Origin of the sequence: Paenibacillus sp. CFBP13512 (assembly GCF_005233705.1) — a bacterium.
In the GTDB taxonomy this organism is placed as follows: domain Bacteria; phylum Bacillota; class Bacilli; order Paenibacillales; family Paenibacillaceae; genus Saccharibacillus; species Saccharibacillus nuruki.
This window is the reverse complement of sequence record NZ_QGAD01000003.1, coordinates 115,343-230,685: the sequence shown is the minus strand read 5'-3', so window position 1 is coordinate 230,685 and position 115,343 is coordinate 115,343. Positions and strand designations below refer to the sequence as shown.

The 115,343-nt window shown below is 38.5% G+C and carries 105 protein-coding genes and 1 pseudogene (1 of these 106 cut by a window edge); 21 read left to right on the top strand and 85 right to left on the bottom strand.

Translation table 11 applies throughout. From position 1 onward, the window contains the following. The 8 genes from dhaK to PaeCFBP13512_RS05465 all read right to left on the bottom strand — a co-directional run. A protein-coding gene (gene dhaK, locus PaeCFBP13512_RS05500; RefSeq protein WP_137221721.1) for a dihydroxyacetone kinase subunit DhaK crosses the window boundary here: on the bottom strand, positions 1–73 show its beginning. It extends 1,691 nt beyond the left edge of the window; 73 of the gene's 1,764 nt are visible here — the first part of the coding sequence; its start codon is at positions 71–73; its stop codon lies beyond the left edge, outside the window. 408 nt (positions 74–481) lie between these two features. Further along, positions 482–1,009: an SMI1/KNR4 family protein gene (locus PaeCFBP13512_RS05495; RefSeq protein ID WP_137221719.1), complete on the bottom strand. Its 528-nt coding sequence runs from the start codon at positions 1,007–1,009 to the stop codon at positions 482–484. 27 nt (positions 1,010–1,036) lie between these two features. Then, on the bottom strand, positions 1,037–1,498 hold the full coding sequence (locus tag PaeCFBP13512_RS05490; protein ID WP_137221717.1) for a hypothetical protein: 462 nt from the start codon (positions 1,496–1,498) through the stop codon (positions 1,037–1,039). Positions 1,499–1,838: 340 nt separating this feature from the next. Next, a complete protein-coding gene (locus tag PaeCFBP13512_RS05485; RefSeq protein WP_137221715.1) occupies positions 1,839–3,830 on the bottom strand; it encodes a stalk domain-containing protein in 1,992 nt (663 codons plus the stop codon). 310 nt (positions 3,831–4,140) lie between these two features. Next, a complete protein-coding gene (locus tag PaeCFBP13512_RS05480; protein WP_137221713.1) occupies positions 4,141–4,779 on the bottom strand; it encodes an NAD(P)-dependent oxidoreductase in 639 nt (212 codons plus the stop codon). 270 nt (positions 4,780–5,049) lie between these two features. Next, positions 5,050–6,462, bottom strand: a complete 1,413-nt coding sequence (locus PaeCFBP13512_RS05475) for a radical SAM protein (RefSeq protein ID WP_069328084.1) — start codon at positions 6,460–6,462, stop codon at positions 5,050–5,052. 165 nt (positions 6,463–6,627) lie between these two features. Then, positions 6,628–7,440: a prolipoprotein diacylglyceryl transferase gene (locus PaeCFBP13512_RS05470; RefSeq protein WP_069328085.1), complete on the bottom strand. Its 813-nt coding sequence runs from the start codon at positions 7,438–7,440 to the stop codon at positions 6,628–6,630. Positions 7,441–7,452: 12 nt separating this feature from the next. After that, on the bottom strand, positions 7,453–7,716 hold the full coding sequence (locus PaeCFBP13512_RS05465) for a hypothetical protein (protein WP_069328086.1): 264 nt from the start codon (positions 7,714–7,716) through the stop codon (positions 7,453–7,455). Positions 7,717–7,938: 222 nt separating this feature from the next. On the opposite strand from PaeCFBP13512_RS05465, the gene PaeCFBP13512_RS05460 reads away from it, so the two are divergent. Beyond that, positions 7,939–8,757 carry an SDR family NAD(P)-dependent oxidoreductase gene (locus PaeCFBP13512_RS05460; RefSeq protein WP_137221710.1) on the top strand — a complete coding sequence of 273 codons (819 nt, stop codon included), beginning with the start codon at positions 7,939–7,941 and terminating at the stop codon, positions 8,755–8,757. Between the two features lie 160 nt (positions 8,758–8,917). Next, a complete protein-coding gene (locus PaeCFBP13512_RS05455; RefSeq protein WP_137221708.1) occupies positions 8,918–9,796 on the top strand; it encodes a hypothetical protein in 879 nt (292 codons plus the stop codon). Positions 9,797–9,889: 93 nt separating this feature from the next. Here the strand turns inward: PaeCFBP13512_RS05455 and PaeCFBP13512_RS05450 are convergent, their stop codons facing one another. The 3 genes from PaeCFBP13512_RS05450 to PaeCFBP13512_RS05440 all read right to left on the bottom strand — a co-directional run bounded on the left by PaeCFBP13512_RS05450 (position 9,890) and on the right by PaeCFBP13512_RS05440 (position 12,994). Continuing rightward, positions 9,890–10,117, bottom strand: a complete 228-nt coding sequence (locus tag PaeCFBP13512_RS05450) for a DUF896 domain-containing protein (RefSeq protein ID WP_069328089.1) — start codon at positions 10,115–10,117, stop codon at positions 9,890–9,892. Between the two features lie 224 nt (positions 10,118–10,341). Continuing rightward, on the bottom strand, positions 10,342–11,544 hold the full coding sequence (locus PaeCFBP13512_RS05445; RefSeq protein WP_241669289.1) for an ABC transporter permease: 1,203 nt from the start codon (positions 11,542–11,544) through the stop codon (positions 10,342–10,344). A gap of 1 nt (position 11,545) precedes the next feature. After that, a complete protein-coding gene (locus PaeCFBP13512_RS05440) occupies positions 11,546–12,994 on the bottom strand; it encodes an HlyD family efflux transporter periplasmic adaptor subunit (protein ID WP_137221704.1) in 1,449 nt (482 codons plus the stop codon). 270 nt (positions 12,995–13,264) lie between these two features. On the opposite strand from PaeCFBP13512_RS05440, the gene PaeCFBP13512_RS05435 reads away from it, so the two are divergent. Next, on the top strand, positions 13,265–14,152 hold the full coding sequence (locus PaeCFBP13512_RS05435; RefSeq protein WP_137221702.1) for a LysR family transcriptional regulator: 888 nt from the start codon (positions 13,265–13,267) through the stop codon (positions 14,150–14,152). A gap of 142 nt (positions 14,153–14,294) precedes the next feature. Here the strand turns inward: PaeCFBP13512_RS05435 and PaeCFBP13512_RS05430 are convergent, their stop codons facing one another. Continuing rightward, on the bottom strand, positions 14,295–15,215 hold the full coding sequence (locus tag PaeCFBP13512_RS05430; protein WP_137221700.1) for a class I SAM-dependent methyltransferase: 921 nt from the start codon (positions 15,213–15,215) through the stop codon (positions 14,295–14,297). A 163-nt stretch (positions 15,216–15,378) separates the two neighbouring features. After that, a complete protein-coding gene (locus tag PaeCFBP13512_RS05425; RefSeq protein ID WP_137221698.1) occupies positions 15,379–15,936 on the bottom strand; it encodes a CGNR zinc finger domain-containing protein in 558 nt (185 codons plus the stop codon). A 157-nt stretch (positions 15,937–16,093) separates the two neighbouring features. Here PaeCFBP13512_RS05425 and PaeCFBP13512_RS05420 point away from each other — a divergent pair, with 157 nt between their 5' ends. Further along, positions 16,094–16,585 carry a DinB family protein gene (locus PaeCFBP13512_RS05420; RefSeq protein WP_137221696.1) on the top strand — a complete coding sequence of 164 codons (492 nt, stop codon included), beginning with the start codon at positions 16,094–16,096 and terminating at the stop codon, positions 16,583–16,585. A 116-nt stretch (positions 16,586–16,701) separates the two neighbouring features. Here PaeCFBP13512_RS05420 and PaeCFBP13512_RS05415 read toward each other — a convergent pair whose 3' ends face one another. From PaeCFBP13512_RS05415 to PaeCFBP13512_RS05405, 3 genes are all read right to left on the bottom strand, one after another. Then, positions 16,702–17,172, bottom strand: a complete 471-nt coding sequence (locus tag PaeCFBP13512_RS05415; protein WP_137221694.1) for a C40 family peptidase — start codon at positions 17,170–17,172, stop codon at positions 16,702–16,704. A gap of 313 nt (positions 17,173–17,485) precedes the next feature. Continuing rightward, positions 17,486–19,720, bottom strand: a complete 2,235-nt coding sequence (locus PaeCFBP13512_RS05410) for a heavy metal translocating P-type ATPase (RefSeq protein ID WP_137221692.1) — start codon at positions 19,718–19,720, stop codon at positions 17,486–17,488. Beyond that, positions 19,710–20,087, bottom strand: a complete 378-nt coding sequence (locus tag PaeCFBP13512_RS05405; protein WP_069328098.1) for an ArsR/SmtB family transcription factor — start codon at positions 20,085–20,087, stop codon at positions 19,710–19,712. The genes PaeCFBP13512_RS05410 and PaeCFBP13512_RS05405 overlap by 11 nt, the downstream gene beginning before the upstream one ends. A 326-nt stretch (positions 20,088–20,413) precedes the next feature. On the opposite strand from PaeCFBP13512_RS05405, the gene PaeCFBP13512_RS05400 reads away from it, so the two are divergent. Further along, on the top strand, positions 20,414–20,725 hold the full coding sequence (locus PaeCFBP13512_RS05400; RefSeq protein ID WP_069328165.1) for an ArsR/SmtB family transcription factor: 312 nt from the start codon (positions 20,414–20,416) through the stop codon (positions 20,723–20,725). Between the two features lie 100 nt (positions 20,726–20,825). Here PaeCFBP13512_RS05400 and PaeCFBP13512_RS05395 read toward each other — a convergent pair whose 3' ends face one another. Beyond that, on the bottom strand, positions 20,826–21,836 hold the full coding sequence (locus PaeCFBP13512_RS05395) for a cation diffusion facilitator family transporter (protein WP_137221690.1): 1,011 nt from the start codon (positions 21,834–21,836) through the stop codon (positions 20,826–20,828). A 140-nt stretch (positions 21,837–21,976) separates the two neighbouring features. Beyond that, positions 21,977–22,846: a LysR family transcriptional regulator gene (locus PaeCFBP13512_RS05390; RefSeq protein WP_161594219.1), complete on the bottom strand. Its 870-nt coding sequence runs from the start codon at positions 22,844–22,846 to the stop codon at positions 21,977–21,979. A gap of 169 nt (positions 22,847–23,015) precedes the next feature. On the opposite strand from PaeCFBP13512_RS05390, the gene PaeCFBP13512_RS05385 reads away from it, so the two are divergent. Beyond that, a complete protein-coding gene (locus PaeCFBP13512_RS05385; protein ID WP_137221685.1) occupies positions 23,016–23,756 on the top strand; it encodes an SDR family NAD(P)-dependent oxidoreductase in 741 nt (246 codons plus the stop codon). 25 nt (positions 23,757–23,781) lie between these two features. Here PaeCFBP13512_RS05385 and PaeCFBP13512_RS05380 read toward each other — a convergent pair whose 3' ends face one another. From PaeCFBP13512_RS05380 to PaeCFBP13512_RS05360, 5 genes and pseudogenes are all read right to left on the bottom strand, one after another. After that, on the bottom strand, positions 23,782–24,648 hold the full coding sequence (locus PaeCFBP13512_RS05380; RefSeq protein ID WP_137221683.1) for an alpha/beta fold hydrolase: 867 nt from the start codon (positions 24,646–24,648) through the stop codon (positions 23,782–23,784). A 203-nt stretch (positions 24,649–24,851) separates the two neighbouring features. Then, positions 24,852–25,541, bottom strand: a complete 690-nt coding sequence (locus PaeCFBP13512_RS05375; RefSeq protein WP_137221681.1) for an LrgB family protein — start codon at positions 25,539–25,541, stop codon at positions 24,852–24,854. An 86-nt stretch (positions 25,542–25,627) separates the two neighbouring features. After that, a pseudogene (locus PaeCFBP13512_RS05370) lies at positions 25,628–25,972 on the bottom strand (CidA/LrgA family protein); the annotation flags it as partial. Positions 25,973–26,092: 120 nt separating this feature from the next. Beyond that, a complete protein-coding gene (gene yidC, locus PaeCFBP13512_RS05365) occupies positions 26,093–27,025 on the bottom strand; it encodes a membrane protein insertase YidC (protein ID WP_137221677.1) in 933 nt (310 codons plus the stop codon). After that, entirely contained in the window at positions 26,968–27,312 is a 345-nt protein-coding gene (locus PaeCFBP13512_RS05360; RefSeq protein ID WP_241669288.1) for a hypothetical protein, read from the bottom strand. The genes yidC and PaeCFBP13512_RS05360 overlap by 58 nt, the downstream gene beginning before the upstream one ends. Positions 27,313–27,664: 352 nt before the next feature. On the opposite strand from PaeCFBP13512_RS05360, the gene licT reads away from it, so the two are divergent. From licT to PaeCFBP13512_RS05345, 3 genes are all read left to right on the top strand, one after another. Beyond that, positions 27,665–28,522, top strand: a complete 858-nt coding sequence (licT, locus tag PaeCFBP13512_RS05355; protein WP_069328105.1) for a BglG family transcription antiterminator LicT — start codon at positions 27,665–27,667, stop codon at positions 28,520–28,522. 259 nt (positions 28,523–28,781) lie between these two features. Further along, positions 28,782–30,662 (top strand): beta-glucoside-specific PTS transporter subunit IIABC, encoded by a 1,881-nt coding sequence (locus PaeCFBP13512_RS05350; protein ID WP_137221675.1) that lies wholly within the window; start codon positions 28,782–28,784, stop codon positions 30,660–30,662. Between the two features lie 253 nt (positions 30,663–30,915). Further along, complete coding sequence (locus PaeCFBP13512_RS05345) at positions 30,916–32,376, top strand: glycoside hydrolase family 1 protein (protein ID WP_069328107.1); 1,461 nt, start codon at positions 30,916–30,918, stop codon at positions 32,374–32,376. A 161-nt stretch (positions 32,377–32,537) separates the two neighbouring features. Here the strand turns inward: PaeCFBP13512_RS05345 and PaeCFBP13512_RS05340 are convergent, their stop codons facing one another. The 22 genes from PaeCFBP13512_RS05340 to PaeCFBP13512_RS05235 all read right to left on the bottom strand — a co-directional run bounded on the left by PaeCFBP13512_RS05340 (position 32,538) and on the right by PaeCFBP13512_RS05235 (position 55,337). After that, the gene (locus tag PaeCFBP13512_RS05340; protein ID WP_241669287.1) at positions 32,538–32,960 is read right to left on the bottom strand and encodes a MerR family transcriptional regulator; all 423 of its coding nucleotides are present in this window, start codon (positions 32,958–32,960) and stop codon (positions 32,538–32,540) included. A 54-nt stretch (positions 32,961–33,014) separates the two neighbouring features. Beyond that, entirely contained in the window at positions 33,015–33,743 is a 729-nt protein-coding gene (locus PaeCFBP13512_RS05335) for an SDR family oxidoreductase (RefSeq protein WP_137221672.1), read from the bottom strand. A gap of 157 nt (positions 33,744–33,900) precedes the next feature. Then, positions 33,901–35,013, bottom strand: a complete 1,113-nt coding sequence (locus PaeCFBP13512_RS05330) for a hypothetical protein (RefSeq protein ID WP_137221670.1) — start codon at positions 35,011–35,013, stop codon at positions 33,901–33,903. Positions 35,014–35,099: 86 nt separating this feature from the next. Further along, positions 35,100–37,526: a molybdopterin-dependent oxidoreductase gene (locus PaeCFBP13512_RS05325; RefSeq protein WP_137221668.1), complete on the bottom strand. Its 2,427-nt coding sequence runs from the start codon at positions 37,524–37,526 to the stop codon at positions 35,100–35,102. After that, positions 37,523–37,954 (bottom strand): hypothetical protein, encoded by a 432-nt coding sequence (locus tag PaeCFBP13512_RS05320; RefSeq protein WP_069328112.1) that lies wholly within the window; start codon positions 37,952–37,954, stop codon positions 37,523–37,525. Before PaeCFBP13512_RS05320 ends, PaeCFBP13512_RS05325 begins: the two co-directional genes overlap by 4 nt. Positions 37,955–38,154: 200 nt before the next feature. Further along, positions 38,155–39,294: a hypothetical protein gene (locus tag PaeCFBP13512_RS05315; RefSeq protein WP_137221666.1), complete on the bottom strand. Its 1,140-nt coding sequence runs from the start codon at positions 39,292–39,294 to the stop codon at positions 38,155–38,157. A gap of 263 nt (positions 39,295–39,557) precedes the next feature. Continuing rightward, complete coding sequence (gene rbsB / locus PaeCFBP13512_RS05310) at positions 39,558–40,484, bottom strand: ribose ABC transporter substrate-binding protein RbsB (protein WP_137221664.1); 927 nt, start codon at positions 40,482–40,484, stop codon at positions 39,558–39,560. 34 nt (positions 40,485–40,518) lie between these two features. Further along, the gene (gene rbsC / locus PaeCFBP13512_RS05305) at positions 40,519–41,487 is read right to left on the bottom strand and encodes a ribose ABC transporter permease RbsC (protein ID WP_069328115.1); all 969 of its coding nucleotides are present in this window, start codon (positions 41,485–41,487) and stop codon (positions 40,519–40,521) included. 1 nt (position 41,488) lies between these two features. Further along, positions 41,489–42,970, bottom strand: a complete 1,482-nt coding sequence (locus PaeCFBP13512_RS05300) for a sugar ABC transporter ATP-binding protein (protein WP_137221662.1) — start codon at positions 42,968–42,970, stop codon at positions 41,489–41,491. 58 nt (positions 42,971–43,028) lie between these two features. After that, on the bottom strand, positions 43,029–43,439 hold the full coding sequence (gene rbsD, locus PaeCFBP13512_RS05295) for a D-ribose pyranase (protein WP_137221660.1): 411 nt from the start codon (positions 43,437–43,439) through the stop codon (positions 43,029–43,031). Continuing rightward, positions 43,439–44,344 carry a ribokinase gene (gene rbsK / locus PaeCFBP13512_RS05290; protein WP_137221658.1) on the bottom strand — a complete coding sequence of 302 codons (906 nt, stop codon included), beginning with the start codon at positions 44,342–44,344 and terminating at the stop codon, positions 43,439–43,441. Before rbsK ends, rbsD begins: the two co-directional genes overlap by 1 nt. Before the next feature lie 36 nt (positions 44,345–44,380). Then, positions 44,381–45,358 carry a LacI family DNA-binding transcriptional regulator gene (locus PaeCFBP13512_RS05285; RefSeq protein WP_137221656.1) on the bottom strand — a complete coding sequence of 326 codons (978 nt, stop codon included), beginning with the start codon at positions 45,356–45,358 and terminating at the stop codon, positions 44,381–44,383. 515 nt (positions 45,359–45,873) lie between these two features. Continuing rightward, positions 45,874–46,770 (bottom strand): aldo/keto reductase, encoded by an 897-nt coding sequence (locus tag PaeCFBP13512_RS05280; protein WP_137221654.1) that lies wholly within the window; start codon positions 46,768–46,770, stop codon positions 45,874–45,876. Positions 46,771–46,860: 90 nt separating this feature from the next. Next, positions 46,861–47,505 (bottom strand): hypothetical protein, encoded by a 645-nt coding sequence (locus PaeCFBP13512_RS05275; protein WP_137221652.1) that lies wholly within the window; start codon positions 47,503–47,505, stop codon positions 46,861–46,863. 29 nt (positions 47,506–47,534) lie between these two features. Next, positions 47,535–48,047: a YdcF family protein gene (locus PaeCFBP13512_RS05270; protein WP_161594218.1), complete on the bottom strand. Its 513-nt coding sequence runs from the start codon at positions 48,045–48,047 to the stop codon at positions 47,535–47,537. Between the two features lie 166 nt (positions 48,048–48,213). Next, positions 48,214–48,450 carry a DUF3953 domain-containing protein gene (locus tag PaeCFBP13512_RS05265; RefSeq protein WP_069328123.1) on the bottom strand — a complete coding sequence of 79 codons (237 nt, stop codon included), beginning with the start codon at positions 48,448–48,450 and terminating at the stop codon, positions 48,214–48,216. 186 nt (positions 48,451–48,636) lie between these two features. Beyond that, positions 48,637–51,297: a transglutaminase-like domain-containing protein gene (locus tag PaeCFBP13512_RS05260; RefSeq protein ID WP_137221648.1), complete on the bottom strand. Its 2,661-nt coding sequence runs from the start codon at positions 51,295–51,297 to the stop codon at positions 48,637–48,639. 87 nt (positions 51,298–51,384) lie between these two features. Next, a complete protein-coding gene (locus PaeCFBP13512_RS05255) occupies positions 51,385–52,446 on the bottom strand; it encodes a carbohydrate-binding family 9-like protein (protein WP_137221646.1) in 1,062 nt (353 codons plus the stop codon). A 239-nt stretch (positions 52,447–52,685) separates the two neighbouring features. Continuing rightward, positions 52,686–53,357 carry a DUF2625 family protein gene (locus tag PaeCFBP13512_RS05250; RefSeq protein WP_137221644.1) on the bottom strand — a complete coding sequence of 224 codons (672 nt, stop codon included), beginning with the start codon at positions 53,355–53,357 and terminating at the stop codon, positions 52,686–52,688. A 158-nt stretch (positions 53,358–53,515) separates the two neighbouring features. Further along, complete coding sequence (locus PaeCFBP13512_RS05245; RefSeq protein WP_161594217.1) at positions 53,516–53,938, bottom strand: YxiJ family protein; 423 nt, start codon at positions 53,936–53,938, stop codon at positions 53,516–53,518. Between the two features lie 85 nt (positions 53,939–54,023). Next, a complete protein-coding gene (locus PaeCFBP13512_RS05240; RefSeq protein WP_137221640.1) occupies positions 54,024–54,797 on the bottom strand; it encodes an SDR family NAD(P)-dependent oxidoreductase in 774 nt (257 codons plus the stop codon). A 42-nt stretch (positions 54,798–54,839) separates the two neighbouring features. Continuing rightward, positions 54,840–55,337 (bottom strand): GNAT family N-acetyltransferase, encoded by a 498-nt coding sequence (locus PaeCFBP13512_RS05235; RefSeq protein ID WP_137221639.1) that lies wholly within the window; start codon positions 55,335–55,337, stop codon positions 54,840–54,842. Between the two features lie 164 nt (positions 55,338–55,501). On the opposite strand from PaeCFBP13512_RS05235, the gene xerS reads away from it, so the two are divergent. Beyond that, positions 55,502–56,584 carry a tyrosine recombinase XerS gene (gene xerS, locus PaeCFBP13512_RS05230; protein ID WP_137221637.1) on the top strand — a complete coding sequence of 361 codons (1,083 nt, stop codon included), beginning with the start codon at positions 55,502–55,504 and terminating at the stop codon, positions 56,582–56,584. Between the two features lie 312 nt (positions 56,585–56,896). Further along, complete coding sequence (locus tag PaeCFBP13512_RS05225) at positions 56,897–57,133, top strand: hypothetical protein (protein WP_137221635.1); 237 nt, start codon at positions 56,897–56,899, stop codon at positions 57,131–57,133. A gap of 181 nt (positions 57,134–57,314) precedes the next feature. Here the strand turns inward: PaeCFBP13512_RS05225 and hemG are convergent, their stop codons facing one another. The 12 genes from hemG to PaeCFBP13512_RS05165 form a co-directional block, all read right to left on the bottom strand. Beyond that, positions 57,315–58,781: a protoporphyrinogen oxidase gene (gene hemG, locus PaeCFBP13512_RS05220; protein ID WP_137221633.1), complete on the bottom strand. Its 1,467-nt coding sequence runs from the start codon at positions 58,779–58,781 to the stop codon at positions 57,315–57,317. Positions 58,782–58,798: 17 nt separating this feature from the next. After that, positions 58,799–59,896, bottom strand: coding sequence for a TIGR04053 family radical SAM/SPASM domain-containing protein (locus tag PaeCFBP13512_RS05215; RefSeq protein ID WP_137221631.1), 1,098 nt, complete (start codon positions 59,894–59,896; stop codon positions 58,799–58,801). Between the two features lie 14 nt (positions 59,897–59,910). Beyond that, positions 59,911–60,624, bottom strand: a complete 714-nt coding sequence (locus PaeCFBP13512_RS05210) for a YwiC-like family protein (protein ID WP_137221629.1) — start codon at positions 60,622–60,624, stop codon at positions 59,911–59,913. Between the two features lie 21 nt (positions 60,625–60,645). Then, positions 60,646–61,662, bottom strand: coding sequence for a GTP 3',8-cyclase MoaA (gene moaA, locus PaeCFBP13512_RS05205; RefSeq protein WP_137221627.1), 1,017 nt, complete (start codon positions 61,660–61,662; stop codon positions 60,646–60,648). A 45-nt stretch (positions 61,663–61,707) separates the two neighbouring features. Next, complete coding sequence (locus PaeCFBP13512_RS05200) at positions 61,708–63,225, bottom strand: nitrate/nitrite transporter (RefSeq protein WP_137221625.1); 1,518 nt, start codon at positions 63,223–63,225, stop codon at positions 61,708–61,710. Between the two features lie 166 nt (positions 63,226–63,391). Then, positions 63,392–64,039 (bottom strand): response regulator transcription factor, encoded by a 648-nt coding sequence (locus PaeCFBP13512_RS05195; RefSeq protein WP_069328136.1) that lies wholly within the window; start codon positions 64,037–64,039, stop codon positions 63,392–63,394. 16 nt (positions 64,040–64,055) lie between these two features. Beyond that, complete coding sequence (locus tag PaeCFBP13512_RS05190) at positions 64,056–65,072, bottom strand: sensor histidine kinase (protein WP_175425183.1); 1,017 nt, start codon at positions 65,070–65,072, stop codon at positions 64,056–64,058. 35 nt (positions 65,073–65,107) lie between these two features. Further along, positions 65,108–65,566: a GAF domain-containing protein gene (locus tag PaeCFBP13512_RS05185; protein WP_069328168.1), complete on the bottom strand. Its 459-nt coding sequence runs from the start codon at positions 65,564–65,566 to the stop codon at positions 65,108–65,110. Positions 65,567–65,619: 53 nt separating this feature from the next. Continuing rightward, entirely contained in the window at positions 65,620–66,306 is a 687-nt protein-coding gene (narI, locus tag PaeCFBP13512_RS05180; RefSeq protein WP_069328138.1) for a respiratory nitrate reductase subunit gamma, read from the bottom strand. Then, a complete protein-coding gene (gene narJ, locus PaeCFBP13512_RS05175) occupies positions 66,306–66,869 on the bottom strand; it encodes a nitrate reductase molybdenum cofactor assembly chaperone (RefSeq protein WP_137221623.1) in 564 nt (187 codons plus the stop codon). Before narJ ends, narI begins: the two co-directional genes overlap by 1 nt. Then, positions 66,862–68,445: a nitrate reductase subunit beta gene (narH, locus tag PaeCFBP13512_RS05170; protein WP_137221621.1), complete on the bottom strand. Its 1,584-nt coding sequence runs from the start codon at positions 68,443–68,445 to the stop codon at positions 66,862–66,864. Before narH ends, narJ begins: the two co-directional genes overlap by 8 nt. Continuing rightward, positions 68,435–72,109 carry a nitrate reductase subunit alpha gene (locus PaeCFBP13512_RS05165; protein ID WP_069328141.1) on the bottom strand — a complete coding sequence of 1,225 codons (3,675 nt, stop codon included), beginning with the start codon at positions 72,107–72,109 and terminating at the stop codon, positions 68,435–68,437. The genes narH and PaeCFBP13512_RS05165 overlap by 11 nt, the downstream gene beginning before the upstream one ends. Positions 72,110–72,453: 344 nt before the next feature. Between PaeCFBP13512_RS05165 and PaeCFBP13512_RS05160 the strand changes: the two genes are divergently transcribed. Beyond that, a complete protein-coding gene (locus tag PaeCFBP13512_RS05160; protein WP_137221619.1) occupies positions 72,454–72,873 on the top strand; it encodes a hypothetical protein in 420 nt (139 codons plus the stop codon). Between the two features lie 235 nt (positions 72,874–73,108). On the opposite strand, the gene PaeCFBP13512_RS05155 is transcribed toward PaeCFBP13512_RS05160, so the two are convergent. From PaeCFBP13512_RS05155 to PaeCFBP13512_RS05105, 11 genes are all read right to left on the bottom strand, one after another. Next, positions 73,109–73,651, bottom strand: coding sequence for an NADPH-dependent FMN reductase (locus PaeCFBP13512_RS05155; RefSeq protein WP_137221617.1), 543 nt, complete (start codon positions 73,649–73,651; stop codon positions 73,109–73,111). A 2-nt stretch (positions 73,652–73,653) separates the two neighbouring features. Further along, the gene (gene mobB, locus PaeCFBP13512_RS05150) at positions 73,654–74,196 is read right to left on the bottom strand and encodes a molybdopterin-guanine dinucleotide biosynthesis protein B (protein WP_161594216.1); all 543 of its coding nucleotides are present in this window, start codon (positions 74,194–74,196) and stop codon (positions 73,654–73,656) included. An 18-nt stretch (positions 74,197–74,214) separates the two neighbouring features. Next, on the bottom strand, positions 74,215–75,519 hold the full coding sequence (locus PaeCFBP13512_RS05145; RefSeq protein ID WP_137221613.1) for a molybdopterin molybdotransferase MoeA: 1,305 nt from the start codon (positions 75,517–75,519) through the stop codon (positions 74,215–74,217). 527 nt (positions 75,520–76,046) lie between these two features. Further along, the gene (locus PaeCFBP13512_RS05140) at positions 76,047–76,811 is read right to left on the bottom strand and encodes a DUF4247 domain-containing protein (protein WP_069328145.1); all 765 of its coding nucleotides are present in this window, start codon (positions 76,809–76,811) and stop codon (positions 76,047–76,049) included. A gap of 12 nt (positions 76,812–76,823) precedes the next feature. Then, positions 76,824–77,330 (bottom strand): DUF4178 domain-containing protein, encoded by a 507-nt coding sequence (locus PaeCFBP13512_RS05135; RefSeq protein ID WP_137221611.1) that lies wholly within the window; start codon positions 77,328–77,330, stop codon positions 76,824–76,826. Positions 77,331–77,353: 23 nt separating this feature from the next. Further along, positions 77,354–77,758 (bottom strand): DUF350 domain-containing protein, encoded by a 405-nt coding sequence (locus tag PaeCFBP13512_RS05130; RefSeq protein WP_137221610.1) that lies wholly within the window; start codon positions 77,756–77,758, stop codon positions 77,354–77,356. 205 nt (positions 77,759–77,963) lie between these two features. Continuing rightward, positions 77,964–78,635, bottom strand: a complete 672-nt coding sequence (locus tag PaeCFBP13512_RS05125) for a PspA/IM30 family protein (RefSeq protein WP_137221608.1) — start codon at positions 78,633–78,635, stop codon at positions 77,964–77,966. A gap of 369 nt (positions 78,636–79,004) precedes the next feature. Next, entirely contained in the window at positions 79,005–80,681 is a 1,677-nt protein-coding gene (locus PaeCFBP13512_RS05120; RefSeq protein WP_137221606.1) for a copper amine oxidase N-terminal domain-containing protein, read from the bottom strand. Between the two features lie 348 nt (positions 80,682–81,029). Further along, the gene (locus PaeCFBP13512_RS05115; protein WP_069328150.1) at positions 81,030–82,058 is read right to left on the bottom strand and encodes an NADH:flavin oxidoreductase/NADH oxidase; all 1,029 of its coding nucleotides are present in this window, start codon (positions 82,056–82,058) and stop codon (positions 81,030–81,032) included. 289 nt (positions 82,059–82,347) lie between these two features. Next, on the bottom strand, positions 82,348–83,070 hold the full coding sequence (locus tag PaeCFBP13512_RS05110) for an amino acid ABC transporter ATP-binding protein (protein WP_137221604.1): 723 nt from the start codon (positions 83,068–83,070) through the stop codon (positions 82,348–82,350). Then, a complete protein-coding gene (locus PaeCFBP13512_RS05105) occupies positions 83,057–84,544 on the bottom strand; it encodes an ABC transporter substrate-binding protein/permease (protein WP_441343317.1) in 1,488 nt (495 codons plus the stop codon). The genes PaeCFBP13512_RS05110 and PaeCFBP13512_RS05105 overlap by 14 nt, the downstream gene beginning before the upstream one ends. A gap of 238 nt (positions 84,545–84,782) precedes the next feature. On the opposite strand from PaeCFBP13512_RS05105, the gene PaeCFBP13512_RS05100 reads away from it, so the two are divergent. From PaeCFBP13512_RS05100 to PaeCFBP13512_RS05090, 3 genes are all read left to right on the top strand, one after another. Next, complete coding sequence (locus PaeCFBP13512_RS05100) at positions 84,783–85,952, top strand: M20 family metallopeptidase (RefSeq protein WP_137222015.1); 1,170 nt, start codon at positions 84,783–84,785, stop codon at positions 85,950–85,952. Between the two features lie 61 nt (positions 85,953–86,013). After that, entirely contained in the window at positions 86,014–87,096 is a 1,083-nt protein-coding gene (locus PaeCFBP13512_RS05095; RefSeq protein WP_137221602.1) for a hypothetical protein, read from the top strand. Between the two features lie 122 nt (positions 87,097–87,218). Further along, the gene (locus PaeCFBP13512_RS05090) at positions 87,219–88,454 is read left to right on the top strand and encodes an MFS transporter (protein ID WP_069328154.1); all 1,236 of its coding nucleotides are present in this window, start codon (positions 87,219–87,221) and stop codon (positions 88,452–88,454) included. Between the two features lie 139 nt (positions 88,455–88,593). On the opposite strand, the gene PaeCFBP13512_RS05085 is transcribed toward PaeCFBP13512_RS05090, so the two are convergent. The 3 genes from PaeCFBP13512_RS05085 to PaeCFBP13512_RS05075 all read right to left on the bottom strand — a co-directional run bounded on the left by PaeCFBP13512_RS05085 (position 88,594) and on the right by PaeCFBP13512_RS05075 (position 93,491). After that, positions 88,594–89,883 (bottom strand): ABC transporter substrate-binding protein, encoded by a 1,290-nt coding sequence (locus PaeCFBP13512_RS05085; RefSeq protein WP_137222014.1) that lies wholly within the window; start codon positions 89,881–89,883, stop codon positions 88,594–88,596. A gap of 154 nt (positions 89,884–90,037) precedes the next feature. Next, positions 90,038–91,690: a response regulator transcription factor gene (locus tag PaeCFBP13512_RS05080; protein ID WP_137221600.1), complete on the bottom strand. Its 1,653-nt coding sequence runs from the start codon at positions 91,688–91,690 to the stop codon at positions 90,038–90,040. Next, complete coding sequence (locus PaeCFBP13512_RS05075) at positions 91,683–93,491, bottom strand: sensor histidine kinase (protein WP_137221598.1); 1,809 nt, start codon at positions 93,489–93,491, stop codon at positions 91,683–91,685. Before PaeCFBP13512_RS05075 ends, PaeCFBP13512_RS05080 begins: the two co-directional genes overlap by 8 nt. Before the next feature lie 258 nt (positions 93,492–93,749). Between PaeCFBP13512_RS05075 and PaeCFBP13512_RS05070 the strand changes: the two genes are divergently transcribed. Further along, positions 93,750–94,634 carry a carbohydrate ABC transporter permease gene (locus tag PaeCFBP13512_RS05070; RefSeq protein WP_206665599.1) on the top strand — a complete coding sequence of 295 codons (885 nt, stop codon included), beginning with the start codon at positions 93,750–93,752 and terminating at the stop codon, positions 94,632–94,634. Next, positions 94,634–95,464, top strand: a complete 831-nt coding sequence (locus PaeCFBP13512_RS05065) for a carbohydrate ABC transporter permease (protein WP_137221596.1) — start codon at positions 94,634–94,636, stop codon at positions 95,462–95,464. The genes PaeCFBP13512_RS05070 and PaeCFBP13512_RS05065 overlap by 1 nt, the downstream gene beginning before the upstream one ends. 235 nt (positions 95,465–95,699) lie before the next feature. Here PaeCFBP13512_RS05065 and PaeCFBP13512_RS05060 read toward each other — a convergent pair whose 3' ends face one another. Further along, positions 95,700–96,662: an ABC transporter substrate-binding protein gene (locus PaeCFBP13512_RS05060; RefSeq protein WP_137221594.1), complete on the bottom strand. Its 963-nt coding sequence runs from the start codon at positions 96,660–96,662 to the stop codon at positions 95,700–95,702. A gap of 296 nt (positions 96,663–96,958) precedes the next feature. Continuing rightward, positions 96,959–97,963 carry a hypothetical protein gene (locus PaeCFBP13512_RS05055; RefSeq protein ID WP_137221592.1) on the bottom strand — a complete coding sequence of 335 codons (1,005 nt, stop codon included), beginning with the start codon at positions 97,961–97,963 and terminating at the stop codon, positions 96,959–96,961. A 251-nt stretch (positions 97,964–98,214) separates the two neighbouring features. On the opposite strand from PaeCFBP13512_RS05055, the gene PaeCFBP13512_RS05050 reads away from it, so the two are divergent. Next, positions 98,215–98,394: a hypothetical protein gene (locus tag PaeCFBP13512_RS05050; RefSeq protein WP_137221590.1), complete on the top strand. Its 180-nt coding sequence runs from the start codon at positions 98,215–98,217 to the stop codon at positions 98,392–98,394. Between the two features lie 83 nt (positions 98,395–98,477). Further along, positions 98,478–98,678: a hypothetical protein gene (locus PaeCFBP13512_RS05045; protein ID WP_137221588.1), complete on the top strand. Its 201-nt coding sequence runs from the start codon at positions 98,478–98,480 to the stop codon at positions 98,676–98,678. Between the two features lie 23 nt (positions 98,679–98,701). Here PaeCFBP13512_RS05045 and PaeCFBP13512_RS05040 read toward each other — a convergent pair whose 3' ends face one another. The 3 genes from PaeCFBP13512_RS05040 to PaeCFBP13512_RS05030 form a co-directional block, all read right to left on the bottom strand. Beyond that, on the bottom strand, positions 98,702–98,983 hold the full coding sequence (locus PaeCFBP13512_RS05040; protein WP_137221586.1) for a hypothetical protein: 282 nt from the start codon (positions 98,981–98,983) through the stop codon (positions 98,702–98,704). A gap of 190 nt (positions 98,984–99,173) precedes the next feature. After that, complete coding sequence (locus PaeCFBP13512_RS05035; protein WP_241669285.1) at positions 99,174–99,662, bottom strand: ester cyclase; 489 nt, start codon at positions 99,660–99,662, stop codon at positions 99,174–99,176. Positions 99,663–99,695: 33 nt separating this feature from the next. Continuing rightward, the gene (locus PaeCFBP13512_RS05030; RefSeq protein ID WP_137221584.1) at positions 99,696–100,151 is read right to left on the bottom strand and encodes a YybH family protein; all 456 of its coding nucleotides are present in this window, start codon (positions 100,149–100,151) and stop codon (positions 99,696–99,698) included. 154 nt (positions 100,152–100,305) lie between these two features. Between PaeCFBP13512_RS05030 and PaeCFBP13512_RS05025 the strand changes: the two genes are divergently transcribed. Beyond that, positions 100,306–101,199, top strand: a complete 894-nt coding sequence (locus PaeCFBP13512_RS05025) for a helix-turn-helix domain-containing protein (RefSeq protein WP_137221582.1) — start codon at positions 100,306–100,308, stop codon at positions 101,197–101,199. Between the two features lie 47 nt (positions 101,200–101,246). Here the strand turns inward: PaeCFBP13512_RS05025 and PaeCFBP13512_RS05020 are convergent, their stop codons facing one another. From PaeCFBP13512_RS05020 to glgB, 4 genes are all read right to left on the bottom strand, one after another. Further along, a complete protein-coding gene (locus tag PaeCFBP13512_RS05020) occupies positions 101,247–103,997 on the bottom strand; it encodes a PAS domain-containing hybrid sensor histidine kinase/response regulator (RefSeq protein WP_137221580.1) in 2,751 nt (916 codons plus the stop codon). A 56-nt stretch (positions 103,998–104,053) separates the two neighbouring features. Further along, positions 104,054–104,893, bottom strand: coding sequence for a hypothetical protein (locus PaeCFBP13512_RS05015; protein WP_137221578.1), 840 nt, complete (start codon positions 104,891–104,893; stop codon positions 104,054–104,056). A gap of 228 nt (positions 104,894–105,121) precedes the next feature. After that, on the bottom strand, positions 105,122–106,555 hold the full coding sequence (gene glgA, locus PaeCFBP13512_RS05010; protein ID WP_069325950.1) for a glycogen synthase GlgA: 1,434 nt from the start codon (positions 106,553–106,555) through the stop codon (positions 105,122–105,124). A 16-nt stretch (positions 106,556–106,571) separates the two neighbouring features. Further along, on the bottom strand, positions 106,572–108,494 hold the full coding sequence (glgB, locus tag PaeCFBP13512_RS05005) for a 1,4-alpha-glucan branching protein GlgB (RefSeq protein ID WP_069325951.1): 1,923 nt from the start codon (positions 108,492–108,494) through the stop codon (positions 106,572–106,574). A gap of 296 nt (positions 108,495–108,790) precedes the next feature. Here glgB and PaeCFBP13512_RS05000 point away from each other — a divergent pair, with 296 nt between their 5' ends. Continuing rightward, on the top strand, positions 108,791–109,993 hold the full coding sequence (locus PaeCFBP13512_RS05000) for a glucose-1-phosphate adenylyltransferase (RefSeq protein WP_137221576.1): 1,203 nt from the start codon (positions 108,791–108,793) through the stop codon (positions 109,991–109,993). Between the two features lie 111 nt (positions 109,994–110,104). Here PaeCFBP13512_RS05000 and PaeCFBP13512_RS23170 read toward each other — a convergent pair whose 3' ends face one another. The 5 genes from PaeCFBP13512_RS23170 to PaeCFBP13512_RS04975 are packed head-to-tail and all read right to left on the bottom strand — an operon-like array spanning position 110,105 to position 115,333. Next, on the bottom strand, positions 110,105–111,169 hold the full coding sequence (locus tag PaeCFBP13512_RS23170) for a GNAT family N-acetyltransferase (protein ID WP_161594215.1): 1,065 nt from the start codon (positions 111,167–111,169) through the stop codon (positions 110,105–110,107). A 27-nt stretch (positions 111,170–111,196) separates the two neighbouring features. After that, a complete protein-coding gene (locus PaeCFBP13512_RS04990) occupies positions 111,197–112,600 on the bottom strand; it encodes a sensor histidine kinase (protein ID WP_069325953.1) in 1,404 nt (467 codons plus the stop codon). Continuing rightward, positions 112,600–113,298: a response regulator transcription factor gene (locus PaeCFBP13512_RS04985; RefSeq protein ID WP_069325954.1), complete on the bottom strand. Its 699-nt coding sequence runs from the start codon at positions 113,296–113,298 to the stop codon at positions 112,600–112,602. Before PaeCFBP13512_RS04985 ends, PaeCFBP13512_RS04990 begins: the two co-directional genes overlap by 1 nt. A gap of 13 nt (positions 113,299–113,311) precedes the next feature. Next, entirely contained in the window at positions 113,312–114,595 is a 1,284-nt protein-coding gene (locus tag PaeCFBP13512_RS04980) for a hypothetical protein (RefSeq protein ID WP_137221574.1), read from the bottom strand. A 12-nt stretch (positions 114,596–114,607) separates the two neighbouring features. After that, positions 114,608–115,333 (bottom strand): phosphonate ABC transporter ATP-binding protein, encoded by a 726-nt coding sequence (locus tag PaeCFBP13512_RS04975; RefSeq protein ID WP_137222010.1) that lies wholly within the window; start codon positions 115,331–115,333, stop codon positions 114,608–114,610. Positions 115,334–115,343 lie beyond the last annotated feature (10 nt).

Here is a 115,343-nt window from a genome sequence, read left to right as displayed (position 1 = left end):
CAGGATGAGCAAGCACCATACCTTTAGCCATTTCCAACACCATATCTTCTGCTTTATTCATTACTTTTTTCATTGTATTGACCTCCTGCTCTTTCGATTTGTTCTTTTTTCTCCATCTTACGTTATTACCCGAAACGGATGAATTCAAAAAAAGCCATACAGATTGTAAGTTCTGTATGGCTTTTGATTACTTGAATAATCGCTGAAATAATGATCTCTTAGCTACTATGGCTCCATCCAACATACTGTCTGGATGATCTACAAATTTATTCAGTAGACTATACATATTTGATTTTCCGCTAAAATGAGGATTCATCCCGATACATTCATTTTTCTTATTTACTTGTACCCAGAAACGTTAAATCCAATCGATGTCATATGATTAACCATCATTTTCTCTCCCTACTTTTTCAAAAATCTATTTTTAGAATAATATATCTAACCATAGAGCAACACGATAAATGTATTACAAACTTCTAGCCTAATCGGTTTCTTCCTCTTGCAAAGCCATCTCTATAAATTCAAAAAGACTTGTAGCTTCGACAGAACGATACTCCCAATCATGCCAAAAATATAACACTTGTCCGACTGTACCTTCTTCCGCAGGATCGGTATCGATACATAAGTAATCTCCTCCACCATTAGAGGCGATCGGAATCCATTTGGCATTCCATGCGAAAGGTTTGACTCCTGGTTGAGCATCTACTTCTATATCTTCAGGATCGAACTCTTCTTGTAAAAACGTCCAATTTTCTATAATTTCTGTAATTGAAGATAAGGTTAAGTTACGCAAAAAACAGGTGTTTGCTTTATTTTCTTGTTGCCCATTATGTATCCGATAAAATGATTGAAGCTGTGCAGGAACTTGAACGCCAAGTGTACGCTCCAATGTAGCAAAATCTTCTCCTGTAGCCCCTTCATACAAATAAAGTTTCTCTTCAAATAATGGATTACGTTCTAATCCTTTGGCTATAATACGATTCCATAATTGTTGTGCTTGAGTATCCATTATCATTCTCCTCGTCTATAAAATCAGTTATGATGACACAGGTAAGTAAATACGATCTAATTCCTTATAATATAAGTGCTTATCAAATATGAGTGGTGGTATATGTTCGAACCATTCCACAGTATGACCGATGTTGTGATAACTTCGTTTAATATCACTTTGATCTACACCGATTCGGTTCCACCATATTTCATTTTGCTTTTGAATTACTTCTGCAACGATAACTGTACACCAAAGATCACAGTCATCCGGACACATCAATATAGGTAAGACAACTACGTCTTGTCTATCTGTATAACGTTTAATAACTAATTGTTGTTCAGCTTCAGCATCCATCCAATCTGTAATACAAGGAATAAGTCCAAGATAATTATGATTAGCATACAACTGATCTAACCAACTATCTAACTCTACTCCATCAATAAAGATACAGGGATGATCTACATCAGTATGTATACTTTGCTTTACTTCAACTTTTAATTGGTTCATCTATCATTGCCCCTTCCATTTACAACATAATACATTTTATAATAAGCTAAATAATCTCAATCATACATTTACAGAATTAGTCACCGACCGAATCCCTAATATAGTCGTCCGCGATATCGTCTTATTTTGTATAGTAATCATTATATCCGTATTTACGATTTCGAGCGCAAAGATAAATATAATGGGCAAATATATAAAATAAAGTCTCCTTACTCTATACAAATCATTGATTATCTATATGCACATCAATAAGATACGATTTATAAAAAAAGCCAACACAGTTTTAATTTAGTGTGTTGGCTTTTTATTTTGTTATCTAGAAAAGATAGCTTTTTGTTATTTAAATACTAAATACCTCGTACACAACGCCATCTCCGATTCCCAGCATATTCAGATAATTTTCACCGATATATGACCAGATTTCTATCGTGTGTCCGTTTTCTTTGGTAATCGTCTTTTTATCAGGTTTGCCCCATGATAGTAATGCTTGTTGTGTATTCATTCCTTCCACAACTTCTGCATTGATGATTCGGTTCCATGTTGCTTGTGACCAATTGTATTTGCTCCGAATATCATAATTGAAGAATTGTTCTTTATCTGATAATAAGTCAGTAATTTCTAAAGCTGTTAATCGATCCGACAAATACTCTGTACCTTTCTTATCACGAAATTGAACGACAAATCTCGTTCTGTTATAAGGATCTTTTTCTGCATAAATGTCTTTGATATTTACTTTGCTGAATCGCTCGCCAGCTTTATGATAGTAATTCACCCAATAGGATTTACCAAGTAATCTTGTTAAATGTCCAATTTCTTCTTGCTTCATCAATTTTAATGTTTTGTCAGATTGAATGGTGATGTTGGAACCATTAACTTGTACAATTGCCTGTTGATATTTAGAATCCCAAGTGACTTTGGCATCTTTCGAAATGCTAGATAATAAGGTAGCTGGAAATACAGTCTGACTTCCAGAAGTTCGTACTTTACCTTTCATCGTAACCGGTTGATTATTCATTTGAGCTACTGCACTATTTTTATTTAATTGAATAGTTTGAGTTCCCCAATTGATTTGAAATTGATTACCATTTACAAGAATAGTTCCACCCATAGCTTTAAATACAGTCTGTATTGGCAAATACACAGAACCTTCTATTAGAACCGCACCTGTCAAAGCTTCTTCTGTTGTTCCATTCAATGGAGATTGGGTCGTTAATGTATCTCTAGTCAAAGTAATCGTTGCATTACCGATAGCTTTAACTTTAATCGTACCATCACTTAGTATTTCTGCAATTTGAGAAAGATCAACTTTCAATTCATTGGCACTAGCCGGGCGTGTATGGATAGAACCATTAGAGTATATCTCCTGAATTTTTGCATTGATTTTATCGCCAACTACAGCATTTGTTTTAGATAAGATTAATTTCAAACTTGTTATTGAAGGTACTTGAAGCGGACTCACTATTTTGTCGGTATCTTGTACCCAAGAACCATCTTTATGTTGAGCATATATACCTGTAGGTGAATATACCACTTGTACAATATCTGTGAGTTCACTTAATACTTGAGGAGCGAATCCAGTAGAACGGCTATGTGACCATACAGATCCGTCCTTTTTGACGACTAGCAAAGTTCGTTTAGATCCTTGCCATGCTATCGCTACAGCATCATTAGCAATGACTTGAGGAATATCACCGGATAATAAGTCAAGTAAAGTTACAGTACCGTCGCTACGAAGAACAGCTATCGCAACTCCATCTTGCTTGATTGATATAGCATCTGGATAAGAACCGATTTTGCGTCCTAGACCATTTTGATAATCTTTATAGTATAAAATATCTCCTGACTGCTTCAATATTGCATAAGAATCTTCGAATCCATCGATTAATTTCACACTGTTAGGTAATGTATCTGGCTTACCCGAGCCGATAACATCTACTTTGCCATCTGTATGTAGAACAATACCATCACCTGAAATATGAGCAACATTATTCATTCCCGGAATAACATGAATCTCTTCGGTTATATTGTCCCAACTCATTGCCTGTCCAGTGGTGGTCCAGCCATAATATTGATTGTTGGAACCTGCTGTTATACCTGCAAATTGATATTCTGAATGCCATGCTCCTTTCATCGATTTTGCCCACATAGAACCATCGGATAATAAATAGTTGTCTTGATCAATTACACTTACGATTTGAAGTCCAGAAGTATTCGCTTCTGCTGATACTGTCAACATAGATGCAAATGGCGAAACTGTACTTCCTAGAAAAATTCCTGTTGCTAATACTGATGATATTACCAATGGATTAAACCAAGCTTTTTTCTCGAACATGTAATAACCCCTTTAGATATGTATAGTCACTCATTGATCAGCTTATATACATATAAGCCCTTCTTTATATCGGTATATTGACCTATAAATTGTAATCATATACGTAGAAATTTCTATTTGACAAAAGGGTTTAGATTTTTATAATTTTGTTTTACAGATTTTAGTTTTATTATTGTGAATTTTTCATATGTTGAAATTTTAATTTTAATAATTATAGCGTTGTAAAAAGGGAACGATTTGAGAAGTGTTTCCCCTCCTATTTTTAACGCAAAAAAAGGATCATACATTGATCCTTTTTCGTGTTTTACAGCTATTCTGTTACAAAAACAGCGCTTTGGTGATACGTATCTTGCTGAAGTTGTTGGATCATAAAATCAGCCAAGTTGGCACGAGATAGCTTTTTTTTACTGGATATGCCTTTATTGATGTGTTGTTCATGTATATAGTTCCCCGTTTTTGCACCTGAAGTTAGAATCGGCGGTTGGACAGCGATCCAATTCAGTCCACTATTTGCGAGTACAGCCTCTTTTTCTCGATGATCGGCGATAAGATTCTTCATGACTACAGGTGCAATATATTTATACAACATGCCAAGTTTATTGGATTCTTTGCGAACTCCTATGAAGGACACATGGATAAACTTATCAATATGATTTTCAGCTGCGGCTTGAATGATATTTTTTGTAGCTTTAGTCAGAATAGGGTCTCGTTGAAAAGGTGTTTTGGCTCCTAATGCTGAGAAAACAGCATCATATGGTTGTGCTTTTACTATCGTAGTCACATCGGTGTAATTCGTTAAGTCCCCCTGCTCTATTGTTAAATGAGGATGGGTTATTGTCATCTTCGTTGGATTACGCACAACCGCAGTCACTTTGTAGCCTTTCTCTAGCGACTGTGTAACTAATTCACGCCCTGTCTTGCCTGTTGCTCCAAAGATTATAATATTCATATTCTTCACTCCTTTATAGTTGTCATATTCTAATACTTATTTTTCATTTACTTTTGTGAATTTTTCATGTATTGAAATATTTTTAAAATTCTCATATCTGGCTGTAATGATTGGCTCTATCTTTTATATAGCATACTCCTTTTATCCTGTTTTCACATCTTCACGCCTTCTCTTCTAAACTTACAAATCTCGAACCAAATAAAAAACCTAGACTAACTACCAGTGCATTAGACACCAATAATCACTCTAGGTTTTCCCATCATCAACCTATTAATCCCAAGCTGTAGCAATTTCTTGTTTTCGTTCTTCTAATAGTTTTTCTTTATCATCCCGGTAAAAGAGGTTGTACGTATCAAATGGAATAATGCGTCCATCTGGATGTACGATGTGCACACAAGATTTTTTTACAGAACGAACATCAAAGTTATAGGCATCTAAAAATTGCATAATAATCACGCGGAATACATTATCGTAGTTGATTTCTTTCGGTACAGCTGCAAGTGGTAGACAACAAAGTAAGCTTTTTAGCGATAATGCAGATGAAATCGGTGAATGACCGGTCGATAAAAGTTCAAATAATTTGCCACGAATGACAGGGTCTTGTTCAAATACAATTGTATTGCTATCTCCTTCTAACAAGATCGAAGGCTCAATCATACGAGTTAAAGGTAGAACTTCACGTCCTAATTTCAAAGCATATCCCATCGCTAAGCAATCGGGATGACAAGGAACTGGTAAAATATCATCTTCTTGAAAGACTTCGGATTGATCAATAATCATTTGTCTCACTTCACTTACTGTTAAGCGATCTGTCGCTGGATCGTACCCTTCCAATCGCCCTGCGGCTTGAATCGGTTGAATCGTTACCCCACGAACCGCTTTTTGCTTGAGTCCATATTGAATAATTTTACCGATTTCTGTATCATTCAAGCCTTTTTTCAAAGTGACTACAAGCGTAGTCGATAAATTATATTTATTGAGATGTCGAATCGCATCTTCACGGATACGTCTTAGATCAGCACCCCGTAACTCTTTCAATACATCGGCTTCAAAACTATCGAATTGTAAATAAATTTCAAAGCCTGGCATATAGGAAGCTAATCGTTTGGTAAATTCACGATCTTGCGCAATCCGAATGCCATTGGTATTTAGCATGATATGTTGAATCGGACGGCTTTTACACATGTCTAAAATTTCAAAAAATTGCGGATGAGTTGTTGGTTCTCCTCCGCTAATCTGCACAATGTCCGGCTCTCCTTCATTTTCTACAATCCGATCTAACATAAAAGCAATCTGTTCTAACGAACGATAAGAAGTGCGATGTGGAGAGGATTCTGCAAAACAAATCGGACACTGTAGATTACAATGATCGGTAATTTCCAAAAGTGTGAGACAGCTATGTTGCTCATGATCTGGACATAATCCACAATCGTAAGGACAACCGTACTTTATCGGTGTATTCCAGACTAACGGCATTTCTGAAGGCTTAATAAATTCGCGTGTACGATGATAATAATCGACATCTGTAGAGATCAATACTTTCTCAGGGCCATGTACAAGACAGCGCTTGACCATATAAATACGTCCATCTTCTTCGATAATCTTGGCTTCGACTTTGCGATAACATGTTGTACAGATACTGTTAGTCAATTCATGATATAGATACGGTCGATTTTTCGGCATAATATAACTCCTTTTATAGTGAATATCTCAACTGCATATTCACTTATTGGGTATAGATGCTGTTGCTTGGTCGATGGTATAGCCCTATGTAGCCTAATATCCAAAACAAACTTCTCGAAGTGTGTAACCAGACACTATTGCATCTAGCGATTCAGATAGTAAATCCTATCCTATGGCTTTGATAGAAGATGAAGCCTTTCTGCCTCTGCCCCACATGATCCAACTGTAATAGACCAAGCCTGCCAGACAAGCTAACTGAATATTATTGTGACCCCAATAAGGATGTAATGTAGGCTTAATATATTCAATTAGAAAGCGAAATAAAAGATAACTCGCCATAAACCATTGGAACATTCGACCGGATACATACGAAGTGTACGGTGCCTTAGACTGAACTTCAGTAGATAAGACAGACATCAATCGACTTTGACGATATAACGGAATCAAGCAGATCGCGAGTATCATAAGAAAAGCAATCTCGTAGAGCTGAGTCGGATGACGCATAATCCCATCCCCAAAATCAATGCCGGTAATCCATGTGGTTGCTGTTCCATACGTATGATCATCTAGTCCAGTCAGAAAGCATCCAATACGTCCCAAGCCTAGTCCTAACATCAAAGGATAGACGAAATCGTCTCCTGTCGAGCTTTTCCAACCGATCCAGCGTTTGGTGAGTTCGACTCCTATCAGTCCACCTAATAGTCCGCCTACAATCGTTTTTCCACCCCATAGAAAATGAAACTGACGCAATTGCTCCCAAGTTGCTAGCGGATTCTCGAACCAGAATAATAACTTTGCTCCTAATGCTGCACCTAGAATAGTACCTGCTAATATTTGCAGACTCATCAGCTTGGTCATCTCACTAGGACGACGTGTCCATAAATAGAGTCGGAACCCTAGAAAATATCCCAGCGATTCAAATAATACATGCGGATGAATACGCCATGATCCTAAATAAAGATACACAGGAAACTCCATTCAAGCACTCCTTTAATAAGAATAAATCATCGCTCCACATATAGCGGCTAATAATAATGCCAATGCGCCTACAATAGCTAACAGAGCCACAATCACTTGCCAGAATGTGTTTTTAGGTCGAGGATCAAGTGTTGGTTTTGTAGAAAGAGTATTACAATACTGACGACAAGTCTGTGTTTCAGGATTGTAGCATTCGTCACATAAAGGCTTACCGCAACGAGTACATTGATGAACAGCTTGGCGATCTGGATGGTTTATACAATGAAACTCTTCCATTTCAGCACCTCTCTTGTCATTTATTTCTATTGTAAGCGTTGATACTTAATTGATCTACCAAAAACCTTATAGACTCACCACATTTCTAATTTCTAATGATTTGGTGTAGTATTAATATATATTTGAAAATGGATGTAAACGATTCATTTCTAACAAAATGATTGTCTATACAGCTGATAGGGTAAAATGGTAATGAGACTATTTCAAGGAGGAACCATCGTTATGTCTATTTCACTAAAAAAATTAAAAGATCAAGTTATCGTAATTACAGGTGCTTCAAGCAAAGTGGGTATCGCTACAGCTAAAATGGCAGCAGCTAAAGGCGCAAAAGTTCTACTAACTTCTAAAAATGAAGATGCGCTCCTCCAATTAGCGACAGAACTTCGTTCAAAAGGATATCCAGCTACATGGGTTCCCGCAGATATTGGAAGAGAAGAAGATGTTCATAAGATTGCTGAAGCGGCTATTCGTACATTTGGACGTTTTGATACATGGGTAAATAGTTCGGATGTATCGTTGCTTGGTGAATCGACAGAAGCGACTCAAGACGATATTAAGCGTATGTTCAATATGAATTATCGTGGAATTATCTATAGTTCTCAAATCGCTATTAAGCATTTCAAAGAAAGAGGCGTTCCTGGCGCACTAATCAATATGAGTGCTGTCTGGAGTGATCGTGGTACTGTGATTCCTGTGCCTTCGTCTGCTTCTAATTTCTCTGTCAAAGAATGGACAGATAATCTAAGAGCTGATATTGCTAAAGACAAATTACCTGTATCGATTACTCTTTTACATCCGGGTAAAGCTGTGACTCCATATAACGAAACCATGAAAAAACATAAAGTGATGGTATATCCAGCAGGTTCTGTAGCTGAAAATATTATCTATGCAGCTCAACATCCGAAAGAAGATATCCATGTTTATGTGAAAGAAAGCAAACACCCTATTTTATCTTCTCTTGCTGTTGCAGGTCTTGGTGTTATTGTTTATGCTTCTATCAAACAAAAAGATCAACCATATCAATCCAAAGATCAAGTGTAATTGATCTATACTTACTTTATTCTATTACGTTCATACGTACTTATTTTATCCCAAAAGACGATCTTCGATATTGAGGATCGTCTTTTGGTTTGAAATCTTAGTACCAACTAGTTATAGTAGATATAAGATACATACCACTTTGTGTAGAAAGGAAAATACGATGACTACGAATAATCTCAAATTGTATAAAAAAAAACTCAAAATTCTACAAAAATTATATCATTATCAAAATTATCATTATGATGCTACCCGTCATGTGAGTATCTATCAAGAAGATGTATTAACAACGGAAGAACGTCAACAATTAGAACAAGATCAATGGAAAATTAATGACATCCTAGCTGTCGATCATAATTCTCTTATACAATCGATTAGAGTCTGGGGACAACATGAGGCATTATCGTTAGAACGTGCAATCGCTGAATTTGTAGCTGCTGTTGGTGGCAGTTATCCTCGTGGAATGACTACCTTACATAGCACACTTTTTGCACATCATGTACCTGATCATACCTATGAATCGGCTCGTCGACTGCTTGCATGTGGAATTTGCGGATTTGCAGATGATGAGAATTGGGAAAATATCGCTTCAATCCGTTATTCGTTATATCAAGGACGGCTGTATAACAACGTTATTGGAGTTTACACTGATTTGGAAGAACGTATCCATTTACCAGCGATATCACCTACCGAAGAAGATATCACTATTTTTCGCAATCTATTACAACACTTAGATCAAGCCGATGAAGATATGACTCCTGGTTCTTATGAGAAAAGTCTGACAGGAAGCAAATTAATTAAAGGCAATGCGGGTATTCGGCGTGATATTCTACAATCGTTGTCACTTGTAGGTATTCTACCTAATTCACAAATTCAATTGGATCACACTGCATGGACTGCATTTGAAGATATTATCGATCCTGAAGTGAATTTGAATAATACAAAAGGTCGCTCCGATATGGAAATGCCGTGGGCTGGATGGGAAGGAAAATTAGGCGTAGATTGGGAAAAAGCGCATCAATTATTCGGGGTTTATTTGTAAAGGATGATATTAAAAAACGAACCTGCCACTATAGAAGTGTGCAGGTTCGTTGCTGATCAAGATGATCCTTATAATCCATAAAAAAGTGATATCTTATTGGTGTTTATCGTGTTCTTTTTCCATACGAATTTTATCGGGTGTAACATCATTTCCTAATTCATCCACAACAGTCAAACCTGAGAAAGTACTCAGTACCTGTCCACGGATTTCGCTTAAATATTCTTTACGCAAGACTTGCTGTTCAGCTTTCTCTTCAGCAGTCAGACCTTCTTCACGCTGTTTTTTAGCTAATTCATTGATACGACTCAAACTTACAATCATCTGTACTCTCTCCTTTCACTTCCTCATTCCTATTATACACAAACACATACTATATGCGAAGTTGTATAGATTAGGAATATCTGTTTCTCTTTATATATCTTAATATTAAGATAATTAAAATATACTATATATCCCTGATAAATACAAGTCTTTGTTCTATTCTACTAAAAAAAGCATACGCTATCTGTGAAAGATAACGCATGCTTTGTATCTACTCTATTCTTTTATTCTACAACGGTTCGATCCACTTCTATCGCTTGTTCCTCTTCTTGTTCACGCTTTTTGAATGCCAGAGGATAGGCAATTAGGGCGATCAATAAGCTGATTAGCCCAATAAGACAAAGTGATAATAGATCAGGTACAATCGCTACCATGCCCTGTCCTTTTAACGTAATCGCTCGTACTGCATCTAAATAATAAGTTAAAGGTAATGCTTTGGCGACCATTTGTAAAAAAGTAGGCATCGCTTCTAGTGGCCACGTATAACCGGATAGCATGAATGAAGGCACAGCAATCAACATTAATGTTTGCGTAGCATCCACTTTGGTACGTGAGAATAAGCTAAACAGAAATCCAAGTCCACACAAAGCTAGATTAAATGCTATCGCTAGCAGAATAAAGGGTAACAATTGCCCTTTAAACGGAATATGAAAAGCAAAGGCTGCGATACTAAATACAGTCAATACATTAACCATCCCTGCCAAAAAGTAAGGGGTTAGCTTCGCGATCGCCAGTCTCCACGGTGTATGCCGCCATTGGTAAAATCGACTCCATGTGCCCTGCTCTTTGTCTCTTGTGCAAGACAACGCAATACCTAATAAGAGACACTGCTGAAGCGCTGTTGAAATTACACCAATCGGCATAAATAATTTGTAATTATACACTGGATTGTATAATACACGTGAGCGAAAAGGAATAGTACTGAATACAGAATTAGCTTGATCGCTATTCATACCTTTTTGTTCTAATGCTTTCATAGATGCTCCTGCGCTAACACTACTAATGACCTGGTTCGCAATTCGGCTTGCACTATTGGAGTACATAAGATTGCTACCATCAATCACTGTCAAAATCGGTACATTTTCTCCATGCTTAAGTGATGCTGAAAAATCGTTCGGAATAATTAGCCCTACTTTAAATTGTCCTTCTTCCACTTGCTGAACAATATCATCTTGATTCCAGCTTTGTTTGGTTACAGCAAACGTATCTGTAGCATCGAACGCCTGAATAATTTGCCGGCTTAATTGCGAATTATCACCATCATACACAACGACTGGAATTTCTGTAATCCGTTCATGGGAGTATAGAAAGCCAAACAATACAGAATACAGGATAGGTGTAATCAGCAAAATAATAATTAACTTCTTATCTCTGAGCATCAAGCCAAGTTCTTCGCGGAATACCTTTCCTATAGTAAGCCGCTGCATATTACTGAACTCCTTTGCCATGGAAAATCACAGTGGAACCTGTAGGAATGGTATTCGGTAAATCTAGCAACTCCACTTTAACTCCAAATGAACGAATATCGGTATCGCCAGAAGTCTGACTTGGTTTTTGAATGGCAAAATCAGCAGCGGCATCGATCACACTCACTTTTCCTTTAACCGTAGTATTCCCGGATAATAAAGTGACTTGAACAGGATCGCCTACTTTTAATCCATTGAGTTCGGTTTCTGTAACATAAAATTTAGCCCAGCGCTGACTGGTCGTCTCTAAAGCATAGACCGGGAAGCCTGCACTTGCCATTTCACCGATATTCAGTGATTTGGACTGGATCACTCCATCCACAGAAGCTCGTAATACGGTATAACTGAAATAAGTTTGTGCTTCTTGCAAAGTCGCTTTGGCTTGACTGACTTGAGAACGTGCTGCTTTGACTTTGGATTTGGCTTGTGTCAGTGTCGCTGTCGCTTGCTCAATCGCTCCGTCTGCTTGAGCCACAGCACCCTGCGCCTGTGCTACTGCACCTTGTGCTTGATCGATCCCTGCGGAAGCGGCTTTGACTCCTTCTTGTTGCAAAGCAACTTGCCCTTGTCCGGCTTGCGCTTCTTTGACACTTGCTAATGCTTGTTGGTACAAGGCTTCAGCCGCATCTATTTCTTGTTGACGACTTCCTTTTTGTACCAATTGTAACTGTTGCACTGCGGCATCGTATTTCGCTTGAGCTTGCTTTTGTTCAATCGTTGCCTGATCAAGTGCCGCTTCGGTCGCCAGACCGTTCGTATGTAATAGCTGCACACGTTTCAGGCTTTTATTTACAGTAGCCAATGCTTCTTTGGTAATCTGCATATTCACTTTGGCTTGTTGAATTTCTTCCGGTCTTGCTCCACTTTTCAGTGCTTCCCATTTTGCTTTAGCTGCTTTGGCGGCGGCTTGTGCTTCTTCTATTTTGCTAGAAGCGGTATTGGCTGTAACATCGACTGTCATTTCGCCCTGACTTTTTTTGACTTGTGCTGCATTAACAGCCGCTTGCGCTTCAGTCACACTTGCACTGGCTTGTACTTTGCCTGCTTGTGCTTGAGTCACACCAGCTTGCGCCTGAGCCACACCTGCTTCAGCTTGAGCGACATTCGCATTAGCTGTTTCGACAGCGGCTTTAGCTTGAGCGACTTTATTTTGTAATTCTTTACTTTCCAGACGCGCAATCATCTGCCCTTTTTTCACTTGTTGTCCTTCTTGAACTACCATTTGATCCACTCTACCGGCTACTTTAAAGCTAGCATTAATCACATCAGATTCTACATAAGCTGTCGGTGTAGAGCTTGATGCTTTGGCGTTTAGTAAATGCCCTTGTCTCCCCCATGTAAATACCGCATAAAAGCAAAGTACGATTGCTACTACAATCACACTATATATTGCGTATTTTTTGACTTTCATAATAACACTCCTCCTGTAGATCATAGTCGTCATATACAGTAACCCATAAATAAACCAACCTGTTTACGCATAGGTTGGTTGTAATTATTCGCTTAGCTGGTAATAAGATCTAAGTGAATAATGAAAGAATAGCTATGTAGTTTCAATATAACATATACTTGTAGTACACTATATCTACCATAAGTAGACTTGTGTAACCTTTTAGTCAACTATAGATTTTGCAGATATAAATGATCTAGTTATTAGAAAAAGAAGGTAGGAAAAACACCTATGAATATAGAGCAATTGGAATATATTATTGAAGTCGCCAAATGCGGATCGTTAACCAAAGCGGCTGAGAATTGCCATATTACTGTAACAGGAGTCAGTCGAGCGATCTCTTTATTTGAACAAGAAATTGGAATGCGGATATTTATTCGCTCTCGCTCTGGTACAACGGTTACGCCTGAAGGACAAAGTATTATTACCAAAGCCAGTCGTATTCTCAAACAGATCGAAGAACTAAAGTCTGAAGCACAGAGCTATGGAGAAATGAATAATGCCAAACTGCGTATTTCGACCATTCCAGGTCCAATCTCCTTACTGATCGATGTAATTACTGAACTGAAAAAAGAATTTCCAAATAGCCGTATTGAAATCAAAGAAAATAGCACCGATGCTGTCATTGATGATGTAATGAACGAACGAAGTGATATCGGCTTCTTTCTATTAAGAGATATTCATTTACCATCTACACCTAAGCTTAAATTTGAACCGTTAATGAAAGATAATATGGTGTTAGGGGTTAGCGTGCATTCTCCTCTGGCAACTAAAACATCTGTCACTTTACAAGATTTGAAAGACTATCCATTTGTGTTATACAACGATCCTTATATTGTGGCATTTGTGAATACGTTAGATAAACCGGATATTTTATTCCAAAGTAACAATGTGGAAGCTATTCTCAAAGCGGTGAAAGAAGATATCGCGGTGACGATTGGTACCGATTATTCTTTTCGTGGATATACCATGTATCAGAATCGGGGAATCGTAACCATTCCTTTTGAAATTGTATCGGAAGAACCTTCGTATCTCTGGTCTGTAACGTCGAGTAACAATACAGTTTCAGAAGCAGAACAACTTTTCGTCAAACGAGTCAAAAATCTATTATTGATTTAACCTTTCTGAGCCAAAAAAGTAGAACAGCTGTTAAAAGACACTGTTCTACTTTTTATATCATATGAGTATAAGGCTTATATGATGCGAATATAGGATGCTTATTCATCATCTATGGGTGTGATTCAGACGATGTGCTTGTAGATCATTCTTTTGTATACATGCGTTGATCTTGTAGTCGAATCAATACTTTACCAAAACGTCCACCTTGCTCCATCGTAACCGTACCTGAAGGATACTGCCGATCTAGATAATTGGAAATCACTTGTTCCGCATTCGGGCGTATATCCACTTGATGTAAGCCAAGCATCATGATCACGTGTTCTAACGCATCCTGCTTAGACATTTCAACTGTTTTCATTTCATGTGTAATGATCGACTCATAGGCATACCCTTTGAGATATAATAGATGAAGTAAATAACCCATATCTGAACTTTGATGTCGAATTTGAGGTTTGATCGGTTGATTGTGATCACTAACCAGCGGTAGTACTTCATTCATCAAACTGTGTTCTCTTGGTCCTGCTGTGGAACTAATATAGCAGAATTGACGAGCACAACTTAGAATTTTCTCAACACTAGCCCAATCGACAAGCACCGGACACATGGATACAAATACTAGATCAAATGCCTGCTTCCACCCTTTAGCTTCTATATCAATGTCTTGAAATTCTTCATCAACGATCGTGACACTTCCTGATGTTAATGTATCTGCATTTTCTTTTAATAAATCAAGCAAAGGTACACATGGTTCAACCGATGTCACTACTCCTCCTCGCTCTGCAAATGGAATCGAAAACCCACCAGATGCTGCTCCAATATCCAGAATGGAAGCATTCTCAAAATTCACATCTTGTCCTTGAATCCAATTAAGGATTCGTTTGGTTCTTTGTTGACCTTCTGCTGAAAATACCTGTTGATTGAACTCGGCGGCTTTGTGGTCAAACGAATGAGCAGGGTCCATACCTGCTGCTCTCATTTGCTTCACAGCTGTAAACGAATCATTTTGCCATGCTTGTTCCCATACAGACGGATCAAAAAAGTCATTTGTGCTTATGGTTGTCATGTATATTCCTCTTTTCAGTGTATTTTAAATCTATTACAGATATATAATGTCTATAATGTACGCAATAGATCTTCTTGTCAACTATTATTGTTATTGATCTACTCTATCAATCGCTATTTTCTTCTATAATAACAATACAATAAGATGATAAAAAGCATATCTATTAGGATCGTGATGATCCTTTTTTAGCACGGAATCGTCTCACTTTCATCAGGTTTCCACATGTTTTATCTTCACAATACCGTTTGGTTCGGCTGCGTGTATCATCATAAAATACCCAGCGACAATCTGGATTATCACAGATTCGGATCCGCTGGATATCTTGATCCAATACGGTATGCACGAAATCCGATACAACCTCAGCCATCAGGCTATTCCAATCTTGGACTAACGGTATATACGTTACATGTCTATTTTCTTCATCATCTTTATTCCACTGTCTGATCACAGGAGATTGTGCCATGATGCGATTCAGTTCATTCCAATCGATGAGATCAGCTGATGATTCTTTAACGATAGCTAATGTATAATTATGCAATAATTTTCTTAAGGTTTGGAGCGCTTTTAGCTCAATATCTGTAGCCGGAACAGAAGATTTTAACTGCCAATCATGCAAAAATTGCTTTTGCCATGAAGAAAGAACTAAGCGATCTTCATGTTTACCACTTTCTCGAAAATCGTGCCAGTCACTGTTGATAAAATCGGTCCATAATGTATCCATTGATCTGTACTCCTTTTGCACTTTTCTATATAGTTTCGAAAATGTAACGCTCTTTGATGCATAAAGGTGGTTACAACTCTTTATTTTGTGGTATATGTATTGTAACGCTTTAATATCTCTTTAGCCAGTTACATCAACTACTCATGAGGAGGATCATATGACGAATACCAACATGTTAGATCTACTTCTTTTGCAGAAAAAAGATATTTGGGAACATGAAGATTGGATTGTGCCGTTATATGTCGCATTAGAAGGGGTTACAAGTGAGCAAGCCGCATGGATTCCAGCTGGTGGTGGTAATAGTATCTGGCAATTGGTGCACCATATTAATTATTACAATCATGAATTACTCTGTCATATGCAAAATATCGATCCAGGTCCTCGTGCTGACAATAACGATCAAACATTTGAAATTACCGATAAAGCTGACCAAAATGGTGAATGGCAACAAACTCTTCAGGAAACAAGAAGACTTGCTACCGCTATTGAACTTGAACTTACCAAATGGGATGAAGTTAAACTGCAAGAAATGCGTCCTACTGGAGATCAGACATGGGGACAAGCGATTGCACGCTGGCTTCCTCATGATGCTTATCATGCTGGACAGATTGTACTGATTCGCAGACTGCAAGGAAGCTGGAGAATCTAACAATAGGCAAAATAAAAATCCCTTATATTAACCAAGGGATTTGGAATATTCACAGCTTATGTGATTCATATACGTATACATTTAAAAAGGATTGCGACCAAAATCGCAGTCTTTTTTTATTTTTCTTCCATCATACTTTGATATGCCCATTGACTAACAACATGTCTTCCAGTAACATAACGATTTTGGAAATAAGACTCGGATAAACTACTGATCGTTACACCATGACTTGTTGAAGCATGTGCAAAATTTCTACCATCTACCATAACGCCTACATGAGATATTCCACGTCCACTTGTATTGAAGAAAACAAGATCACCAGCACTCAAATTACCTTTTGACACGTATGTACCCATTTTGGCTTGCACATTAGCTGTGCGTGGTAATTCTATATTAAATTTATTAAAAACGTAGCGTGTAAAACCGGAACAATCGAATCCGTTGGTTGTTGTACCTCCCCAAACGTAAGGTGTTCCCATTACACCGCTAACGGCTTGATCAAGATTAGATGTGCTAGCAAAAGTATTTGTTGGCTGAGCTGAGAAAATGATTGCAGCGCCAAGTAGCGATAATACGACTTTCTTCACTAAAAAAATTCTCCCTTCGATGCCTTTAGAGTAAATCAATTTGGAATTCAAATTTGAAACTCGGCAAATATTAATATTTTGTAACTATTGACCACTTTAAGGCATAAGGATGTATCTTGTCAAACTTTATAATAAACTTTTTTGCCGATTTTTCGCTAAAAATGTGTATATTTCGTGATTTTCAGGACTTTTTAGAGTAAAGGTTACAAATCAAAAAAGATGACAATAGTAAATTTATTGTCATCAATTATTTCACAAAAAACTGTTTCAAAACCAAAAAGCCTTCATCTAACTTCGAAGGCTCCTGTTGTTTTTACTTACTTTTGAGTACTCTTAAACTGTTTAAAATCACTAATAAAGCGGCTCCCGTATCGCTCAGTACAGCTACCCATAATGTAAACCAACCCGGGAAAATAAATATTAAAGCAACGCATTTAATCATAATCGAAAACCAAATATTCTGTTTGATAATACGCAACGTCTGACGGCTCAGTGTAATAGCATACGGCAATTGTTCTAAATGATCTGCCATTAATACAATATCCGCCGTTTCGATCGCTGTATCGGTACCTGCTCCACCCATCGCTATACCTACATCTGCTGTAGCTAGTGCAGGTGCATCATTAATCCCATCTCCTACCATCCCTACTTTTTTCCCTTGTAGTTGATACTCTTTTATTCGATTCATTTTATCTTCAGGTAATAAATGAGCACAGTACTGATCAACCCCAGTAACTTGAGCTACTTGATGCGCAATCTGTTGATGATCGCCTGTTAACATAACCGTCGATGCTACTCCTGCTATTTTCAACTGCTGTAATGTCTCTGAAGCTGTAGATCGAACCTGATCAGCAACAGTGATAATGCCAACAATACGGTTAATTGAACCCACGACCATAATAGAGACACCTTCATGATGAAGTCTATCTATATACGCTGTTACCTTAGTGACAGGTGCTCCGATTTCTTCTAGCCATCCGACATGACCAATATAATAAGTCTGGTTATCTATAGAAGCTTGTACGCCTTTTCCTGCTATTGTCTGTACAGAAGTCACAGGTAATTGAGAGATTGCATGCTGATCGGCATAAGCTGTAATGGCTAAAGCAATCGGATGAGAAGATTGTTGCTCTATCGAACTTGCAATACTCCATAATTCAGCTTCTGTAGCTTCTATCGGATACGTTCCCACCACATGAGGCTTGCCTTCCGTTAATGTACCTGTTTTGTCGAATGCTATGATCTGTAAACCTGCTATCGCTTCTAACGCAGATCCACCTTTGATCAATACGCCTTTCTTGGCTGCAATCCCTATCGCAGACACAATCGCTACAGGTGTAGAAATGACTAATGCGCAAGGACAAGCAATCACCAGTAATTCCAATCCCCGATAAAACCATTCAGACCAATCACCATTGAATAACAAAGGCGGTACGACAGATACAACAATAGCGATCCCAAAAACAATCGGTGTATAGATTGTAGCAAAGCGATCAACGAATGCTTGCATCGGTGCCTTATTCGCTTGTGCTTCTTCAACCATATGAATCATACGGGCGACTACTGTATCTTTAACTGTTGTCGTCACCTGAATCGTTAACAGTCCTTCTTCGTTTAAAGTCCCTGCATATACAATATCGCCGTTTGTTTTGGTAACGGGTTGCGATTCTCCTGTTATAGGAGCTTGATTCACATGAGATTGTCCATCTATAATAATTCCATCCAAAGGTATTTTATCGCCCGCCCTAACTATAATGGTCTCACCTATCTGTATATCTTCTACAGGATGCTGTATCATCTTGCCCTGTTGCATGATCCAGACAGATGCAGGTGCCAGATTCAGTAATCCTTTGACTGAATAACGTGTGCGTTCTAAAGACATCTGTTGAAGTGTGTTCCCCAGTGCAAACAAGAATACGACTGTTGCTCCTTCCCCCCATTCTCCAATCCATACAGCACCTATAGCAGCTACTGACATCAATACATTCATATCAAGTGATCGACTTTTGACTGCAAAAAAAGCACTTTTGACTGGTTTGGTTCCGCAAATAATAAGTACAGCCCCATATAATACTATCGAGACCACTGGCAAGACTGCTAACCATGTACATACCAAAGCCGTTATCAGCAAACCACCCGATAGAAACATCGGTAACCAGCTTTTCCAAAAGGAAGGCTCACTCGATCTCTCTTGCTCCTCATCCATAGGAGAAATATCAAATCCGACTCGCTTCACTTCACGCATAATTAGATTGGGTTCAGCCGTAGCTGCAATATTCATTTTACTGGTTGAGAAATGAACTTCTACAAATTCTACGCCTTTCAACTTTTTGAGACTTTTCTCAATTGTAACGGCACATGAAGGGCAATCCATTCCTTGAATTCGATATTCAGTAGACTTAACGGTATGAGTATTACGCTGATCATAAGGTATACGATCATCAGCCACAATATGTCCAGATAGACCCTGATCGGGACTGACTATCGGAATTGAATTTTTAGCGGTAGACGCACAACATGATTTGGATTCTTGTTCTTTATTCTCCATGCTCTGCACCACCCTGTGCAGGAATCAACACTTCATTTTGTTCACAACAAGCGACTTTAGATTCAACTTCTACCAATGCTTCATCGAACATAGCAAGAAGTAATTTGATTTTGGCATTGGCAAGTTGGTAATAGACATATTTGCCTTCTTGTCGTCCGGTGATAATTCCGCACCCTTTAAGACAGGATAAATGTTGAGAAATATTCGATTGATTGCCTTGAATCGCATTTACGATCTGACTGACTGTTTTTTCTTCTTCTAATAAACAATCTAATATTTGCAAACGTGTCTTATCTGAAAATCCACGAATAAATTTAGTTCTCGTATCGATCGATATGTTAGTGTCTGCGCAATAGTTATTTTCCATAGTGTTTGTATCTCCCTGTTATCATATTAGTGAACACTGATACGTTATATATTAGTATATGCTAATATGTTTGGCAATAGAGTCCTACTATTTATCGAATATCGCCATACTGATGCATGTCCGAATAGTAAATCATAAAAATAGAAATATTCTGCTATTCGTAATCTCAACGATCTTTGGTATACTGTATGTAGATATTTTGTTGCATCACAGCATTTCTTTATTGAATCATAGTACTTCTATTAATTCGTGTTAGGAAGGTGAGCATATTGGAGTCGGATGCTATTATAGACGAGTGTAACCATAGCAGTGAAGCTTCACAACAGATGCTTGCACAGATAAAGAATGAGCTTATTGACGGTACAACCGCTAACGATATGGCTGAATTGTTCAAAGCATTAGGAGATCCAACACGCATTAGATTAATCTATGCTCTTTCGCAAAAAGAGCTATGTGTACATGATCTATGCAGTGTATTAGATATGACTCAATCTGCAATCTCGCATCAACTTCGGTATTTACGTAATATGCGAATTGTGAAGCGGCGCAAAGTAGGCAAAACCGTTTTTTATTCGTTAGATGATTATCATGTAGAAGAGATATTTTTACAGACGCATGAACATCTGACTCATAAGTAAAAGAATCATTTATCATATGAAGCTAGTGGTTCATGATTAACATGAATACAAAAAGGGAACTACACCGTTATGGTATAGTTCCCTTTTTTGTTTATACTCACTACTGATGCGCAATATTACATTGTATTCCCGGTGTATCAATCTGGATGGTAATATGGTTAATCTCATATTGCTCTTTGATATATTTCTGAGCTTGCTCCATCACTACGCTATAGTAAGCTTGATCTTCAATGACAATATGGCAACTTAGCAAAATAATATCTGAAGATAATGCCCAGACATGCAGATCATGTACTTCTACAACATGATCAATCTGTAGTAAAGACTGTTCTACTTCTTCAGTATGAATATTAACAGGCGTACCTTCCATCAAGATATGGATAGAATCGCGAGTCACACGGTACGCACTTAGAACAACCAGTACGGCTACAATCACACTTGCAATAGGATCGGCTAGATTCCAGCCAAAGAACATAATCAATAAAGCAGCTACAATCGCACCGACTGAACCTAATAGATCACCTAATACATGTAGAAACGCACTACGAATATTCAGATTTTCTGAAGTATCCCCACGCATCAAAATGAAAGCCGCTGCTATATTAACTAGTAAACCAATAACCGCAATTGTTAACATCCCTGCACTCATAACGCCAGGTGGATTTGCAAATCGCTGAAAAGCTTCCCAGAAAATATAGATCGAAATAACAGACAACGCCAAACCATTAATAAATGCTGCTAATACTTCAAATCGCTTATACCCGAATGTTTTGGACTTGCTCGCTTGCTTCTGTCCCCACGTCATTGCTAAATAACTAAGCCCCAGAGCCGCTGCATCACTGAGCATATGCCCTGCATCTGATAATAAAGCTAGACTGTTGGTCATTAATCCACCAATCACTTCGATAATCATATAACTGGCAATCAGGAAAAAAGATAATTTCAAAGCATTTTTATTCGCTCCATGCCCGTGAGAATGGGAATGCCCGTGTCCATGAGAATGCCCATGACTGTGAGAATGATTGTGCTTTTTGCCTTTGGAATGTTGATGTTCTTCACGATCATGATCGCATGCAGTATGTTCGGTATGGGTATGACTTTTATTACTCATTGACCTGCACCTCTATTCTTATTCAGTAGGTAATATCATAATTAAAAATAACATATGAGCACTTATTCATATATTATAGTTTAACCATGTATAATCTGCAAGTTCTACAAAGTAAATAGGATATCATTTAACCACATAATCTATTCATGTTCACTATTGATGAGCAGATTGATAAATGAAGACAACGTTGTAGAAGGTGTATTACGCTTTGAAATTACGAATTGAATACGTGCTTGTTGCAACGATATTGGAAATATATGACTATGAAGCTGTGAATAAGAATGAACGATACGTTCAGGTAATAAAGATATCCCTAGTCCTTCAGTGACTGCACGAATAATAGCTTCTACTGTATCTACTTCTATCACACGAGGTGGTTGTTGAATAGAATGACTTTTACTTTTGGTGTGATACCACTCTTCTAAATATCTTCGATACGGACAATCCGGAAATGTATTAACGATTAACCGTTGTTGAAGTAATTCTGATTCGGTCTGAATATGGTTAGCAGATACAATAACTAACTGTTCATTATATTCAAAGACAGATTGAATATCTTGATGATGGTATTGACTACTAATAAAAGCTCCATCTAACTTTTGATCTATAACTTGATTCATTAATTCAATCTGTCCAAGCGTTTGAATAGAGACTTCTACATCCCTATTTTCTTCATAATAAGCAAGTAACCACTGCGGCAATCTAGAAGCCGCTACAGTCGGTGTCGCTCCTAATTGTAATTGATACGAAGGTGATTTTGCTTTTAAAATGTGAGTAGCTTCATCTAACAAATCGACAATCTGATCTGCATAGCTCCACAATTGTTGCCCTGCTTCTGTAATCGTTATGCCTTTATTACTACGCTCAAATAGCGATTGACCCAGTTCTTTTTCCAACTTCTGAATACGTAATGTAACATTCGACTGTACATATCCCATTTTTAGTGCCGCTTTGGAAATAGACTGCTCTTGAGCTACAATCCGAAAAATACGCAAATCACTACTTTCCAAATCCGTTGCCACCTTTCTTTACTCGTTTTCTTATATGTAAAAACAGTAGATTTGGATATCATTATTTTTAATATCCAATATCATTTCTAACTATTATACAGACCTTTTATCTTCTTTTACACTATCAATAGAAACAACAAACAAGTATGAAGCTAAAGGAGCGCTATACATGGAATGGATCAATAAGGTTGTCATCGTTACAGGCGGAGGTACAGGAATAGGACAGGCAACTTGCTTACAACTTGCTGAACAAGGAGCAAAAGTAATTATTAATTACTCCCGTTCACAGCTACAAGCAGAAGAGACTGCTCTACAAATTATACAAAATGGTGGACAAGCTATCACAATTCAAGCCGATGTATCTAGGCAACATCAAGTACAAGATATGATTACAAAAGTCATCCATACGTATGGTCAAATCGATGGCTTGGTGAATAACGCCAGTATCACCAGACAACTGCCTTTTGCTGATTTGGAACAGATCACTGATGATATCTGGGATGAGCTATACAATATTAATGTCAAAGGAATGTTTTATTGTGCTCAAGCTGTAGCGCCATGGATGAAACAGGCACATCAAGGATCTATTATCAATCTAGGTAGTATTGCAGGCACTACAGGCTACGGTTCTTCTCTTCCTTATGCTGTCTCCAAAGGTGCTGTGCATACGTTAACCAAATCGTTAGCAAGAGCACTCTCTCCACATATACGTGTCAATTGCATTATTCCGGGCGCAGTAGATACACGTTGGTGGGCTGGAAATGAAGAGAAAATGGAACGTTTGACAACACAGTCATTGTTAGAGCAAGTATCGACTCCTGCTGATATCGCTTCGTTAATCTGTGCTATTTTACAACAACAATCCATGACCGGTCAGCTAGTGACTGTCGATAATGGACAAACATTATAATTTGTCGATCATGACAAGATTAGTATTATTTAAAAAAGGCAATGAGTCGTTGACTTACTTCTGCTGGCTTATCATGTTGTATCCAGTGTGTTGCATCATCATAATGATGAATCTCTGTATTCGGTACCCATTCCGGTAGTGGGTCAGCAAGGTCTTTGGATAAATGCGGATCAAGATCACCAAATAAAATAAGTACAGGTTGCTCAATTTTGCGCATCTGTGCTTTTTTGGTTGCTGATGATCGACGGAACATCGCTCGATAATAATTGATTGCTGCACTGAGCGTTTCTTTTTGCTCAAATGCTTTGAGATACACCTGCACTTCTTGATCGGAAAACGGTTCTTTCGGTTCTTTTTTGAAAATAGTCCGTAGCATATGATTGTTGTCTCTTGCCAGTGCTTTCTCCGGTAATTTAGGAATTTGGAAAAAGAACATATACCAGCTTCTCCGCAATTGCGGTAATGTACGTAATCCTGTCTGCAAACGTTCAGGATGTAGCATATTGAGAATCGCTAAACGGCGAACACGATGCGGATACATCATAGTAAAGTACCACGAGATATTACCGCCCCAATCATGCCCTGTTAAATAGACGTGTTCTTCCCCTAAATATTCTATTAATCCATTGACATCTGCACATAACGTATCAATACTGTAATGATCTACCCCTTCTGGTTTGGAAGACAAATTGTATCCTCTTAGATCAGGAGCTACCACACGATAACCTGCTTCAATCAACATCGGAATCTGCTCTTTCCATGTATACCAGAAATCAGGAAAACCATGTAGCAACATCACAGTAGGTCCTTTTCCTCCGATTACATAATGCAATTTAACTCCATTAACTTCAGCAAATCGATGTTCGATCATCGTTTCTACTTTATGGCTCATCTCTATTTGCCTCCTTAGCATGACATGTCATTATCATTTTTTTAATATACCTATTTCAACATATCTCTTCTAAGCATTACCCATAATCAGATCAATGTTACCTTTTTGATCCAAAGTCTGTTCAGATGTAAGCATGTCAAAAAAGCTATTTACCGATAGATACCGATAAATAGCTTTTTGCCAGCGTTATAATTGACCTGTATTCAATGATAAATAGCGACTAAGATCAATGGCCCTATAAAAGAAGAAACAATCGCGCTAATTGTTAATGCTAATGATCCCATAGATACAGCGATTTCCCCATGTTCAAGTGCCTTTGCGGTTCCCAGAGCATGAGAAGATATACCGAGCGCTATACCAACACTTATTGCATTTTTAACTCGAAATAATTTGAGACATCCTAGCCCTAAGATGACCCCTGTAAATCCAGCAATCATTACAAATACAGAAGTTAGCGAAGCTTCTCCGCCTAGATTATTCGAAATCTGAAGCGCGACAGGTGTAGTGACTGATTTGGGAATAATCGAGATAATATAAGGCTCACTGAATCCTAATACAAGCGCCATCCCTACTCCACTTAACATCCCGACCACGACACCAATCAAGGCGCTTCCTAGAATCGATAATCCATATTGCTTGAACAAATGACGTTGTCGATACAGCGGATAAGCAAGAGCTACTACGGCTGGACCCATCAATTTACTGATCCATTCTCCACCCGCCATATAGGTAGAATACGAAGTATGTGTAAGCAATAAAATAACAACAATCATAAAAGTAGTCGTTAACACTGGAATAAGAACTGATACACGAACATGTTTATATAGTAGGCTTGCTAAAACATACAAACATAGCGTCATAACAATCATCAATAGAACGATCCATATATTCATTTGGGCTGATCTCTACTTTCATAGATCAGTTGATGATCAGGGATCGAAGTAGCGGATGCTTTATTTTGATTCGAGCGATCAGCAAGTGTAATAAACCACTGTGCTACATAACCGGTCACTCCAATCGTAAATAGCGTACTGATCACGACGATAAGAATAAGTAATAATCCTTTACCTGCAAATAAATCTAAATGCTCAATCACACCAACTGTAGCGGGTATAAAGAAAAGCGGTAAATAGAATAACAGCGTATTGGCTCCTGTCTGTATCCACTTTTCAGGAAACACTTTTAACATTAGCAAAGCAAATAACAATAACATACCTAATACACTACCCGGTATAAATAAATGGAAGTATTGCTGAATCCATGTACCGATCAGATAAAATAGGTACAACACAGCAATTTGAAGCAACATTTTAACTATTTTCATCAGTATAGCTCTCCTTTGTCTTTCACTCTCTATCTCTGTTTTATCTTTATCATATCAAAAAGATCATCCTCCTTGAAAAAGAGTGATGACCTTTTGTGATTGTAACCTTTATTCTGCCTATTACGCTTTAGCAGACTTATTATTTTTCGCTTGATTAGCTTGTCGAGCTAACTTTTTAGCTTTTGTATTGCTAATCTTAGCCGGTTCTAGCATTTCAGGCTCAGGTTCTACTTCGATCTCAAGTGCTGTCTGTACAGGAATACTATTCGGATACATTTTGCGGAATAATAATGTCTGTACTAACAAGAACGAGCCACTAACCATCCAGTATAACGGCATTGCCGCAGGAGCACTGAATGAGAAAAATGCCATCATAATTGGGGATAAATAACCCATTATTGCAAACTGTTTTTGTTGCTCAGGTGTCATATTATATTGCGATACTTTAGCTTGCAGCATATACAGTAAAGCTACAATAATCGCCATAATCCAGTTGGGCTCTCCCAATTTGAACCAGAGAAAAGAGTGAGAAGCTAGTTCAGGTGTCGCACGAATTGCTGTATACATTCCGGATAGGATAGGCAATTGAATTAAGATTGGCAGACAACCGATATTTAACGGATTAAAGCTATGCTTTTTATAAATTTCCATCATTTCTTTTTGTTGATTTTGCTTGTCTTCTGCACCCGTTTTGTTTTCATATTTCTTTTTCAACCTATCTAGTTCTGGTTGCATAATACTCATTTTGCGTTTCATACCCTGTTGACCTTTAGCTTGACGCATCATCAAAGGGAATAAAGCAAAACGTACAGCAAGTGTCAAAATAATAATCGCTAGACCGTAACTTCCACCGAACCATGTAGCAATATGTTCCATACTATAGGTTAATGGAAAGACAACATAATGAGTAAAAAATCCTGGTGTGGTTGAATTTACTTCTTGTACAGATGTGGTACCGCATCCTGCTAATAACATCATCATGATCAAGCCAAGTGCTAAGCCGTAAAGACGACCCTTTTTCCCCGTAAGTGTGAATCCCTTGAATAATTGCATGTTGTTCCTCCTCGTTGATGTTGTTGCTTATGGCTCAACGAGGATGGGCAATCTCCTGCATCTTCATCAGGAGCTTCCTTGCGGCGTATCATGCGCGCCAGTGTAATCGGTGTACGATGTATTGTTTTTAAAATCAGTAAAGGTAAATCGTAATGTCCACGCACTTGCCTGCTACTGATCCAAAACTCAGTAATTCCACAATAGAGATGAGCAATATATCCGTAGCTGACTGTAATCAATAGACCAATCGAAAATAAATACGGAATCCAATCATGCATTTCAAACAAGGAATTCACCTCCTTTTCCTATCCTGCGATAGTTGATATGTTAATTATAACATTACTACATCCTTTTTACATAAGACAAATTACGACAATATCATGTTATTTGACGACTAAAGTACAAACCTTACAAAAAATCTGTGAATCGCTCTTGTAATCGCTTTTATTATATACTACAATAAAGTCAGTTAAAGGATTGTGACCGGTCAAGCGGGCAATGCCTGAGATTATTGTAATATCATTTTGTAGAAAAATGGTATTGGAATGATTTCGGGCATTTTTTATATCTATATTCATGTATAGCTATATCCTGTGCATTCGATTAGCCTGTTTATTTTAGAATTGTAGGTGGAAGATTATGATTATAGAGAAAATATTAAATAATAATGTGCTACTGACCAAAAATCAAAAAGGCAAAGAAATTATCGTGATGGGTCGAGGGATTTCTTTTAAAAAAGTTATTGGCGATACAGTTGACGATCATAAAATTGATAAAATCTTTATGCTAAATGAGAACGAATTTACGGCTAAATTAACCGAGTTATTAAATGAAATTCCTGTCTCCCATTTGGAGCTGGTGAATGAAATAGTGAACCATGCGAATACAGTTCTGGGTACCACGTTGAGCGATAATATTTATCTTACGTTAACAGATCATATTCATTTTGCACTGGAACGTCATGAGAAGAAGCTTCATATCAAAAATGCATTGCTTTTTGAAATTCAACGCTTTTACAAAAAAGAATATAGTGTGGGTCAAGATGCGCTGCAAATGATCAAAGACAGCACTGGCATTTCACTTGGCGAAGATGAAGCTGGTTTTATCACTCTTCATATCGTAAATGCACGTATGGATGGCAACGAAATGCAAGCTACAATTAAAATGACCGAGATTGTACAACATGTACTGAATATTGTGACTTACCATTATGGAATTGTACTGGATGAATCGTCACTCAACTACTCTCGCTTTGTGACACATCTACAATACTTTGCGATGCGACTATTGCGTAAAGAGATTCATTATAGCGGTGAAGAATTCCTGTATAATCAAGTCAAAACAGCATATGTCAAAGCATTTGAATGTGTAAGTAAAATCAATGACTATTTGGAAAAAACGTACCAGCAATCTTTAAGCAAAGACGAATATGTATATCTTACGATTCATATTCACCGGGTGACGGAGCGCACAACGATTGAAGAAGAACAATCATAATTGAATACATTCCATCCACTAGGATTGTGACTGGTTATGCAGGCAAAACCTAAACTGATGGTGAAAAGGACGTGCTCAAGCGATGTCTATTTCACCACGAGTTTAGGTTTTTCTTGTTCATAAAAGAAAATACGAGCGCCGGCAACTTCTCTTTTTTCTTTTATCGTACAGTTAAGCTTTCCTTCCACACATGTCGGCCAACATGTAGTGAGGATATTATTATTAGCGATGTATTTATTAACCAAAGGAGCTATCAATCATGAGTAATCAAGATTTATCCAAACAAATTATCAAACTGGTCGGCGGAGAATCGAATGTCAATTCGGTATTCCATTGTGCAACACGTCTACGTTTCAAATTAAAAGATTCCAGTAAAGCAGATAAAGCTACTTTAGAAAAAACACCGGGTATTATCACCGTTGTTGAAAATAGTGGACAATTTCAAGTAGTCATCGGCAACTCGGTAAGTCAGGTGTACGATAAAATCATGGCGGAAACCAATCTACAAGATGTAGAAAAATCAACTGAAGCGCAAAACACTTCTACAGATAAAGATACTAATGTTCTAGGTAAAGCTGTTGATATTATTTCCAGTATCTTCTCTCCTCTCCTTGGAGCATTAGCAGGCGCAGGGGTGCTGAAAGGATTAGTGGCTCTTTTTCTAGCAATTCATTGGTTAGATAATACATCTGGAACATACCTTGTTCTTAATGCAGCTTCAGATAGCGTATTTTATTTCTTACCGATCTTCCTAGCTGTTACAGCAGCTCGCAAATTCAAAACCAATCAGTTTGTGTCGATTGCGATTGCAGGTGCGCTGGTCTATCCTACGATTCTGACAGCGTTAGATAGTGGTATAAGTCTATCGTTCCTCAGTATTCCTATTGTACTGGTTAACTATACATCCAGTGTTATTCCGATTATTTTGGCGGTATGGGTACAATCGTATGTTGAACGATTTGCAAGTTCGTTTATCCATGAATCGGTCAAAAATATTTTGGTACCGATGGTCGCTTTGTTAGTTGTTATTCCGTTAACATTCTTGGTATTTGGACCTGTAGGTCATTTGGTCAGTCAAGGATTAGCTTCTGGATTTACATGGATTTATAATTTGAGTCCAATTCTAGCAGGTGGGATAGCCGGTGCATTCTGGCAAGTATTTGTTATTTTCGGCGTACACTGGGGCTTTGTTCCGATTATGCTTGGAAATATCGCAGCAAACGGATTTGATCCGATGTTGCCGATGCTTACAGCTGCGGTTATGGCTCAAGCCGGTGCAACATTAGGTGTATTTTTCAAATCTAGAAATAAAGATACCAAAGCATTAGCAGGTTCTTCGACGCTTGCAGCTATTTTTGGAATTACAGAACCAACGATTTACGGAATTACATTGAAATTGAAAAAACCGTTTATCTATGCTTGTATTGCTGGTGCTGTAGGTGGCGCTATTATCGGTGCCGGTGGTTCTAGAGCGATCGCATTTGCTTTACCAGGTTTGCTTGCTTTGCCTACGTATATTGGTACTGGTTTTATTGCTGTTATTATTGGACTGTTGGTCGCTTTTGTACTAGCTGGTCTTTTAGTATATATTCTTGGATTCAAAGAAGAAGCTACCGTAGCAACTGTAGATAATACTCCTGCTCCAACAGGAAACACCTCTACTGCTACCACTGCTTCTGTGATTGCAAAAGAAGTGATTATCAGCCCACTACAAGGAACGATCCTACCGCTTGAATCGCTTGAAGATCCAGCTTTCTCTTCAGGTGCGATGGGTAAAGGGATTGCGATAGAACCCACTTCAGGTCTATTGACTTCACCTGTGAATGGTACGATCACAACTGTTTTCCCGACAGGACATGCGATTGGAATCACTTCTAATGATGGTGCCGAAATGTTAATTCATGTTGGTATGAATACCGTTCGTCTGAAAGGTCAATTTTTCGAAAAAATGGTTAAAGAAGGCGACGTTGTGGAGCAAGGACAATTGTTGCTCAAATTCGATATCGAGCAGATTCGTGCCGCTGGTTATGTACTAGCTACTCCTGTTATTGTAACCAATGCAGCCAGCTATCTTGATGTCCTCAAAACGTCTGAAACAGAAGTGAACAATCAAGACTATCTGTTAACCGCAGTTGTCTAAGATTCACGTTAGATTTATGGTAGGTGCTTGAAAACGCTATTCTTGTGTATTACAATAAGGATAGATAATTAAATAACTCAGGATTGTGACTGGTCATGCAGGCAAAACCTAAATGGATCGTGTACAGGTGCTCTTAATAAGAGACTTCCTTGCATTTTCTGTTTAGGTTTTTGTTATGTATAGGGTATTTTCGCTTGATCAGCATTATTCTCAATTATATTTTTTATACTCTATGACGAAAGAGGTAATGAACATGACGAATGTACAACAAGGATTTCCTAAAGACTTCTTATGGGGCGGAGCAACAGCAGCGAACCAATTAGAAGGCGCGTACGATGTAGATGGTAAAGGTCTATCCAGTGCGGATATGATCGCTTATATTCCAAAAGAAGAACGTGGTATTACAAACCATGCTATGGAAATTTCTTCTGAACGTATTGCACAAATTCTAAGTGGTGAATTTGAAGCACGCTTCCCTAAACGTGATGGTATCGACTTTTATCACCGTTACAAAGAAGATATTGCTTTGTTTGCCGAAATGGGCTTCAAAGTGTTCCGCCTTTCGATTCATTGGGCACGTATTTTCCCGAATGGTTATGATGAGCAACCAAACGAAGCAGGTCTACAATTCTATGACAATGTATTCGATGAGTTGCGTAAATATAATATTGAACCGTTGGTGACTCTTTCTCACTATGAGACTCCACTCGGTCTAACTGAAAAATATAACGGCTGGGTTGATCGTGAAGTCGTAAACCATTTCGCACGTTATGCGGAGACCGTATTTACACGTTACAAAGATAAAGTTAAATACTGGTTAACGTTTAACGAAATCAATGTATTAACGATCAGTGCTTTTACAGGTGGCGGTGTCGTTATTGACCGTGAAGAAAACAAACTACAAGCGATGTATCAAGCATTGCATCATCAATTTGTAGCTAGTTCAATCGCTACTAAATTGTGTCATGAAATTATTCCAGGTTCGCAAATCGGTTGTATGTTAGCACGTATGGAGACTTACCCGTTCAGCAGTAACCCAGAAGATATTCGTCAAGCGCAACATGATAACCAGATGAATCTATTCTTTACAGATGTTCATGCACGTGGTGAATATCCAAGATTCATGAACCGTTATTTTGCTGAAAATAATATCGTGATTCAAAAAGAAGCTGGCGATGATGAAATCCTCAAAAAATATACTGTCGATTATATTTCGTTCAGTTACTACATGTCGATCACGGTAACAACAAGTACAGAGGGTGACAAAGCGGCTGGAAACTTATTCGGCGGTGTGAAAAATCCATACTTGGAAGCTTCAGATTGGGGCTGGCAGATCGATCCAATCGGTCTACGTGTCACGCTTAACAACTTCTATGATCGCTACCAAAAACCATTATTTATCGTTGAAAATGGTCTCGGTGCATTTGACAAAGTAGAAGAAGATGGCTCGATCCATGATACGTATCGCATCGAATACTTACGCAAACATATCGAACAAATGCGTGAAGCGATTGCCGATGGTGTAGAATTGATGGGTTATACAAGCTGGGGTCCTATCGATCTTGTGAGTATGTCGACTTCTGAAATGTCTAAACGATATGGATTTATCTATGTCGATCAAGATGATGATGGTAATGGTACACTCAATCGTTCGAAAAAAGATTCATTTGAATGGTACAAAAATGTCATTGCTACAAACGGTGCAGAGCTATAAGACCGATGATATAAAGATGATACTATGATACTCTTTCTGAGCGATTAGCTGACTAGATCATCAATCTTCAGGTAACTAACAAGAAAGAGTATTATATTTCATATTAAAAGACGTATCCTCTTTTCAAAGAAGATACGTCTTTTTTATGTGTTGATATCCATTTACCTATGTTTAGCTAACATTCTTTCACTAACGACAGCATCACATTCATGATTGTGGATATCTGGATTCTGGTCTGTTTCTATATAATGATCTATCGTATATTCCAAAAAGCGTTGTGTCTCCATCAACTCAGCAATACTTTGTTTGACTTTGAGATGGTGCTCTTTGAGTATTTGTAATCTTGTGTCTAATGTGCTTTTACCGACTACCGCTAATTCACGATAATTCTTCATCTGTTCTAACGTCATCCCTGTCGCTTTGAGTCGGGTTAGAAAAATGATTCCTTGAATTTGTTGCTTACTGTATGCTCGATGTCCATTGGGCTGACGATCTGCATAAGGTAGTAACCCAATCTTTTCATAATAGCGAATAGTGTCTTCGCTCAATCCAGTCAATTCAGCAGCTTCCTTAATAGATGTCATGTGTTCAGGAATATCGATCATACGTCTATTGTCATCTCCTTGATTAAATGTATATCACCATGGTACAACACCATTTTCATCGAAAAATTGCCCTGTTGGACCTTTTTCATCCAAAGTAGCCAGTTCTACGATAATAGTTGCCGCTTGTTCTACAGAACGTGGTCCTGTATTGTCGTTAAAATCGGTTGCTGTATACCCGGGATCAGCTGCGTTCACTTTAAGCGTAGTGTCTTTAAATTCCTTCGCAAACATTACGGTTACAGCATTTAAGCTTGCTTTTGAACTGGCATAAGCTAATCCGTTAAAAGCAGCATATTCATAATTAGGGTCACTATTTTGAGTCAAAGAACCTAATCCACTGGATACATTTACAATGCGTGGAGCAGAAGACTTCTGTAATAAAGGTAACATATGTTGGGTTAATTCAACGACTCCAAATACATTGGTATCATACACAAGACGCATATTTGCTACTTTGTATTGACTTGGTGGTGACATGGCATCAATAGAAACACCAGCATTATTGATTAATACATCTAACGAACCAAACTGTTGCTCAATGTATCTGGAAGCTGTTTCAATCGTTGCTGTATCTGTAACATCTAACTGTATAAAATGAGCTGTTATTCCTTGCGTCAACAAGTTTTCGACCGCTTCTTGCCCACGAGATTCATCACGAGCTCCTACCAGTATTGTATATCCTTGACGGCCTAATTGTTGCGCTGTCTCATAACCGATTCCTTTGTTGGCTCCTGTAATGAACACTGTTTTATTCTGACTCATGTATATACCCTCTTTTCTAGTAGTAGATGAAGTGGTTCTATACACACTCTACTACTTGGAGTATACTCCAAGTCAAGTCGCTTTCTCGCAAAAGAATAGGTAACTCGAATAGTTCTCTATTTTTAACTATTCTAATAATGATAGATTTCTTTCATCTTTATGGCATATTGCTTGTTTTTGCTCTCTTTCTCTGCGCGTGATACCATAGGGCTTGAACAGCAAGTCCAATCTCGATCACAAGTAATATACTAATGATCCATGAACCCCCTGTCAAAATCCAGCGATACATTTCAAGCGCCCATCGTGATTCAGTATACTGCTGATATAACGGATAGATACGCAAAGTAAAGAAATAAAACATCCCTAATGTAAATAAACGAGTCCATTGTGCGGTATTATAGATGCCAATCCCTTGTCTCCATCCTTTAGCTTGAATACGTCTTATAGCACGAACCACTTCTATTCCTTCAACGATAATCAATATTATCCACGTGATCCACCATAAATAAATAATCGCTACATCAGACCAAGCATGAACGGTTTGTACAGCCGCTCCGGTAATAGCAAGTGCTCCGTACAGAATACAGTTAGGATCTGTCCAGTCCTCTACTATAGGATGACGATGTTGCCAATAACGATAGACAATCAACACTACACTCCATATATAAAATATCAGCCCTATAATAATAAGAGTCTGATGAAGCCATAACAGATTATCGATCTTAAATATTTGATGTAATAAGAGCACGAGAGACTGCGTGGATACGGTAGACAGCAATATTATGCCATGTACACGGTGGATCTGAGATTGATGCAGGATTTGGTACCAACCCCGACACATTACATATAACACAACTAACCATAATCCTATATTGAGAATAGTTATAATGCGAATAATTTCATTTAAAATAAAGTGATTAAATGAGGCATGAATAGCAATTAATAATGTGGATGTACCTGCCACCCACGTTCCAGTAGCAAACCGCATAACAGGATCAGCTAGATGGTCTTGATACAAGCGACCCCGGCGAATAGAACCGATATAGCTTACTAACAAATATATCCAGATCCCTACAGTTATTATCACTAACAGAGAAGTCCATATACTCTTTGGACTGTAACCTGATAGCTGTTGCCAGGCTCCTTGTATAAAAATACCTAGAGCCATGACAATACTACTAGTGGCTGTTGGTACAACAGGTACATCCTTTTTGCTACTCCATGTGATCATAATCGCAATGATAAAAAGTAGTAGCAAACCTATAAGCATGATTATTCTCCTTTATCTATGATCGAAATAATCTATATGCTGTGATCTACAAAATGCCCGTTTGGCTTTCGCTTCATTCTTATTAATTATGCTCGACCTCGTTGCGGGATATACGGTGGAACAGGTGTGTTAAGAACAGAGATCAGTACTTCTAACGATTGTCCCATTTGAATATCATACGGTGTATTTAAGCGATTGGCTTGTAACAGATGCTCTACAGTCATATTATATTGTTCGGCAATATATTCAGCCGATTCTTCGCCGATTACGATATGTTCTTTGCGTAACTTTTCGATTCGACAAGCGGCTTGTTTGAATGTAGGCTGTTTGGACAATGGATCTGTGAAATCAGCAGTTAACTCGTTAGCCGCTTGATTACCTTCCCAGCTTCCATAATGAAAAGGTACAAATACCAATCCTTTTTGCACCGCTTTACCAATCCGAGCAGGTACTTCAATCCAGCCCCGTGGGGATCGAATCCGTACCACTTCCCCTTGTACAATAGACATCGCTGCGGCATCATCTTCATGTATTTCTACATAACCATTTGGTGCAGCCATCTGTAGGTGGGGAGCACGAGCTGTTTTGGTACGGGTATGCCAGTGCCATACTAACCGACCAGTTGTAAGCCACATCGGATAATCTTGATTTGGTTGTTCCGTGGGTGCCAGATAGCGAGTTGGATGTAGAATTGCCCGTCCATTCGCTTCTTTTTTGACAAATTCATCATGAGATAAGGGGCGCCCACTGAATTGATCTTTGGTATAACTTTGCGCATAATCAGCATGTGTGGGGAACTTATAATCACTGTACAATCTTGGTGTCCCTTCTGGATGTTGATCATTGGTAGGCCAGCGTAGTCCATTGGATTGCTCAAGCTTATCGTAAGTCATACCTGTCATATCACATGGACGACCGCTAGATACTTTTTTCCATTCTTCAAAACATTCTTCAGGTGTAGAATAACTAATTAACGGTTGACCATCTTTGTCTTTTAACTCCATTCGATCAGCAAAATCAAGTAAAATCTGTAGATCACTTTTGACTCCCTGAGGTGGTTCTACTGCTTTACGCAAAATATTGATTGTACGATCTGCATTTTCCATCGTTCCTTCTTTTTCTCCCCATAACGCCACAGGTAGAATAACGTCTGCTACTTTTGCTGTTTCTGTTAAAAAAGGATCTTGTACAACCACAAAAATCTTTTCTAACGCTTTGCGTGCACGACGACGATTAGGCAAAGAAACCATAGGATTAGTGCCAATATTCCAGAAAAAAGTGACTTTTCCTTCTTCTATCATATCAATCTGCTCTTCTATTCCTTTTTCCGGACCTGTCGGCAATGTATCTGGTTCTACATTCCATAAAGTCGCCATCTCTTCAATATGCTGAGGATTCATCGGATTACGTTGTGCTGGATAAGTACCCACTCCACCTGCTGTCCGATTCGCTGAGGAACTTGGTTGTCCTGCCATATGTAAAGGCCCACAACCAGGCTTACCAATCAGCCCTCGCAACAAGTGCATATTGTTGATCGCTACACAAGCAGTTGTTGCATCTGCACTTTGAAAAGTACCTTGTAATGTAGTGGTTACCATAGAAGTAGTCTGACCAATCACACGCCCGGCTTCCTCTAATTGGTCTACAGGGATTCCGGTCACTTCAGAACTACGCTCTGGTGTCCAATCCTGAACAGCGGCTGCCATCTGATCATAACCAATCGTATACTGATCAACAAATGACTGATCCACATAACCATCTCGAATCAAAATATGCGTCAATCCATTTAATAAGGCAACATTAGTACCCGGACGAAGTTGTAAATGTAAGTCAGCATTGCGAGCTGTCAATGTCAGGCGAGGATCAACAACAATAATATAAGGATGACCTTCACGCTCTTTACGTTGCATAATTCGTTCATGCAATACTGTACCTGTCTCTGCCACATTGTGTCCAAATAACATTAATGTATCTGTAACATCTACATCATCAAAAGAAGCCGGTGTACCGTCTGCTCCAAAAGATTGCAACAAACAAAATTCTGTTGTCGCTGTACAAAGACGAGTATTGGCATCTAGCAGATGGGTATGCAGACCAGCACGTCCAATTTTGGCAATTGTATAATAGTCTTCTAGATAAGCCTGTCCTGTGGAATAGATAGCGATACTATTACTACCTTGCTTCGCTATAGACGCTTTGGCTTTGGTCACAATCAGTGCCATAGCTTCTTCCCAACTTGCTGGTTCTAACTGCCCTGCATGATTCCGAATCAAAGGAGTTAATAATCGATCGGGACTGTTATTGGCATACCATTGATTTTCACCTTTAGGACCTAATCGTCCACGGTTAATAGGATGGTTCCTATTGCCTTTAATTCCAACAATCTGATTATCTTTGACAGCGACATGACAGCCACAACCCACCGAGCAAATATTACATGTACTATATACCCAGCGGTCTACTTCACCTTGAGAGTATACATTCATATCAATACGTTCGTCTTGCCAGCTCATACTTGCACCCCCAGATAAAAAGATGGAATAAGATATTTGATAGCTGCTTCACCATAATGTTGTTTCATAAGATCGGCTATATTATTAAGCTGTTCTCGAACACTACGATATAACGATTCAATCTCTTCAACATATTCAGTCTCAAAAGAAGGCATCCATTCTACCGCTCGAACCCAAGCGCGCATCGTTGGCTCACTCACCTCATTATTTTGATAAATGATCGCGAGATAAGGACGAATTTTATCTAAATCAGGATTAGAATGCTGGTCTGATTCTTGTAGAGGTAGTAGATGATCTAGCGCTTCACGCTGTTCATGGGTCGTGTAACGAATCAGCTCGATAAGCGGGTGTTTCATCGGTTCTGTTTTTTCTAATATCTGATTGACATCATGCGATATTTGCTCTAAATGTGTTGTCAAAAAATTCATTATGTCCCTCCATCATGATATGAATTAGCTTACCTTTCTAGAATAAAGCTCAAATTATTTCTATATTATTACCCACAATCACTCATATATATGTCTATATATACATTTTTTATGATCCATTTGCTGTAACATAAACAAAAAAGCGTATAGAGCACCTTCGTTAGAAAGTTGCCTATACGCTTTTTGCTATGATTAGGATATTACTTCATTTTTCTTGAATGTACATGTGGGATACGTTGAACTGGCACTTCTGCAACGACAGGACGGTGTATAAATGCATCAACCGATAGTACACATTGCCAGATTAACAAAATGACCATCATGCCAGCAGTTACGATCATTACACTCATCTGTAGATTCGCTAGTGATGCATTCATGATTGAACTTGAATTCATACTGATGAGACGCCATGTAAATAGATTAAAAATACCGATCGTAAATATCCGACTCCATTGTGTCACATCATATGTTCCTACCGCTGTTTTCCAGCCATTTCGTCTTATTCTCATCACAGCACGAATCATCTCAATACATTCCACGACAAGTAATACAGCTAGCGATATCCACCATAATATCGATATACTACTCGGTGTCCAACTAGATGTCTCAATAACAGCCACTCCTGTGATGGCTAATGCACCGTACATCATTACATTATTACTTTGCGATTGATCTGCTGTATTCCAAGCATACCGTACATATCGATAGATCATTAAGCTAGCTAACACTACATATAAGACCAGTCCCCAACCAATCAGCAGACGGCAAATAATCAACATCGCTTCACTATGTCCAAAAATATCATACAATAACATCGCAATCGATTGTGTTGCTACGGTAGCCAATAATACAATGCCATGAACATGCCGTCCAGCTTGCATTTTAGCAATATCGATCATACTTTTCACTACCCAATACATAAAGAATATCCATAATCCGATAGTCATGACTGCTAGAATCAATACCGTTTCATAGACCCATGAAGATGGAAATGAAGTATAGATCGTGATCAGTAAAATAGAAGTTCCTGCAATCCATGTCCCTATTGCAAACCGACCCACAGGATCAGCTAAATGGATAGCATAAAATTCGTCTTTACGAATCGAAGTGATATAACCCAGTAATAGATAGATCCAGATCGCAATCAAAAGAATCACTAATGCCGATGTAGCATAAGAGTACACAGACAATCCTGTTAATTCACCCCAAGCTCCTTGTATAAAAATACCTCCAACCATCAGTATACTTCCTGCGGCGGTTGGCATATCTGATTTACGCCTATACGTATGTGTAGTCATTAATCCAACAATGATGCAAGCCAGCATCAAAATAATCAGCATCCCTATTGATCTTCCTTTCGAGTGATACAGAAATAAAATATATTTCAGTAAATAGTACCTATATCTAAGTAGTAGTAACCTGTTATTTCAAAATAAATAGTAGCTTTAGTATAGCATAGTATGTAAGTAATGTTAGGTTGAGATTAGGTGAGAAATAATTTACTTTCTATATAAAGTATACGTATTCTTTTTAAAACGCAAAAAAAGAAGGTCAATAATATATCGACCTTCTCCTTTATTTGATTTAGCGAAGTCATACGTTTTTATTGATTTTCTTTCGTTACTAATTTCAATGGAGCTGGAATAGATTTTTCAACTGTTTTACCTTGTAGAACATCGCGAGCAGCATCGACTGCCATTTGTCCAATCAGTTCAGGTTGTTGAGCGACTGTAGCTGTCAATTTGCCATCTTTAATCGAATTGAGCGCATCTTCATTACCATCGAATCCGATCACAGGAATATCTTTGCCTGAGCTTTGAATCGCTTCAATCGCACCTAGTGCCATTTCATCATTATGAGCAAATACAGCTTGTACATCTGGGTTACCTTGAAGTAGATTTTCCATAACGGTTAGACCTTTAGTACGGTCAAAATCTGCTGCTTGACTAGCGACTACATCCAATTCTTTATCTGCAATATCGTGGAACCCTTTACCCCGTTCACGAGTAGCCGATGCACCCGGTACGCCTTGTAATTCGATCACTTTAGCATCTTTACCTAGTTCTTTGACAATGTATTCAGCTGCCATCTTACCACCTTTGACATTATCTGAAGCGACTAGAGCTTTGACATCTCCTTTGTCAGCTGAACGGTCCAAAGTCACAACCGGAATATCTAAAGTGTTGGCAGATTGAACAGCGGCTGAAATGGCTGCTGAATCAGTCGGGTTAATCAATAGTGCATCGACTCCCTGCTGAATCAAATCATCGACATCATTACTTTGTTTAGCTGAATCATTTTGCGCATCAACAATGATCACTTCAATATTGAGTTTTTTGGCTTCTTTGACTACACCGTCTTTAAGTGATACGAAAAATGGATTATTTAAAGTAGATACAGAGAGACCAATCTTAATCTCGCCTGCATTTGCTGATTTTTTTGATTTTGCCCATGCTGGAGGTTGAAGTGAACACCCTGCTAATAAAATAACAGTCATAACAATAGCAAGTAAAGGTATAACTTTTTTCATACTGGATTCCTCTTTTCCTTTTAAAATCAACGCATTATGCAGATTTTTTGCGATCAATCAATACTGCGATTACAATAACGATCCCTTTAACGACCATTTGATAGAACGAAGATACGCCCAACAAATTCAGACCATTATTCAACGTACCGATAATAAGAGCACCAATCAGTGTACCTACGATTCGTCCACGTCCACCGGAGAGGCTTGTACCTCCCAATACAACAGCTGCAATAGCATCCAGTTCATACGATGTACCTGCTGTCGGTTGTGCTGAATTTAGACGAGAAGTTAAGATTGCTCCTGCTAGAGCAGACAATGCACCAGCAAGTGAGTAGATCATAATTTTAACACGCGGTACTTTGATACCAGATACGATAGCGGCTTTTTCATTACCACCAATTGCATACGTTTTACGACCAAAAGGAGTTTTGTGAAGAATGACCCACAATACAATAAATGCAAGTGCCATCGTGATCGCTGGTACAGGAATTCCTAAGAAATATCCACGACCGAACAATTGAAATGCCATACTATCGCCAAGCCCTGTTATAGGATTACCATTAGTGTAGACAAGTGTTAATCCACGGAAGATGGTCATCGTAGCTAATGTTGCGATAAACGGAGCCATTTTACCTTTAGTGATCATCAATCCATTGACCATACCCATAACGCCACCTGCTGCACATCCGATAATAATGGCAAAAATCGGATCTACACCTGCTAACATCAGATTCGCTACAAATGCACTGGATAAAGCAAGAATCGAACCTACCGATAGATCAATACCACCTGTTAAAATAACAAAGGTCATACCGAAAGCTATCAGCGCATTAATCGCTACCTGACGCAACAGATTCAAAATATTAAGCGGTTCCAAAAAGTCTGGATTCAATACCGATACAATAATCACTAGAATAATAAATCCAAGTAATGGACCTAATTTCTGCGTTACATTTGATAATTTGAAATTTTTATCTGGTTTTTCTTTCGTTATTGTTGTCATATTACTGTCCTCCTGTAGCTAACGTCATAATATTTTCCTGTGTAGCTTCTTGACTGGATAGTTCGCCACTTATCTTGCCTTCGTGTACGACTACAATGCGATCACTCATCCCTAATACTTCTGGCAATTCAGAGGACACCATAATAATGGCTACACCACGATCGGTAAGTTCATTCATCAATTGATAAATCTCACGCTTCGCTCCTACATCGACTCCGCGGGTAGGTTCATCCAAGATCAATACACTAGGTCCAATACCAATCCATTTCGCGATAACAACTTTTTGCTGATTACCACCGGAAAGGCTACGTGCAGGCGTTTCTGCGGATTGGGTTTTGACCTGTAACCGTTTGATTAATGTATCTACAAATTCAGCTTCTTTTTTAGTTGAAATAAATCCTTTGGAAGAGAAACTAAATAAGTTAGGTAGCGCCATATTTTCACGAATCGAAAAGTCGAGCACTAACCCTTCGTCTTTACGATCTTCAGTAATAAAGCCAATGCCATGTTTCACTGCATCATCCGGTCTACGAATATTGACTTTTTTACCACGTATCCAGATTTCTCCGCTATCTAGTGTGTCCAGTCCGAATAAGGTACGCATAATTTCTGTACGTCCTGAACCCATTAGTCCAGAAAAACCTACAATTTCGCCAGCTCGTACCGAAAAGCTTACATTCTGGAACTGCCCTTTTTTACTAGCATCTTTCACTTCCAAAATCACTTCGCCAGGTTGTGGTGTACGTGCAGGATAACGCTCAGTCAGCTCACGTCCAACCATTTTTTTGACCACTTCATCAAAATGAGTATGCGGGATTTCTTTGGTATCGACTGTTTTACCATCACGCATAATCGTAATTCGATCACAAATCGCAAATATTTCTTCCATTCTGTGCGAAATGTATACGATTGATACGCCTTCTTTTTTGAGCGCTATAATCACTTCAAATAACTTCTGAATTTCACGCTCCGTTAGAGCCGCAGTCGGTTCATCCATTACGATCACTTTTGCATCTGTCATTAACGCTTTGGCAATCTCAATCATCTGTTGTTGTCCAACTGAACAATCTCCTGCTTCGCCTTGTAACGGCAAATCCACTGCTAATTTACGTAATTGTTCTTTTGCTAGCGTTCTCATTTGTTTGGTGTTCAGTAAACCCCACTTAGACGTTAGCTCTTTACCGATAAATAAATTCTCAAGCACCGTCATATCACGCCAGATATTAAGCTCTTGATGGATAAAAGCGATCCCTTTTTGTTCAGCGACTTTTGGATTATCAAAATACGTTTCTTGACCATCTATAATAATCGTTCCTTGATCACGCTCATGCAGACCAATCAAAATGTTCATTAATGTTGATTTGCCAGCTCCATTTTCACCCATCAGTGCATGAACTTCGCCTGCGCGGAGATCAAAATCGACTCCGCTCAAGACTTGGTTTGTACCGAAGGATTTGTAAATACCATTCATTTGAATCTGCATATACAATGCCTCCTTTAAATCTGCTGTGCTATTTCTACTTTATGAAGAAGTTATACTGTTAACGCGCTGCCGTTCCAAAATGTACACCTGCATGCAAAATACAATTGGCATACGGTCTAGACTCACCCGTACGGATAATCACTTTAGCCTGTTGACTGTAGCGCTTAAACTCTTCATGACTGCATTTTAACAATGGGATATGATCAAACTTTTCTTGCATATACAAAAATGTATCTTGATTCTGCGCTACCATTTCTTCAGCAATGGTGATCTGTTCAATTGCCATATCTTCTGAGATAACATGAACCACATCACGAAAACTGGGTACTCCATAAGTCAATGCCAGATCAATCTTAGGTACTCCATCAGGTACAGGCAATCCTACATCTGCAATCACGATATAATCCGTATGACCAAGATCAGCCAACACTTTCGAAATATGACTGTTCAAAATTCCATTCTTTTTCATTACAATTGTTCCTCAACTTCCTGACGTGTTGGCATTCCACCTTGTGCGCCAAACTTGGTAACGGAAAGAGAAGCGGCTCGATTACCAAAACGTAATGCATCTTGTAAAGACTGCCCTTCTGCTAGAGCCACTCCAAAAGCTGCATTAAAGGTATCGCCTGCGCCAGTGGTATCTATAGCTTCTACTTTATAAGTAGGTACAACTACTTCTTGCTGTCCATCATAATAACGAACCCCATTACTACCTTCGGTTACGAATAAGCGATTAGGATGTTGACGTAATGCTTCTTCTAACGTCTGTCCTTCAAAAACAACAGCTGCTTCATGTTCATTAGGAGTGATGTAAGACAAGTTCTTAATCACAGTGTCATTCACAGGGCGTGCTGGTGCAGGATTTAATAACAAAGGAACATTAGCATCCGCACAAATTTGACTAACATAGGTTACTGTTTCTTCTGGAATTTCTTGCTGAATCATAACGATATCTGAAGCTTGAATCACTTCAATCGCTTGAGCCACATAATCTGGAGTGACATGATCATTTGCCGCTTTCACTACAATAATGCTGTTATCTCCATCGGCTAAAATAATATGTGCTGTTCCACTTTCGATATCTGTAACCGGTTCCACATAGTCTACATTGACATTGTTATCTTTGAAATTTTGTAAAATGGTTGCTCCCAAATGATCATCGCCTACTCGGCCGATCATTGTAACTTCTGCTCCTAAACGTGCAGCAGCGACAGCTTGATTAGCACCTTTACCGCCCGGAACGGTTTTGAAGCTTTCTCCAAGAACCGTTTCCCCCGCAACTGGACGTTTGTATGAAGTTACTACCAAGTCCATAGAACAACTACCGATTACACAGATTTTAGCTTTAGAAGAAGCTTGTTGAGATTGAGTCATAATACAATTCCACCTTTCTATTTCTACTTGATCAGATTAAAGTTTACGAGTTGTTTCCCGTTCTATAAATTGCACTGGCATTTGAATGATTCGTTGTTCTCCTGCTGTACCTTCAATCAATTGAATTAATAAGTCAGCTGCCGCTCTGCCCATATCGTATGCCGGTTGGCGAATCGTAGACAATGCTGGCGATAATAGACTACTTAACGGAATATCATCAAATCCGATAATTTGTACATCTTGAGGTACTTTTTTACCTAAGCGATATGCTTCTTGAATGACAGCCGTAGCTACAATATCATTACTTGCAATCACTCCATCGGTATCAGGGTATTGCTCAAACAATTCTTTTGCCCAGCGATCTGCATCTGTAAATGAAAAAGATGATGTCTGTGTTGTATGATAATGGATACCCATATCTTGCAACACTTCTATCGCTCCTTGAAAACGGTCTTGAGCAGGACGAATATGAATCGGCCCTTGCATCACTGTAATCTGCTGACTTCCACGCTGGATCATTTGCTGGGCTGCAAGTCGACCACCTTCTCGGCCATCTGCATAAACAGCAGGACGATCACTCGATATCCGATCTAGAAAAACAACAGGAATTTTGAGTGAACGATAAGAAGCTGTTCCTGGATCATTAGTAGATGAGATCACACCGACTACATTATTTTGTACAAAAGTCTGTATGTAATCTTGTTCTTTGGTTTGACTTTCATCACTATTGCCAAAGATTAAGCGGAATCCACTTTCCTGCATCCGATCCTCTACTCCGCGAGCTAACTGTGGAAAATAAGGATTCGTAATATCAGGTAGCAATAGACCAATTAATCTGGATTTGCGTTTATATAAAGAACGTGCCACTTCATTAGGTGTGTAGTTCAATTGTTGAACAGATTCTTCTACTTTGCGCCGTGTATCTTCATGTACATAGCCTGTCTCATTAATAACACGTGAGACGGTCGCAACAGAAACACCTGCATGGCGTGCTACATCTTTTATCGTTGTCATTTTCTTTTCACCTCGATGTGTAACCGGTTACAGATATAAATTATCATATCCTTTTACATTTGACAACTATTATTTTAGATTTTAATTTATTTGATGAAGGTGGATAGTTATGATTTTCTTTTTTTCGTTCTTTGTGTAGAGTTATGTATAAGTGTGTATAATCTGTACAGTAAGAAAGCAAACTTATCTTTTTCTGTTATGAATTTTTCATATATTGAATTTTTGTTTATTATAGATATTTAGTTAAATGATTATTTAAATTAGATTGTTCCACCTGCAAAATAGATAGTCATTCAGTAGACTTATTAAACGTTTAAATAAACCCTATTCGTTGAGCAACGATTCGATTGATTGAATATTCCATGCACAAAAAAGATAACAAAAAAGCTATCCTCTTATCATGTCATAAGAAGATAGCTGAGTACTTATTTAGTATAACTACAAGATGGAAAATCTTTATTTTAACCGTTGATGTACAGATTCACAGTTTAGCTTTTCGAGTAAAATTTATAAGTTTACGTTTGTCCAACCCATTCTGGCTCTGCAATTTCTTCCCAACGACTACGTATCGCTTCAAAATGTTCTTTAGGTAATGCGCCTTCTTTAAGCAAAGCAGCATTTTCTGTCCAGCGACTTGGCTTCGTTGTTCCGACAATTGCTGTATCTATACCTTCAATACTCAACGTAAAACGTAAAGCACGTTCTATACTTTTTTGAACTTCCTCATCTTGCAAAAATCCATAATTAAGATCACGTAAACGATTCCAATAGACAAAAGGATATTCTTGTGGGCCTACAGTTTCAAGAGTCCATGCTGCATTTGCTATCGGACGCTTCGCTACAATACCCATACCATGCTTACGCGCTTCTGGAATCGTAAGTGCAATCGCTTCTTGATCTGCAATATTAACAGATGTTTCTAGACTATCAAAAAGACCTGTATTAATCGCATATAGTGCATTCGTATGATCACCGCTGTAACCCATATAACGTGTTTTGCCTGCTTGTTTGGCACGTTGTAAGACTTCGATCACTTCACCACGGCGTAGCACTTCTTCAGAGCAACTATGTAAATGAATGACATCGACATAATCGGTTTTGAGCCGTTTGAGACTGCGATCTATACTTTGCTCCAACATCACAGGGTCCCAATCAGGAGCATCGAAATCTGCGGCATGTCCGCATTTAGTAAACAAATAATAGTCATCTCGACGATGAGCTAATGTATTACCTATCAATTCTTCACTTTGCCCGTAGCATTCTGCGGTATCAATCACATTCAAGCCTGCATCGAGTGCACTATTGAGCAATTGTTTAACATCACTTTCACTAACTCCGCTTCCTATTTCAGAACCACCAAATCCGAGCACACTAACTTCCATATCCGTTTTACCATATTTACGTTTTTCCATTACTGTAACCTCCTTGGTCATATCGATTCGCTAATTTATTACCCTTCAGCTGTAAGCGTAATCACTCACTTGGAAAATAATGTACTTTGGTTATTCTAGTTCCAACTCAAGATCATCATCTTCTAGTCGTTCTGGATTGATCCAACTCATTTGCTGAAGGTTCAATATTTCTTTAAATTGATCCACCAAATCATGCATAAATTCCAATTGTTCTTCATGTTCTTGCGTCATTATTGTTTTTAATTGTTGAATTTGTTCTGCACTTACTTCAAACAGACTGAATTGTTCCACGTTGCACTCTTTAAAAAGGTTATTGATCTGCTCTTGATAGATATCACTATTATGTAATTCATCTAGCAATTGTTGACGAACCCCTTCAAAATCAGGGTTTGTATATAACAATTCCACTGGATCTTCTTCTGGATAACGATCTAATGCTAATTGATATAACGCCATATCTTCCATTTCATAATTGTAATCAAACTTAGCTTGCGATTTGCCTTTAAATACAATCTCATAACTCCACCCATGATCTTCTGCGTTATCAAAATGTAATACAGGTATCGTATTCGAAATATCATAAATAGATTCGGGAATCCTTTTATAAATCCCTGTATCTTTCATAAAAAACAGTGTCCATTCGTCATTCAGGTGACCTATAAATAAAGGATTAACATCCTGCAATAGATCGCTATGTTTGCGTTGAATTAAATGTCCAATCGTAAATTCGCTCATTAGATCACTCCTTTTTATACCTCAATATTTTAGGAAAGCTGTAACATTGCTTTAATCATCGCCAGATATTCACGTAGCATATTCTGCGGTAGCAAATACCTTAGAGATGGACTTGCTATGCCGTGCACGTTGTATCCAAGCGTAGAAGCAATCATTTCAGCACGATAAAGATGATAATTGCTTGTAACAATTATAATGGAAGCATTATTTACACCTTTCGATTGCAAAATATCTTTAGAAAATGTTAAGTTTTCAAACGTGCTGGTCGAACGATTTTCTTGAATAATACGAGTCTGATCGATTCCTTGATTGACTAGATACCGACTCATTGCTTCTGCTTCCGGAATGTCTTCACCTGGACCTTGACCACCTGATACAATAACAGGAATATCAGGATGCTGTTTGAGATATACGATGCCTGTATCTACTCGTTGTTGTAAGATGATCGAAAGCTCAGAACCTCTAAGCCCGGAACCCAGAATAATCATATAATCTATATCTTTGACTTGAGTATCATTGATCTTAAAGCCAGATATAATCATAGATTCAATGATACTAAACGAAAGTATAAACACAAACATTCCTGTAACGATTAATCTTTTGAATAGATCATGCCGGAATATTATTTTTAACCTTTTAAACATGATTTGCTCCTTATAAAAGCTTAGCTGCTTTTTAAAATGATTATGTAAAACCTTTTTATAATTGCTAAATAGCTACTCCAAAAGCAATTAAAATAATGATTCCTGTCACCCAATACATATATGCCAATGTTTTTCTTTGATCTTGAAAAACAAATATTCCGGTAGAAATCATCATTAATCCGAGAAATAAATATGTATAGCCAGTATACTGTTTGGTGACAAATTCCCAAATACAAAGACCAATAACTATTACAACGAAAACCATACTAATAATCCTAAAAGTTAATTTATTTCGTAACATGTTCCCCCTCCTTTATCTTTTAAAATTATAACATCATTAACCGATGCTTGTGAAATTCATTACTTTGCACGCTATCCATCCGATTCCACATAGCAAAGACTCTATTGCTAATCGATCAACAATAGAGTCTTTTTTATATAGTACTTATTTTATAAAGCACATGTATCGCGTTTACAAAAATAATCATTAACCTTCATGATTCATCTGATGAACCACACGTAACAATTCTTTCCCTGTACCCAATTTGTATCCTTGCAAACTATAGCGAACCCGATTTTGTTGATCTACAACAATCACCACAGGTAGCTGGTCTCCATTTAAGGAAGGAAGCAGCTCAGACCATTGTGACAGTGATTGATGATGTGGATCTATCTCTATATGGGATTGTGCAGGTAAAGGATCAAGGGTTACGACTGCTTGCTCTGATGGATCTGCGATCAATAGGCAAATATCCCCTGTCCACGACTCAAGTTCTACTCTAAGTTCCGCTAATTCACGTAACAAATGTTTGGTAGGTTCACGTTCAGGTTCAAGCCATGCCAAAATGCTACCTGATGTTACATCTACTGCTGTATTCTTTGTTTGTACGTTATGCAATTGATGTTGTAGATTTTCTGGTAATTTTTCTAGCAGAATGGGTATCGGTTGCTGTTCTGTACGGAATACTAATTCTACAGCTACTTCTTGTTCAGGTTCTACTGTGAAATAAACAAATGTGCCTAACACACTTCCATCTTCCAGACGCGTACCTGTTGTCAAACGGTACTCTCCTGCTAAAACTGTATACGGCTGATCATACACATCTTTTTCACCATAAGGAATATCTAATGTACGATAATGACCTTTTTCCAAAATAGCGACTGTAAAATTATGCTGGTATTCTGCAACCACTTCTGAAGAATCTACTGTACGTGTGAATATGATATTGCCTGTATTGGAAGCAGATGAGGTAAGCGTATCGGTCTCTTCTGAGATAGACTGATCTTTTGACCATTGTACCGAATGCCATACTCCTTGTACTTGATATTGAGGCATTGCGTTCAAAGGTTCCAAACGTGCAAAGATTCCTAGACTACGTGCAGCCGCTACAAATACAATATCCCGGCTAACCGAGTCAGTCGTTCCTAACTGATGTGCTTTGGCAGGTGTAGCCATTCCTGTATAACGATCCACATCATCATTTATAATCAGTTCTTGTTCCAATACAGCGGCTAACTGCATTGGATCTGAGCGAAATTGATCTTGTTGCACTTTACTCCATTGCTTACTGAAATATGCTCGATAAGGAGTAAGCATTTCAAAATGTACCCGCGGACAAAGAACATAGGCATCCCAATCTTTCGCCATATCTTCTGTAGGTTGATTTAATAATAGTGCACCTTGTAAATGATCCTGCAATACGGCTCTACATGTATCGGTTAAGTCTTTCAGACGTAAACTTTCTAATAAACGCAAACCTAACTCTCGTTCAGATGCTGAACATTCATTGATAAAAGTAGCTATTTCCTGTCCGTTTCCTTTAGCCGTTTGCAGTATATGCCCTACCCGATCTACAGGTAATTGCCATGCTTCAGCATCATGTTGAGCTTGCTCCTGATCTACAAAAGTCTGTTCAAACGCAGTACGAATAGCTGTCCCTGCTTTGATTCTTTGTGTATGTTGTTCAATGATTGGCTCGTCTAGCTTGATGCCACTATCAATAGCAGGAGCAACAGGAGGAGTCATTTTCCATTCTTCGGTGAATAAAGCTTTATTCTTTTCAGTAGTCAGACTTGATGTGTAGGCAGATTGGGTCTGGTACTTCAATACTACTTTGAACTCTGAGGAATGACGAGTATCGATAAATGCAGTTCCCCATGATGAAGATGTGCGCGCATGAATTAGCAGGTCGCCATAACCTGTAGTTAATGAAGCTCGTCCATGATCATCGGTCATTAACGAAGTTAGCGGATAAAATTCAGCCGAATTATACAATTGAAACTGAACTTCGGCTACAACAGGTTCACCTGCTTCATTTACTGTATTCACATGAATTGATTTCACTGAAGCATAATGATCTAACAGATTGATCTCGGTATACCATGGATGTGTAGTGGTTACTTCTTCAGGGCCATTATAATCCGCAAATACGCGCGTATGCACTAACATTGCCCGCTTAGCGGGTAAGCGAAACCATCCTTCATCCAATATCGGCTCAGGTTCACATGCACCCAGAAAGTACCACTTCCCATCTGCCCATGCTTCGACCCATGCATGATTAGAATCACAATGTGCCCAGCGAGGCGTATAACACTGACGTGCAGGAATCCCGACACTGCGTAGAGCAGTTACAGTCAAAGTCGATTGTTCTCCGCAACGCCCGAGCGCAGTCCTCATTATCGTTAATGGAGAAACAGTGCGTATATCTGTGCCTATATATGTGGCTCGTTCATGACACCAATAATTCGTTTCCAATATAGCGTTAGTCATGGATAAATGTTGGACTCGATCGGCTAACTCTTTATAAATAACAGACCGACTCTGATCAATATTCTCATTATTGACTCGATACGGGAGGACATAATTCACAAAAATATCAGCTGGAATATGCGAACCCCACGGCATTTCCGCTTGAACCTGTAATACCTGCCGAATATGTTGTAGGAAAAAAGCACCGTCGTAATCAGCTAGATCATGTAGTGGCATATACGCATACAAAAATTGAAGCAACTGTTCTTCTTGCTCTGACAGAGGTTGGTCAAACACATCAAATAATGATTCTGCTCGTCCTTGTGCTTGCTCTTTTTTCCATGCTAACTTTTCTTTAATAAGATCCAGATTCAATCCATAAGCTGTACGTGTGGTCATGAATATCCCTCCTGATGATCTATACTGTTGATCGTCGATAGCTTGGCGACTGTTTGTTGATAAGAGTATGCTAGCGTCTCACAATGATTATGCTTCTTCCCATACCCATCCATCTTGACGGATACATAGCCTAATCTGCTGATCAGGTACAATGATAGATATTTGGAACATACTACTTGTTATTTCCAATTGAAGTTGTTCCATATGGGCAATACTTTGTATATCCACAGGTAACATCGCATATATTATTTCCAGTTGATCGCAATATCGGTCATACTCACTTGCATACTGACGCTGACGATAATATAGCTGACGCAGTAACCATTTGTATTGTTCTATGTTTGTTATATACAAAGGCTGTTGAGAATCTTCTGTTGTCTGATCATCAACAAAAATGACATATCCCCACAGCTCAGGATAATGCATATTCACAATGCCCATTGGACTCCACACCCAGTTATCTTCTGGAAAAGAATTACCTGTTGCTGGATCCATTCTTTTTACATACTGGTTATCTACAATATCTACTTGCCATTGTACACGAGAAAAATTCACACGCCAGTTCTCACCCGCTATCGGCGCACGCTTATGTAGCGAACATTCTTTCAAAATCGACCAGGGCATTGCAATCTCAACACTCCATTTACGATTATTCGCTTGTGGATTATTCAACTCTCCATCAATATAGACAGCTGTTCGTAATCCGCTGATATCCCAGCCATTAATTGCAGGTCCCTGATCTCGATACGGCTTGGATAATAATAAATCCCAAACTGTATTCAGAGCATTGATCTCAAACTCATAATAATGATGAGTATCTCCATCAGCATCTATAAAAACTTCAAAATCATTATCATAAAAAATAACAGAATCTCGCTCTGTCTGATTGGCCCATATTTCATTATCTTCTAATTCAGCACCAATATAGAAATACTCATCATCCCAGAGCATTTTGACACGGGTCTGCTTGGTAGGTAAAGGTTTCAAATCACCTTCGATATCTACAAACTCATCTGTCCAATTCGCTTTTTTCCAAAAGGGCTGATCTAATCTTCCACTCCAATCACTTTGTCCTTCTGCCCGTTTACACTCATACTGTTTGGGTTGATACGTGATATTCGGTTCAGGAACAGCAGATAGCTTGTGCATGATGTCATCTCCTTCTTTTGTTAGCAATTCTTACATTTATTCTAAAGGAGATATAGACATGCGTAAATATGGCATATATACACTCCAATATATGTCGTATTTGTCTTTCAAATGAATAGATATAGTTAAAATAGGATAATTCTACTCTAAAATAGTCAATAATACTGACAATAAAAAGCAAAAAAGCTCCTATGTAATTCAAGAGCTTTTCGTGTTTCTATGCTTATGATTGATTTTATTTATTTTCCAACGATATTCATATTCCAAAACTCAGCTACAGGCACAGCTTTTTTGCTACTCTGATCAGTAGATCCTTCTTGTGTCCACAGTGGCGGGTAAAAATGAATAGCACGATCAGGTGAAAGTGCAGAAATGTCATCTTGCCAGCCATTCCAACGCATCGTTTCATAAAACTGACTCAAACGTCCGGACGCTAACCAGATCACAAACTCAGAATAAGATAACTCGGTATCTTCCCATTCTAATGTATCCGGCGCAAAATAATAGATCGAAGCCTGTTCACCTAGTCCTCCACCATTCAAAGCAAAAAATCCACCTACGACATCATAAGCAACAATCAGTGCTTTAGTAAGAGGTTGGGTAATAATAGACGCTCCAGATTCTGGTTGCGATTGTCCATTCCATGATAACAAATCTCCATAAATATGTTCATTACCCGATCCCAACAACTTGATCCAACCCTGATCAAATAAAATCCCACCTGTTTCGTAGGCGATACAACCTAGATATGATTTAGTAGTTATTTGCATTTGTAACAAAGTCGTTTGCGCTTGCAGATCTTTTTTAGGCAAGATCGTGTACGGTGTTTCCCCTTGATTCAAAACATCCTGAATTTCCTGCCAAGCATGTTCGTTTATATCTACCAGTTGTTCGATCGACTTCATAGTCATAGTGAGCATCCTCTCTTTTCAAATCAAACTTCATGACATCATAAAATACACTAAGTAATTACACTTAGTGTATTAGGAATAATCTTTAATAACAAGTTCTTTAAAGGTTAAAATAGATAGTGTACCGTCTACTATAATATGATGTACTATCTTTTTATTTATATATATTTATTAGCTAAGCTTTGCTCATATGTAGCAATAATTTGTAACGCGCAACTACGCAATTCATTCATGTAATTCAACTCATTATTGATTTTAGAATAATCACTCAGATCGTACTTCTCCAAAAAGCGATATTTAGGAAACCATTCGAAAAAACTTTTAGACAACCACTTTTTCATTGTATAGCGATTTTCTGCATCTTGTATACGCTGTTGAATTGTTCCAGACCAACATGTTGGTTCTATGTAAGAAATATATGTACTAAGATCTGCATTAAATATTTCATTTGGGGCATACTTTTTAAATTCATCTGCAAATTCTTCATGTAGTTCAGTAATGTAATAGATAGATTCATCTTGATCGATTAAATTTTTATAATGTGCATGGATATGATCTAATTTTGCTATTAATTCTTTCAATCTAACACTCCTTTCATATATGATGTTTCGGATAAATGATAAAACACACTAAGCCATTTTACTCAGTGTGTTATCATTTCTTTCATCAAAATCCAAACACAGACATTCCACCATCTACCATAATCGTCTGACCCGTAATATATCCAGCGGCTTCAGAAGCTAAAAAGACAACTGGGCCTACGACTTCTTCCAAATTACCTACACGTTTCATCGGCGTTCGATCTAGAATATCTTGCATATATTGTTCATCAGCTAGAATAGTTTCTGTCAGTGGCGTACGGAAATACCATGGGCCGACTCCGTTAACTTGAATACCGTATTGTGCCCATTCCATCGCTAGAATTTTGGTCATATGAATTAACCCTGCTTTGGTTGCGCCATAGACTACTCCTGTTCGCAAAGCGGTGTGTCCACCAACCGAAGCAATATTGATAATTTTACCGCCACCGTGTTCCTTCATTAAATGTGCTGCCATTTGCGAAGCAATTAAGGCTGAATGTAAATTAGTATCTACAATGGTATGCCACTCGCTATCGGTTACATCTAATGCTTTGGAGCGAATATTCATTCCTGCATTATTGACCAGAATATCCGGTGCGCCAAATGCCAATTCAAAACGATCAAATGCAGATTGCATTTGTTCACGATCTGTTACATTGGCTGGAATACAGATAGCTTTGCGACTACTATGTTTTTCGATCAACTGCTTGGTCACTTCTAGATCTGAACCTGTTCTAGCAATCAACCCTACATCTGCTCCTGCTTGAGCAAGCCCAATCGCCAATGCTTGGCCAATCCCTTTGCCGGCTCCAGTGACAATCGCTTTTTTATCTGATAATGAAAATGATGGTAAATACATAATCTGTCTTCCTCTCTATGCTATGATTAGGGATCATGTGGTTTATTCTGCTTTGTAAGTATCAAAATACTGACTGGGATTACCGTATTCTGGATGAACGACTTCTCGATACTGCTCTTTGGTATATTCTCCAATCACCTGACGCCAGAACAACTGTGCAGGACGATTGGTTTGTACTTGTGTAACTTTCCATTTGCCGATATAACGAGCGAATAATTGATGAGCTGCCCATTTACCTATTCCTGTACGCCTGTATTTTTTCAAAATAAAAAATTCAGTCATATAGTAATCACCTTCAGAAGAATCTTTCAATCGATCGACTAAAGCAAAGCCTGCAATATAAGAATCAGCATAAATCAAAAATGGAAACTTCTTCCCCGGTTGACTCCAATACTGATTTAACCCTGGGTATTCTGGAAATCGACCTTTATCATCCAGATCAATACTCAAATAATATGTAAAATCATAAAGATACAATTGCATCATTTCTCGGATCACACGTCTGCGACTGCGTGGCACTTGTTCAAGCTTTAATCTCATGATGAACCTCCGTCATTGAAGTCAGGTCTTTGGTATCCAAATGCACTTTTTCTTATCTTTTTACTATATACTTTTCACGTCAAAAGAAGCAAATCATTTCCAATTGAAGAAACCTATGATTCTCTTTGATTTATGCTACAATCGGGGTAGAGGTGAGTATCAACATGAGTATCCAAAAAATAGCAGATCGAGCGAAATTAGATCAAAAATTGCCTTCTATGCCGTGGTTTGTAGAGCAATTTATAAATTATAAATTACCAGATCTTTCTCCGTCTACATTGTTAGAGTACATACGCGATTATGAATCTTTTTTCGGTTGGATGATTGTTGAAGGGTTATCGACAGCTACCCATTATACACAAATACAATTACTCGAATTGGAAACGTTACGGATGGAAGATATTACGAATTATCGTCTTCATTTAACGACTCGAACAGAAGGTACCAATACAAGAGTAACTGTATCACGCAAATTATCGTCTCTTCGCTCATTATTTCATTATTTAAGCCAGATTGCTGAAGATGATAATTTTTATCCTTTGCTCAAACGTAATATTATGGCAAAAGTCGAAGTCAAACGAATGCACAAACCCAAAGATACAGCTGCCAAATTAAAAGGTAAAATTTTAGAAGAAGATGAATTACTGGAATTTGTCGGTTATATTCTGGAAGGTTATCGTGAAGATATTGCTACGAATAAGCAAGCATTATACTCTTACGAACTGAATCGTGAACGTGATGCCTGTATTACCAGCCTCATTTTGAATTCAGGCTTACGGGTATCTGAAGTGGTTAATCTCAATTTGGTTGATCTGGATCTCAATCAGAAGTTAATGTATGTATCTCGTAAAGGTAATAATGATGAGACATTCAAAACACCCATTTATTTCCGTGAACAAGCCAAAGACGAGATCAAAACTTATCTAGAATTACGCGAAACACGCTATCGTACGCCGAAAAAAGAAACAGCCTTATTTGTTGCTCGTCCGAATGGACAATCTTCTGGTAAGCGCATGACTAAAAGAGCTATTCAAGCCATGATTATGAAGTATGCCAAAAGTTTTGGTAAACCGTATCTGACTGTACACAAATTACGTCATTCGTTTGCGACAGATTACTATTTACAAAATGATATTTATAAAACCAAAGAGCAGCTCGGACATGCTTCTACGGAAACAACAGAAATCTATGCTCATCTTACCGATAAAACGATGTCTGAAGCGATTGAGAAACGAACGGATCTATAATATTCGTACTTTTACTGTTCCATTTCACAATATCTGAGGAGGCATATTAACCATGTTACGATGAAATGCCGTACGAACAGGCTTAAAAGTGGACAGAACCGCCCAATTCGCTTCTATCCGTATCAATGCAGAAGGTGATGCTTTAGAAAAGATAATCACCCCGTAGCATGATCGGCTAAATGCTGACTATTCACAAGACGTACATGTATTGTTATCTTTTGTCTGCAACTGAATAGGTGATTGTTTGATTATCGTTTGTTCTCGGTTAATAAATAACAGATGTAACAATATAATTATTAAGGAGGACATATAATGGATTCCCCTGATAAACATGTGATTACAAGCCGAGAAGAGCGTGAACGTATCGGTCGTCAGACCAATGCAGGTTTTGCTCGTGTTGAAAATGCCGATGCGAAAGAAGATGAAAGTCATATTCTGCTACAACCAGCAGCTCCCGAGTTAACAGAAGAAGAAATCAAAAAACGTGTAGGTGCTGGCAATTTTGAGTCTGCTAAAGATGATGGTCAACACAACTCGATTAATAGTTGATTATTTTCAGTATACTTAACAATTTCATGTATATGAAATACAACAAAATAGTATATTTTCAATACCTTTATAAAAATATGCTGTAAAAACACCCTAACTCATTGTCATATGAATTAGGGTGTTTTTTATGCAATGGGTTCATTCTATATTAGAGAACGCATAAGGATGATTACATTACTTTTTAGCTATTGGTCTGTATATGTTGTATAACTTGTTCTGCTGTCTTTTTAGCATGTGCGATACAATCTGGGATCCCTACTCCATCGTATCCCCCTCCAGATAACCATACACCCGGCATCTGCTGTGCCAGTTGCCTGCGAAGTAAATCCATTTGTTGACGATGATCTAATGGATACTGTGGCATAGATTGAATACAACGACTGATTTCGATCAGTTGTGGTTGGGCTTCGATACCGAGCAATTCTTGCAAATCTTGACGGGCAGCGGTGACCAACTGCTCATCGGTCATATCTACCCATTCTTCTGCTCCAGCACGACCGATATAGACACGCAACAAGACCTGATCTGTAGGCGCAGTATGATTCCATTTGATTGATGAGATTGTACATGCTGTAATCATTTTTCCTTCTTTACGTGGTACTAGAAATCCAGAACTTCGTAATGATTCTTTGAGCACATCATGAGGGAAAGCTAAAGCTATATTCGCAACAGAGACATAATGAATATGTTGTAAGTGCTCTGTATTAGGGACATGTGTAAATATATGAGCCGCCGCATATGCAGGTATGGTAGAGATGACTTGATCGGCTTCAATCTCTTCTCCATTATCTAGTATAAGATTATACTGTTGATGATATTTTTGCACAGAACGAACACTTTTTCCTAACCTGAAATGAACAGATTCCAGATTCTTTTCTAACTGCTCGATGAGGTAAGATAATCCACCTTTATAAGAAAGAAACATACTTTTAGGAATAGATGGTGATTGATTGGTTGTAGCAGATGAAGGTTTTGGCGATTCTGATACAGTCGTTGACACTTTTCTTTTTTTTCCACCAATCATTCCTTTAATAAGGCTGCCATGTTGCTGTTCCATCTGCTGAAATTGTGGAAATGTTGCTGTAAGACTGAGTGACCTTGTATCGCCTGCATAGATGCCCGCTAGTAAAGGTTCAGTAATCTGTTCCAGCACTTCTTTGCCCAAGCGCCGTTCAATAAAGTTACCTAGTGATTCATCGTGCTCTCCTTGTCGTGCTGGAATCACTAGATCAAATAAGGCTCTCACTTTACCAAGCGGAGAAATAAGTCCTGTTTTGATAAAAGGGGTAATCTGTGTCGGTATCCCTAATACAAATCCCATTGGCATCGGGTGTAACTTACCTTTATGAAGAATACGGGTAATCCCTGCTTCGGGATTGGTAGCCACAAGTTGATCTTCTATATTCAATAACTTTGTTAATTCTAAAATGGCTGATTTGCGAGCTAAAAAAGCATCCGGTCCTTTTTCAATAGTAAATCCATTCCGTTTGACCGTCTGTAACTTGCCACCTAACCGATTTTCTTTTTCAATCAATGTAATCTCGACAGGAAGTTGTTGTTCATTTGCAATTTTTTTCACATAGTAAGCCGTACTTAAACCACTAATGCCGCCGCCTAAGATAACGATCTTTTTTGTTTTTGTAGTCATCGTATGTGCTCTCCTCTTTAGTTCTGTGGAATATATGAGCAATAAGGATCGCTTTCTAGATAATCGCCTGTCACTGCGAAAGCTCTTGCTCTTGAGCCACCACATCTTTGTTTGTATTCACAGACTCCGCATTTGCCTTTAAGTAATGATTTATTACGCAGATTTTGCATAATCGGTGAGTATTGGTAAATATCAGCCAAAGATTGCTCTTTTATATTTCCGCATGAAAGAGGTAAAAATCCGCTAGGATAGACTTCGCCTGTATGACTAATAAATACAAATCCATCTCCATCATTAACCCCTTTTGGAGCACGACCTAATGTATCTGATTTTTTGAAAGGAAGTTGCTGTTGTGAAGATAATGTAGCTTCTGCTTGTGCCAAAACATTTTGCTGAATCACTACTCTACGATAATGTGGCGCTTCGGTTGCTTTAACTCCAAAAGGCATATGTTGTTGCATATGATATAACCACTTCATTACTTCTTCATGCTCATCCGGTGTAATCATATCTTTTTGCATACCACGACCTGTAGGAATAAGAAAAAACAAGCTCCACAAAACAGCTTTCATCTGGCGCACTTGCTCTGCAATCTGTGGAAGATCATGCAGATTATATCGAGAAACTGTCGTATTGATCTGAATCGGAATATGATATTCTTGCAAATATTGAATACCTTTCATTGTACGATCATATGAACCTGGTGTACCGCGAAAGTGATCATGAATCTGGGCATTCGAACCGTCCAAGCTAAATGCCCATCGTGACAACCCTATTTCTTTGGCTCGAGCGACAGCATGGCGAGTCACTTTAGGCGTAGCACTAGGTGTCATCGAGACAGGCAGTTTCTTTTCTTCAATCGCATATTGAGCTAATTCATACAGATCAGGACGCATCAATGGATCGCCACCGGTAAATACAAATAGAGGATGATTCATCTCAGCAATCTGGTCAATTAACTGCTTACCTTCTGCAAAAGTCAATTGATTAGGATCAGGGTGATATTGAGCTTCAGCTCTGCAATGAAGACATTTGAGTGCACAAGCACGTGTTACTTCCCAGATCACGATAAATGGATATTGATCATAATTCGCTGTATTCATGCTAGGTAGCATTTGAAGCTCTCCTTTTAGGAATAAAGAATAGTGATCGAAATATAAAGAACGACTGCAAAACATATCTCTATTATTCCTACATGTTTAGATTTTAAGTTGAAATGAGGCAATATAATCGATCTTAATAACAATAGCGCAAAGCTAATTATCAACCCTATATTCATCCAACTGACCAACCCACAGATGACGATATGATAAAAGATAGAACCGATATAATAATGGACATTTCCTCGTTCTCTGAGCATCGTTTTGACATATAATGCTGTTCCAACAAAATAAAGCACAGCAATCAAAAATAGAGTCGTTGCTAGTTGCCAATCGGTCGTTCTACCTATGTACATCACAGGATAGATAAACGAACAAAACATGACGATAGCGATAATATCATTGATCAACGCCCGTTCATTGCGTGTACGAGCATAATACATATTAAGCACAAAACATATTCCTAAAAAAATACCGTACCCGATAAGATCAGGTTGATATATTAATAATAGACTGAGTACAGGTATAGATAATCCTGCATATACCAGAGCAGGTTGACGGTATTTGTAGGCTTTACCCGTTTTGATCCATTGCAATAGAGGGAAGCTTAATAAATACAATAGCAACCAGCTGATAAATAACAAAATATGAAGCGAATGTCCTCCAAAAGCAACTAATCCGAATAAAAAAGGAAGAATAAGCATAACCCATGCACCGTGCTGATTAGGAATATAACGATTCACTTCCCAACCTCCTTTTCTTACTTAACCACCGATATAAGACATACTTATTTTAGGTCTGGATATAGCAGTCTGAGCTGTACGCTCATCGGAATATCGATCTTTACGCTGTGCCCATGTCTGCACAATAGCTTGTAATAATGTATGATCATCTGCTCCATGACGTAACAAATCACGAAGATCTAATCCTTGAGAAGCAAATAAACAATTATAAAATGTACCGTCTGACGATAATCGTCCGCGCGTGCAAGAAGAGCAAAAAGATTCAGATACCGAAGTAATAAATCCAACCTGTGCATCGCTTTCAGCATAACGGTAATATTTCGCTACTTCGCCAAAACGAGTGGGTTCAATAGGTTCTAACTGAAAAGATTGTTGTAACTTTTGCAAAATGTTTTGCTTGGTCACTACCTTTTGGAAACTCCAACTATTATCATTGCCCACATCCATAAATTCGATAAACCGTAATGTGATTCCACAATTTTTGAAATATTGAGCCATCGGTATAATCTCAGCATCATTCACATTTTTTTGGACAACCATATTTATTTTGATTTTAAAGCCTATTTGCTGAGCATAATGAATTTGTTTAAATATATGATCTGTCGGAATTCCTCTACCGTTCATTTGTCCAAATAATTTAGGATCAAGTGCATCCAGACTAATGTTCAATCGTCTTAATCCAGCATCGTATAAAGATTGGGCTTGCTTCCCTAGCAATGTACCATTGGTCGTTAATCCCAGATCTTTGATCTCAGGGATTTGCTTAATAGCAGCCACGAGTACAGGAAGATCATTTCTTAGCAAAGGTTCTCCACCAGTCAGACGAATCTTAGACACTCCTTGAGAAGCGAATAAAGATACCAATCGCATGATTTCTTCAAAAGACAACAATTCATCTTTGGGCATAAAAGCACAATCTGTTCCAAAAATTTCTTTGGGCATACAATAAGAACAGCGAAAATTACAACGATCTGTAACGGATATACGCAAATCTTGAATAGGTCGTCGATATTGGTCTGTTAATAGATAACTTTGCATAACCATCTTCCTTCCACTATACCGGTGTACTAGCCTAACATGACTTTATACTTTATCTGTATTTTTCAAAAATTGTTCATTCGTCAAGTCACTAAATGTAGCAACATAACGTACATCTTCGCCTGTCTCATCTTTAACAGCACTAATATTTAGCCATTGTAAATATTCTTCTCCATTTTTACGCTTATTCCAGATCGTGCCTTGCCAGCTACCTTGTGCTTTAATCTTTTGCCACATTTGATGATAGAACTCTTTGGATTGTCGTCCTGATTTGAGAATACTTGGCTGGTGATGAATCACTTCATCTTTGGTATAACCCGTCAATGCTGTAAATGCAGGATTAACGGTCTGAATCTGACCCTCTACATCGGTTACCATAATCCCTTGCCCTGTGGAATCGAACACTTCAGAGGACATCGCCAATCGACCCTGATAATGTAACCAGACGGCAAGTACCAGACTAACTAATGCCACTTGAGATAATAACATAAATCCGATAGAATACTGCCCGGTCATTGAATGAATAGCTGCTAACATCAAAGGCGGGAAAAATCCACCCAGACCACCCATCATAGAGACAATACCGTTAGCAATACCTGCTTGTTTATTAAAGTAGAACGGCACTAATTTGAAAATAACGCCATTACCGATACCAGCCGATAGTGCAATCGCCAGACAACCGATCGTATACATATGAATTGATGGTGAAAAAGCGAGGATAATTGCTGCTACGGTATAAATCCCAAACGTCATCATTAACAATAATAATGGTTTAAATTTATCTCCTAACCATCCTCCAATAGGACGGAAAAAAGTAGCAACTGCGATAAAACCTGCTGTTCGCATCCCAGCATCTACTTTGGTGAGATCAAAATTTGTTACTAAAAAGTTAGGTAAATAAACGGTAAAAGCTACAAATGAACCAAATGTTATAAAGTAGAATAAGGAGAAAAACCACAGTTTCTCATTTTTATAAATACCTTTAATCTGTTCTATAATAGGTGTTTTCACTTTTGGTTCATGACGATCTCCAAGAAAAGCATTAAGTAAAATAAAAATTAACAATAGAATTAAGTATAATTTTACGGTTAAAGACCAGCCGACTTGAGTCGCAATAATCGGAGCAGAAAAGGTTGTAATCGCTGTCCCCAGATTGCCTATGCCGTAGATACCGTTGACAAATCCATGCTTTTCTTTGGGATAATATTTAGGTAAAGAAGTCACCCCTACCGAGAATACAGCGCCCCCGATGCCTAAAAATAATCCTCCAATAATCAAATCTGTAAATGTAGAAGCTGCACTGATATAGTACACAGGAAATAATAATAAAACAAAACTAACTCCAAAAATCACTCTCGCTCCAAAAATATTAGCGTAATACCCCAGTGGAATCCGTAACACAGAACCAAGTACTACAGGTAAAGCTGTCACAATAGCAAGTTTGCTTGTAGGAATCTGGATGTCTTCTCTAATAAAAGGCATCAACGAAGAAATAATCACCCACACCATAAAACCAACAATCAGATTTAAAGTTTGTAATGGTAACTGCACTTTTTTAATCATCTCATTCACCCTTCGAACATGTTATCAATCTATGATAGATAGATATTTATCTATACTTTTATTGTAACGAGGCGAACGTTATTCTTATATAAGGGAACGCCCTCTATGATGTAGGGTAAACCCTCAAAAAAATAAAAAAAGCACCCGTAGGTGCTTTCTTTGGATATTAAAAGTCTAATAGCTTCTTTTTGAGCGCATATTCGACCAATTCTGGTCTGTTTTTCAAATTTAATTTTTCCATAATTTTAGCTTTATGCGCTTCTACTGTTTTCACCGAAATAAATAGCTTTTCGGCGATTTCTTTATTACCATATCCTTTGGCGATCAATGGTAGTATTTCGAGCTCTCGCTTGGATAGAAGTTCAAAGACATCTCCTGTAGAAGATGTACTGTCTTTTTTCACAAATTCACGTACCAATGAAGTAGCAAGCTTGGGATGAATATACGTTCCTCCCGTATAGATCGTACGTATCGCCAAAAGAAGCTCTTCATCCGGTGCATTTTTCAGTACATATCCCGAAGCCCCATGACGCAATACATGAAATAAATACTCATCATCATCATGCATTGTCAAAATAAGAATCTGTGTATCTGCATAATCTTCTTTAATTTTACCTACAGCAATAAGCCCACTCTCTCCAGGAGGCATACTCAAATCCATAATTAATATATCCGGTTGATGTTTTGCTACCATCGTGTAAGCTTCGATACCGTCTGCGGCTGTAGCTACTACTTCCATATCTTCTTGAAAATTCAAGATCATCGCAAATCCACTACGTACGATTGCATGATCATCTGCAATAACTATTCTCATCAAGCAATCCTTTCCTCTAATCCAATATAGAAATTTGTAAATGAATTTTGGTTCCTTTTCCCGGTGTAGCATATATATTGACTATACCGCCGACCAATTCGGCACGTTCTCTGATTCCATATAATCCAAGCCCTGTCCCTATAGGGTCACTGCCTATTTCAAAACCAATACCTTCATCTTCAACGATTAACTGTAACAGTTTATTTTGTTCATAGATTGATACTTTGATCTTATCTGTTTGTGCATATTTGAGTGCATTCAGTACAGCTTCCTGACAGATCCGATAGATCACTGTTTCGATCTCACTGCTATATCGTTTCTGACAAAGCGTCGATTCAAATTCAACCGTAAATCCATAACTTTCTTGCAATCGTTTGAAATGAGAGCGAAAAGCGGCTTCCAGTCCGAAATCATCCAAAGCGGCTGGGCGAAGTTCAACGGCTAAGTTACGGATATCATCCAGCAATCGTGTCATTGAAGCTTCAGTATGCTTCATTTTTTGCAATAAAGTGGTATCTTGGGTCATATATTTAAATACACGAAGATCAATCAGCGCACTCATCAATTCTTGAGCGACACTATCATGAAGCTCACGTGATATCCGTTTACGCTCATTTTCTTGTGCTTCGATCACATGCTTCATCATCGTATTTTGATAAAACTTTTCTTGCGTTTTAAATTGAGTGGTCAAATCTTTGAGCATAAAGGCATACAATTGTTGATCAGAATCGATCACATGATATGAAGCGGCATATGAGACAATACCTTTACCTTTCGTATCCAGATAGACTTGAAAAGAAGAAAAATCATCGACATCCGGTGCATTGAAATAACAGGTCAAACATGTTCTAAGCTCAGTCTCACTCATATAGCCACGACATACTCCACAAATTGCATTCGCTTGACCGCTATACAACTGTTCCAGTACATCATCTGCTACAATTTCTTCAGCTGCTGGATTCATCGCTAATACTTTCCCATGTTGATCAAAAAAGAAAATAGCTTCCATACTATTTTCGTACAATTTAGCCATTAGTGAGTTTATCGAATAATTAGGGTTAGATATACTCAACTTAACTTCAGTTCCTTTCCATTTAAAGTTCCAATTCCTTGATGTGCCAATTCGTCTAACTGGTGCAACATCTCTATAGTGACACGTTGTTCATTACGAAATCCGCCAAGTAAAACACCAGCGACACGATTATCATTCCACAAAGGAACAGCTACCAGACTTTTAAGCTTTTCCATTCTAACGATCGGATAGTTAAATAGTAATTCATTATCTATATGCTGGGCGACATTTTCGATAATCATTGGTTTTCCTGTTTTGAATACAATCCCAGCTATACCTCGGCCGGATTGAAGAACGATTCCTTTAAAGCAATCATTCAAATTACCAGTAGCGTATTTCCATTTGATCACATAGTGGTATTCTGCTGATTCAGCTAAGGCAAGCGACATAAAATCATATCCTAACCATTCACGGAATTGATCAAGCTCTTGCTGATAATCCACTCTATTTTTCATCATATATTGGCCCCTAATAATAAAATAGGGAAAGAAGGCTAAGCCCACTTTCCTCAATTCGATTTATGTCTTCTATATAGAATATAACTTCTCCCTACATAATTCAATGGAACACTCCACACATGAACCAGACGACTGAATGGCCAAAAAGCAAAAATAGCAAACCCTGTTAATGCATGAATTTGAAAAGATACGGGTACCGTTCTCATCAGCGAAGGATCAGGACTTAACATAAATAGACCACGGAACCAGATCGAGATCGTTTCCCGATAATCAAACTCTGGTTGTACAGCATTTGTGAAAAGTGTAGCATACATACCCATAAATACAATAAACAATAATAATACATTAACGACCAGATCAGATACAGTACTCAAGCGACGTACACTCTGTAATGTAAATCGGCGTGAAGTCAAAATAATCATTCCTAACAGAGTCGCCAATCCGAAAAATCCACCCACATAGACGGCACCAATATGATACATATGATCATTAACACCAAAAAAGTGCATCCATGATTTAGGGATAAACAAACCGACAATATGTCCCATAATAACTGGGATAATCCCTAGATGAAATAATATACTTCCAATCATCAATTGCTTTTTCTCTATAAATTCGCTTGATTTGGCTGTCCAACTGAATTGATCGGTACGATAGCGGAAAATATGCCCAACGATAAAGATCACGATACAAACATACGGCACAATAATCCACAAAAATTGCTCTAACATATGCATTACTGATGTACCTCCTGCTCAACACAATCTTTCAACGTTTCCCGTAGAGCTTTAACCAGATGAAAATAAGGGCTTTCCAGTTTTTCTAATGCTTTTAACAAATGAAATGTACCGTCTTCCAGTACCATGATTAACATTTTGAAATTTTCTGCCGCATGAGGATCACCTTTCCATTCTGCTGCATACAGAAATTCACACATCAATGGAAGATAGTCAGGCAATTCTTCATCTGGCATTTGTAAGCCAAACATTTCATACAAAATTTTCAATTTAGCTAACATTTGTCCACGTTCTTTGGCATCTTCAAACTTAAAGTATGTCATATATAAAGCACAATCTTTTTGAAAATCGAATGTCTCGGTATAGATTTCTTTAATCTCATCCATGGTATACTGATGCATCTGATCCCAATAGGTTTGTACGTATGAGTATGTTGGGTCATTCAGATCAAATGATTGCTCCAAAAGAGTTGGATGAAAATCCAACTTTTCTGGATACATAAATTGCTGTGCAAAAAAATGAAATGACGGTTTATAGTCGTACAGCTTATCTAAATTAATCACGCCAAATCCCTCCATAAAAATTCTCTTCGAATATAGGTTTGCCGTCTTTATCAGTTGCTTCTGAATTACGCATAGACTCTACTGCTCCGCAACCTGAGCAGTCACTACCACCCATCGAAGTATTGCCCATCATTCCGTTATATCCAGCTGCACCCTGTGCACGATAAGGATTCATATGCTCTTCTTTATGAGAAGGAGGAATCACAAAGCGATCTTCATATTTTGCAATCGCTAGCAGACGATACATTTCTTCAGTCTGACGAGCAGTCAGCCCGATTCGTTCTAACCGACTATGATCAAATTCTTGCCCTGTTGTAATAGACCGCATATAAGAACGCATCATCGCCATCCGTTGTAATGCTTCTTTGACTGTTGTCGTATCTCCAGCAGTTAACATATTGGCCAAATACTGAATCGGTGTCCGCATTTCTTCAATTGCCGGGAAAATCATATCTGGATTTGCTATTGAATCTCTACCTTCAAAATAGTTCATGATCGGACTAAGTGGCGGTACATACCAGACCATTGGCAATGTACGATATTCTGGATGAAGCGGGAACGCCAGCTTGTATTCTATAGCTAATTTGTATACTGGCGAATTTTTAGCCGCTTCGATCCAGTCTTCTGTAATTCCATCTTTGCGAGCTTGCGCAATAATCGCTGGATCATTTGGATCAAGGAACAGATCACATTGTGCTTTGTATAAATCTTGCTCATTTTCTGTCGAAGCAATCTCGTGTACTCGATCTGCATCGTATAACAGAACACCTAAATAGCGAATACGTCCTGTACATGTCTCTGAGCATACTGTAGGTAAGCCTGCTTCTACACGTGGGAAACAGAATGTACATTTTTCAGCTTTGTTGGTTTCCCAGTTGAAGTAGACTTTTTTGTAAGGACAACCGGTCATACAATATCTCCAACCACGACAAGCTTCTTGATCGACAAGCACAATACCATCTTCATCACGTTTGTACATTGCACCAGATGGACAAGAAGCGACGCAACTTGGATTCAGACAGTGCTCACATAATCTTGGTAAATACACCATAAATGATTTTTCAAAATTGAATTTGATTTCTTCTTCAATTTTTTGAATATTCGGATCTAAAGGTCCAGTAATATGTGCACCTGCTAGATCATCTTCCCAGTTAGGGCCCCATTCGAGATTCATTTTTTTGCCTGTAATTACAGAGTGTGGTCGTGCAACAGGTGAATGCTGTTGATCTTTGGCATTGGTTAACTCTTCATAGTTATATGTCCATGGCTCATAATAATCTTTCATTTCAGGCATATCAGGATTGTAGAAAATTTTACCCAAAGCAACTTTAGATAATTTATTGCCTGATTTTAGTTCTAATTTGCCTTTGCGTAGTTGCCATCCGCCTTTGTATAATTCCTGATCTTCCCAACGTTTGGGATAACCGATACCGGGCTTGGTTTCTACGTTGTTGAACCACATGTATTCTGCACCTTTACGGTTGGTCCATGTAGTTTTGCATGTCACACTGCATGTATGACAACCGATACATTTATCCAAGTTCATTACCATGGCTACTTGCGCTTTAATTTTCAAGCCAGTTAACCTCCTTCATTTTGCGAACAGCTACATAGACATCTCGCTGATTTCCGATGGGTCCATAATAGTTAAATCCATAACTCAGTTGTGCATAACCGCCTACCATTTGTGTCGGTTTCATATGAATACGTGTTGGCGCATTATGACTGCCTCCACGTGTATCTGTAATTTCTGATCCCGGTACATTAATATGCTTATCTTGCGCATGATACATAAACATTGTTCCACGAGGCATCCGATGACTTACTACAGTACGTGCTGTAACCACACCATTACGGTTGTACACTTCTACCCAATCGTTATCATCCAGATGATGTTCAGCTGCATCTTCATTATTGATCCATACAGTAGGTCCACCACGGAACAAGGTCAGCATATGCTGGTTATCCTGATACGTAGAGTGAATATTCCATTTACCATGTGGTGTTAAATAACGTAGAACCAGCGCATCTTGCCCACCTTTGATTTCTTTGTCACGTGGACCAAAGACCATTGGAGGTAATGTCGGTTTGTATACCGGTAACGCTTCTCCAAACTGCATAAATACTTCATGATCGATATAAAAATGCTGTCTACCTGTCAATGTACGGAAAGGTACTAATCGTTCGATATTCGTTGTAAACGGAGAATAGCGTCGTCCTTGTTTATTCGATCCACTGAATACAGGTGTTGGAATAACTTCGCGCGGTTGCGCTGTAATACTTTGGAATGTGATTTTTTCGGCTGCACGATCGGCAGAGATATCACATAACTCTACTCCACTGTCCAGTTCCGCTTGTTTGTATGCTTTTTGCGATACACGTCCATTGGTAGCAGACGATAGATGAAGAATAGAATCAGCCACTTGACGAGCAGTACTTAATTTAGGCAATCCATCTTTGATCGTGCCATCGTAATATACACCATTTAACTTTTTGAGTTCTTCATATTCTTCTTTTACAGAAAAGCTTACGCCATGTGCTCCTGTTTTACCGATCGCTAAGTTAGGTCCAAGCGACACGTATTTATCATAAATTTTGGTATAATCACGCTCAACAATACTAAAATTAGGCATCGTTTTACCCGGAATCGCTTCAACTTCACCTTTTGCCCAGTCACGAATCATCCCCATCGGTTGAGAAATTTCACCGATTGAATCATGAGCAAGTGGTGCAGTAACCAGATCTTTATATACACCTGGCAAATGATCTTTGGACATATTGGAAAAGACTTCAGCCAATTGGCGGTAAATATCCCAATCTGATTTGGATTCCCACAACGGATTGACTGCTGGATTAAATGGATGCACAAATGGATGCATATCGGTTGAAGACAGATCTGTTTTTTCGTACCATGTTGCCGCTGGCAGTACAACATCTGCATATAATGGTGTTGTCGTCATGCGGAAATCAAGAGCTACCATCAGATCAAGCTTGCCCTGTACATCTTCTCGCCATACGATTTCTTCCGGCTTTTGTTCTTCATTAGGTGTTGCCAGTAGATCATCTGATGCTCCGAGTAGATGCTTCATAAAATATTCCTGTCCTTTAGCAGAACTGGATATTAAGTTTGAGCGCCAGATAAACAAAGAACGAGGGAAGTTCTCAGGTGCTCCTGGATCTTCTACAGCAAATTTTGTTTTTCTCGATTTGATCGCTTCAACAGAATAATCAATAATTTCCTGATTGGTTGTTAGTCCTTGTTGTGCGGCTTCTTCCGCAAATAACAATGTATTTTTATCAAATTGTGGATACGAAGGTAACCAGCCCAAGCGTGCAGCCAGTACATTATAATCAGCAGGATGCTGATAACTCACTTCAGCACTAAGCGGAGACTTTAATGAATCAGTTCCACTTTCTTCATATCTCCATTGTTCTGTTGCAAAATAGAAGAACGACGTGGCATTTTGCAGACGTGCTGGTCCTTGCCAGTCTTTTGCAAATGCAACTGTAGACCAACCTTCGATTGGACGGCATTTTTCCTGACCTACATAATGCGCCCATCCGCCTCCATTTACTCCTTGAGAAGCAGTCAGTACAACCAGATTCAGAATCGCTCTATAAATAGTATCGCTATTAAACCAGTGATTGATGCCAGCACCCATAATAATCATGGAACGTCCACCCGTATCCAGTGAATTCTGTGCAAATTCACGGGCGATCTGTACAACCACCGAAGCTTTCACACTGGTAATCTTTTCTTGCCAAGCAGGGGTATAGAAAGAATCCGCGTCATTGTAATCTTTGGCATTATATTCATGAGGAATACGTGCTACACCATACTGACTCATCATCAAGTCATACACAGTAGCGATATAACGTTCAGTACCATCTGCTAATGTGATTTTTTTAGCTGGAATTACACGTTTGAAAATGCCATTGCCTGTATTATCAAAATACGGGAATGCGATCTCTACCCATTCTTCATCATGTCCTTGTACACTTAGTGCAGGATCAACTTTGGTTCCATCTTCACGTTCTAAGATCAGATTCCAATGCTTATCTTTTTCCCAACGTTGACCCATTGTTCCATTAGGAATCATTAATTCATTTGCTACATTATCGTAAATGACTGGCTTCCATTCAGAATGTTCGGAAGCATCACCAATATCACTTGCACGTAAAAAACGTCCGCCCTTTAGCGTATCTTCATGAGGATCTAATAAGATGACAAACGGCATATCTGTAAATTGCTTCGCATAATTGATAAACGTCTCTTCTTGACGCTGTTGATAAAATTCATCCAGTATCACATGAGTCATTGCTTGTGCTAAAGCTGCATCGGTTCCTGGATGAGGAGCTAGCCAATGATCTGCAAATTTCACATTTTCCGCCAAATCTGGAGCTACAGAAACTACTTTAGTTCCTTTATAACGAACTTCTGTCATAAAGTGAGCATCCGGTGTACGAGTTAACGGTACATTCGAACCCCACATCATCAAGTAAGCGGCATTGTACCAGTCGGAAGATTCAGGGACATCAGTTTGTTCACCCCAGATTTGTGGAGAAGCTGGAGGAAGATCGGCATACCAATCATAAAAACTCAACATTTCGCCACCGATCAATGACATAAAGCGAGCACCTGATGCGTAACTAACCATCGACATTGCTGGGATTGGCGTAAAGCCTGCGATTCGATCAGGTCCATATTTACGAATCGTATAGATTAATTGCGCTGAGATTAAGTACATCGCATCATCCCAACTCACACGCACATGTCCACCTTTACCACGAGCCGATTTGTACGTGCGTGATTTCTCAGGATCCTCCACAATACTTGCCCATGCTTTAATAGGATCATTATGTTCAGCAAGTGCGGCTTGCCAGAGTTTGACTAATTTCCCCCTCATATACGGATATTTGATACGCAAAGGGCTATATTCATACCATGAGAATGTAGCACCCCTAGGACAACCACGAGGTTCAAATTCCGGCATATCTACACCACAAGATGGATAATCGATTTGCTGATTTTCCCAAGTGATAATTCCGTTTTTGACAAATACTTTCCAACTGCAAGACCCCGTACAATTCACACCGTGTGTAGTACGAACGACTTTGTCATGGGACCAACGTTGACGATAGATATTTTCCCATTCTCTATTTTTCTCTTCCAAAACTGACCAATGATTAGAGTAACTTTCGATCGGTTTGAAAAAGTTAAGCTTAAATTTGCGTTTCATAAATAGTAAACACTCCTTTTTGAACCACAATTCAATTCGATGGATAGATGGGATTGAACTGCAACTCGTGTTTGTTACTATTTATTATGATATTCAGATGATCATATGCCCATTAGGGAATGTCCTATAGTCAGGCAGGAACTCCCTTGTTCTTTCTGTGAACGTGCAAAACGTTGTTGCTCCTGCATATTTTCTAAAAGGATATAAAGATAAGCGATCAAATTCACCAATCTAAAGAGCTATATAAGGGAATTCCCTTTTCTATTAGGGGAATATCCTTATCCTCAAAAAAGGGATAAAAAGCTATGCTATACTATGTAAAATCTTAAAGGGGGTCATGACCTATGAGCGGACCATCATTACGTCAATTACATGCTCATCATTCGATTCATGAAGGTGGATTGTCTGGAGCGATAACCAAAACAGAAGAATTAGAAGAATTTATGCAAGCTGGCGAACATGTTGTTGCCAAATACGCAGCTCACCATTTAATTGATTATTGGGAAACACGAATTATCAGTCATGCCGATGCAGAAGAAGAAATCGGAGGCTTTTATGATGAAAAATTGACTCAGCAGCAAGAGTTAGCAACAGCAATTATTCAATTGAAACGTGATCATGATCTGATGAAGATGATTCTCAAAAATATCAAAGATACTTTAGCCACAGAAGAATTAAACGATGCTCTCTTACAGCAGTTTCAAGCTTTGATTGTTCTCAACAATCTTCATAGCCGAGAAGAAGAACGACTGTTATTTGCTTAGTTATCTAGAATTGCTCGATCTACTTTCCATAACAAAATCCCCTTAACACTTCTGTAAACTTCTCAACCTTGAATGAGTAAGTTCACTAATAGCGGTAAGGGGATTTTGTAATTCAATCGGTAGTTACACTGATTGACTTGCATGTCTATAGTAGATTACAACGTTATATTTTTTCAGATCGTTCTAGTTGAATATAAGTATATTATTCTAAGCTTACAATCGTGCTCCATTCAGCTTAAGCAGAAGCACTACTTAATTTAGATGCTAAATCGATAAAGCTTTCTACCGCTTTGCGAATACGCAATTCTGTTCCTTCATCTGTAGGCTCACCGTTTTCATTGAATTCACGCTGTGACCCACCGATGGAGATCCATTCCGGGCAGTTAATACCATGTACATTACGAACAATCGTCTGTAAATGTAATAGAGAAGCTGTACCGATCAATCCACCTGCGGAGTTCGCAGATAAAACAGCTTTATTGTTAAAATAATCGCTTCCTAAGAAATCAAGCGCATTTTTGAGTACGCCAGAAATGGAACCGTGATATTCAGGTGTTGCTAGAACAAGGGCATCCGCCGATTTGGCTGCTTGGGCAAGTTTTTGTACTTCTTCATGTCCATAAGCTTCGCCCGGTCCGTATAATGGTAATTGATGCTCATACAAATTAAATACTTCTGCTTCATGTCCATGCTCTTGAAGCAGATGGGCAATATACTGGCTCAATTGAGTAGTTGATGCATCCGGACGATTACTTCCAGCGATAAGTGTAATTTTCACTTCTAATGTTCCCCCTGTGCTTCAATATAATTTTCCAATTCATGGATTATCGTTATAATACCATCTTTTTCAGCATCAATAAAAGTGATTTCTTTCAAATTTGAAGATATAGATGATGAATAGCGGTTGTATACCCATTTGACCTGTACCAATTCATGAACCAAAGAAATACCTTGCTCATCGGCTACGATCACGATCTTAGGGTAGTGGGCTTGCTTAAATCCTTCAACTAATATCAGATCATACCCTACTTCAAATCTCGATATTAACTCTTCTAATGTAGAGGAATGCTGCTCGATGATAGCCGTACGTGTTGCTGAACTAATCGCAATCGCTGCTGCTCCTGCTTGAGTATGAGCGTAGGTGTCTGTACCTGCATGATCCATCTGGAATTCATGAGCGTCATGCTTGATGACAGCGACTTTTTTGCCTTGAGTAGACCAGTGTTGTAATAAGGCTCCAATCAATGTCGTTTTACCCGAATTTTTGTAACCGACAATCTGAATAACGACAGGCGTATGTTGACGATCAATAGTAGATGGCATAGGAGTGTCTTTCATTGATTATCGACTCAGACGGAGCAACGATACCCTCGTCCCTGCTGGCAGTACTTCACTGGTAGGTGGAATAATAATTAAGCAATCGCTATCTTTGATCGTTACCATCACACTGGATTCGTCGAGACTCGCCGGATAAGCAATAATTTTACCATTTTCTACAGTCATGCTTCCACGTACATAACGAGTAAAGCTATTGATTTTGTGATAATCATGCCCTAGTGTTGCTGTCCATTCTGGCAAATAATCTTGCTTGGAGTTCATCATTTGTCGGATCGTTGGACGGACTAATAATTCACAACCCACAAAACATGCTCCTGGATTACCTGATAGTGCAAATAGTAATTTGCCATCTTTGACTGCACCGGTGGTGACACTACCTGGACGCATTGATATTTTGTTAAATAGCATTTCTACTTCATCACTACGTACCAGATCGCCCATTACATCATAATCCCCTACAGATACACCCCCACTGGAGATGACGATATCATAAGACGATAACGCATGTAACATCGTTGTCCGTGCAAGTTCCAGATCATCCATAATAGCCCCTAATACATGAGGCTCTCCGCCTGCTGCTTTGACTTGCTCTGCTAACATATACGAATTACTATTGCGAATCTTACCTGGAGCAATAGGTTCTTCTACGGCTAACAATTCAGTCCCTGTTGAAAAAATGGCAACTTGTGGACGACGATAGACTTCTACTTGATGGACACCAAAAGTAGCCAGCACAGAAATCTCGCCTGCTCCAATCTGTGCTCCCTGTGTTAGTAAAATATCGCCTGCTTGTACTTCAAGTCCAATCGGTGTAATATTGCGACCTTGTTCTATAGAACGCTTGAATCCTACCCATTGGCGTCCATTTTCTTCTCTCGTCTCGGTCATCTCTAACATTACTACTGTATCTGCTTCATCAGGAACCATCGCTCCCGTCATAATACGAGCTGCGGTGCCTTTAACAATCGGGACAGAAGGAGTCTGCCCACAAGGAATATTATCGATCACTTCTAACCAGACGATATGGTCACTTGAAGCTGGAGCAATATCATCAGCAATTACAGCATAACCATCCATACCTGAACGGCGAAAATGAGGATAAGGATGAGGAGCTTGTACCGATTCGGCTAAAAATCTTCCCCCTGCTGTATACAAAGGTATCACTTCTGTATCTATAACCTGTACATATTCAGCTACTTTTTGTTGCGCTGTTGCTGGAGTAATAGGTTTCCGCTTAAACTTAGCCGGATTATGTTCAACAGGATTAGAACCTCCCTGTTCACTTGATAATGGTTGTGATTCTTTCATCATTAACTGCCTCCTGTATATTGCTCATGCTACGACTCTTGTAACTTCATTGTTATATGTTCGTTCTTTTCTATTCCTTTCTTTTATAGACTAACATAGAAGATCATGCAAGTTTTATGATGCACACAGAGATAAATTGCTCATATATACCTCATAATGAATTAGATAATTTATAATCATTTCTAAAATAGAATATACTCTTGTAGATGTATGCATAAAACCTTTGTGACGGGGTTTAGATTTTGATCTTAGAACTTTCTATTTTTTTATTGTGAATTTTTCATATGTTGAAATTATATAATTATAGGATATCAAAGAATGAACTCTATCTAAAAAGAATATACTTCTTCATTGCTCTATATTGTTCCCTTTTAGTTATTGTATGTATATTCTTTATTTTAGTTATAAAAAAAACCGCATCCTCTGTAAAAGGATACGGTTTAAGGTTGAACTAATGACAATAAAAATCAGCTTGTGTATAAATAGCATCAACAACTATTATATTCACTTCACATCTTTTTATATGTTTACCTTCGACTTCGCTTGCGTATTTTACCTGATCCAGAACTGCTTTTCGGTTTACTGCTTCGCGAAGGCGAGAAGAATCCTCCACCTGAGGAATCCGAGCGACTGCCTCGATTGATCGTTCCACTTGATCCGTTTGAAGAAGATGATCCCCGATTAAAAATGCTACCGCTATCTTTCGAACGCTTCGAGCTAGATGATGTGCCACGCTTGAAAATAGAACCGGATTTGTTCACTGTTAACGGAGGAGCTTGTTTGATATCTTGTGTGGTTGGCTTTTTGTACTGTATCGTGGGCTTGTATGTTTTGTAGGTTGTATATCCACGATAACTACCACCATAATTGTATCCGCCACCAAAAGAATTAAATAAATTACTGATAATACTAGCTGTAAGATATCCTTGTAAAAAGCTAGAATCATAGTTTCGAGCTACATATTTGTCTGAGTCCACCTCGATAATCGTATCTTCTGGCTTCTCAGGATCTTGTTGGACTTGAATTAATTCATTGTCATAGACAAGAAACATCCGCTCCGGATCTTGAACACTCATCTCTTGTGGAGTACGTTGATCCGATAACTGCTCTGCGACTACAGGAACGGTCTGTCCTGCTGCACGGTATATATAGGAAGTGGAATCTCCATCTCTACTGACCGATTCGAGTGGATAATTGACTTCAACCTTCGAATTACCACAACCTGATAATAATGAAGTTAATAAGGCAAGCATTATTGCTATTTTGAGCAACCATGATGCACGCTGTTTCATTCTTCTTCGCTCCTAACTAGCACGGATAACATAGACGTCTCCGTTAAGTACGAATTCTCCTTCATACAAAGTAAAACGTCCAGCTTGCCATTCAATACGAAGTAATTTGCGATCATCTGATTGATATTGCCACACCGATTGCTCTCCACTTTGTAATGCTGGTGTTCTGCCTGTAGATATTACTGTACCATCGTATTGTTCTTCTAAGTAATAGTCGGTATCATCCATTTCAATATGACTCGGTACTTCGCTTGCATTTTCAAGTCCTCCGTCAATTGGATAATACAGCGCATAGCGCACCGTTTCTCGCTCTTCGATATGCAGATAAGCGATTGCATTGCCATCTTGTATAGTGAGTACTACAGCATTACGAGCACGGTTACGAACGCTTCCTTTGACTTCATATGTAACCAATGACACTTCGCAAATATCCCCAACGCTCAAATCCATCGGGCTTTTTTCCACTTTAGCCGGTTCAAGTTTAGATACGAGGTTAGTAATTCTTTTCCATAATCCCATCGCCAATCGTCCTCTCGTAATCTTTATAATGAAGCTGAAATAATCAATGCACCTACGATTTGTAATGCTCCGCCCAATAATCCGTAACCAATGTGACCTTGTTTGGTACCTTCGTCCAGATCAAGACCCATCATTTTTTTCAATAAGAAGCGTACAATTAATTCCAAGATTAGTAAGATTACAAATGATACTACAGATACCAGTACAGCTTCACCAAGACTCCAAGATGTACCGATCGCTACCGATAAAATATATCCTTGCGCAAATAATTTCATCACCAGACGAGTTGCCACCGCATTATTGCCTGCTTTGATCTCGGTAATATCTTTGTACTTGGTAAATAACGAATCAATATACATCAAAAGAAATAAAAGTACTGCTCCTACTGCTGTCCATACTGCAATTGATCCCAAAATGTTCCAACTCATACTAGACATCCTCCACATATTCAACGTCGTAAAATTATTTATAACCTGTTCAAGATTGTACTCTTTTGCTTATTTCTTTCAACATCATCAAACCATCACTATTCATCAAAAATCCATACAAAAAGCGAAGGAGAACAAGCTGTATCGTTCCGACCTTCGCTTTGTAATGAGCTACAGAAATAGCGTAACTTATATTTGAATAAAATTATGATTTGTTCTCGTATTGCTTCATCAATGCTGCTAACTCATCTTCAACTGCTTTATCTTTACCAAGTGATGCAAATTCATCATCTAGTGATTTGTTCTGACCATTCACTTCTTCACTTGCTTGTGCTTGAGCTTCCATTTGTAGCATTTTTTCTTCCATACGCTTCAAGCCAGATGTTGCAGAATCCGAGCTAAATTCACTCATCGCATGATTGATTTCTTTTTGCGCTTTAGCTGCTTGATAACGAGCGATCAAAGTATCGCGTTTGTTTTTCATTTCAGTCAATTGCTTGCGCATTTCGTTTAATTTGGCACGAAGATTGTCCGCAGAAGCTTTGTTTTGCTCATAGTTCGCTTTGAACTCATCACGTTTGGCTTCAGCATTTTTCTTTTCTTCCAACGCCCGACGAGCTAGATCGATATTTTGCGCTTGAGCAGCAATATGTGCTTGCTCTTCACGTTTTTTAACCAATGCTTCTTGTTCTTCGTACGATTGTTTGAAACGTTTTTCGATAGCGATCTGTGAGGCAACAGCTTTCTCCGCATCCTCTAGGTCAGCAGACATATCGCGAATATATTGATCTGTCATTTTAATAGGATCTTCTGCTTTCTCAATCAAAGCAAATACATTGGATAAAGTTAAATCACGTAACCTTTTGAAAATAGACATAAATAATTACCTCCAATTTAATAATTGATCACTATTGTCGTGTCAATGATAGATCATAATACGAAGCATGATATTTAACGTTTCAATAATTTATAATTTGACCGCTATTCATCGTTCTATATTCTGACTATACGACTGCATCTGAACACCAATAGGTTCCTTATACTGCCTATTTTACGGGATTATGGGACTTTCGTCTATATCACCCCTACATTCTTACCTCTACATATAAAATTAAACATATTCACGATTAAAAAAACACTCTCAGTCTATAAGACCAAGAGTGTTTTTATTTATGATAAGCGTTGACAACACAGAGATGGGTTGGCTATGGGCATAACCGGATATCTCGTATCAGTTAACGCTGTGTTACATCGATTTCGTTAAAGTGATTGAACCGTCTGCTTTATTCCATTTAACGTCCCAACCTAATAATTCAGTAATCGAACGTAATGGTACTAATGTTCTGCCATCACTATTGACCATAGCATTTGCACTTAACATTTTAGTAGATCCATTAACATCTACTTTTTTGTTATTAATCCAGAATTTCATGGTATCGCTACCTGCCATTACAGTCACTTGGCCAGCAGATTTATTCCAGCTTACTTTCGCACCGATACCTTCTCCCAAATAACGAAGTGGGATATACGTAGTGCCGTTTTTAACAACAGGAGCGGTGTCCATCATTGTTGTTTTGTCACCAATTTTGAGCTGCTTGCTGTTCAGCTTCATCCATACCATCATCATCGAATCATTAGATGTTGTAGGATTGGTCATCACTGGAGCTGTTGGCGTAGGTGCTGGTGTAGTTGGCATTGTAGGCATAGGTGTAGTTGCTGTTGTTTTAAATTTGTCTGGATATTGAGTAACAATCGCACCACCTAGTGCTTTACCAATTCCGAACATCGTTTTGTATCCTTCACGATCTGCTGTATATGCACCTGCATAGTTTTTAGCAGCATATTGATCGATCACAGATTGAACTTGATCTTCATGAGTACGTAATGCAGCTAATGCAGCATCAGCTGGCAAGTTATTCGCTGTAGCTGTACCTAAGAATGTAGAGAATTCTTTAGTGAAGTCTGTAATACGATCTTTAACCGATTGTAAAGAGGTTTGATTGTTGGATTTGAGTGCATCGACATAATCACTTTGTGCTTTAATATGATTAGTCACCCAAATTTTTTCAAATTGATTAGCACCTTCTGCACCATAGATTGAAGAAATAGCTGCTTTGAAGTCTGCTGTGTTGCCAGCTTCAGCTGCGATTAGTGCATTAGAATCTGGTGAACCGTTATATTGTTTTTGCATTTGCAAGACAGATAATGCAAAGTGTTCTGCTGCCAAATGGTTCAATGCTGAACGTAAATCTGCTGCTGGTGTATCAACAGAAGTGTTATCGAATTTAGTCGGGAATTGAGTAACAATCGCACCGGATAATGCTTTACTCACTGTAAACATCGTTGCTAGACCTTCACGATATTCTGTGTATGCACCTGTGTAATCACCAGCTACATATTTTTCAAATACGTCTTGGACTTGATCTTCATGGAGACGAAGTGCATTTTCAGCGGTTTGTTCAGGTAATTTACCACCTGTTGCTGTAGATAAGAATTTGGCAAATTCATCAACAAATCCTTGTACTTTCGCTTCTGCTGCTTTGATTGCATCTTCGTTTTTCATTTTGGTTGCTTTTACAAGTTCGTCTGTATATTGGTTGTGTGCACGGAAGATTCGTTCGAACTCTGCTGCTCCTTCTTTACCGTATAAAGATTCGATAGCAGGTTGCATATCTAATGCATTTTTATCCAGTGCATCTAACGCTTGTGCAGCATCAGGAGCACTTTCATAAGCTTTAGTCATGGCTACCACAGCTAGTGCAAAATGTTCAGATAACAGATAATCTAGATCCGAACGAAGGTCTGCTGCTTTGGTACTTACAGTTGGCATTGATGCTGAAGTTGCATCAGCGGCGAAAGCACCTGTAGTAGGAACTAACAAAGACAAGCTAAGTACGGGTACTATCAATTTTTTCATTTTCATCATCAAAACTCCTTTATGTGTTTGTTTTATTTTTGTTGTCGTCCTTACACAGATGAACGGAAGAGATTCATTTTTGGATCACTTTGTTATTTTAAATTTTTGATATCTGTCGTGAAAATAGTATTTTGATCGTCTCAAATTTATCCTAGCTATCACTATTATATTTGCGCAAAAAAAGCCTATATCCCTTGATAGACAAAGGATATAGGCTACTTTTATTTTTAGACCAAACTATATCATACTTCAGTCAAATGACATCTTCAAAACAATTAAAAACTTTTTTTATTCTGTCTCCAAAATAAAAGATTGAAAAGTAACATATTGGTAAATATACATTTTAAAGTATAATTATCTATGATATCCACGTGCGTATTGAACAGGAACTTCTGCTTCTAATTGCAGTTCTTTGGCAGCATGAGTTGCCCAGTATGGATCACGTAACATAGCACGACCTACAGCTACAAGATCTGCTTGATCGTTTTCAATTACTTTTTCTGCAACGTCGTACTCATCCAATAGACCTACAGCAATCACAGGCATATTTAATGCTTTTTTAATATGTGAAGCTAATTCTACTTGATAGCCCGGACCTACTTGCATACCACCTGAACCAACAGGGCCTTCACCACCAGAAGAAATATGCATGATATCTACACCTGCTTCTTGATAACGACGACATACATCTGTGATATAGTCGATACCGTATCCACCATCTACATACTCACGTGCAGATACACGCATAATGACAGCCATCTCTGCTGGAACGACTTCACGAATTGCTTCTACTACACGTACACCGAATAAAGCAAGGTCTTGACCATACTCATCTTGACGTTGATTCACAAGTGGGGAATGGAATTGATGAATTAAATAACCGTGAGCTCCATGCACTTCTACCGTGTCAAAACCAGCTTCTACTGCACGACGTGCGCCTTGACGGTAAGCTTCAATCATTTCTTCTACTTCTGCTGTAGTAAGCTCGTGAGGTGTTTTGTAACCTTCTCCATCATAACGAATAGCTGACGGTGCAACAGGAGGATTCGCATCTTCTGCTTTGCGACCAGCATGACCTAATTGAATACCGATCTTCGCACCATATTGATGTACACCATCAACTATTTTGCGATAAGCCGGAATAAAAGAATCGTCCCAGATCCCTGTATCGTTGTCTGTAATACGTCCATCTGGATGTACGGCAGTCATTTCGACAATAATAAGACCCGTACCACCTACAGCACGGCTAATATAATGAACATTATGCCAATCATTCGGCATACCGTCTTTGGTATCTACAGAATATTGACACATCGGAGGCATAACCACCCGATTTTTAAGTTCTAAATTTTTGAATGTATAAGGTGTAAACAAATTAGGCATATCTATTCCCTCCAACAATTATGAGATAACTAGCTTAGTATATTACAACTCTTCGTAATGAATAATAACATACTTACTTATTATATACTAAAATTATCACAACAAAACAGGATAACAACGATATAACTGATATTCACGAAATCTTCATACAATTGTTCCAACAAATAATAACGAATAATATGTAGATTGGTGGTTTCTTTGACACCCTATGCTAAATAAAAAAAGAAAGAGCCGATACGCTAATCAGCTCTTTCTTTCCCATTTATAAGTGATGGTTGGTTAATTGAATTTATAATACTTTGCTTAAAAAGTCTTGTGTACGTGGATGACTTGGTGCACCGAATACTTCTTCTGGTGTACCTTGCTCTACAATTTGCCCTGCATCCATAAAGATAATACGGTCGCCCACTTCACGTGCAAAGTTCATCTCGTGCGTTACGATGACCATCGTCATACCTTCATGTGCAAGCTTCTGCATGACCTCTAGCACTTCTCCAACCATTTCAGGATCGAGTGCAGATGTCGGTTCATCAAACAGCATTACATGGGGTTGCATGGCAAGTGCACGCGCAATCGCAATACGTTGCTTTTGTCCACCGGATAACTGACTTGGATAAGCATTGTATTTATCTGCTAACCCTACGGTGTGTAACAAATCTTCAGCAATTTTGTTAGCTGCATTGGTATTCATCTTTTTCACTTTGATCGGTGCAATCGTAAGATTCTGCAACACCGTTTTGTGCGGGAAAAGGTTAAAGTGCTGGAATACCATGCCCATTTTTTTGCGTGTATTATCAATATCATGCTTACGTGCTGTAATCAATTCATTTTCAAAATGAATCTCACCTGCTGTAGGTTGTTCTAACAAGTTGAGACAACGTAAAAAGGTACTTTTACCTGATCCACTTGGTCCAATAATAACAACCACTTCACCTTGAGCGATATCCATATCGATACCTGTTAACACTTCATTTTTACCGTAAGACTTTTTAAGACCTTTAACGTTGATCACTTGCACTCAACCTCCGTTCTACAATACCTAGTAGTTTGGACAATATAAATGTCATTACAAAGTAAATAGCTGCTGCGATAATAAGCGGACTTAATGCAGAGTACGTTATACTACGTACAGCCTGTGCTTGGAACATCAAGTCTGCTACTCCGATAAAGGATACAATCGATGATTCTTTAATAATAACGACAAATTCATTACCGATTGCCGGCAATACACTTTTGATTGCTTGTGGAATAATAATATGACGCATCGTTGCACCATAAGACATACCCAGTGAACGTGCTGCTTCTGTCTGTCCGCGATCCACACCTTGAATACCTGCGCGGAAAATTTCAGCTAGATAAGCAGAACTATTAATAGATAATGTGATAATACCAGATTCAAGCACTGTAAAGTTAATATTAAACGCTTGAGCGATACCATAATGAATAATCAACAACTGCACAAGCATTGGTGTACCACGTAAAATTTCAATATACGTCATCGCTAACCAACGGAATACCGAGATTTGGGATAAACGTAACAACGATACAATCAATCCAATAATAAATCCGAACAATACACCCATTGCTGATAAGAACAATGTGTATTGAATCCCTTGCCAGTAGTAATTACGATAATCCCAGAAAATTTGAAAAATATTAGGTTTGGGCTTATCTTTGATTTGTTCTGCTGTCTCACCTGTGGATTCACCAGAATTTAATTTGAATGCATCATTTACAAATTTATCAACTTCATTGTTAGCTTTGAGTGTAGCTAATGTTTTGTTAATTTGACCTAGTAATTCAGTATTTCCTTTTTGCACAGCGATTGCCATAGGCGTATCACTATCTGGAATTTGAATATCTGTTATCGCAAGATCAGGATGATTCAGCACTTGTCCATCCGCTACAGGGCCTTCCATAACTGCTGCATCTACACGATTGGATTCCAACTGCAACATAATATCAGACACTTTATCAACCGGAGATAATTTAGCTCCTTCTATGCCTTCTGCGATATCTTGTTGAATAGATCCTCTTTGTACACCGATCGCAGCCCCTTTAAGACTTTCCATCGTTTTAAATTTCGTCGTATCTTCTGCTCGAGTGACAATAACCTGACGAGAAATATAATACGTATCCGAGAAATCAACATTTTGACGACGTTCATCCGTTGGTGTCATCCCCGAAATAATCATATCAATCCGTCCACTATCTAATGCAGGCAATAGACTGTCAAAAGCGATATCTTGAATTTGCAGTTCAGCTCCCATATCAGCAGCGACTCGCTTAGCAATCTCTATATCCGAACCGACAATCTCATCTTTACCATTGATATTTTTACGAAATTCATAAGGTGCAAAGTCTGCACTCAAACCTACCACTATTTTTTTGCCTGTATCTTGCGCTGCTGATGCCATAGGAGCAACTGCTAGAAATACAATTAACACACTAAAGCAAAGCGCAAATAACGATTTACATACTTTCAATTTTTTTATCCCCTTCCATATTATCAATGCAGACGATGCCGTCTACCGGATCGAAGTAAGTGTTCCTACAATCATATCCATTTAAACAATTTAGTTAAAAAGTCTAACCGGGTTATTATAAATGAATATGTATGATTATTCAATCATTTTATAATCAGTTATGTTCCACTTTATGATATACTACTTTGGTCTAAACATTATATGATGACTTCTAAAGGAGACGATACAATTGTCCGTTATATCAACCCTCAAAACTCAAATAGGTACAATAATTGATCAGCATGCCGAGCGCTTCAAAGCCGTTTCTACATATATAGGGCAAAACCCTGAGCTTGGTAATGAAGAGTTCAAAGCTTCAGCTAGACTGAAAGAAGAATTGTTATTTCATGGATTTGAAATTGAAGCACCGATCTTAGGAATAGAGACTGCATTTATCGCTACATATACAGCTCCAAAGTCAGGTCCTATTGTTGCGTTGTTATGCGAATATGATGCATTACCTGAAATTGGACATGCTTGTGGACATCACTTAATTTGTATGATGAGTGTAAGTGCAGCTGTAGGTCTCAAATCGGTGATAGATGAACTGGGTGGCACAATTCGTGTCTATGGCACACCAGCAGAAGAAACACGTGGTGCTAAAGTGCCTATGGCAGCGGCGGGATTATTTGACGATTGTGATTTTGCGATGATGGCGCATCCTTATTATGCCTATGAAGAATCAGGAATTTCTTTAGCGATGGATGCTTTACAATTTGAGTATTTTGGCAAATCTGCTCATGCGGCAGCCAGTCCTCAACATGGTATTAATGCGTTAGATGGTGTATTACAACTGTTCAATGGAATCAATGCATTACGTCAACAGACACGTAGTGATACACGAATTCATGGCATTATTAATCAAGGCGGTGTAGCCGCTAATATTATACCGGACTATGCTTCTGCTCAATTCTATATCCGTTCTGCTAGTCGGGAGTATACGAATGAATTAGTAGAAAAAGTAAAACGTGTAGCTGAAGGTTCCACTTTACAAACAGGATGTACACTAAAAGTATCCAATTATGAATATTCGTATGATGAATTAATAACGAATACGACGTTATCTGAAGCATTTACAAATAATCTGGTATCTCATGGTATTGCACGTTCTGATATTCATAGCGGTAAAGATGCAGGTTCTCTGGATCTAGGAAATGTATCTACACATTGCCCTGCTATTCACCCTTATATTCAAGTCACCACAGAAAAGCATGAATTGCATAGTATTGGATTCCGTGATCGTGCTCAGCAACCGGAAGCTTTAGAAGCGATGATATTTGGAGGTAAAGTTCTGGCAGAAACGGCATACGATGTAATCAGTCAGCCTGAATTGTTACACCAAATTAAGCAAGAATTTGCAGCACGATAAGTGACCATTTTAAGCGTATTTTTCAAAATCAGCTTATATTAAAAGACAGGAGTGATTGTGAATGTCCTTTGATCTTTTATTACTATTAGCTTTTATCGTTTTGTTTATTATCATGTTCCGTAGAATCGCTCGTAAAAATTGGGGTCGATCATGGACACTTCAATCGGATCAACGCTTTTTCCAGTCTGCTGTTGCTGCGCCTACATTGATTGTGCCTGCCGGGCATCCTTGTGTACCGTTAGCTCTTAGACTCGAAAGAGCTTTACCTAATGACTATGCTCATCAATTAAGGCAACGTGTGTTTACAGAACATCCTGATATGACCGAGGAAGAATGGAATTGGCGGTGGGTGGAAATGCGTCGATATTTCCTAATCTGCGCCCTATTCAAGCAAATGCCGATGTTCAGTAGTAAAGTCGATGATATCTGGCATGAAATGTTGATGTTTACAAGAGAGTATCAGCAGTTCTGTGAGCAATTCTATGGATATATGTTACATCATTCTCCACATGGACAATCAGTCTCTCAACCCGATCAACGTGCGCTTTTTGATTGGACGTATTCACAATTATTTCCGATGACTCGTCCGAACTCTAGATTGTGGAATGGATTTTTCAATTATCCATTGTCACAGGCAACGATGAACAATCTATATTCTTTTAATGAGTATCGTATCGATCGTAGCCTATTTAACCGCCAAACGTTCAATAATGTTCCTGAAGCCAAAACGGTCATCCTTTATTTGAGTAAACAATTTCGAGATCATAATCAACAAGCAGTACAAAAAACACCGCCTGCTAAGTATGATAAGCAAAACAAAAATCAAACCTATGATACTGGTAATTACACTTCACCTAGTGATAATTACGGTCTAGGACTATCCGGTTGTGCGGCGGTGTATTATTCTCAGAACGATGTACAGCATTTCTGTTCGTCTGTGAATACCTATTTGCCAGCAGATGTGCAGACCTTGCAATCGTATAGTTCTAGTTCTTCTTGTGGTACAGGTTATGTTTCCACCGATAACTCTAATCATCATAATTCTCATCATTCATCAGATCACCATAGTGGTCATGATTCAGGTGGGAGTTCGTGTAGCAGTGATAGTTCATGTAGTAGTTGTGGTGGCGGTGGTGGTGATTAAGTCGATTGATCTTATTGTTGAACCCAACGTTTCATACAGACTTGTTCTGTATATTTATTGGTGAGAGCGCTTTATAAAACATTTCTATACAATAAACAAATGATATGGTGGAGGATTATCGTATGGCTCGTTCTTTTTTTTCACGCTTGGAAGGCAACAGTCGCGGCTGTCTTGCCTTTGAACCTTTTTTTCTAATCCCTTATAGTATGTTTGCTACGTATGCGACATTGTATATGTATCAACTGGGAATTAGTGAAACCAATATTGGCTGGATCACGACGATCAGTCTAATATTTCAAGTATTTTCTTCATTTATTAGCGGTTATTTAACAGATCGCATGGGACGCAAAAAAGCACTGTTGTATTTTGATATATTTAGTTGGAGTGTAGCTACTCTGGTCTGGGCAGTATCCCAAAACTTTTGGTTTTTCCTTGTTGCTGCAATTATTAATGGGTTTCAACGGGTTCCTGCTACTTCATTTTATTGCTTGCTTGTCGAAGACACGAAGCCAGGTGATCGAACGTATATATTCACATTACTTCAGATTATTGGCGTGATCGGCGGTCTATTTGCTCCTCTAGGCGGTCTACTGGTATATGAATATGGATTGGTATCTGGAATGCGAATTATGTATGTGATTGCTTTTGTACTAATGACCTTTCAATTTATCGGTCGCCATGTGACTACACGTGAGACAGAGATGGGTTATCGCAAAATGAAAGAAACACGTGAATTGGGACTCAAGCAAAGTCTGGTTGACTACAGCGGTGCGATTCATGATATTTTGCAAAGTAAAGGGTTATTGTTGATTTTCAGTGTGTATATTTTGTTCAATTTCCAGACCACTCTCAAAACAACCTACCTCTCGCTCTATCTTGCAGATTATCTACATATTGACGATGGGATCATTTCACTTGTTCCAGCAATTTCGTCATTGATTATGTTGCTGACCTTATGGTTATTGACTCCGCGTATACCGGAAGGTGCTGTATACAAATCAATGATGGCTGGCTTTGCTCTGTCTGTTGTTTCCAATGTAATGCTTGTATTCGGCCCTGTACACAATCTAATCTGGATTGGAATCAGTACCATTTTAGCAGCCATCGGTATGATGATCAGCTCTCCTTATTTGGAGACAGCTGTAGCCAATGCTATTGATGATGAAAAGCGTGCCAAAATCTTCTCTATGCTATCTGTATTAATCCTACTCTTTACTTCACCTGCCGGAATTATCGGAGGATGGGCATATACGCTTGATCCACGTATTCCAATCTGGTTGATTACAGGTGCTTTTGTCGGTTCATACTTGTTAATTTTGATGTATCGTCAAGGTGTTAAGCGTGTACGTGCAGTATAAATATGTATTAAAAAGGGACTTGATGATATATACAAAATATCTTTTTGGTTCCACGTATTAAAAGTCCCTTATTTTCAATTCAAAAAGCATCTTCTCCTCTGCATGTTAATAACAGAGAAAGAAGATGCTTTCTTTTAGTTTACTGAGCCGATCCTAATTGAATCCAAGCTTGTTGAATTTCTTCGACGGCTTGATCTTTGGTTTTACTTTTGCCAATATACGCTTGCATAATCTCGCCGAATTTCTGGTGGAACGTATCTAAAGAATAGTTGACCGATAGATCGCCAGATTTTTCAGTTTTTAAGATTTCTTCCATTTCTTTAGGCATTTGCAAGTCTGGAAGTGGAGCGTCTTTGATCGGTGGGATTACTTTGGCGACTTGAGAGAACCAGTTTTTACCGTAATCTGACGTATACAACCAGTTGAAGAATTCAATCGTTTCTTTAGCTACAGGAGAGTCAGCATTAATACGCAACGCTTGATCTGCGCCTGTAATAATCATCGATTGATCGGCTTTGTCACTAACAGGGTAACCCATAATGCCCATTTTGAAGTCAGGATTGATCTTAATGATCGCTTCTTCATCCCAAGCGCCTTTACCTGTCATTATCGCTGCTTTACCTGAAGCAAAATCACTTACTTCTGCATTGCTATCACGTTCTAGTGGCTTATCTGTACCATACTGAACGGTCGTATCAATAAAAGCAAAGAAGTTATTGTATAATGCAGGGTATTCTTTAATCGTCGTTTCACCTGCAATAAATTTATTGACCAAATCTTTGGAAGTCACACCTGCATCCAGTGCCGCTACATCTACATAGTGTTGGAAAATATGTTTCCATACCCACCATTCTTTGTAAGCGTTCGCGAAAGGAGTAATACCTTTTGCTTCTAATTTCTTAATCGCTTCATCCATCTCTGCGATCGTTTTGGGCGGTTCTGTAATACCTGCTTTGGCAAATAAATCTTTGTTGTAAATCAGTGCGAACAGATTGCCTTTCACTGGTAAGCCCAATACTTTACCATCGGTAGATGTCATATTGGTACGTACCGCATCAGTCATTGCTGCCGCAAGCGGTTCGTTGGTTAAATCTGCACTGTAATCAGCATACGTATCAATATCTCCACCTGCTGTCGTCTGGAATACATCCGGTGTACTTCCCGCTGCGATACGAGATTTGAGGATGGTATTATAGTCGGCTTGCATAATTTCTAGATTGATCGTCACATTTGGTTTTACTTTTTTGTACTCTTCGATATAAGCATTAAATGCATCGGTGTACTCTGGAGAAGCAGTGAACATATTGATCGTTACTGCACCATCTGTACTTCCTCCTGAAGAAGCGGTATCTGTACTGTTACCACAAGCGGCTAACATGGATAAGCTCAGCACAAGGGTAATAGGTAAGACCATCATCTTTTTGAACATATATCTGCCCCCATCTTTCAAATTCGTACGCACATAGCATTCATCATTCAATGCCTCTGCTGTACGGTATAGTCTTATTCTAGTGAAACTCTATTCAGATAAAAATGTAGATAAGTAATCTATTAAGGGTAAAAAAGTGAATTTATGAATACGCTTACTTATTTGCCGTTGTCGATAATTGAGATCTATATTCTGAAGGCGATAATTGATAATAATTGCGAAAAGCTTTGCTAAAATAGTTTTTATCTTTGTAGCCCAACATTTCGGATATTTCTTGTATTTTGAGTCCTTCTTCATTCAATAGCGTTTTGGCTTTCTCCATCCGTAACTGTTGTACATATTCATGAATCCCCATCTGATATTCTTGCTTAAATAACTTCATCAAGTACTCGCGGCTCAAGTAATATTTATCGGTAAACATCGAAATTTTGATGTCTTCAAAATAATGCTGATCAATATACGACCGAATATCGCTGATATGAAAAGACTGCCGACTTCCTCCTGATTGGCGTATCTTTTCTGCATAATACGTAATAATATCGTGAACATGTTGTTCCCACTCAGCCATATTTATAAGATCGAGCGAATGTATCTGTATTCGTTCTTTGCGTTGGCTAGCAATAGTTCCATCTGATTCTAATGACCTCTGATCCAGTTCTCTGGTGATTTCATACAATTGCCCTTCCAAATCATCCAAACTATATTCCGCCATATACAGACTCAGATAAGGAGACTGCTTCATCATGCTGATACATTCATCAGCAATTCGATGAATTTGAGGAAAATGTCCATTTTCAAGCAACGTTCGTATCTGAGACATTCGTGAGCATAAGCTATGCGACTCTACTTTAGAAGCACGTTGTTCATAAGGAATGATTAATGAGCGATTCAATTCCAAAATATTGACTTGCTCAATCATATGTTTTCCTTGCTCATAAGCAGTCGCTAACTGCTTAATATCATTAGACGGCTTGCCTGTACCTGCGATAATTTGAATGTCTAGCAACTGTTCTAAGTTCTGAATTGAACTCCGAACCCGTTGTTGCACAGCATAACGAAGTTCTTGAGGATATGCATGCCGGGCATGATAGATCAGAATCATTTCACGTTCGAGTCGCTGATTGGCAAAACAGAAATAGTGGATTCCATCTTCTGTACATTCATTCAGCACATTCGCAATCGCAAAGTGTAATAGACTGGTATCTCCATAAAAGCGCTGACGGCGTACTTGCTCCAAGTTCAGAATACGCAATACAACCGCTCCATGATAACAGTTCTTATCTTCTGCTCCAATCATCGCTAACATCTCTTCGTTTCCTTGCTTTTTGAACCGTTTCTCGACCAGCGATTGATAGATCGTTTCTTTTAACTTGGGTACAGACATATTAAGTGTGCGATGTTGTTGTATATTGTGCTGATTCTGTTGCTGGCGTTGTTGTAACAGATGAACCGCTTTGCGTAACGTATCATTTAATTCATGTCGATTGACAGGCTTGAGCAAATAATCTAATACTTTTGAACGGATAGCTTGATGAGTATATTCAAAATCGTTGTATCCACTAATCACAATCGTTAACATATCGGGATAGTCTTGTTCGACTTTTTGCAGAAATTCAACACCATTCATTCCCGGCATTTTCATATCGACCATCACTAGATCGATAGGATGTTCACGCAATATCGATAATCCTGCTTGTCCATTGATCGCTTCATAGATATGACTGATCTTCAGACTATCCCACTCTCCCAATATGCGAATTGCTTCACGCAACGGTTCTTCATCATCCAGAATCAAAATACTATACATAAGATTTGCCCCCTTGTGGTATATACATGCTTAATTCTGTTCCTGTGTGATTGCTATCAATAAGTAAACCTGCTTGTTCTCCGTATAAAATTTGTAGACGTGTATGCAGATTTTGCAGCCCTATATGACTGCCTTCACGCTCGATAAATGTTTGTTCAAATGAAGACAGCACTTGCTGTAACCGTTCTGGCGAAATACCGGGTCCATTATCTCGTACCGTAATCAGTACATCTTGATCAGTTAAATGAGCTGTAATCGTAATCATCACGGGTTCAGACACTTGTTCAACCGCATGCTTGATCGAATTTTCAACTAACGATTGAATTGATAATTTGGGGATGGATAACTGAAGCAAAGAATCGTCCCAATCAACTGTCATCTGTAGGCGACTACCAAAGCGTGCTTTTTGTAAAGAAAGATAACGTTCGATATGCTTGAGCTCTTCACTAGCCATTACGATATCTTTACCACCGATACAATAACGAAGTGTTTGCGCTAGATTATCGACCATATCCGCTATATCTAATCTGCCACTTCGCAGGGCTTTGGTTGAAATCGCTTGGAGAGCATTATAGAGAAAATGAGGATTAAGTTCAGCTTCGAGCGCTTTCAAAATCGCATTTTGTTCTACTAATTTCATTCGATAACGTTCATTAATAAGTTCATTGGTATTGCGCACCATATCGTTAAAATGTCGGGTGAGATGAGCAATCTCGTCTTGGCCTTTGACAGTGGCTTCAATCTCAAATTCTCCACTACTGAATCGATTCATCTGTTTGGATAAATGCCCTAAAGGACGGGTAATTTCATTTGCCAAAATCGTTACCAATGCAAATGCAATCAGCAAGAATCCTGCACCAATCAAATAACTCAGATTACGTGTAGTATTAGCGACTTCATAAATCTGGCTATACAAAATAGGCTTCATTAATGTCCATTGATTGGGCTCCGATTGATTGTACATGACCATATAACGCTCATGATCGATTGTCGATGTTAACGGATCACTGGTTTGATTTTGCAACTCGGTAATCAGACCACTAGCCACCATCGACTGATAAAAAGCAGGATCGTCTACATAAAAAGGAATATGATTAGCATCTGTAAAAATAAGATGTTCACCTTCATGGATCGAAGTATCTTGCAAAATCGTATCTCGCGCAGAAGGATTAACATAGAAAGTCAAAATCGCCTGCGGTTGGCGAGAAGCTATCGAACGTAGCACACGATGATACGCCATAAAGCTATCTTGCTGTACCGAATCATTGGGATCTACAGGATTGAGCGCCAGCGATTGAAAGTATTGATTATCGGCTTGTTGGAGCACATGGTTATACCACGGTTGGTTAACTATCTCGCTATCATATCCAGAACGAGAAGCGATATTATATGATTCACGACTGACCGAGTAATATTTCTTTTCTTTGACCATATATAGAGAAATGGCATTCAGATCACTACGTCCAAAATACAATCGGCGTAAATAATTTTCCAGATACATCCGTGAAGCATACTCTTCTTTCTCATTCATAATCGCATGGATAAGGTCATCATATTGCAGTTGTGGCAAAGAATACTGAGCGATCCCTTCCATATAATCTTGTAAATTACGATTGACTAGCAGTAAATTATTAGCGGTACTGTCGATACTATTTTTCACCGATTCTTTGCGAATCATCTGATAAGAGATCACTGTTAATGAGGTCACTACCAAAATAATAACAGATGTGAATAAGATCACGAGCTTGTATAACAATCGACTGGATAATAGATTCCAGATAGCGGTTACTCGTGACTTCATTGCTATAGCATATCGCCTAAAATAGGGATGAGTATTCGTGAATCTACTGTTTACCTTTCTCCCCATTCCCTGTTCATCTCCTATCATTGTATTTCTTTTGCTGTTCACCTTTTTACCCTTAACTGTTTTCTTAAATCCATTTTGAAGAGCGTAACGCCATTCTATAATACAAGTATCAGAAAAAGCTATACATTTTATGTAACCGCTTTATTCTAGAATACGATATCGGATATTATTTTTAGGAAAGAGGTATAGATAATGAAAATGGGGCGAAAATGGTCTGATCGATTGCAATTTGGCATTTTTACTTTACCTGTGCTGATCTGTATTGCAGTTGCTTTTTATATTCCATTCGTAATGACCGTACGTTATTCATTGACCAAATGGAATGGCATCGCCAAGCATCCTAAATTTGTCGGACTCGATAATTTTGAGCGGATTTTTACAGGCGATGCGAACTTTAGCAGTGCAGCATGGTTCACCATCAAATATATGGTGCTTTATATTGTACTGGTTAATGTGTTAGCGATTGTACTGGCGTTAATTCTAGATATGAAATTACGTTCAACCACATGGCTACGAGCAGCATTTTTTGTGCCTTATATTTTGAGTCTAGTGATTGTCGGCTTTATCTGGAAATTTATTTTTATGCAAGGGTTTGAATCGCTTGGAGCTACGACAGGCTGGGGTATTTTTGCGATGAGCTGGTTAGGTGAACCCGGGCTTGCCTTTATCTCGATTCTAGGAGTATCGATCTGGCAATCGGTCGGATTTTATATGGTGATTTATATTGCAGGCTTACAAGCGGTACCCGAAGACCTCAAAGAAGCAGCAACTGTTGATGGCGCAGGTGCTTTCCGCAAATTTTTCAGTATTACATTACCTCTACTCGCTCCATCGATTACGATATCGGTCTTTATGGCGCTCACAAACTCGATCAAAGTATTCGATGTGATCCTTTCATTGACCGGCGGTGGACCTGGTGGAACCACATACAGTGTCGCTTATGATATTTATCGAGATACGTTCCAAAATAATCTATACGGCTATGGTACAGCCAAAGCACTTGTCTTATTTATAGCCGTACTTGTAATCACATTTATTCAACTCGGTATCTTCAAACGCAGGGAGGTTGAAGCCTGATGACATCTGCCAAAACAGGTCGCTTGATTCTTGAAATTGTGATGATTATACTGTCATTATTATTCTTATATCCGCTTATTCTAGCGATTATTAACTCGTTCAAAAGCTTTTCCGAAGTCATGAGCGATGTGATTGCTATGCCTCAACAATTTAATTTAGATAACTATGCGTATGTATGGAAATATATCAATTACCCTCGCTTATTTATCAATAACACTATTATTACTGTGATTGGTTTGGTCGGGATTATTTTGTTCTCGTCTGTAGCTGCTTACAAATTATCACGTACCAATTCCAAGTGGAGCAATACCATATATCTGCTCTGTATTGTGCCTATGTTGATTCCGTTTCAGTCGATTATGCTAACTGTATTGCAATTAGCCAAAAGTCTTCATTTATCAGACAGCACATGGGGATTAGGCATTCTATACTGGGGATTCGGCGCACCCCTTGCTATCTTTATTTATCATGGATTTGTTAAAGGGATTCCTCGCGAAATAGATGAGAGTGCTACGATTGATGGCGCTTCTGGATTTAAGCTATTTTTCTTAGTCATCTTCCCTCTACTCCAATCGGTGACCACCACTATTATTATTATTGATGTGATGTGGATCTGGAATGACTTTCTGTTACCTTTATTGATGGTGAATGGTTCTCCTGCCACCAAAACGCTAACTCTTGCCGCTTATACGTTTGTCGGACAATATACATCAGATTGGCAATATGCGATGACAGCTATGGTTATGGCGGTGTTACCTTCAATTATTGTATTTGTATTATTACAAAAGTATATTGTTAGAGGCGTAGTCGCAGGTGCAGTAAAAGGTTGATTTGCGAAACATAGATGGATATCAATAAATACTTCTGCGATGCTTATCCAAAAGAAATCGTTTGTTAAAATACAAAAGGGAGATATCGAGCGCACATAGGCTGCTCGATATCTCCCTTTCTGGTGTATCTATCAATCTACTTATGAACAATCCATCTAATAGATCATTTTATGACTCTAAATCTATCTGATAGTTTTAATTGAGTGAACGTTTTTTATTGATCAGATATGCTAAATTACTGGCTTTTCACTTTACCGTTTATAAAATCCAGTGCATTTTGTCCAATCTTTTCAGCAGGAGTAATCCCACGGAAGCGAGTCCAGATATCACGATCTACCATAAAGACTTGATTGCTTTTAGCTGCTTTCAAGTTTTTCCAAACAGGTGTTTCTTTCCACTTATTGGTGATGGCTTCAGAATCATCGGTTGCAATAAAAATAATATCAGGATCAAGCGTAGTTAACGTCTCTAGACTTAGTTCAACATAAGGTTCATCTGTATTAGAGATGGCATTTTGGAAACCCATTTCTGTCATAACTTGTCCGGCATAAGAATCGGATGTATGAACATCGAATCCATCTTTACGTGCTACACCGATCAATACTTTTTTGCTACCCATAGCTTCTACTTGTTTTTTCAGATCAGCCATAATCTGATCATGTTGCTTCACTCGTGCGTCTGCTTCTTTTTCTTTGCCGACTGCTTTGGCAATTACTTTGAAATCATCAATACTTTCAGCATAAGAACCTTTACGACTGTTCAATACAATCGTAGGCGCAATCTGATCCAATTGCTCTTTGATCTTCGTATGACGATCACTATCTGCAATAATCAGATCAGGTGAAGCTTCGGTGATTTTTTCTAAGTCTGGTGTCTCACGTTTACCTAAAGGCATATAGTCAAATGCTTTACCTGCTAATTTGGTCATTGCTTCTGGCTTATCATCATCAGCAATTCCGATCGGTGTAACACCAAGTGCCAATAGATCATCTGCAAATGACCATTCCAACGCCACTACTTTTTGAGCAGGTGCAGGCAATGTTGTTGTTCCTATCGTATCTTGAATCGTAATCGCATTGGCATTATTCGTTGTCGTCGCCACTGTCTGATTCGCTGTACTGGTATTTCCGCAACCTGCCAAAATTGCTGTAATCGCACCCACTGTCAATATCGTTTTTGTTAATTTTTTCAGTATCATGTTCCTGTCTCCTTCATATCCGTACCATTATCTTTTATATTTTGTGATAATGATAATTATTCTCAACGTTTGCTATTATAATACGTTGTTCCTTTAAAGTAAACATGTAATGTAAATTCATGAAACAAAGCATTGCATATATTCAACTTCTGTAAGCATTTGTGAGATACAACTGTAAAAACTGCAAAAAGGAAGCCGAATAATACAGATCGGCTTCCTTCTACTTGATAGCGTAGACATGCTTAGTATAGAAATAGTCAGTCTACTTCTATCATACATAGCGTTATAGCTTTAACTTAGTTGGTATCTTTATAAATCGAGGTACTATCCCAATCACGGTGTACATAGGAGATTGGATTGTCGATCGTTCCATACCATTTGTTGTTTCTAAAGTCGCTAGACTCTGGGTACTGTGTCCATGGATAAGCCTGGTCTTGATAAAATAAAGACACTTGTACATTGTCATAGCGTTGATTCATTGTGCGACCTTCGATATTGGTACCGTCAAAAGCTTTCTTGGCAATCGAAGTTACTTTTTTCACTGAAGTCGAATTTGCATCACTATCCGTGAATTTTGTAGGCGCAATCGTGACTTGTGTGCCACCCACGACCATATATGCATTGTAATACGTATCCGATGTTGCTGTTTTGGCTAAATAGAACTGTACGCTATTGATCCGGTTACCATCATACTTCTGGTATGCGGAATCAGCATAGTAAAATCCATTGGAACGAATATACGGCAACCATCTAAATGTACCTGTCTGATAAGCATATCCAGCTTCTATTGAAGCATTATCAGAATCAAATCCATAATAAACCCATGGCTGTTCGCCTGCACCTAGACCGCTTACTTTAGGAAGTGTAATGTCTGATGTAATACTGTCAAAGCCAGAGTACGCCAATTGCTTGCGCTCAAAAGCTCCTGTTGTACCACCATTTACATCTTTGACCGCAGGGCCATTACCACTAATCGGTGGACTTGGTTGATCGCCAACACGCGAAGCTTCAATATCATCATCTTTTTTAGCGGCTCCTAGATAGCCACGTTTGGAACTATACACTTGACCATCTGTACTCATATACAAATAATCTGCATTTTCAAGCTTCTGCACTTCTTTGGATGCACTAGCATCATTACTAGAATTAGTTACCGTCTGATCCATCACGACTTGCTTTTGTTTTTCAAAAAAAGCATTGTCAACTTTCAACGGATCAGCAGAAGCTGTATGTACAGCTGTGAGCGATGCTCCTAACATGAGCATGATGCTCATCGTTCGTAATGTCTTTACTTTTTTCATGCGTACATTCCTCTCTGTTGTGTAAATATAGCGTCATGCTTGCCTACTTTAACACGATTCGTTATCTTTCAGGATAATGACATTCATCATTACCGTGACTATTTTATAAGAAAACGAGTCAGATAGCAAAAAACACACTTTAAATGTTAAATCATCTATCCATTATAATCGTAGGGATTTAGTAATTATTATCTTTTTTTGATAATATTAGATTATTGCTATTGACTACTTATGGAAGGAAGATGAATCCTATGTTGTTACAACGTAAAGCAATTGCCCTCATTTTAGCAGGTATATGTTTGATTCTTTTGGGGATGTACAGTAAAAATATGTTTGTCTATGCACCGACAATAGGTTGGTTTGGTGGTATATTATGTATGTCTTTAGCTACTTTTTTCATATTACGTTCTACCTCTGCGAATTCTAAATAATAGGAAATGGAGCATCGATGATAACGCGACTATTTAAAATTATCTTTGTGACTTGCCCTATAATAGCTGTACTTAGCTTACTAATGAGATTAATTTATCCACAATCGATTGGTTTATTAGCTTTAGCCGCTTTTGCCTACTTTGTGCTGACGTTAACACAAGTTATAGAATTTTCTACGATTGATCCGCAAAAATACAATCCATTTCAACGAATCTTAGCGATTCTTGGATGTTTGGTTTGTTTAGCCGGATTAGCTTATATTGGTTTTATATATAAGCAATAATACTTGGATCGTTACATAATAATTTATTGGATAGCACGCAGCACATTAGCATACAATTTCGCAGTAAGTGGTATACCTAGAGCAATTCCAACACCAGTCCCTGCCACTACTGCTATGACTAGCGTAGGGTTAGCTATTACAAAATACGAAGGATGGTAATTTGATGCAGATGGACTTTGGATACTCGCCTCACTTCGAGCTGATCCTATTGTAAACACACCCCCTAATAATCCAATGACCATTACACTCACAATACCATTTCGTAGCCATTTTATTTTATGATGATTTGAAGAATAAATACTCATTGATTTCACCTCTTTCTCCTCGTCGTTGTTCTGATTTGCTTTTCAACTTTTTAAAAATATTTGTGTATCTGTTTACACCTTTATAATCTATTTCAATGTTACTTTCAGTATTAAAATAACATAGTATAGAAAAAGCCGCCAATTTCTGACGGCTATTTCTATAGTAATGCTTATATTAGAACACACGCTTTTAACCCTTCGGTCCAGCTCCAATTTGTTGAAGCAATCCAAGCAAGTCGGGTTGACCATATTCCTTAACAATTTTCCCTTCAGAAAATTTATAGAAATTCATTGCTTGAACTTGTATCTTCTTGTTTGTGGCTGGAAAACCATAAAAATCACCTGAGTGTGTGCCTCTCATGGTGAAGCGTGCTGCTACCATTTCTTCTTCTGCTACTGTCTCTTCCAATGTCCATTGAATATCTGGAAAGCCACCTCGCATCATATCGATGACTGCGAGGTAACCCATTGGTCCTATCATCGGATCATCTTTTCCAGGACTATAGAATATTGCATCTGATGCGATAAGCTCTTCAGCGAGCTTTGAGTCAGCTGTATTAATGAAATCCGTAAATCTCTTCATCTGATATTTATTGTTTTCTATTGTCATAATCAAATTCCTTTCTAATAAACCCAGTTTTATTTTTAGAAAATCGATAGATGTACTTATATCATTCATATCCAACTTGTAGACATCTCATTTTGTATATTTTTATCGGACATATGCTATATGTACCGGTCTCGACATAATTCCTAGATGTTGGACGAAAGACCAGTGGGCATTGACTGTACGCCACTTGCCATTAATCTGGCGAAAAACGGCTGTTGAGTTCCAAAAAGTCTGAAGTCGTTCTTCTCCATGTTCTCCTACTACAAAATTGCGTAAATTGTAACTGAGTACAGCGAGATCACCAGCTTCACTAATAGCTACATTTGGATCTATATATTCGCTTCGAATAATATTTGGATTTTTATAATGTGTCAAAATATGCTTTTCTACAGCTACTTTACCGATGAGAAGTTTTGCAGTAATCGGATCAAAGTAACTGATATTATTACTATAACTATCGAGATAACCATAACAATCGCCTTGATTCCAACGCTCATTATTTGCGCGTTCGATATCCATAACAATTTCAGTAATTTCGTTATGGTTCATCGTATTCATTTTTCAAACTCCTTTTCTATGTTATATTGATAAGATGCTATATGATCATTTTAGGTGATTTAGAATATGAAATAAAGGCTATATCAGGACTAAAAAAGATATAAAATGGACATTATATTTTTATACAACTTCTCACCGAAAGGAAATATATACTATGAATGTTCAACTAAATCATGATGTCAAAATAGAAGCTCTAGGATATAATCCACCTTCGCCTTATTCATACGACTTAGAAATTTTCAGTTTTTCCGAATTAAAAAAGCGTACACCTAAAGGAAGAATAGATATTAATCATAGATACAAATTCTATATGGTTATTTGCGTGACTCAAGGGGAATGTACTCAATCTATTGATTTTGAACCCGTTTTGTGTAAATCAGGAACTCTGTTTGTAGTCTCTCCTAATCAGGTTCATAACTTTGGAAAAGATGAAGATTGGGAGGGTTGGATTATTTTATTTCGTTCCGAGTTTCTTATACCTAGGTCTTCAACTTTAAATGAACACAAGCTAGCTTTTGATATTGAAAGACTACCCAAAGTGCTAACGCTAACTAATACAGAATTAGATCGAGCTGTTTATTCGATTGCTAGAATGATCGAAGATTCTCTGATCTCAGAACCTACCGAAGATGTCCATATGTTATTACGTTATCAACTTTATACCTTGATGACTTGGCTTCATATTGTGCACAAAAATACTCTTCCCATAACCTATACTCAATTATCACAACGTTTTATTCATTTCCATAAGCTTGTCGAGACACATTTCGCTGAATGGAGTCATGTTAGCGAGTATGCGCACTATTTAAATTGTACTGAAAAAACATTAACCAGAGCTTCTATAGAAGCAACCGGAATGACTGCCAAAGCTTTTATTTCTGCTCGAATGATCTTAGAAGCGAAGCGATTACTTGTGCATACCGATCAATCGGTCAGCCACATTTCAGAATATCTTAACTTCAAAGAAGCAACCCACTTTAGTAAATTTTTCAAAAGAGAAACAGGATATACGCCTTCTGATTTTCGAGAACAAGCCATAGAATGGTAAACAAAAAAACTCTCTAGCGTTAAGAGAGTTTTTTTGTTTAGGTTGTATTATTTTCTATCATGCGTACGAATATACTCTGACCACTTTTCTAACTGTGCTTCAATATCAGTGATCCGAAGTGGCTTAGATACAAAGTCTTGCATTCCACTTTCCATACATAATAACTGTTCTTCTTTGCGAGCAAATGCAGTCACCGCTACAATAATCGGTGAAGATTGATATTGCTGACGAATACGACGTGTTGCCTCCATACCATCCATAATCGGCATATTCACATCCATAAATATCAAATCATATATTTTACGACTGGTCGCTTCTACGGCTGCTGCCCCATTCTCTACAAGGTCTGCCTGATACCCTCGCTTGCTTAATATGGTTAACAATACTTTCTGATTGGTTGCATTGTCTTCAGCTACCAAGATACGTAAAGGGCCATATAATGAAGTCGGTACCGATGGCTGTGCAGTTATTTGTTGTGCAGTCATATCGATTTCAGGATAATCGGCTGCATTTAATGTTAGTGTAAATGCAAAAGTAGCTCCTCGATTAGAATTACTTTCAACCCGAATAGAACCGCCCATCAATTCAATAATCTTTTTGCAAATAGATAATCCTAGACCGGTTCCGCCATATCTACGATTGGTCGCTGTCCCGATCTGAGAGAACGGTTGGAATAACTTGGCTTGTTGATCTTCCGGTATACCGTGCCCTGTATCCTGAATAGAAAATTCTACAACAATCGATTGCGCATCAACTTGTGGCTTCAGATGAGCAGAAATCAATACACCACCATGCTCTGTAAATTTAACAGCATTTCCGACCAAATTGATCAGAACCTGTCGTAATCGATCTTCATCTCCAATAATATAAGAAGGTAACTTGGGATCGATATGTGTATTAATAAACAGTTTCTTTTCCTGTACTGGTGTAACAAAAATATCCGTCACTTGATCGAGTAAATGCTGAATATTGACTTCCCCATACTCCAGCTCCATACGCCCAGCTTCAATTTTACTAAAGTCTAACAACTCGTTTAGAATTTTCAATAATGCATTGTTGCTATCTATAATAATTTCAGCATATTCCCGTTGTTCTTGTGTCTCTAACGTATCGAACAACAGTTCAATCATACCGATCATACCGTTCATTGGCGTACGTAATTCATGACTAATAATTGCCAAGAATTCAGATTTCGCCCGATCTGCTTGTTCAGCAATCTCACGTGCTCGAATCACTTCATTCTCTTCCGTACGATCTCGAAAAACAATTACTGCACCTACACGTTCCCCATTATCAATAATAGGAGTCACACGGTATGAAGCTAAGAAGCTTGAATTATCTTGTCTCCATAATACGGCTTCCTCACGGTAAAGAGGTTGTCCATCTGACAGAGAACGCATAATCGGGGTATCTCCCGCCAGCGCTGGGCTTCCATCTGGCTGACTTTGCTCGATCTGCTTCAAATGATATTCATTCATCATAAGATTGACATCGTACCCTAACATCGCTGATCCGGCTGGATTAATAAACGTTGTATTGCCTTCCAGATCGACGCCGAATATCCCTTCAGATACTGAATTTAAAATAAGCTCTTGCTGATTACTTAAATTTTTTATTTTAGCTAAATACTGATTACGCTCGGTAATATCGTTAATAATCCCATACACACCAACCACTTCATTTTCTACATAAATCGGTACATTGGTAACATGAACTTCAATAATATGACCATCTTTGTGAAAAGTGCGTATTTCGTACGTCTGTGTCTCACCTTTTTTGGCTAATTCAAAATGATAATTGGTTCTAGCTAGATCGTCAGGATGAGCCACAGGTTCAAAAGGTTTATTTTTCAAATCTTCATTCGTATAACCTAGAAGATCCTCCATGCTTTTATTCATAGCCAAATAAGTGCCATCTATACTTAAAGCATTAATACCTGTAGGATTATGTTCAAATAACGATTTGTAACGACTTTCGCTTTCACGCAGTCTTTTTTCTTGTTCACGCCGTTCGGTAATATCCCGTGAGACAGCTACAACATATTCCAATTCGCCTTGTTCATCATACGTATATCGACAAGTCGTTTCAGACCACATATACGTTCCATCTTTACGTTTAAAACGGAAAATAACCGCTTCTGGATCGGATTGCACATATTGAACGGCTGTTAAGTAGTTACGTACTTTCTCTACATCATCTTCATGTACATAACTTAGTCCATTTTTACCCAACATTTCTTCTGGGGTATAACCAAGCAATGTTTTACAGGCGGGTGAAGCATATAAGTATGTCACGTCACTATTGGCTACATGCCTAGAAATCAAATCAGATGTATGATCTGTAATAAGACGCATTTGCCACTCGCTGTATTGCAATTGTTCTTCAATCAATTTACGTTCTGTGATATCACGAGTAATAGATAGCACTTCTTTTTTGCGACCTTGTTCATCGTACAAATAATGACAAGCCGATTCTGCCCAGAAAAACGAACCGTCTTTGCGCAAAATCCGGTATACAATCGTTACATGATGATTCATAATCAGACTGACATTAATATATTCAATAACTTGAGGAGCATCTTCTGGATGTATATAGAGATATCCACTGGTTCCTAGCAATTCTTCTGGGGTATAGCCTGTTAATGTATATGCTGCATCAGATACTGACAAATAGGTAGATGCTGTATTGATCTGATGACGACTAATCATATCGTTAGAATAATCCATAATATTTTGATAATGCTTTTCATTCGATAGTAATCGTTGGTATACTTCTTTGCTTATGGTTACTTCACTCATATCTGCCTAACGCTCCCTTATGTTGAGCAATGCTGTAGCCTAATATAATAATCGATTTAGAAGATATTTTTTAATAAAGCTTCTCTTATAGATATATCGTCAGAACAGTGAGGACAATTCACTTTTCCTCCTAAATAAGCTAGCTGGGTTACCCGATATGTCATTTGCAATGAAGTCATATACGTATATAACCATTTCAGATCCTCTTGGTTCTGATATTCCGCATCCGGTCGTATTTTTTGATAGTTTGCTTCTATATTCATCACTGGATCTGTAGGATAAGCTCGCCATTCGGTGAGTTCACTATTTTGATCGGTCCATATATAGAGATCTTGATCACAATTAGGACATGCCCCTATGTATTCTTCACCATCACTGTACATAAGAAAACATTTCGCCCAATGTCGGTATCCTTGCAAAGCAGCTATAGCAGCTAAAAGATGAATCTTTTCACTCTCTTCAACCTCATAGATCTGTGTGATAATTTTGTCTAAAACGGACTCTAACCTTAGTATCGATTGTTGATACGATTGGTATACATCCACTACTTCTTCAGTATCTAAATCTGTAAAATAATCATACCACTCTTTAGATGGTTCATGAGTGTCTTCACCTATAGGCAATTCATTCCACGCTTCAAACATTCCACATACGATATAAATATCCAGTTGAGTCTGAAGATCAGAAGCTTCCAGTGCCATCTGTACCAAATACGGAACCGATACGTACGTACTAGGATAAATTGTGTTCTGATGATATAACTCTTCATAATATAATTCGTTTGCTTGCTCTTGATCATAATGTTGTTGTAATGATGTGATAAGTGAAGGAATATGTCCACCGTTACCATACGGCCCGTGGAGAAGTTCCCATTTTGTACTGGTTAGATTAAGCATATGTATTTCCACCTTTTACTGTTATTTAGAGTATCTCATCGATAACTTAATCAAAAGCAAGAATCATCTCTACCTCTTGATTGATTTATCCATATAGATAGTGCACGTTATAACCAAATCATCCTATACAAAATAAGAAAAGGCTACCCGTTATCTTTTATTTTGCGGGTAGCCTTTTCTGGCTTCACTCATTGAGCTTAACCTACTATTTTGAATCATTATGCGACCTTAAGATTCAGATGCTTTACGATACACTTCTAGATATTCTTGCGCAGATACCTGCCAGCTATATTCGCCAGTGATCGCATTTTTCACAACTTTTTTCCACTCTTTAGGTTGATTATAAATAGATAATGCACGACGAATAGTGAATAACATATCATGTGCATTGTAAGCAGCAAATGTAAATCCTGTACCTTCGCCTGTAAATTCGTTATACGATTGTACCGTATCATTCAATCCACCGGTTTCACGAACAATTGGAATACTACCATAACGCATCGCTAACAATTGACTGATCCCGCAAGGTTCGAATTTGGAAGGCATTAAGAACATATCACTACCTGCATAGAAACGGCGTGCTACGCCTTCACTGAATCTAATCTCTGCCGCAAGCTTAGTAGAGTGACGAGACAGCGCTTCACGGAACCAATCTTCGTATTCTTGCTCACCTGTGCCCAAGATAACAAACTGTACATCATCATAATATAATAGTTCATCAAGTACACGAGTGACTAGATCTAATCCTTTCGATTCAGCCAAGCGAGTAACCATAGAAATCATAGGGATTTTAGCATCAATTGGTAATCCTAATTCTTCTTGTAGTGCCAACTTATTAGCTGTACGCTTCGCTGTTGCACTACGATAATTACTGGTTAGATACGTATCTGTTGCTGGATTATAACTCTTCGTATCAATTCCATTCACAATCCCGTGCAAGCGATCACCGAGTGAGCCTAACAACCCTTCTAATCCATAGCCATAATAAGGCATTTTGATTTCTTCTGCATAGGTTGGACTTACCGTAGTCACTTGATCAGCGAACACGATTCCACCTTTCATAAAGCTTACATTACCATGATATTCGATTCCCTCAGATTGGAAATAACGATCATCCATGCCAAGTAAATCACCCAATACAGAATAAGGGAAAATACCTTGATATAGCAGATTATGAATCGTAAATACACTATGGATATCTGCATAGAACGGGTTATAACGGTATTGTGCTTTAAGTAACATCGGTACCATGCCTGTATGCCAATCATGAGCATGAATAATATCAGGTTGGAATTCGATCACTGGTAAAATATCTAACACAGCACGGTTAAAGAAAGCAAAACGCTCCCCATCATCTCCATACCCGTAGATCCCATCACGTCCAAAATAATACTCGTTATCGATCATATATACGGTCACACCATTTTCGATATATTGCATAATACCGCAATATTGACTACGCCATCCCACTTGTACTTGAATCACTTTTAATAAGACAGACTTCTCACGAATGGGTGCAGGGATACTTTTATAAAAGGGTAATACGATCCGTACATCTGCCCCTTCTTTTTGAAGAGCTTGAGGCAATGCGCCGATAACGTCAGCAAGACCTCCTGTTTTGATAAAAGGATTCGCTTCTGCTGCTGCAAATAAAATATTCATCGTTTATGTCCTCCTTCTATGATTTGCGTCTATTGGAAGTGCGACGCTTTAATATAAGCACACTAAGTGGTGGTAAAGTGATTTCTATACTTTGCTCTTGCTGATGGAACGGTTCTTTTTCAGAAAAGACTAATGATTCTGTTCGTCCACCTGTTCCGCCAAAACGAGGCTCATCACTATTCCATATCTCTTCATATGTTCCTGCTTTCGGTACACCTACACGGTAATTCACTTGTGGAATCGGTTGGAAATTGATCGCAATAATCAGTGTATCGTTAGTTTTCTTACCTTTACGCATATACGTAATCACACTACGTGCAGCATCGTCTGCATTTAACCATTCATACCCTTCCCACTCATGATCTTGTTCCCACAAAGCAGGTAATTGTAGATAGAGATGATTTAGCTCGCGTGTGTAACTTTTCATTTTCTGATGCATATCGTATTCAAGCAGTAACCAATCCAACTGATCTTGATCTTTCCATTCGATAAATTGTCCAAATTCGCCACCCATAAATAATAACTTTTTGCCCGGGTGGGTCATCTGATAAGCTAGTAACAGACGTAGTCCTGCGAACTTCTGCTCATAGCTACCCGGCATTTTATCAAGTAGCGACTTCTTACCATGCACCACTTCATCATGAGAAAGAGGTAACGTGGAATTTTCTGCAAATGCATAGGTGATCGGGAACGTTAACAGATTATGTTTACTAGGGCGTTGGTCGAAATCTGATTCGACATAGTCTAGGGTATCGTTCATCCAACCCATACTCCATTTATAATTAAATCCAAGCCCATTTTCATGTGCAGGCTTCGTCACACCCGGCCACGCACTGGATTCTTCTGCCATCATCAGAGCATGAGGATAATATTGAAAAATCGTTTTGTTGAGCTGTTGCAAAAACGAGATCGCTTCTTTATTTTCAGCTCCACCTTGTTCGTTCGGCTTCCAGCCTCCAACCGTTTCTCTACCAAAATCAAGTCGGATCATACTGGTGACTGCATCGACACGCAGACCATCAAAATGGAACATTTCCATCCAATATAAGGCACTCGATATTAGAAAAGAACGAACTTCTGGCTTACCAAAGTCAAATGATAATGTGCCCCATCCGATCTTTTCAGCTCGATCTGGGTCAGCATATTCATATAGTGGTGTACCATCAAACATTCTCAGACCATGTGCGTCTTTGGTGAAATGTCCTGGAACCCAGTCTAAGATCACACCGATATTTGCTTGGTGACAAGCATCTACAAAATACATTAACTCTTGTGGCGTTCCATAACGACTGGTTGGTGCAAAATAGCCAGTACTTTGATAACCCCATGATAGATCATACGGATGTTCGGTTAGTGGCATCAATTCCAAATGCGTATATCCCATATCTACCAAATAAGGAATTAGGATATCTGCCAACTCACGATAGGTATAAAAGCTCCCATCTTCTTTTTGTTTCCATGTTCCAAAATGCATTTCATAAATATTAAGTGGTTTACGATAAGGTGCGCGACGTTTGCGTCTCCATACCGCATCATTCCATGTATACCCTGCTAATGAAGAAACAACAGAAGCCGTCGCTGGTCGAACTTCAGCATAATGCGCATACGGATCAGCTTTAAGAAAAGGCACCCCATTAGATGGAGTAATATGATATTTATACAGACTGCCTTCATGAACATTCGGCAGAAATCCTGTCCATACTCCTGAGTTGGGAAGCTTATGTAATGGATGATGTTCGCCATCCCAATTGTTCCAGTCTGCTGCGACTCCGACATGTATGGCATCAGGCGCCCATACCGTAAAGCGTACACCAGACTCTCCATTTTCTGACGTCACATGAGACCCAAAGTGACGATACGTATGATAATTTGTGCCTTCATGAAAAAGATAAAGTTCCTCAGGAGTTGGTTCTCCATAAACTGTTCGTTTTTGACTCAAAAAATCACCCCCGCTACATAGTAGATGTATGTTTATTTTTTACATTATTTTATATCTTCTACTTCTATTCTAGTTTATTATCCTTCTGATTAGAATAGGTAAACGATTTAAGTCACTAACCACAATTATTACCCGTATTTGTTCCAGTTGAAAAGACCTTTCTACGCAATTAGGGGAACAAAGAATTGGTTAATGAAAAAATTTTACAATAAACTTGTTTCAACCAATATCTTTCAAGGTTATAAATTATTACATCATCACGAGCGTTGTCACTATACAGTTGGAGGGAAAAGTTAATGAAAAATCAAAAGTGTGTTGCTATGTTGCTGGCCGGAGGAGAAGGGCGCAGACTCGCACCACTTACATCAATTGTAGCCAAACCAGCAGTTCCGTTTGGTGGAGACTTCAAGATTATTGATTTTCCTCTCAGTAATTGCGTGAATTCAGGCATTGATACGATCGGTGTACTGACGCAATATGAAGCAGCATCGCTTCATGACCATATCGATCAAGGGGATGCTTGGTCCACATCCGATCTTCAAATGAACATCTCTCTGTTGTCTTCTGAAGCAACAGGTGAATATATGGGAACAGCAGACGCGATCACGAAAAATATCGCTTATCTTGATGCGCTTAATCCTGAAAATGTTTTGATTCTTTCAGGCGATCATATTTATCACATGGATTATAGTGATATGATTAACTACCATCAAGAACACAATGCTATGGCAACTATTTCTGTTATGGAAGTTCCATGGGAAGAAGCAAGTCGCTTTGGTGTGATGAGTACTGACTCTTCAATGAATATTACCAAATTCTCTGAAAAGCCTGCTCAACCAGAAAGTAATCTAGCTTCTATGGGAATTTACGTATTTAACTGGCAATATCTTAGACGTCATCTAATCGAAGATGCAGTCAAAGCAGATTCCAATCATGATTTTGGTAAAGATATTATTCCGCAAATGTTGGCAGAACACCAAATCGTGGTAGCTTACGAATTCCAAGGGTACTGGAGAGACGTAGGTACAATCGATAGCTTATGGGAAGCGCATATGGATATTTTAAGTCAAGATCAACAGTTTGAACTTAAAAATGAAGCTTGGCCTATGTTCTCACCTAGTTTAAATGCTACAAATACGATCACTCGTGAACGTCAAGTTCCTCAATGTTCTATGGTTAGCGATCAAGCGGTATTAGAAGGCGATGTACAACGTTCTGTTGTATTTAACAACGCTGAAATCGGTAAGTTCGCCGATGTTCGTCACAGTGTAATTATGCCAGGTGCAATTGTAGGCAAAAATGCTCGTGTAGAATATGCGATTGTCGCTGAAGGGGCAGTCATCAAAGAAGGAGCAGTCATCAAAGGTACTGCTGATGATATCAAAGTTGTTGCTCCTTACGAGATTATCCATGCTAAACCTGTTGTTCGTACACAACCTGCTCGCTTACTTCAAGAAGTTTATGATAAATCCACTAGATTGCGTGCGGGCGGATTATAATTTATTACATCCTTTTGGTAAATAAAGATCATTTCAATGATGATCATTACGATATACAACGTATAGAATAAATAAAAAGCGGTAGCCATAAGGCTACCGCTTTTTATTTTGCTATTGTAATGCTTTCCACTCGTGTTCGAGTATACTCATCTCGTATACACTGTAATACTGACCGTTTAACCAAGAAGAATCGCGCATTAATCCTTCTTTACTAAATCCACAAGACTCATACAATTGAATCGCTGATCCATTATAATCATACACACCTAAAGTGATACGATGCATTCCTAAAGTATCAAAACCAATCCGTAATAGCTCTTGAATCATTTGTCGCCCGTAGCCTTTCCCTCTCGCTTCAGGATCACCGACTAATAATTTGGATATACGTGCAGACCGGTTACTACGATCTATTTTACTTAACGCTACATGCCCTATTTTACGATTTGTCATGCGATCTACAGCTATATAGATCAACTGATCTGAAAATCGTGGATGATTCGATCCTTTTATATGAGCATTAAGATCATCTTGATCTAGCGGATACTCCCAGCCTGATCCACTCCATTGTTGTAGAAACACAGCATCTCCCGACCATTCTAATAACTGATCGAAATCTTTTTCTAGAAAATACTCTAACCGAATCTGATGATCTTTGGCAGGCGCAAGCTTTTCATAAAGACTAGCTAGGCGACCTTTTACCTCATGTGTACCCATATAACGAAAATCTTGACTTTGATAAAAGCGATTCAAAGTAGGTAAATGCGCCATGCAATCTAGGCGAAGCCCTTTTTTACCAGAACTATGTGCATAATCACTAGCCCACTGAATAGCAATAGCTCCTAGCCCTACACTGCGAAAATCTTGATGTACCGTTAAACGATGCAAATAAAAGTAATCTTCATCATTCAGATGTTGCCAGTACTCCAGATCGCCTGCTTGTAAAGTAAACATAGCGGCTGGTTGCTCTGCCATGTATAGAATAAACACTTCTCGTTCTAGAAAATAGCTATGAATTAACTCAGGAGTAAACATTTCCTTTTTCCATTGTTCTATGCCTTTAGACTCCATCCACTCTGCTGCATTCACTAACAAAGAGGTTACCTGTTCAGCATATTGCTGATTTGCTTTAATAATACGAAGTGGCAAATCGTTAACTTGAGGTTGCTGTAATGTCAAATGGTGATCCCCCTTGTTTAGTCTGTTTTAGGTTAGTTGTAGTATTTCTTGCTGTTTGGTTAATGGAAGTTCTATCATAACTGTGGTGCCTTTTTCGATCTCACTATCAATATACATTTCACCATTATGCAATTGTACAATCTGCTGTGTAATCGCAAGCCCCAAGCCTGTTCCGCCCCGGTTCGGATTCACCTGGAAGAAACGATCTTTTACTTTTTCCAAATGTTCCTGACTGATACCGATCCCTGCATCTTGAATCGATATTCGTACACGTTCAGGGGAGACTTCTGTAAGCATAATAAAGATTGTAGATTCTTCCGGTGAGAATTTAATGGCATTATCGACAATATTTAGAAAAACTTGCTTTAGACGGTTACCATCGGCTTGTACTATAAAAGGACGAGCACCGGGTTCTAACTTCAGCTGGATTTTTTTCTGCTCTGCTTTTGCCCAGACATTAAGCATCGTCTCTTGCAATACTTCTTTAAGATTAACTTCCCCGATCACCATTTTCATCTGATTCTGTTGCAATTTAGAGAAATCAAGCATTTCTTCTACTAATCCAATCAGACGATCGGTTTCTTTGGAAATAATACTCATCCCAAGCTTAGTCTCTTCTGGATCAAATCCACCTGAGACTAGCGTTTCGCTCCATCCTTTAATCCCGGTAAGAGGTGTTCGCAATTCATGAGAGATCGAAGAGATAAAGTCGTCTTTAATCTGATTACTACGAATAATTTCTTCAGCCATATAATTCAGTGTTGAAGCAAGCTCACCAATTTCATGAGGATAGTTCCCCTTGATTCGGGCGTTAAAGTCTCCTTTTGCCATCAATGTCGAGACCCCGATAATATTGTTCAGCGGTCGTACAATTGAATTCGCCAGCCCTAAGCTTACAACTAGTACAATGATCAAGACTGCGGCTCCAACGCCTACAGCAACCATTGTAATCGTTAATAACTTCTGATTAACACGCTCTAGCGAAGTAACATAACGAACCAGATAATTATCACCATTCACTTGAATTTGTCTTGTAACCGCCATAACATTTTCACCTGTGCCAGCTTGCTTCCCAATCCAACGTCCAGTAGAGCCTGCTAATGCTTGCGGGATATCACCGGTCTGAATTGGCTTATCGACTCTAAAGTTGGTTGAGTTCTGCAACACATTTCCCTGTGTATCCAGCAATTGAACTTCAACCGTATCACCTAGCTCATAACGTTGAATAATTTCTTGATATTTCACAGGGCTAGACTGATCACTGATATAATTCTGTGGTACATCTGTTGAACTATTGAGATAATTGTAAATACTGTCGTAATAATACGTGCGCATAGAAAACAGAAATACCAATTCTACCAAGAGCAACGCCAGAAATACTACAATGAAGTAATGTAGAACAATCTGGCGACTAATGCCTTTTTTGATCATTAGGACTCCCGGCCTCTCCATTTATAACCATGTCCCCACACCGTTTGCAGGAATTCAGGTTCAGACGGATTGTTTTCGATTTTTTGACGCAAACGACGAATATTTACATCTACAATTTTGGGATCACCCATATATTCTTTGCCCCATACATGATCTAAAAGTAGATCACGACTAAGCGGTGTATTTTCTTTTTCCAGGAAAAATTGAACCAATGAGAACTCGGTAGGTGTCAATTCGATTTGTTGCCCTTTTTTCTTGAACTGTTTGGAGATAAGATCCAAAGTAAAAGGTCCTGATTCAAACGATACTTTGGTATTGGATTCGCGTTGTACATTTACACGACGTAACAAAGATTGAATACGAGCGATCAATTCTGTTGGGCTAAATGGCTTGCTAATATGATCATCTGCACCTACAGATAAAGCATAGACTTTATCTTGCTCTTGAACTTTAGCTGTTAGGAAGACAATCCCAATCCGTTCATTTTTTTCACGAATACGGCGACAGACTTCGAATCCGTCGATCCCCGGAACCATGACATCTAGTAAAGCAATATCAATATCCGGTACCGTTTCTAACATATGCAACGCTTGTTCCCCGTTCTCAGTCTCAATCACTTCAAATCCATTGCGCTTTAAGTTAATAATAATAAAACTACGGATTGACTCTTCATCTTCCATAATTAACACTTTACTCATAAAAAAGGCCCCCTCAATTCAATATCAGATTATTTTTTGTATTTTGCCAAAGTGCAATGTATTGATCATTAGAGTTGGTAATAAGCTCCCAATCTTTACTCGCTTGGTTGGCCCATTGGGTTGAAGTGAAGAAGCGTACTTCAGCTACTTTTTCTCCCGTATCTTTTAAAATAAAGCGTAAATCTTGATCTTTATTAGACTTGGTATCGAGCGTAATCTTATCATTCCATTCTGGCGCAAATTTGAGTACAAATCGTCCCGAATCATCTCGATATTGCTGACTGACTAATTTCAGACCATTATCTCCATCCCATTGATAATAATACGTAAAGTATGGAATTTCGCTAGGCTCAATATTTTCCCAGCCTAATGGAATTTGTAGCATTCCAATTTCCAATAATCCATCTCCATTAACATCATCACTATAGATCAGAGAGTCTTTGAATGTAGCCGCTCTGCCTAAAGGGAATACATCTCGAAGCTTATTATTTTCCATAATAATGAGGTGTGTGAATCCAGAGGAGATCCCTAGTAATTGATCCATAATAATACCATTCTGGTCTTTAGACACTTTGCCAGATACTACATTATAGAATCCTAAAGTAATCGTTGAATCCAGATCAATCGAATCCACTTCTTGAAAACCGTCTTTGTAGCGGAAATTAGTAATCGTCAAATAACTGTTACGACTCATATACATCGTCGTTAGATCATCAATGCCATCACCATTCATATCTAATATCTCATAATAAGTGTATGGCTTTTTATCTACAATATTCAACTCACCTTTGTCATAACTATAAATGACTAGATTTTTCTGCATGCTATCTACGCCACTATTGATCGTATTAATCGCATTCGAATAACCGACGATCAGGTCTTTATGACCATCATGAGTAATATCTTTGATTTCTACACTTTCTAGCACATATCCTTGACCTTCAATATCTCTTTTCTTAACCCAATCAGAACCCGACTGTTCAAAAATCATTCCGTTAATTCGCGCATCTGACGTAGTGTAGAAAGCGATAGCTTCCATTTTGCCGTCTCCATCTAGATCTGCTTGTTGAATCCAATCGTTAGCATTCCCATTTTTGGGATTGGCAAGTTTGGCTCCTGGAGGTAATGCTGCTTGGATGGTGCTACTTAATGTCTGTTTATCCGAAGGAAGCTGTGGCAACTGCATAAGCCCTTTCGGATCTGAAATGAGTTCACAACCACTCAACAAGATCAGTAATGTAGTGACTGTCGCCAAGCGCACCCATAGATTCCATTTCAATAGTATCACTCTTTTCATTAACTAAATCTGTTATAACAATCGACGTTCTGCACTGGTCAATCGTCTACCTTTAATATCAAAAGCAATATGTCCTTCTTGTAATCCAATAATACGAGTTGCATATTTTTCTGCTAACTCTAATGGAATCACTGTAATGATCGTGACTCGTTCACTACTACATAGCGCGCGAAGTGTTTTGATGACATCTTCCCCTGACTTCGGATCAAGCCCTGTAATCGGTTCATCCGCTAAAACTACTTTGACACCATGAGCAAGCGATCGTGCAATCGCTACACGCTGACGTTCCCCACCACTTAACGTACTGGCTTTCTGATGTGCTTTATCTAATAAGCCCAGACTTTCCAGTACATCCATTGCGCCCATATAATCATCGGATCGCACCATACCTGTAAGCATACGCCAGATTGGGGTTTGTCCGGCTTGTCCGATCAACACATTTTTGAGCGCTGTTCGGTCAGGATGAAGTTGAGGGCTTTGTTCAACATATGCCCATTCACGCGATATTTTGCGTTTACCGCTAAAGCCTGCTTTCATAATATCGATATCACCGACCTGAAAACTACCATCTGTCCATGATTCTTTCATTGCCAGACATTTAAGTAATGTACTTTTACCACTACCGCTCGGTCCCAAAATAGCGATCATTTCACCGTGTTGAATTTCTAGGTTAATCCGATCCAATACTTTGGTTTTATGTTCACCGACCGTTTTTGTAAGATTCTCTATTTTGATCATCGACATCTAT

Bases quoted from the DNA above. Each gene is read 5' to 3' on its own strand.
- PaeCFBP13512_RS05495 (WP_137221719.1), bottom strand. From the start codon at position 1,009: ATGGATACTCAAGCACAACAATTATGGAATCGTATTATAGCCAAAGGA.
- PaeCFBP13512_RS05490 (WP_137221717.1), bottom strand. From the start codon at position 1,498: ATGAACCAATTAAAAGTTGAAGTAAAGCAAAGTATACATACTGATGTA.
- PaeCFBP13512_RS05485 (WP_137221715.1), bottom strand. From the start codon at position 3,830: ATGTTCGAGAAAAAAGCTTGGTTTAATCCATTGGTAATATCATCAGTA.
- PaeCFBP13512_RS05480 (WP_137221713.1), bottom strand. From the start codon at position 4,779: ATGAATATTATAATCTTTGGAGCAACAGGCAAGACAGGGCGTGAATTA.
- PaeCFBP13512_RS05475 (WP_069328084.1), bottom strand. From the start codon at position 6,462: ATGCCGAAAAATCGACCGTATCTATATCATGAATTGACTAACAGTATC.
- PaeCFBP13512_RS05470 (WP_069328085.1), bottom strand. From the start codon at position 7,440: ATGGAGTTTCCTGTGTATCTTTATTTAGGATCATGGCGTATTCATCCG.
- PaeCFBP13512_RS05465 (WP_069328086.1), bottom strand. From the start codon at position 7,716: ATGGAAGAGTTTCATTGTATAAACCATCCAGATCGCCAAGCTGTTCAT.
- PaeCFBP13512_RS05460 (WP_137221710.1), top strand. From the start codon at position 7,939: ATGTCTATTTCACTAAAAAAATTAAAAGATCAAGTTATCGTAATTACA.
- PaeCFBP13512_RS05455 (WP_137221708.1), top strand. From the start codon at position 8,918: ATGACTACGAATAATCTCAAATTGTATAAAAAAAAACTCAAAATTCTA.
- PaeCFBP13512_RS05450 (WP_069328089.1), bottom strand. From the start codon at position 10,117: ATGATTGTAAGTTTGAGTCGTATCAATGAATTAGCTAAAAAACAGCGT.
- PaeCFBP13512_RS05445 (WP_241669289.1), bottom strand. From the start codon at position 11,544: ATGCAGCGGCTTACTATAGGAAAGGTATTCCGCGAAGAACTTGGCTTG.
- PaeCFBP13512_RS05440 (WP_137221704.1), bottom strand. From the start codon at position 12,994: ATGAAAGTCAAAAAATACGCAATATATAGTGTGATTGTAGTAGCAATC.
- PaeCFBP13512_RS05435 (WP_137221702.1), top strand. From the start codon at position 13,265: ATGAATATAGAGCAATTGGAATATATTATTGAAGTCGCCAAATGCGGA.
- PaeCFBP13512_RS05430 (WP_137221700.1), bottom strand. From the start codon at position 15,215: ATGACAACCATAAGCACAAATGACTTTTTTGATCCGTCTGTATGGGAA.
- PaeCFBP13512_RS05425 (WP_137221698.1), bottom strand. From the start codon at position 15,936: ATGGATACATTATGGACCGATTTTATCAACAGTGACTGGCACGATTTT.
- PaeCFBP13512_RS05420 (WP_137221696.1), top strand. From the start codon at position 16,094: ATGACGAATACCAACATGTTAGATCTACTTCTTTTGCAGAAAAAAGAT.
- PaeCFBP13512_RS05410 (WP_137221692.1), bottom strand. From the start codon at position 19,720: ATGGAGAATAAAGAACAAGAATCCAAATCATGTTGTGCGTCTACCGCT.
- PaeCFBP13512_RS05405 (WP_069328098.1), bottom strand. From the start codon at position 20,087: ATGGAAAATAACTATTGCGCAGACACTAACATATCGATCGATACGAGA.
- PaeCFBP13512_RS05400 (WP_069328165.1), top strand. From the start codon at position 20,414: ATGCTTGCACAGATAAAGAATGAGCTTATTGACGGTACAACCGCTAAC.
- PaeCFBP13512_RS05395 (WP_137221690.1), bottom strand. From the start codon at position 21,836: ATGAGTAATAAAAGTCATACCCATACCGAACATACTGCATGCGATCAT.
- PaeCFBP13512_RS05385 (WP_137221685.1), top strand. From the start codon at position 23,016: ATGGAATGGATCAATAAGGTTGTCATCGTTACAGGCGGAGGTACAGGA.
- PaeCFBP13512_RS05380 (WP_137221683.1), bottom strand. From the start codon at position 24,648: ATGAGCCATAAAGTAGAAACGATGATCGAACATCGATTTGCTGAAGTT.
- PaeCFBP13512_RS05375 (WP_137221681.1), bottom strand. From the start codon at position 25,541: ATGAATATATGGATCGTTCTATTGATGATTGTTATGACGCTATGTTTG.
- yidC (WP_137221677.1), bottom strand. From the start codon at position 27,025: ATGCAATTATTCAAGGGATTCACACTTACGGGGAAAAAGGGTCGTCTT.
- licT (WP_069328105.1), top strand. From the start codon at position 27,665: ATGATTATAGAGAAAATATTAAATAATAATGTGCTACTGACCAAAAAT.
- PaeCFBP13512_RS05350 (WP_137221675.1), top strand. From the start codon at position 28,782: ATGAGTAATCAAGATTTATCCAAACAAATTATCAAACTGGTCGGCGGA.
- PaeCFBP13512_RS05345 (WP_069328107.1), top strand. From the start codon at position 30,916: ATGACGAATGTACAACAAGGATTTCCTAAAGACTTCTTATGGGGCGGA.
- PaeCFBP13512_RS05340 (WP_241669287.1), bottom strand. From the start codon at position 32,960: ATGACATCTATTAAGGAAGCTGCTGAATTGACTGGATTGAGCGAAGAC.
- PaeCFBP13512_RS05335 (WP_137221672.1), bottom strand. From the start codon at position 33,743: ATGAGTCAGAATAAAACAGTGTTCATTACAGGAGCCAACAAAGGAATC.
- PaeCFBP13512_RS05330 (WP_137221670.1), bottom strand. From the start codon at position 35,013: ATGCTTATAGGTTTGCTACTACTTTTTATCATTGCGATTATGATCACA.
- PaeCFBP13512_RS05325 (WP_137221668.1), bottom strand. From the start codon at position 37,526: ATGAGCTGGCAAGACGAACGTATTGATATGAATGTATACTCTCAAGGT.
- PaeCFBP13512_RS05320 (WP_069328112.1), bottom strand. From the start codon at position 37,954: ATGAATTTTTTGACAACACATTTAGAGCAAATATCGCATGATGTCAAT.
- PaeCFBP13512_RS05315 (WP_137221666.1), bottom strand. From the start codon at position 39,294: ATGCTGATTATTTTGATGCTGGCTTGCATCATTGTTGGATTAATGACT.
- rbsB (WP_137221664.1), bottom strand. From the start codon at position 40,484: ATGAAAAAAGTTATACCTTTACTTGCTATTGTTATGACTGTTATTTTA.
- rbsC (WP_069328115.1), bottom strand. From the start codon at position 41,487: ATGACAACAATAACGAAAGAAAAACCAGATAAAAATTTCAAATTATCA.
- PaeCFBP13512_RS05300 (WP_137221662.1), bottom strand. From the start codon at position 42,970: ATGCAGATTCAAATGAATGGTATTTACAAATCCTTCGGTACAAACCAA.
- rbsD (WP_137221660.1), bottom strand. From the start codon at position 43,439: ATGAAAAAGAATGGAATTTTGAACAGTCATATTTCGAAAGTGTTGGCT.
- rbsK (WP_137221658.1), bottom strand. From the start codon at position 44,344: ATGACTCAATCTCAACAAGCTTCTTCTAAAGCTAAAATCTGTGTAATC.
- PaeCFBP13512_RS05285 (WP_137221656.1), bottom strand. From the start codon at position 45,358: ATGACAACGATAAAAGATGTAGCACGCCATGCAGGTGTTTCTGTTGCG.
- PaeCFBP13512_RS05280 (WP_137221654.1), bottom strand. From the start codon at position 46,770: ATGGAAAAACGTAAATATGGTAAAACGGATATGGAAGTTAGTGTGCTC.
- PaeCFBP13512_RS05275 (WP_137221652.1), bottom strand. From the start codon at position 47,505: ATGAGCGAATTTACGATTGGACATTTAATTCAACGCAAACATAGCGAT.
- PaeCFBP13512_RS05270 (WP_161594218.1), bottom strand. From the start codon at position 48,047: ATGATTATATCTGGCTTTAAGATCAATGATACTCAAGTCAAAGATATA.
- PaeCFBP13512_RS05265 (WP_069328123.1), bottom strand. From the start codon at position 48,450: ATGTTACGAAATAAATTAACTTTTAGGATTATTAGTATGGTTTTCGTT.
- PaeCFBP13512_RS05260 (WP_137221648.1), bottom strand. From the start codon at position 51,297: ATGACCACACGTACAGCTTATGGATTGAATCTGGATCTTATTAAAGAA.
- PaeCFBP13512_RS05255 (WP_137221646.1), bottom strand. From the start codon at position 52,446: ATGCACAAGCTATCTGCTGTTCCTGAACCGAATATCACGTATCAACCC.
- PaeCFBP13512_RS05250 (WP_137221644.1), bottom strand. From the start codon at position 53,357: ATGACTATGAAGTCGATCGAACAACTGGTAGATATAAACGAACATGCT.
- PaeCFBP13512_RS05240 (WP_137221640.1), bottom strand. From the start codon at position 54,797: ATGTATTTACCATCATTTTCATTATCAGATAAAAAAGCGATTGTCACT.
- PaeCFBP13512_RS05235 (WP_137221639.1), bottom strand. From the start codon at position 55,337: ATGAGATTAAAGCTTGAACAAGTGCCACGCAGTCGCAGACGTGTGATC.
- xerS (WP_137221637.1), top strand. From the start codon at position 55,502: ATGAGTATCCAAAAAATAGCAGATCGAGCGAAATTAGATCAAAAATTG.
- PaeCFBP13512_RS05225 (WP_137221635.1), top strand. From the start codon at position 56,897: ATGGATTCCCCTGATAAACATGTGATTACAAGCCGAGAAGAGCGTGAA.
- hemG (WP_137221633.1), bottom strand. From the start codon at position 58,781: ATGACTACAAAAACAAAAAAGATCGTTATCTTAGGCGGCGGCATTAGT.
- PaeCFBP13512_RS05215 (WP_137221631.1), bottom strand. From the start codon at position 59,896: ATGCTACCTAGCATGAATACAGCGAATTATGATCAATATCCATTTATC.
- moaA (WP_137221627.1), bottom strand. From the start codon at position 61,662: ATGCAAAGTTATCTATTAACAGACCAATATCGACGACCTATTCAAGAT.
- PaeCFBP13512_RS05200 (WP_137221625.1), bottom strand. From the start codon at position 63,225: ATGATTAAAAAAGTGCAGTTACCATTACAAACTTTAAATCTGATTGTT.
- PaeCFBP13512_RS05195 (WP_069328136.1), bottom strand. From the start codon at position 64,039: ATGAGAATAGTTATTGCAGATGATCATGCAATCGTACGTAGTGGATTT.
- PaeCFBP13512_RS05190 (WP_175425183.1), bottom strand. From the start codon at position 65,072: ATGGCTAAATTGTACGAAAATAGTATGGAAGCTATTTTCTTTTTTGAT.
- PaeCFBP13512_RS05185 (WP_069328168.1), bottom strand. From the start codon at position 65,566: ATGAAAAATAGAGTGGATTATCAGCAAGAGCTTGATCAATTCCGTGAA.
- narI (WP_069328138.1), bottom strand. From the start codon at position 66,306: ATGCATATGTTAGAGCAATTTTTGTGGATTATTGTGCCGTATGTTTGT.
- PaeCFBP13512_RS05165 (WP_069328141.1), bottom strand. From the start codon at position 72,109: ATGAAACGCAAATTTAAGCTTAACTTTTTCAAACCGATCGAAAGTTAC.
- PaeCFBP13512_RS05160 (WP_137221619.1), top strand. From the start codon at position 72,454: ATGAGCGGACCATCATTACGTCAATTACATGCTCATCATTCGATTCAT.
- mobB (WP_161594216.1), bottom strand. From the start codon at position 74,196: ATGCCATCTACTATTGATCGTCAACATACGCCTGTCGTTATTCAGATT.
- PaeCFBP13512_RS05145 (WP_137221613.1), bottom strand. From the start codon at position 75,519: ATGAAAGAATCACAACCATTATCAAGTGAACAGGGAGGTTCTAATCCT.
- PaeCFBP13512_RS05140 (WP_069328145.1), bottom strand. From the start codon at position 76,811: ATGAAACAGCGTGCATCATGGTTGCTCAAAATAGCAATAATGCTTGCC.
- PaeCFBP13512_RS05135 (WP_137221611.1), bottom strand. From the start codon at position 77,330: ATGGGATTATGGAAAAGAATTACTAACCTCGTATCTAAACTTGAACCG.
- PaeCFBP13512_RS05130 (WP_137221610.1), bottom strand. From the start codon at position 77,758: ATGAGTTGGAACATTTTGGGATCAATTGCAGTATGGACAGCAGTAGGA.
- PaeCFBP13512_RS05125 (WP_137221608.1), bottom strand. From the start codon at position 78,635: ATGTCTATTTTCAAAAGGTTACGTGATTTAACTTTATCCAATGTATTT.
- PaeCFBP13512_RS05120 (WP_137221606.1), bottom strand. From the start codon at position 80,681: ATGAAAATGAAAAAATTGATAGTACCCGTACTTAGCTTGTCTTTGTTA.
- PaeCFBP13512_RS05115 (WP_069328150.1), bottom strand. From the start codon at position 82,058: ATGCCTAATTTGTTTACACCTTATACATTCAAAAATTTAGAACTTAAA.
- PaeCFBP13512_RS05095 (WP_137221602.1), top strand. From the start codon at position 86,014: ATGTCCTTTGATCTTTTATTACTATTAGCTTTTATCGTTTTGTTTATT.
- PaeCFBP13512_RS05090 (WP_069328154.1), top strand. From the start codon at position 87,219: ATGGCTCGTTCTTTTTTTTCACGCTTGGAAGGCAACAGTCGCGGCTGT.
- PaeCFBP13512_RS05085 (WP_137222014.1), bottom strand. From the start codon at position 89,883: ATGTTCAAAAAGATGATGGTCTTACCTATTACCCTTGTGCTGAGCTTA.
- PaeCFBP13512_RS05080 (WP_137221600.1), bottom strand. From the start codon at position 91,690: ATGTATAGTATTTTGATTCTGGATGATGAAGAACCGTTGCGTGAAGCA.
- PaeCFBP13512_RS05075 (WP_137221598.1), bottom strand. From the start codon at position 93,491: ATGAAGTCACGAGTAACCGCTATCTGGAATCTATTATCCAGTCGATTG.
- PaeCFBP13512_RS05070 (WP_206665599.1), top strand. From the start codon at position 93,750: ATGAAAATGGGGCGAAAATGGTCTGATCGATTGCAATTTGGCATTTTT.
- PaeCFBP13512_RS05065 (WP_137221596.1), top strand. From the start codon at position 94,634: ATGACATCTGCCAAAACAGGTCGCTTGATTCTTGAAATTGTGATGATT.
- PaeCFBP13512_RS05060 (WP_137221594.1), bottom strand. From the start codon at position 96,662: ATGATACTGAAAAAATTAACAAAAACGATATTGACAGTGGGTGCGATT.
- PaeCFBP13512_RS05055 (WP_137221592.1), bottom strand. From the start codon at position 97,963: ATGAAAAAAGTAAAGACATTACGAACGATGAGCATCATGCTCATGTTA.
- PaeCFBP13512_RS05050 (WP_137221590.1), top strand. From the start codon at position 98,215: ATGTTGTTACAACGTAAAGCAATTGCCCTCATTTTAGCAGGTATATGT.
- PaeCFBP13512_RS05045 (WP_137221588.1), top strand. From the start codon at position 98,478: ATGAGATTAATTTATCCACAATCGATTGGTTTATTAGCTTTAGCCGCT.
- PaeCFBP13512_RS05040 (WP_137221586.1), bottom strand. From the start codon at position 98,983: ATGAGTATTTATTCTTCAAATCATCATAAAATAAAATGGCTACGAAAT.
- PaeCFBP13512_RS05035 (WP_241669285.1), bottom strand. From the start codon at position 99,662: ATGAATGATATAAGTACATCTATCGATTTTCTAAAAATAAAACTGGGT.
- PaeCFBP13512_RS05030 (WP_137221584.1), bottom strand. From the start codon at position 100,151: ATGAATACGATGAACCATAACGAAATTACTGAAATTGTTATGGATATC.
- PaeCFBP13512_RS05025 (WP_137221582.1), top strand. From the start codon at position 100,306: ATGAATGTTCAACTAAATCATGATGTCAAAATAGAAGCTCTAGGATAT.
- PaeCFBP13512_RS05020 (WP_137221580.1), bottom strand. From the start codon at position 103,997: ATGAGTGAAGTAACCATAAGCAAAGAAGTATACCAACGATTACTATCG.
- PaeCFBP13512_RS05015 (WP_137221578.1), bottom strand. From the start codon at position 104,893: ATGCTTAATCTAACCAGTACAAAATGGGAACTTCTCCACGGGCCGTAT.
- glgA (WP_069325950.1), bottom strand. From the start codon at position 106,555: ATGAATATTTTATTTGCAGCAGCAGAAGCGAATCCTTTTATCAAAACA.
- PaeCFBP13512_RS05000 (WP_137221576.1), top strand. From the start codon at position 108,791: ATGAAAAATCAAAAGTGTGTTGCTATGTTGCTGGCCGGAGGAGAAGGG.
- PaeCFBP13512_RS04990 (WP_069325953.1), bottom strand. From the start codon at position 112,600: ATGATCAAAAAAGGCATTAGTCGCCAGATTGTTCTACATTACTTCATT.
- PaeCFBP13512_RS04985 (WP_069325954.1), bottom strand. From the start codon at position 113,298: ATGAGTAAAGTGTTAATTATGGAAGATGAAGAGTCAATCCGTAGTTTT.
- PaeCFBP13512_RS04980 (WP_137221574.1), bottom strand. From the start codon at position 114,595: ATGAAAAGAGTGATACTATTGAAATGGAATCTATGGGTGCGCTTGGCG.
- PaeCFBP13512_RS04975 (WP_137222010.1), bottom strand. From the start codon at position 115,333: ATGATCAAAATAGAGAATCTTACAAAAACGGTCGGTGAACATAAAACC.